Source organism: Streptomyces sp. NPDC087310, assembly GCF_044744405.1.
In the GTDB taxonomy this organism is placed as follows: Bacteria; Actinomycetota; Actinomycetes; order Streptomycetales; family Streptomycetaceae; genus Streptomyces.
Window position 1 is genome coordinate 338,883 of the sequence record NZ_JBIUYF010000006.1, and the last position, 115,343, is coordinate 454,225.

93 protein-coding genes and 4 pseudogenes (2 of these 97 cut by a window edge) are annotated in these 115,343 nt (G+C 71.8%); 42 read left to right on the top strand and 55 right to left on the bottom strand.

Annotation, left to right across the window (positions count from 1 at the left end; genetic code table 11):
• From ACIO3P_RS24340 to ACIO3P_RS24360, 5 genes are all read right to left on the bottom strand, one after another.
• Positions 1–307: the 5' portion of a class I SAM-dependent methyltransferase gene (locus tag ACIO3P_RS24340; protein WP_401852194.1), read on the bottom strand. 635 nt of this gene lie to the left of the window's left edge; the window shows 307 of its 942 coding nt (coding positions 1–307); it begins with the start codon at positions 305–307; its stop codon lies beyond the left edge, outside the window.
• 129 nt (positions 308–436) lie between these two features.
• Complete coding sequence (locus tag ACIO3P_RS24345) at positions 437–1,006, bottom strand: helix-turn-helix domain-containing protein (protein ID WP_401852195.1); 570 nt, start codon at positions 1,004–1,006, stop codon at positions 437–439.
• A 124-nt stretch (positions 1,007–1,130) separates the two neighbouring features.
• The gene (locus ACIO3P_RS24350; protein WP_401790107.1) at positions 1,131–2,912 is read right to left on the bottom strand and encodes an ABC transporter ATP-binding protein; all 1,782 of its coding nucleotides are present in this window, start codon (positions 2,910–2,912) and stop codon (positions 1,131–1,133) included.
• Positions 2,909–4,759, bottom strand: coding sequence for an ABC transporter ATP-binding protein (locus ACIO3P_RS24355; protein ID WP_329825513.1), 1,851 nt, complete (start codon positions 4,757–4,759; stop codon positions 2,909–2,911). Before ACIO3P_RS24355 ends, ACIO3P_RS24350 begins: the two co-directional genes overlap by 4 nt.
• Positions 4,760–4,869: 110 nt before the next feature.
• Positions 4,870–5,313, bottom strand: a complete 444-nt coding sequence (locus tag ACIO3P_RS24360) for a MarR family transcriptional regulator (RefSeq protein WP_329825514.1) — start codon at positions 5,311–5,313, stop codon at positions 4,870–4,872.
• 152 nt (positions 5,314–5,465) lie between these two features.
• On the opposite strand from ACIO3P_RS24360, the gene ACIO3P_RS24365 reads away from it, so the two are divergent.
• Positions 5,466–7,370 carry an ABC transporter ATP-binding protein gene (locus ACIO3P_RS24365; RefSeq protein WP_401852198.1) on the top strand — a complete coding sequence of 635 codons (1,905 nt, stop codon included), beginning with the start codon at positions 5,466–5,468 and terminating at the stop codon, positions 7,368–7,370.
• A 492-nt stretch (positions 7,371–7,862) separates the two neighbouring features.
• Positions 7,863–8,708: an endolytic transglycosylase MltG gene (gene mltG, locus ACIO3P_RS24370; RefSeq protein ID WP_329825516.1), complete on the top strand. Its 846-nt coding sequence runs from the start codon at positions 7,863–7,865 to the stop codon at positions 8,706–8,708.
• An 18-nt stretch (positions 8,709–8,726) separates the two neighbouring features.
• Here the strand turns inward: mltG and ACIO3P_RS24375 are convergent, their stop codons facing one another.
• The 6 genes from ACIO3P_RS24375 to ACIO3P_RS24400 all read right to left on the bottom strand — a co-directional run bounded on the left by ACIO3P_RS24375 (position 8,727) and on the right by ACIO3P_RS24400 (position 14,134).
• Positions 8,727–9,884 (bottom strand): NAD(P)-binding domain-containing protein, encoded by a 1,158-nt coding sequence (locus tag ACIO3P_RS24375; protein ID WP_401852201.1) that lies wholly within the window; start codon positions 9,882–9,884, stop codon positions 8,727–8,729.
• Positions 9,885–9,947: 63 nt separating this feature from the next.
• Complete coding sequence (locus ACIO3P_RS24380; protein ID WP_329825519.1) at positions 9,948–11,159, bottom strand: LLM class flavin-dependent oxidoreductase; 1,212 nt, start codon at positions 11,157–11,159, stop codon at positions 9,948–9,950.
• Positions 11,156–12,196 carry an ABC transporter substrate-binding protein gene (locus ACIO3P_RS24385; RefSeq protein WP_401852204.1) on the bottom strand — a complete coding sequence of 347 codons (1,041 nt, stop codon included), beginning with the start codon at positions 12,194–12,196 and terminating at the stop codon, positions 11,156–11,158. Before ACIO3P_RS24385 ends, ACIO3P_RS24380 begins: the two co-directional genes overlap by 4 nt.
• A 101-nt stretch (positions 12,197–12,297) precedes the next feature.
• On the bottom strand, positions 12,298–13,050 hold the full coding sequence (locus ACIO3P_RS24390) for an ABC transporter ATP-binding protein (protein WP_401852206.1): 753 nt from the start codon (positions 13,048–13,050) through the stop codon (positions 12,298–12,300).
• Positions 13,023–13,889 carry an ABC transporter permease gene (locus ACIO3P_RS24395; RefSeq protein ID WP_401852208.1) on the bottom strand — a complete coding sequence of 289 codons (867 nt, stop codon included), beginning with the start codon at positions 13,887–13,889 and terminating at the stop codon, positions 13,023–13,025. The genes ACIO3P_RS24390 and ACIO3P_RS24395 overlap by 28 nt, the downstream gene beginning before the upstream one ends.
• 161 nt (positions 13,890–14,050) lie before the next feature.
• The gene (locus tag ACIO3P_RS24400) at positions 14,051–14,134 is read right to left on the bottom strand and encodes a putative leader peptide (RefSeq protein ID WP_382893431.1); all 84 of its coding nucleotides are present in this window, start codon (positions 14,132–14,134) and stop codon (positions 14,051–14,053) included.
• A gap of 92 nt (positions 14,135–14,226) precedes the next feature.
• Between ACIO3P_RS24400 and ACIO3P_RS24405 the strand changes: the two genes are divergently transcribed.
• Positions 14,227–14,649, top strand: a complete 423-nt coding sequence (locus ACIO3P_RS24405) for a YjbQ family protein (RefSeq protein ID WP_401852211.1) — start codon at positions 14,227–14,229, stop codon at positions 14,647–14,649.
• A gap of 70 nt (positions 14,650–14,719) precedes the next feature.
• On the opposite strand, the gene ACIO3P_RS24410 is transcribed toward ACIO3P_RS24405, so the two are convergent.
• From ACIO3P_RS24410 to ACIO3P_RS24420, 3 genes are read right to left on the bottom strand one after another with little or no spacing between them, the layout of a single operon-like run.
• A complete protein-coding gene (locus tag ACIO3P_RS24410) occupies positions 14,720–15,133 on the bottom strand; it encodes an arsenate reductase ArsC (RefSeq protein WP_329825524.1) in 414 nt (137 codons plus the stop codon).
• The gene (gene arsB, locus ACIO3P_RS24415; protein WP_401852214.1) at positions 15,126–16,250 is read right to left on the bottom strand and encodes an ACR3 family arsenite efflux transporter; all 1,125 of its coding nucleotides are present in this window, start codon (positions 16,248–16,250) and stop codon (positions 15,126–15,128) included. The genes ACIO3P_RS24410 and arsB overlap by 8 nt, the downstream gene beginning before the upstream one ends.
• Entirely contained in the window at positions 16,247–16,648 is a 402-nt protein-coding gene (locus ACIO3P_RS24420) for a metalloregulator ArsR/SmtB family transcription factor (RefSeq protein WP_329825526.1), read from the bottom strand. Before ACIO3P_RS24420 ends, arsB begins: the two co-directional genes overlap by 4 nt.
• Before the next feature lie 81 nt (positions 16,649–16,729).
• On the opposite strand from ACIO3P_RS24420, the gene ACIO3P_RS24425 reads away from it, so the two are divergent.
• Entirely contained in the window at positions 16,730–17,209 is a 480-nt protein-coding gene (locus ACIO3P_RS24425; RefSeq protein ID WP_329825527.1) for an ArsI/CadI family heavy metal resistance metalloenzyme, read from the top strand.
• Between the two features lie 33 nt (positions 17,210–17,242).
• Here the strand turns inward: ACIO3P_RS24425 and ACIO3P_RS24430 are convergent, their stop codons facing one another.
• The 5 genes from ACIO3P_RS24430 to ACIO3P_RS24450 form a co-directional block, all read right to left on the bottom strand.
• Positions 17,243–17,815 carry a carbonic anhydrase gene (locus ACIO3P_RS24430; protein ID WP_329825528.1) on the bottom strand — a complete coding sequence of 191 codons (573 nt, stop codon included), beginning with the start codon at positions 17,813–17,815 and terminating at the stop codon, positions 17,243–17,245.
• A 50-nt stretch (positions 17,816–17,865) separates the two neighbouring features.
• On the bottom strand, positions 17,866–18,189 hold the full coding sequence (locus ACIO3P_RS24435) for a DsbA family protein (protein ID WP_401852217.1): 324 nt from the start codon (positions 18,187–18,189) through the stop codon (positions 17,866–17,868).
• Positions 18,186–20,288: a cytochrome c oxidase assembly protein gene (locus ACIO3P_RS24440; protein ID WP_401852220.1), complete on the bottom strand. Its 2,103-nt coding sequence runs from the start codon at positions 20,286–20,288 to the stop codon at positions 18,186–18,188. Before ACIO3P_RS24440 ends, ACIO3P_RS24435 begins: the two co-directional genes overlap by 4 nt.
• Positions 20,278–20,871: a copper resistance CopC family protein gene (locus ACIO3P_RS24445; protein WP_401852222.1), complete on the bottom strand. Its 594-nt coding sequence runs from the start codon at positions 20,869–20,871 to the stop codon at positions 20,278–20,280. The genes ACIO3P_RS24440 and ACIO3P_RS24445 overlap by 11 nt, the downstream gene beginning before the upstream one ends.
• Positions 20,872–20,954: 83 nt before the next feature.
• Positions 20,955–21,623, bottom strand: a complete 669-nt coding sequence (locus ACIO3P_RS24450) for a hypothetical protein (protein WP_329825533.1) — start codon at positions 21,621–21,623, stop codon at positions 20,955–20,957.
• 258 nt (positions 21,624–21,881) lie between these two features.
• Between ACIO3P_RS24450 and ACIO3P_RS24455 the strand changes: the two genes are divergently transcribed.
• From ACIO3P_RS24455 to ACIO3P_RS24500, 10 genes are all read left to right on the top strand, one after another.
• Complete coding sequence (locus ACIO3P_RS24455; RefSeq protein ID WP_329825535.1) at positions 21,882–22,217, top strand: metalloregulator ArsR/SmtB family transcription factor; 336 nt, start codon at positions 21,882–21,884, stop codon at positions 22,215–22,217.
• Entirely contained in the window at positions 22,217–22,945 is a 729-nt protein-coding gene (locus ACIO3P_RS24460) for a cation transporter (RefSeq protein WP_329825536.1), read from the top strand. The genes ACIO3P_RS24455 and ACIO3P_RS24460 overlap by 1 nt, the downstream gene beginning before the upstream one ends.
• A gap of 1,189 nt (positions 22,946–24,134) precedes the next feature.
• Positions 24,135–24,401: a hypothetical protein gene (locus tag ACIO3P_RS24465; protein WP_329825537.1), complete on the top strand. Its 267-nt coding sequence runs from the start codon at positions 24,135–24,137 to the stop codon at positions 24,399–24,401.
• Between the two features lie 118 nt (positions 24,402–24,519).
• Entirely contained in the window at positions 24,520–25,686 is a 1,167-nt protein-coding gene (locus ACIO3P_RS24470; protein ID WP_401852226.1) for a PLP-dependent cysteine synthase family protein, read from the top strand.
• The gene (locus ACIO3P_RS24475; RefSeq protein WP_329825541.1) at positions 25,683–26,981 is read left to right on the top strand and encodes an MFS transporter; all 1,299 of its coding nucleotides are present in this window, start codon (positions 25,683–25,685) and stop codon (positions 26,979–26,981) included. Before ACIO3P_RS24470 ends, ACIO3P_RS24475 begins: the two co-directional genes overlap by 4 nt.
• A 147-nt stretch (positions 26,982–27,128) precedes the next feature.
• The gene (locus tag ACIO3P_RS24480; RefSeq protein ID WP_401852228.1) at positions 27,129–27,503 is read left to right on the top strand and encodes an NADPH-dependent FMN reductase; all 375 of its coding nucleotides are present in this window, start codon (positions 27,129–27,131) and stop codon (positions 27,501–27,503) included.
• 113 nt (positions 27,504–27,616) lie between these two features.
• A complete protein-coding gene (locus tag ACIO3P_RS24485) occupies positions 27,617–27,916 on the top strand; it encodes an antibiotic biosynthesis monooxygenase family protein (protein ID WP_329825856.1) in 300 nt (99 codons plus the stop codon).
• A gap of 391 nt (positions 27,917–28,307) precedes the next feature.
• Positions 28,308–29,036 (top strand): DJ-1/PfpI family protein, encoded by a 729-nt coding sequence (locus ACIO3P_RS24490; RefSeq protein ID WP_329825543.1) that lies wholly within the window; start codon positions 28,308–28,310, stop codon positions 29,034–29,036.
• 201 nt (positions 29,037–29,237) lie between these two features.
• Positions 29,238–30,500, top strand: a complete 1,263-nt coding sequence (locus tag ACIO3P_RS24495) for an alpha/beta fold hydrolase (protein WP_401852231.1) — start codon at positions 29,238–29,240, stop codon at positions 30,498–30,500.
• 458 nt (positions 30,501–30,958) lie between these two features.
• Complete coding sequence (locus tag ACIO3P_RS24500) at positions 30,959–31,102, top strand: hypothetical protein (protein WP_401852234.1); 144 nt, start codon at positions 30,959–30,961, stop codon at positions 31,100–31,102.
• A 24-nt stretch (positions 31,103–31,126) separates the two neighbouring features.
• Here ACIO3P_RS24500 and ACIO3P_RS24505 read toward each other — a convergent pair.
• Positions 31,127–31,851, bottom strand: a pseudogene (locus tag ACIO3P_RS24505) (DMT family transporter).
• A gap of 54 nt (positions 31,852–31,905) precedes the next feature.
• On the opposite strand from ACIO3P_RS24505, the pseudogene ACIO3P_RS24510 reads away from it, so the two are divergent.
• The 3 genes and pseudogenes from ACIO3P_RS24510 to ACIO3P_RS24520 all read left to right on the top strand — a co-directional run.
• Positions 31,906–32,304: pseudogene (locus ACIO3P_RS24510) on the top strand (LysR substrate-binding domain-containing protein); the annotation flags it as partial.
• A gap of 86 nt (positions 32,305–32,390) precedes the next feature.
• Complete coding sequence (locus ACIO3P_RS24515; RefSeq protein WP_401852236.1) at positions 32,391–32,786, top strand: TetR family transcriptional regulator C-terminal domain-containing protein; 396 nt, start codon at positions 32,391–32,393, stop codon at positions 32,784–32,786.
• 154 nt (positions 32,787–32,940) lie between these two features.
• The gene (locus tag ACIO3P_RS24520) at positions 32,941–35,184 is read left to right on the top strand and encodes a PQQ-binding-like beta-propeller repeat protein (RefSeq protein ID WP_401852239.1); all 2,244 of its coding nucleotides are present in this window, start codon (positions 32,941–32,943) and stop codon (positions 35,182–35,184) included.
• Between the two features lie 80 nt (positions 35,185–35,264).
• Here ACIO3P_RS24520 and ACIO3P_RS24525 read toward each other — a convergent pair whose 3' ends face one another.
• The gene (locus ACIO3P_RS24525) at positions 35,265–36,290 is read right to left on the bottom strand and encodes a helix-turn-helix domain-containing protein (protein WP_329825550.1); all 1,026 of its coding nucleotides are present in this window, start codon (positions 36,288–36,290) and stop codon (positions 35,265–35,267) included.
• 54 nt (positions 36,291–36,344) lie between these two features.
• On the opposite strand from ACIO3P_RS24525, the gene ACIO3P_RS24530 reads away from it, so the two are divergent.
• Entirely contained in the window at positions 36,345–37,085 is a 741-nt protein-coding gene (locus ACIO3P_RS24530) for a GntR family transcriptional regulator (protein WP_329825551.1), read from the top strand.
• A gap of 105 nt (positions 37,086–37,190) precedes the next feature.
• Positions 37,191–38,822: an L-glutamate gamma-semialdehyde dehydrogenase gene (gene pruA / locus ACIO3P_RS24535; protein WP_329825552.1), complete on the top strand. Its 1,632-nt coding sequence runs from the start codon at positions 37,191–37,193 to the stop codon at positions 38,820–38,822.
• On the opposite strand, the gene ACIO3P_RS24540 is transcribed toward pruA, so the two are convergent.
• From ACIO3P_RS24540 to ACIO3P_RS24575, 8 genes are all read right to left on the bottom strand, one after another.
• Positions 38,801–39,874, bottom strand: coding sequence for an isocitrate/isopropylmalate family dehydrogenase (locus tag ACIO3P_RS24540; protein ID WP_329825553.1), 1,074 nt, complete (start codon positions 39,872–39,874; stop codon positions 38,801–38,803). The genes pruA and ACIO3P_RS24540 overlap by 22 nt on opposite strands.
• Positions 39,871–40,725, bottom strand: a complete 855-nt coding sequence (locus ACIO3P_RS24545) for a DUF6282 family protein (protein WP_329825554.1) — start codon at positions 40,723–40,725, stop codon at positions 39,871–39,873. Before ACIO3P_RS24545 ends, ACIO3P_RS24540 begins: the two co-directional genes overlap by 4 nt.
• Entirely contained in the window at positions 40,707–42,140 is a 1,434-nt protein-coding gene (locus ACIO3P_RS24550) for an AMP-binding protein (RefSeq protein ID WP_329825556.1), read from the bottom strand. The genes ACIO3P_RS24545 and ACIO3P_RS24550 overlap by 19 nt, the downstream gene beginning before the upstream one ends.
• Positions 42,137–43,285, bottom strand: a complete 1,149-nt coding sequence (locus ACIO3P_RS24555) for an acyl-CoA dehydrogenase family protein (RefSeq protein ID WP_401852243.1) — start codon at positions 43,283–43,285, stop codon at positions 42,137–42,139. The genes ACIO3P_RS24550 and ACIO3P_RS24555 overlap by 4 nt, the downstream gene beginning before the upstream one ends.
• A 9-nt stretch (positions 43,286–43,294) precedes the next feature.
• Positions 43,295–44,059: an enoyl-CoA hydratase-related protein gene (locus ACIO3P_RS24560; RefSeq protein WP_329825558.1), complete on the bottom strand. Its 765-nt coding sequence runs from the start codon at positions 44,057–44,059 to the stop codon at positions 43,295–43,297.
• On the bottom strand, positions 44,059–45,207 hold the full coding sequence (locus ACIO3P_RS24565) for an FAD-dependent oxidoreductase (protein ID WP_329825560.1): 1,149 nt from the start codon (positions 45,205–45,207) through the stop codon (positions 44,059–44,061). Before ACIO3P_RS24565 ends, ACIO3P_RS24560 begins: the two co-directional genes overlap by 1 nt.
• A gap of 158 nt (positions 45,208–45,365) precedes the next feature.
• A complete protein-coding gene (locus tag ACIO3P_RS24570; RefSeq protein ID WP_329825561.1) occupies positions 45,366–45,827 on the bottom strand; it encodes a VOC family protein in 462 nt (153 codons plus the stop codon).
• Positions 45,824–46,597, bottom strand: a complete 774-nt coding sequence (locus tag ACIO3P_RS24575; RefSeq protein WP_329825563.1) for an NAD(P)H-dependent oxidoreductase — start codon at positions 46,595–46,597, stop codon at positions 45,824–45,826. Before ACIO3P_RS24575 ends, ACIO3P_RS24570 begins: the two co-directional genes overlap by 4 nt.
• 603 nt (positions 46,598–47,200) lie before the next feature.
• Between ACIO3P_RS24575 and ACIO3P_RS24580 the strand changes: the two genes are divergently transcribed.
• On the top strand, positions 47,201–47,329 hold the full coding sequence (locus ACIO3P_RS24580; protein WP_329825564.1) for an LPFR motif small protein: 129 nt from the start codon (positions 47,201–47,203) through the stop codon (positions 47,327–47,329).
• Between the two features lie 96 nt (positions 47,330–47,425).
• Here the strand turns inward: ACIO3P_RS24580 and ACIO3P_RS24585 are convergent.
• Together ACIO3P_RS24585 and ACIO3P_RS24590 are read right to left on the bottom strand one after the other, a co-directional pair.
• Positions 47,426–47,521 (bottom strand): annotated as a pseudogene (locus tag ACIO3P_RS24585) (iron-containing redox enzyme family protein); the annotation flags it as partial.
• Positions 47,522–47,591: 70 nt separating this feature from the next.
• On the bottom strand, positions 47,592–48,050 hold the full coding sequence (locus tag ACIO3P_RS24590) for a MarR family transcriptional regulator (RefSeq protein WP_329825566.1): 459 nt from the start codon (positions 48,048–48,050) through the stop codon (positions 47,592–47,594).
• A 186-nt stretch (positions 48,051–48,236) separates the two neighbouring features.
• On the opposite strand from ACIO3P_RS24590, the gene ACIO3P_RS24595 reads away from it, so the two are divergent.
• Positions 48,237–49,460: a cytochrome P450 gene (locus ACIO3P_RS24595; RefSeq protein ID WP_329825567.1), complete on the top strand. Its 1,224-nt coding sequence runs from the start codon at positions 48,237–48,239 to the stop codon at positions 49,458–49,460.
• A 15-nt stretch (positions 49,461–49,475) separates the two neighbouring features.
• Here ACIO3P_RS24595 and ACIO3P_RS24600 read toward each other — a convergent pair whose 3' ends face one another.
• Both ACIO3P_RS24600 and ACIO3P_RS24605 read right to left on the bottom strand, forming a co-directional pair.
• Entirely contained in the window at positions 49,476–50,558 is a 1,083-nt protein-coding gene (locus ACIO3P_RS24600; RefSeq protein WP_401852249.1) for a Kelch repeat-containing protein, read from the bottom strand.
• A gap of 241 nt (positions 50,559–50,799) precedes the next feature.
• Entirely contained in the window at positions 50,800–51,492 is a 693-nt protein-coding gene (locus ACIO3P_RS24605) for a TetR/AcrR family transcriptional regulator (protein WP_329825570.1), read from the bottom strand.
• Between the two features lie 262 nt (positions 51,493–51,754).
• Here ACIO3P_RS24605 and ACIO3P_RS24610 point away from each other — a divergent pair, with 262 nt between their 5' ends.
• The 5 genes from ACIO3P_RS24610 to ACIO3P_RS24630 all read left to right on the top strand — a co-directional run bounded on the left by ACIO3P_RS24610 (position 51,755) and on the right by ACIO3P_RS24630 (position 57,854).
• The gene (locus tag ACIO3P_RS24610; RefSeq protein WP_401852250.1) at positions 51,755–53,068 is read left to right on the top strand and encodes a UDP-glucose dehydrogenase family protein; all 1,314 of its coding nucleotides are present in this window, start codon (positions 51,755–51,757) and stop codon (positions 53,066–53,068) included.
• A 52-nt stretch (positions 53,069–53,120) separates the two neighbouring features.
• The gene (locus tag ACIO3P_RS24615) at positions 53,121–54,329 is read left to right on the top strand and encodes a glycosyltransferase (RefSeq protein WP_401852252.1); all 1,209 of its coding nucleotides are present in this window, start codon (positions 53,121–53,123) and stop codon (positions 54,327–54,329) included.
• A 127-nt stretch (positions 54,330–54,456) separates the two neighbouring features.
• On the top strand, positions 54,457–55,419 hold the full coding sequence (locus ACIO3P_RS24620; protein ID WP_401852255.1) for a UTP--glucose-1-phosphate uridylyltransferase: 963 nt from the start codon (positions 54,457–54,459) through the stop codon (positions 55,417–55,419).
• A gap of 68 nt (positions 55,420–55,487) precedes the next feature.
• A complete protein-coding gene (locus ACIO3P_RS24625) occupies positions 55,488–57,110 on the top strand; it encodes an MDR family MFS transporter (protein WP_401852258.1) in 1,623 nt (540 codons plus the stop codon).
• Positions 57,111–57,176: 66 nt separating this feature from the next.
• On the top strand, positions 57,177–57,854 hold the full coding sequence (locus ACIO3P_RS24630; RefSeq protein WP_401852261.1) for a GPP34 family phosphoprotein: 678 nt from the start codon (positions 57,177–57,179) through the stop codon (positions 57,852–57,854).
• Positions 57,855–57,902: 48 nt separating this feature from the next.
• On the opposite strand, the gene ACIO3P_RS24635 is transcribed toward ACIO3P_RS24630, so the two are convergent.
• The 3 genes from ACIO3P_RS24635 to ACIO3P_RS24645 are packed head-to-tail and all read right to left on the bottom strand — an operon-like array spanning position 57,903 to position 60,469.
• A complete protein-coding gene (locus tag ACIO3P_RS24635) occupies positions 57,903–59,624 on the bottom strand; it encodes a DUF6297 family protein (protein ID WP_401852263.1) in 1,722 nt (573 codons plus the stop codon).
• Entirely contained in the window at positions 59,624–60,307 is a 684-nt protein-coding gene (locus tag ACIO3P_RS24640) for an ATP-binding cassette domain-containing protein (RefSeq protein WP_401852265.1), read from the bottom strand. Before ACIO3P_RS24640 ends, ACIO3P_RS24635 begins: the two co-directional genes overlap by 1 nt.
• Before the next feature lie 36 nt (positions 60,308–60,343).
• Complete coding sequence (locus ACIO3P_RS24645) at positions 60,344–60,469, bottom strand: hypothetical protein (RefSeq protein ID WP_401852267.1); 126 nt, start codon at positions 60,467–60,469, stop codon at positions 60,344–60,346.
• Positions 60,470–60,610: 141 nt separating this feature from the next.
• On the opposite strand from ACIO3P_RS24645, the gene ACIO3P_RS24650 reads away from it, so the two are divergent.
• On the top strand, positions 60,611–60,898 hold the full coding sequence (locus tag ACIO3P_RS24650; RefSeq protein WP_401852269.1) for a hypothetical protein: 288 nt from the start codon (positions 60,611–60,613) through the stop codon (positions 60,896–60,898).
• Between the two features lie 246 nt (positions 60,899–61,144).
• Here ACIO3P_RS24650 and alc read toward each other — a convergent pair.
• The 5 genes and pseudogenes from alc to ACIO3P_RS24675 form a co-directional block, all read right to left on the bottom strand.
• Positions 61,145–62,164 (bottom strand): annotated as a pseudogene (alc, locus tag ACIO3P_RS24655) (allantoicase); the annotation flags it as partial.
• Positions 62,165–62,222: 58 nt separating this feature from the next.
• Positions 62,223–64,001: a glyoxylate carboligase gene (gcl, locus tag ACIO3P_RS24660; protein WP_329825582.1), complete on the bottom strand. Its 1,779-nt coding sequence runs from the start codon at positions 63,999–64,001 to the stop codon at positions 62,223–62,225.
• A 33-nt stretch (positions 64,002–64,034) separates the two neighbouring features.
• Positions 64,035–64,931 (bottom strand): 2-hydroxy-3-oxopropionate reductase, encoded by an 897-nt coding sequence (locus ACIO3P_RS24665; RefSeq protein WP_329825583.1) that lies wholly within the window; start codon positions 64,929–64,931, stop codon positions 64,035–64,037.
• A 65-nt stretch (positions 64,932–64,996) separates the two neighbouring features.
• Positions 64,997–65,386 carry a gamma-glutamylcyclotransferase gene (locus ACIO3P_RS24670; protein WP_329825584.1) on the bottom strand — a complete coding sequence of 130 codons (390 nt, stop codon included), beginning with the start codon at positions 65,384–65,386 and terminating at the stop codon, positions 64,997–64,999.
• Positions 65,387–65,452: 66 nt separating this feature from the next.
• Complete coding sequence (locus ACIO3P_RS24675; RefSeq protein ID WP_401852273.1) at positions 65,453–66,841, bottom strand: NAD-dependent malic enzyme; 1,389 nt, start codon at positions 66,839–66,841, stop codon at positions 65,453–65,455.
• Positions 66,842–67,269: 428 nt separating this feature from the next.
• Here ACIO3P_RS24675 and ACIO3P_RS24680 point away from each other — a divergent pair, with 428 nt between their 5' ends.
• From ACIO3P_RS24680 to ACIO3P_RS24690, 3 genes are all read left to right on the top strand, one after another.
• Positions 67,270–67,470, top strand: a complete 201-nt coding sequence (locus ACIO3P_RS24680; protein ID WP_329825586.1) for a DUF3311 domain-containing protein — start codon at positions 67,270–67,272, stop codon at positions 67,468–67,470.
• Positions 67,467–68,957 (top strand): sodium:solute symporter, encoded by a 1,491-nt coding sequence (locus ACIO3P_RS24685; RefSeq protein ID WP_329825587.1) that lies wholly within the window; start codon positions 67,467–67,469, stop codon positions 68,955–68,957. The genes ACIO3P_RS24680 and ACIO3P_RS24685 overlap by 4 nt, the downstream gene beginning before the upstream one ends.
• 150 nt (positions 68,958–69,107) lie before the next feature.
• Positions 69,108–69,515, top strand: a complete 408-nt coding sequence (locus ACIO3P_RS24690; protein WP_401852275.1) for a hypothetical protein — start codon at positions 69,108–69,110, stop codon at positions 69,513–69,515.
• Positions 69,516–69,599: 84 nt separating this feature from the next.
• Here the strand turns inward: ACIO3P_RS24690 and ACIO3P_RS24695 are convergent, their stop codons facing one another.
• Entirely contained in the window at positions 69,600–70,346 is a 747-nt protein-coding gene (locus tag ACIO3P_RS24695; RefSeq protein ID WP_401852277.1) for a 1,4-alpha-glucan branching protein, read from the bottom strand.
• 376 nt (positions 70,347–70,722) lie between these two features.
• Between ACIO3P_RS24695 and ACIO3P_RS24700 the strand changes: the two genes are divergently transcribed.
• From ACIO3P_RS24700 to ACIO3P_RS24710, 3 genes are all read left to right on the top strand, one after another.
• Entirely contained in the window at positions 70,723–72,264 is a 1,542-nt protein-coding gene (locus ACIO3P_RS24700; RefSeq protein WP_329825591.1) for a DUF4331 family protein, read from the top strand.
• Between the two features lie 140 nt (positions 72,265–72,404).
• Positions 72,405–73,826: a tetratricopeptide repeat protein gene (locus tag ACIO3P_RS24705; RefSeq protein WP_401852279.1), complete on the top strand. Its 1,422-nt coding sequence runs from the start codon at positions 72,405–72,407 to the stop codon at positions 73,824–73,826.
• Entirely contained in the window at positions 73,823–75,610 is a 1,788-nt protein-coding gene (locus tag ACIO3P_RS24710; RefSeq protein ID WP_401852280.1) for a nickel transporter, read from the top strand. Before ACIO3P_RS24705 ends, ACIO3P_RS24710 begins: the two co-directional genes overlap by 4 nt.
• Positions 75,611–75,628: 18 nt before the next feature.
• Here ACIO3P_RS24710 and rbsD read toward each other — a convergent pair whose 3' ends face one another.
• From rbsD to ACIO3P_RS24740, 6 genes are all read right to left on the bottom strand, one after another.
• A complete protein-coding gene (gene rbsD, locus ACIO3P_RS24715; RefSeq protein ID WP_329825594.1) occupies positions 75,629–76,015 on the bottom strand; it encodes a D-ribose pyranase in 387 nt (128 codons plus the stop codon).
• A complete protein-coding gene (locus tag ACIO3P_RS24720) occupies positions 76,012–76,920 on the bottom strand; it encodes a ribokinase (RefSeq protein ID WP_401852282.1) in 909 nt (302 codons plus the stop codon). The genes rbsD and ACIO3P_RS24720 overlap by 4 nt, the downstream gene beginning before the upstream one ends.
• A gap of 98 nt (positions 76,921–77,018) precedes the next feature.
• Positions 77,019–78,992: a substrate-binding domain-containing protein gene (locus ACIO3P_RS24725; RefSeq protein WP_401790203.1), complete on the bottom strand. Its 1,974-nt coding sequence runs from the start codon at positions 78,990–78,992 to the stop codon at positions 77,019–77,021.
• Positions 78,982–80,622 (bottom strand): sugar ABC transporter ATP-binding protein, encoded by a 1,641-nt coding sequence (locus ACIO3P_RS24730; protein WP_401852285.1) that lies wholly within the window; start codon positions 80,620–80,622, stop codon positions 78,982–78,984. Before ACIO3P_RS24730 ends, ACIO3P_RS24725 begins: the two co-directional genes overlap by 11 nt.
• On the bottom strand, positions 80,619–81,722 hold the full coding sequence (locus ACIO3P_RS24735) for a LacI family DNA-binding transcriptional regulator (protein WP_401852287.1): 1,104 nt from the start codon (positions 81,720–81,722) through the stop codon (positions 80,619–80,621). The genes ACIO3P_RS24730 and ACIO3P_RS24735 overlap by 4 nt, the downstream gene beginning before the upstream one ends.
• A 185-nt stretch (positions 81,723–81,907) precedes the next feature.
• Positions 81,908–83,962, bottom strand: coding sequence for a beta-N-acetylglucosaminidase domain-containing protein (locus ACIO3P_RS24740; protein ID WP_401852289.1), 2,055 nt, complete (start codon positions 83,960–83,962; stop codon positions 81,908–81,910).
• 250 nt (positions 83,963–84,212) lie between these two features.
• Between ACIO3P_RS24740 and ACIO3P_RS24745 the strand changes: the two genes are divergently transcribed.
• A complete protein-coding gene (locus ACIO3P_RS24745) occupies positions 84,213–88,838 on the top strand; it encodes a HEAT repeat domain-containing protein (protein WP_401852292.1) in 4,626 nt (1,541 codons plus the stop codon).
• Positions 88,839–88,852: 14 nt separating this feature from the next.
• Here the strand turns inward: ACIO3P_RS24745 and ACIO3P_RS24750 are convergent, their stop codons facing one another.
• Positions 88,853–90,271, bottom strand: a complete 1,419-nt coding sequence (locus tag ACIO3P_RS24750; protein WP_401852295.1) for a CoA transferase — start codon at positions 90,269–90,271, stop codon at positions 88,853–88,855.
• A gap of 107 nt (positions 90,272–90,378) precedes the next feature.
• Here ACIO3P_RS24750 and ACIO3P_RS24755 point away from each other — a divergent pair, with 107 nt between their 5' ends.
• From ACIO3P_RS24755 to ACIO3P_RS24775, 5 genes are read left to right on the top strand one after another with little or no spacing between them, the layout of a single operon-like run.
• Positions 90,379–91,590 (top strand): FAD-dependent oxidoreductase, encoded by a 1,212-nt coding sequence (locus ACIO3P_RS24755; RefSeq protein ID WP_329825603.1) that lies wholly within the window; start codon positions 90,379–90,381, stop codon positions 91,588–91,590.
• Positions 91,587–91,874 (top strand): (2Fe-2S)-binding protein, encoded by a 288-nt coding sequence (locus tag ACIO3P_RS24760; RefSeq protein WP_329825604.1) that lies wholly within the window; start codon positions 91,587–91,589, stop codon positions 91,872–91,874. Before ACIO3P_RS24755 ends, ACIO3P_RS24760 begins: the two co-directional genes overlap by 4 nt.
• Positions 91,855–93,339 carry an FAD-dependent oxidoreductase gene (locus ACIO3P_RS24765; protein WP_401852297.1) on the top strand — a complete coding sequence of 495 codons (1,485 nt, stop codon included), beginning with the start codon at positions 91,855–91,857 and terminating at the stop codon, positions 93,337–93,339. Before ACIO3P_RS24760 ends, ACIO3P_RS24765 begins: the two co-directional genes overlap by 20 nt.
• A 24-nt stretch (positions 93,340–93,363) precedes the next feature.
• The gene (locus tag ACIO3P_RS24770; protein ID WP_401852300.1) at positions 93,364–94,362 is read left to right on the top strand and encodes a dihydrodipicolinate synthase family protein; all 999 of its coding nucleotides are present in this window, start codon (positions 93,364–93,366) and stop codon (positions 94,360–94,362) included.
• A gap of 5 nt (positions 94,363–94,367) precedes the next feature.
• On the top strand, positions 94,368–95,387 hold the full coding sequence (locus ACIO3P_RS24775) for a proline racemase family protein (RefSeq protein ID WP_401852303.1): 1,020 nt from the start codon (positions 94,368–94,370) through the stop codon (positions 95,385–95,387).
• A 100-nt stretch (positions 95,388–95,487) separates the two neighbouring features.
• Here ACIO3P_RS24775 and ACIO3P_RS24780 read toward each other — a convergent pair whose 3' ends face one another.
• The 6 genes from ACIO3P_RS24780 to ACIO3P_RS24805 form a co-directional block, all read right to left on the bottom strand.
• Positions 95,488–96,717, bottom strand: coding sequence for a cytochrome P450 (locus ACIO3P_RS24780; protein WP_329825610.1), 1,230 nt, complete (start codon positions 96,715–96,717; stop codon positions 95,488–95,490).
• A 52-nt stretch (positions 96,718–96,769) separates the two neighbouring features.
• Positions 96,770–98,407, bottom strand: a complete 1,638-nt coding sequence (locus tag ACIO3P_RS24785; RefSeq protein ID WP_401790966.1) for a phytoene desaturase family protein — start codon at positions 98,405–98,407, stop codon at positions 96,770–96,772.
• Between the two features lie 98 nt (positions 98,408–98,505).
• Complete coding sequence (locus tag ACIO3P_RS24790; RefSeq protein ID WP_401852306.1) at positions 98,506–100,173, bottom strand: phytoene desaturase family protein; 1,668 nt, start codon at positions 100,171–100,173, stop codon at positions 98,506–98,508.
• Positions 100,163–109,726 carry an amino acid adenylation domain-containing protein gene (locus ACIO3P_RS24795; protein WP_401852308.1) on the bottom strand — a complete coding sequence of 3,188 codons (9,564 nt, stop codon included), beginning with the start codon at positions 109,724–109,726 and terminating at the stop codon, positions 100,163–100,165. Before ACIO3P_RS24795 ends, ACIO3P_RS24790 begins: the two co-directional genes overlap by 11 nt.
• Before the next feature lie 237 nt (positions 109,727–109,963).
• Positions 109,964–110,884: a sterol desaturase family protein gene (locus ACIO3P_RS24800; RefSeq protein ID WP_329825616.1), complete on the bottom strand. Its 921-nt coding sequence runs from the start codon at positions 110,882–110,884 to the stop codon at positions 109,964–109,966.
• A 373-nt stretch (positions 110,885–111,257) separates the two neighbouring features.
• The gene (locus tag ACIO3P_RS24805) at positions 111,258–111,743 is read right to left on the bottom strand and encodes an Lrp/AsnC family transcriptional regulator (RefSeq protein WP_329825617.1); all 486 of its coding nucleotides are present in this window, start codon (positions 111,741–111,743) and stop codon (positions 111,258–111,260) included.
• Positions 111,744–111,961: 218 nt separating this feature from the next.
• Here ACIO3P_RS24805 and ACIO3P_RS24810 point away from each other — a divergent pair, with 218 nt between their 5' ends.
• The 3 genes from ACIO3P_RS24810 to ACIO3P_RS24820 all read left to right on the top strand — a co-directional run.
• A complete protein-coding gene (locus ACIO3P_RS24810) occupies positions 111,962–113,341 on the top strand; it encodes a ricin-type beta-trefoil lectin domain protein (RefSeq protein WP_329825618.1) in 1,380 nt (459 codons plus the stop codon).
• A 101-nt stretch (positions 113,342–113,442) separates the two neighbouring features.
• Positions 113,443–113,925 carry a hypothetical protein gene (locus ACIO3P_RS24815; RefSeq protein WP_401852311.1) on the top strand — a complete coding sequence of 161 codons (483 nt, stop codon included), beginning with the start codon at positions 113,443–113,445 and terminating at the stop codon, positions 113,923–113,925.
• Positions 113,926–114,089: 164 nt separating this feature from the next.
• On the top strand, positions 114,090–115,343 hold the 5' portion of the coding sequence (locus ACIO3P_RS24820; protein ID WP_401852312.1) for an FUSC family protein. The gene runs 255 nt beyond the window's last position; only the first 1,254 of its 1,509 coding nucleotides appear in the window; its start codon is at positions 114,090–114,092; its stop codon lies off the right edge, out of view.

Genomic DNA, 115,343 nt, shown 5'->3' on the forward strand with positions numbered 1-115,343 from the left:
CCGCCTCGGGGAAGCGCGCGAGCAGGGCGAAGGTGCCGGTCCCGGTCCCGCATCCCAGGTCCACGATGTGGCGCGGCCCCTTCTCGACGGGCAGCCACGCGGTGATGGACGCGATGTGCTCGGCGAGCACCTCCGCGTCCAGGTCGAGGATCTCCGCCTGGTCGGTCTCGGCCTGTTCGATCTCCGCCTGTTTGATCTTGGCCTGGTCGATCTCGGACTGTTCGGTCTCCGTCAGGTCGTCGGCGCCGGGGGTGTGCTGGGGGACGAGGTGCACGTCGTGTGCCGCGTGCGAGGAAGCGTGGGTCATGACAGTCACGCTAGGAGGACCATGCCCGCGGAGCACCATGGTTCCCGGGATGCGCAAGACGATGACCGGATGAACTGCCGAACGCGCAAGACGCCGCCTCCGCGGCGGGGGCGGCGCCCGACCGCCGGCTCAGATGCCGTCACCGCGCTGGTGGCCGCGGCGCGCGTCGCGGTCGAAGATGCCCAGGACCTCGCAGGGCCCGCCCTCGGCGCCGATGGCATGCGGCAGCATCGTGGGGAACTCCGCCGCCTGGTTCGTCTCCACACGGATACGCCGGTTGCCCAGCAGCAGAATCGCGGTGCCGGACAGGACGACGAGCCATTCGTGGCCCGGATGGGCGCGCATGCGCGTGGGGTTGTCGGGCGGCGGGTCCGTCATGCGCTGACGAATGACGGACACGCCGGGCTCCGCCTTCATGGGCCAGCGCATCTGCCCACGGGCCCCGTCGATCATCGGGCTGATGACGACGTCGTCGCCGGCCGTCTCCACGAGCTGGTCCAGCGAGGTGTCCAGAGCCCGGGCGAGTGTGACGAGCTGGTCCAGAGCCAGCCGGCGCCCGCCGTTCTCGATACGGCTGAGCGTGGACTGGCTGACCCGGGCGCGGGTCGCCAGCTCCTCCAGGGACCAGCCCTGCGCCAGACGCAGGGCCCGGATCCGCTTGCGTACCAGGCTGTCCAGCTCGTCATTGTCTTGCGTCATGGGCAACAGGGTATGCCTTTTAGGCAACGGCGAGGCGGCGCTCGGCGAGGCGGCACTCGAAGAGAGGCCGCCTCGCCCCGAGTGCCGCCCCAGGTACCGCCCCGGGACGGGCGGCGGTCAGCCGTCAGCCGTGCCAGGAGCGCCACAGCGCCGCGTACGCGCCGTCCGCCGTCACCAGTTCGTCATGGCTGCCCTGCTCACTGATCCGGCCCTCCTCCACCACCACGATCACATCCGCGTCGTGCGCGGTGTGCAGCCGGTGGGCGATCGCGATGACCGTACGGCCCTCCAGCACCCGGGCCAGCGAACGCTCCAGATGCCGGGCCGCCCGCGGATCGAGCAGCGAGGTCGCCTCGTCGAGCACCAGCGTGTGCGGATCCGCCAGCACCAGCCGGGCCAGCGCTATCTGCTGCGCCTGGGCAGGTGTCAGCGCCGTACCGCCGGAGCCGACCTCGGTGTCCAGCCCACCGTCCAGTGCCCGCGCCCAGCCGTCCGCGTCGACCGCCTCCAGCGCGGTCCACAGCTCCTCGTCCGCCGCGCCCGTGCGGGCCAGCAGCAGGTTGTCGCGCAGCGACCCCACGAAGACATGGTGCTCCTGGTTGACCAGGGCCACCTGCTCCCGGACCCGCTCCGCCGGCATCCGGGACAACTCCGCGCCGCCCAGCGCGACCCGGCCCTGCCGTGGCCCGTAGATGCCCGCGAGGAGCCGGCCCAGCGTCGACTTCCCGGCGCCCGAGGGGCCGACCAGCGCCAGCCGGGTGCCGGGGCTGACGTCCAGCGTCACCCGGTGCAGTACGTCGACCCCCTCGCGGTAGCCGAAGTGCACCCGGTCGGCGGTGACGTCGCGGCCCTCGGGCACGACCGAGGCATCACCGGCGGCGGGCTCGATGTCCCGTACGCCGACCAGCCGGGCGATCGACACCTGGGCCACCTGGAGCTCGTCGTACCAGCGCAGGATCAGCCCGACCGGGTCCACCAGCATCTGGGCGAAGAGCGCGCCGGTCGTGAGCTGCCCGACGGTGAGCCAGCCCTGGAGGACGAAGACCCCGCCCAGCACCAGCGAGGCCAGGAAGATCGTCACATGGGTGAGGTTGATGACCGGGAAGAGCACCGACCGCAGAGAGAGCGTGTACCTCTCCCACGCCGTCCACTCCCGGATCCGCTGCTCGGAGAGCGCCACACGGCGCCCGCCGAGACGGTGCGCCTCCACCGTCCGCCCCGCGTCGACGGTCTCGGCGAGCATCGCCGCGACGGCCGCGTATCCGGCGGCCTCCGAGCGGTACGCCGAGGGCGCCCGCCGGAAGTACCAGCGGCAGCCGACGATCAGCAGCGGCAGCGCCACCAGCACCGCGAGCGCCAGCGGGGGAGCCGTCACGGTCAGGGCGCCGAGCAGCAGGATCACCCACACGACACCGATCGCGAGCTGCGGCACCGCCTCACGCATCGCGTTCGCCAGCCGGTCGATGTCCGTGGTGATCCGGGAGAGCAGATCGCCGGTCCCGGCCCGCTCCAGCACGCCGGGCGGCAGCCCGACGGCCCGGACGAGGAAGTCCTCGCGCAGATCCGCGAGCATCTCCTCGCCGAGCATCGCCCCGCGCAGCCGCACCATCCGTACGAACACGGTCTGGACGACCAGCGCGACCACGAACACCGCGACGACGCGCTCCATACGGAGGTCGCGCACGCCGCTCGACAGGTCCTCGACGATGGTGCCGAGGAGGTACGGGCCCACCATCGAGGCGATCACCGAGACGGCGTTGACCGCGACGAGCACGACGAACGCCGTACGGTGGCGCCGCAGCAGCTCGCTCACATAGGTCCGTACGGTCGCCGGTGTCCCGACCGGCAGGGTGGTCGCCGACTCCGGGGCCGCCGGGTCGTACGCCGGGGGCGCCAAGCCGATCACGTTGATTCCTCCATGTCGCTCGTGGTCCCGGCCAGTCGCGCCGCGACGGGTGCCATGACGTGGGCGCTCTCCTGGTTCTCTTCGTTCTCTTCGCTCTCTTCGGCGTTCGTCTCGCGGGTGACGACCGCCCGGTAGCCGGAGTCGCCGCCCAGCAGTTCCCGGTGCGTCCCCACCGCCACGGCCTCGCCCTCGTGGACGAACACCACGCGGTCCGCGTGGTCCAGCAGCAGCGGCGAGGAGGCGAACACCACCGTCGTACGGCCGGCGCGCAACTCCTTCACCCCGCGCGCGATCCGCGCCTCCGTATGTGAGTCGACGGCGGACGTCGGCTCGTCGAGCACCAGCACCTCCGGGTCCGTGACCAGCGAACGGGCCAGTGCCAGCCGCTGCCGCTGCCCGCCGGAGAGCGAGCGCCCGCGCTCGGTGATCCGGGAGCGCATCGGGTCACCACTGCCGTCCACCGATGCCTGGACGAGCGCGTCCAGGACGTCCCCGCACTGGGCGGCGGTCAGCGCCGCCTCCGGGGCGACCCCACCGGAGGCCGGGATGTCCAGCAGCTCCGTCAGCGTCCCGGACAGCAGCACCGGATCCTTGTCCTGTACGAGGACGCTCGCCCGTGCCGAGTCCAGCGGGAGATCGTCCAGCGCCACCCCGCCGAGCAGCACGGAGGGGCTCTTCTCCTCCTCGGCCGCATGGCCGCCGAGCCGTTCGGCCAGCCGTCCCGCCGCGTCCGGGTCCCCGCACACCACGGCCGTGAGCAGCCCGGACGGGGCGAGCAGGCCGGTGGCGGGGTCGTACAGATCGCCCGTCGGCCGGGCGTCGTCGAGCCCGCCGCGCTCGTCCTCGTACGCGGTGCGCTCCAGGGACAGCACCCGGGCCGCGCGCTTCGCCGAGGGCCGGGAGAAGGAGTAGGCCATCGCGATCTCCTCGAAGTGCCTCAAGGGGAAGAGCATCAGCGTCACCGTGCTGTAGACGGTCACCAGCGCGCCGACCTCGATCTGCCCGTCCAGGGCGAGCCGCGCCCCGTACCAGACCACCGTGACCAGCAGGATCCCCGGCAGCAGGACCTGGATCGCCGAGATCAGCGCCCACATGCGGGCGCTGCGTACGGCGGCCTCGCGCACCTCCTGCGAGGCGGTGCGGTAGCGGCCGAGGAAGAGCTCCTCGCCGCCGATGCCGCGCAGCACCCGCAGCCCGGCGACGGTGTCGGACGCCAGCTCGGTGGCCTTCCCGGCCTTCTCCCGCTGGATGTCAGCGCGTTGGGTGGCACGGGGGAGCAGCGGCAGTACGGAGAGGGCGAGCACCGGCACGCCGACGGCGACGAGCAGGCCCAGCTCCGGCAGGTACAGGACCAGGCCGACGCAGATCAGGACGATGGCGATGACGGCGGCCAGGAAGCGCGAGAGCGCCTCCACGAACCATCCGATCTTCTCGACGTCACCGGTGGACACCGCGACGACCTCACCGGCGGCGACCCGCCGGGTCAGCGCGGACCCCAGCTCGGCCGTCTTGCGCGCCAGCAGTTGCTGGAGGCGGGCGGCGGCCGTGATCCAGTTGGTGATGGCGGTGCGGTGCAGCATGGTGTCGCCGACGGTGATGGCCAGGCCGAACAGCGCGATCAGGCCGCCGGCCAGCGCGAGCCGGCCCCCGGAGCGGTCGATGACGGCCTGGACGGCGACCCCGGCGCCCAGGGGCAGTCCGGCGATGCCCAGTTGGTGCAGCAGGCCCCAGGAGAGTGATCTGAGCTGTCCGCCCAACTGGTTGCGCCCGAGCCACAACAGGAACCGGGGGCCCGACCGGACATCGGGAATCCCCGGATCGGGATACGGAAGGTCGCGAATCTGCATGATGTCCCATGGCTCGTGGGTGGCCCAAACCGTGCAAGGTTCGCGGTTTTCGAGGGCCCGAGGCAATGGGTTTTCCGCGGGGGAGGCCGGTTCCGGCCGCGCGTCCGCGCTCAGCAGGGGCGCTCGGCGGCCCCGTCGACCAGTGTCGACAGCAGCCCGCCGAGCACCTCGCGCTGCTCGGCGGTCAGTGGCGCCAGTACGTCCTCGGCGGCGGACCGGCGCGCGCCGCGCAGCGCGCGCAGCGTCGCCCGGCCGGTGTCGGTCAGCTCGACGCGGATGACCCGGCGGTTGGTCGGATCGGGGGCGCGGCGCACCCAGCCGCTCGCCTCCAGGCTGTCGACCAGGGTGGTCACGGCACGGGGCACCACTTCGAGCCGGGTGGCCAGATCGGTCATCCGCGGGGGTGTGTCGTAGAGCGTGAGGGCGCGCAGCAGCCGTGCCTGGGCGGGGGTGATGCCGATCGGTTCGAGCTGCTGCTTCTGGATGCGGTGGAGCCGCCGGGTCAGCCGCAGGAGCTGCTCGGCCAGCATGCCGTCGACATCGGGGGTGCTCATGCCCGGAATAATATCAGGACCAAGGTGATTGTGAACATAGGTAACAGTGAGCTATGGTCGGTAAAGTTGACCGGTCCCGCCCCTCCGGAGCGGGACCGTCGGAGGGCGTCGAGCCCTCGCACCTCACCGGACATCTGCCATCGAAGGAGCCCATGAAACCCGAACCCTCCACCTGGACACCCTCGCCCCGCCCGGGTCCACCCGGTCTGTCGGGAGCGGAGCCGAAGTCGGAGCCGAAGTCGGAGTCGGATGAGCCCGAGCAGCCCGCCCAGCTTCGGCGGATCTTCGCCCTCTTCCGCCCCTACCGCGGCCGGCTCGCCCTCGTCGGCCTTCTCGTCGCGGCGTCCTCGCTGGTCACGGTCGCCTCGCCGTTCATGCTGCGCGAGATCCTCGACACGGCGATCCCGCAGGGCCGTACCGGCCTGCTGAGTCTGCTGGCCCTCGGCATGATCCTGACGGCGGTCGTCAACAGCATCTTCGGCGTCCTCCAGACGCTGATCTCCACGACCGTCGGCCAGCGGGTCATGCACGATCTGCGGACCGGCGTCTACAGCCGGCTCCAGAGCATGCCGCTCGCCTTCTTCACCAGAACCAGGACCGGTGAGGTCCAGTCGCGCATCGCCAACGACATCGGCGGCATGCAGGCGACGGTGACCTCCACCGCGACCTCGCTGGTCTCCAACCTCACGGCCGTGATCGCCTCGGTCGTCGCGATGCTCGCCCTGGACTGGCGGCTCACCGCCGTCTCGATGGTGCTGCTCCCCGTCTTCGTCTGGATCAGCCGCAAGGTCGGCCGCGAACGCAAGAAGATCACCACGGAGCGCCAGCGGCAGATGGCCACCATGGCCGCGACCGTCACCGAATCGCTCTCCGTGAGCGGCATACTCCTCGGCCGCACGATGGGCCGGGCCGACTCGCTCACGCGCTCCTTCGCCGACGAGTCCGAGCGCCTGGTCGATCTGGAGGTCCGCTCCAACATGGCGGGCCGCTGGCGGATGTCGACCATCGGTATCGTCATGGCGGCCATGCCCGCCGTCATCTACTGGGCCGCGGGCATCGCGCTCGGCGCGGGCGGCACCCCCGTCTCCATCGGGACGCTCGTCGCCTTCGTCTCGCTCCAGCAGGGGCTCTTCCGGCCCGCCGTGAGCCTGCTGTCCACCGGAGTGGACATGCAGACCTCCCTCGCGCTCTTCCAGCGCATCTTCGAGTACCTGGACCTCCCCGTCGACATCACCGAGCCCGAGCGGCCGGTCCGGCTGGAGCGGATCCGCGGCGAGGTCCGCTTCGACGGCGTCGACTTCAGCTACGACGACAAGGACCGCCAGACCCTCAGCGGGATCGACCTGACCGTCCCGTCCGGCGGCAGCCTCGCCGTCGTCGGCCCCACGGGCTCCGGCAAGTCGACCCTCAGCTACCTCGTGCCCCGGCTGTACGACGTGACGGGCGGCCGGGTCCTCCTCGACGGCGTGGACGTACGCGATCTGGACTTCGACACCCTCGCCCGGGCCGTCGGCGTCGTCTCCCAGGAGACCTACCTGTTCCACGCCTCGGTCGCCGACAACCTGCGCTTCGCCAAGCCGGATGCCACGGACGAGGAGATGCGCACCGCCGCGAAGGCCGCCCAGATCCACGACCACATCGCCTCGCTGCCCGACGGCTACGACACGCTGGTCGGTGAGCGCGGATACCGCTTCTCCGGCGGCGAGAAACAGCGCCTCGCGATCGCCCGCACCATCCTGCGCAACCCGCCCGTACTCATCCTGGACGAGGCGACCAGCGCACTGGACACCCGTACGGAACACGCGGTGCAGCAGGCCATCGACGCGCTCTCCGAAGGACGTACGACCATCACCATCGCGCACCGGCTCTCCACGGTCAGGGACGCGGACCAGATCGTCGTCCTCCACGCGGGCGCCGTCGTCGAGCGGGGTACGCACGAGGAGCTGCTCCGACGGGACGGCCGCTACGCCGCGCTCGTCCGCAGGGACGAGCGCCCGTCGCACGCGGACGGGCCCGGCGCCCACGGTCTCGCACCGGTGGCTCTCGAAGCCCGGTGAACACGGCAGTGCCGCCGCTCCCTGGGACGGGAAGCGACGGCACCGCGTTCGGTGAAGGTGTGTCAGACGCGCATGTGTCAGACGCGCATGTGTCAGACGAGCCAACCCACGAAGTGGACGATGCCGGCGAGCAGGTTGGTGATGACGTTCATCGAGGTGTTTCTCCTTGTACGTGATGCAACTGCGGGACAGCGCGCTTCACGGTCTGCAGCCCGCCGAACGCGCTCCGTAAGCATCACCCGTCACATCGGTGCGGAGCAATGGAATCCGATGCGATCACACGTTCTGACGAACAACCGATCCCGCGTTCGTGTGTTCCTCGATCGTTGTTCGTCCGCCGAGCATTCGTCCGAGCGTTCGTCCGAGCGGTCGTCCGGGGTCGTCCGAGCCTTCGTCCGGGTGGTCGTCCCGGTGTCCGTTCGAACGCGTGCCCTTCGTGTCGCCATGCCCGAGATGTCGGGTTCTGTGGTCACTCCGGGTTAGCGTGCCCATATGAAGAACGAGCCTCCGGTGGCACGACCCGGGCGCGGTACCCGGCTGACCCGCCGCGGCCGGCTGGTGCTGATCGTCGGCGCCGCCCTGGTGGCCACGGCCGCGGTGCTGGTGCCGGTGGCCCTGCTGACCGGCGGGGACGACAGCGCCCCGCGGGCGACGTCCCTGGTCGTTCCCGAGGGCCGGCGCGCGACCCAGGTCTACGCCTCGATCGACCGTGCGCTCGACGTGCCCGCGGGCACCACCCGAAAGGCGCTGGCGAGCGCCCGGCTCGAACTGCCCGAGGCGGCCCGGGCCAACCCGGAGGGCTATCTCTTCCCGGCGACGTACCCGATCGCCCCCTCGACCTCCCCGGCCGGACTGCTCGACTACATGGTCAGGACCGCGAACCAGCGGTTCGGGGGCGACCGGATCACCGCCGGCGCGCAGGCCCACGGGGTGACGGCCTATCAGAGGGTCACCATCGCCAGCATCGTCCAGGCGGAGGCCGCTACGACGGCGGACATGGCCAGGGTCGCCCGGGTCGTGCACAACCGGCTCGCCCTCGGTATGCCGCTCCAGATGGACTCGACGCTCAACTACGCGCTGAACCGTTCCACCCTGGACACCACCCACGAGGACACCAGGACGAAGAGCCCGTACAACACCTATGAACACAAGGGACTGCCGCCCACGCCGATCGGGAACCCGGGGGAGGCGGCGATGCGCGCGGCCGTCAGCCCCGCGCCCGGTGACTGGCTGTACTTCGTCACCGTGAAGCCCGGCGACACCCGCTTCACGAACCGGTACGCCGAACACCGCAAGAACGTCGAGGAGTTCAACAAGCACCGCGAGGGCGCCGCGTAGGAAGGGCGGTCAGCCCTCTCACGCACGCAGCACCGCCGCCTCCTCGCCCCCGCCCGCCGTCCCCTCGCCCGCTGTTCTCTCCCCGGGCGTTCCCTCCTTGGGCGTACGTTCCAGCAGCCGCCCGATCTCCCGTACGGCCGCACGTCCGGCGCGGTTGGCGCCGATCGTGGAGGCGGAGGGCCCGTACCCGACGAGGTGGACCCGCTCGTCCCGTACGGCGCGTGTCCCCTCGACCCGGACCCCGCCACCCCGCTCCCGCAGCCCCAGCGGCGCGAGATGGTCGATGGCGGGCCGGAACCCGGTCGCCCAGAGGAGCACATCGGCGTCCACCGTCCGGCCGTCGTCCCAGGCCACACCCTCCGCGGTGATCCGGTCGAACATCGGCAGCCGGTCGAGCACCCCTTCCGCGCGCGCCCGCGCGACGGCCTCGGTCACCGGCAGCCCGGTGACCGAGACCACGCTCTGCGGCGGCAGCCCCCGGCGCACCCGCTCGTCGACGAGCGCCACGGCCGCCCGGCCCCACTCCTCGGTGAACGGGCCCTCGCGGAAGACCGGCGGGCGGCGTGTCACCCAGGTCGTCCCCGCCGCCACCCGCGCGATCTCCATGAGGTGCTGGGTGCCGGAGGCCCCGCCGCCGACCACGATCACCCGCAGCCCCGCGAACTCCTCCGGCCCCGGATAGTTCGCCGTGTGCAACTGGCGCCCCCGGAAGGTCTCCTGGCCCCGGTAGCGCGGCCAGAACGGGCGGTCCCAGGTGCCGGTGGCGTTGATCAGTGCCCGGGCCGACCAGGTCCCCTCCGAGGTCTCCACCCGCAGCCGCCCGCCGGCGCCCTCCCGTACGGTACGGACATCGACCGGCCGGTGGACCCGCAGGCCGAAGCGGTGCTCGTACGCCGTGAAGTACGCGCCGATCACCTCGGACGACGGCCGGCCGTCGTCCTCCGGTCCTGTGACCAGCTCCATGCCGGGCAGTGCGTGCATGCCATGGACCCTGCCGTACGTCAGCGAGGGCCAGCGGAACTGCCAGGCGCCGCCCGGCCGCGGGGCATGGTCGAGGACGACGAAGTCACGGTCCGGCTCCAGCCCCGAGCGCCGCAGGTGGTGGGCGCCGGACAGGCCCGCCTGCCCGGCGCCGATGACCACCACGTCGATGTCGCGTACCCCAAAGTCGTTCACGGTTCTACCAACAGCTCGGGTGCCGGCAATCTTCCCGGCCCGGCGGCCCGGCGGTCCGGCGGCTCAGCGGCCCCCGGCCAGCAGCAGCGGCGCGCCGCCCCCGCCCCCGGGAGCCCGTGTGCCGCCCGCCCCCGGAACCCCGAGCAGCGGGGACGCCGGGACCTGCGCGAGCAGCCCGCGCTCCGCGAGCACCGGCGTCACCCCCTCCCCGAACCAGTACGCCTCCTCCAGGTGCGGGTACCCGGAGAGCACGAAGTGCTCGATGCCCAGCTCGTGGTACTCCTCGATCCGGTCCGCGACCTCGGCATGGCTGCCGACCAGCGCGGTGCCCGCCCCGCCCCGTACCAGACCGACCCCCGCCCACAGGTTGGGCGAGATCTCCAGCTCGTCGCGCGAGCCGCCGTGCAGGGCGAGCATCCGCTGCTGGCCCACCGACTCGCTCCGGCTCAGCGCGCGTTGGGCCGCAGCCACCGTCTCGGGGTCGAGATCGTCCAGCAGCCGGTCGGCCGTGGCCCAGGCGTCGCGCGCGGAGTCCCGCGAGATGGTGTGCATCCGGATGCCGAACCGGACCGTACGGCCGCGCTCCTCGGCGAGCGAGCGGATCCAGTCGATCTTCTCCTTCACCTGGGCCGGCGGCTCGCCCCAGGTCAGATAGACATCCGCGTGCTCCGCCGCGACCGGCCCGGCCGCCGCCGACGAGCCGCCGAAGAAGATGTCCGGCAGCGGGTCCGGCGGCAGGGCGGTCAGCCCGCCCTCCACCTGGAAGTGCTCCCCGTCGAAGTCGTACGGACGCCCCTCCCACGCACCCCGTACCACCGACAGGAACTCCGCCGTCCGGGCGTAGCGCCGGTCGTGGTCGAGATGGTCGCCGAAGCGCCGCTGTTCCGTGGCGTCGCCGCCGGTCACCACATTGAGCAGCAGCCTGCCCCGGGTGATGCGCTGGTACGTGGCCGCCATCTGCGCCGCCAGCACCGGCGAGATCAGCCCCGGCCGGAAGGCGACCAGGAACTTCAGCCGCTCGGTCTGCTGCGCGAGTGCCATCGTCGTCAGCCAGGCGTCCTCGCACCAGGTGCCGGTCGGCGTCAGCACCGCCTCGAAGCCGAGATGCTCGGCGGCCTTGGCGATCTGCGCCAGATACTCGATGTCGGGCGCCCTGACCCCGCTCACCGGGGTGATCTTCGATCGCTTGATGCCCCCGTCGGTGTACGCGTGACGGTCCACCAGGGTGCGCCCGTCGCCCCCGGTCGGCAGGAACCAGTGCAGATGAACGCTCATCGGGAAGAAGCCTTTCCGTAGCTGCGCGCGGGTGAGGTCGACGGGGGCAGATCCTTGTTGAAACGGCCGTCCACGTAGTCGGCGAAGTCGAAGCGGCGGGGGATGAGTCCCTGCTCGGCGAAGGTGTCGGCGATCTTCTGCTCGGAAGCCACCGCCGCGGCGTCCAGCGCCACCGGCACCCGTGTCCCCCAGGTCAGTTTCACCGCGTCCAGGGCCACGTCGTACGGCAGCCCGGTGTCCTTCGCCCAGACCTTCGCCCACGCCTCCGGATGCTTGTAGACCCAGTCCTGGGCCCGGCGCAGCCGGTCGATGAAGTCACCGAGCGCCGCCGTCTTCGCCTTGTCCTTGAGCGCGGCGTCCGCGGCGACCTGGAAGTTCAGCCCGTTGACGACTCCCTGACCATGCGTCAGAACTTTCCCCTGCCCGGCGTGGAGCACCTGTGACGTGTACGGGTCCCACACGGCCCAGGCGTCGACCTTGCCGCCGGCGAACGCGGCCAGCGCGTCGGCCGGCTGCAACAGGGTGACCTTGATGTCCTTGAGGGTGAGGCCGGCGCGCCGGAGCGAGGCGATCAACTGGTAGTGCGCCGAACTGCCCTGGGCGACCGCGACGGTCTTCCCCCGGAGATCGGCCGTCTTCCTCAGCTTCGAGTCCTTCGGTACGAGAACGGCCTCGCCCCGGGCGTCGCCGTGCGTGGCGCCCACGACCGTGATCTTCGACTTGGCCCCGGCGGCGAAGACCGGCGGGGTGTTGCCGACCGAACCGACGTCCACGGCACCGGCGTTGACCGCTTCGAGCATCGGAGGTCCGGAGGTGAACGTCGACCACTTCACCTTGTAGGGCAGATCGTCGAGTTCACCGGCGGCCCGCAGGACCGCCTCGGAACCGCCCTTCTGGTCACCGACGTCGAGGGTCACCGACCCCTTCCCGTCGGTGGAACCGCCGGCGCCTCCGGAGCCACCGGCGGACGAACTGCCGGAGCAGGCGGTGAGCAGCAGGGCGAGGGGCAACAGGACAGCGGACAGAGTGCGTTTCATGAGCGGTCTCTCAGGGGGTGGGGGAAGAGGAGGTACGGTTTTCCGGGAACGGCGGGGTCGTCGATGTCATCGATCCCCGACGACATCGCTCCCCGAGGTCATCAATCCCCGACGTCATCGACCCCCAACTCGGCGAGCAGCCGGGCGCGGAGAGCCGCGAAACCCGGATCGCCCACGGAACGCGGCCGGTCCAGCGCGACCGGAGTCTCGTACGCGATGACACCGTCCCGCATCACCAGCGCCCGGTCCGCGAGCAGCAGGGCCTCCTCCACGTCGTGGGTGACGAGCAGGACCGCGCAGCCGCGCCGCTGCCACAACTCGGCGACCAGCCGCTGCGCGGTGAGCCGGGTCAGCGCGTCCAGCGCCCCGAACGGCTCGTCGAGCAGCAGCAGATCCGGCTCCCGTACCAGCGCCCTGGCGAGCGAGGCGCGCTGGGCCTCGCCGCCCGAGAGCGTCCTGGGCCAGGCGCCCGACCGGTGGCCCAGGCCGACCTCCGCCAACGCACTCTCCGCCACGGCCCGTTCGGGCTTGCCGTCCAGTCCGAGCAGCACATTGCGCCAGACCCGCTTCCACGGCATCAACCGCGGAGCCTGGAACGCGACGGCACGCCGCTTCGGTACGAGTACGGTGCCCTCGATCTCCCGGTCGAGGCCCGCCAGGACCCGCAGCAGGGTCGACTTGCCGCAGCCGCTGCGGCCCAGCAGCGCGGTGAACTCCCCTGGCCGCAGGGTCAGATCGAGCTGGTCGATCACCGGCCGCCCGCCGAAGGACCGGGTCAGCCCCTCGACCCGTACGGCCGCCGCGCCGTCGAGATCCGGCGCGCTTTTCACTGGCCCTTGAAGGTCGGTCGCCATTGCAGCAGCAGCCTTTCGAGAGTACGGACGACGGCATCGGCGAGCAGGCCGAGCAGGGCGTAGACGACCAGGCAGACGACGATGATGTCGGTACGGAAGAAGTCCCTGGCCTGGTTCATCAGGAAGCCGATGCCGGCGTCCGCGTTGATCGACTCGCCGAAGACCAGCGCGAGCCAGGCGGTGGCGAGCGAGTACCGCAGACCGGTCATCGCGCCGGGCAGCGCGCCCGGCAGGACCACATGCCGGATCAGCCCCCAGCGGCCGAGCCCCAACGACTCGCCCGCCTCGACGAGTTGTTCGTCGACGCCGCGGATCCCCGCGTACACGTTGAGATAGAGATGAAAGGCGACCCCGAGCGCGATGAGCGCGACCTTGGGTGCCTCGCCGATGCCGAGCCAGATGATGAACAGCGGGATCAGACCGACCCAGGGAACGGTGCGCAGCATCTGCACCGTCGCGTCGACCAGATCCTCACCGAGCCGGGAGAGCCCTGACACCAGGGCGAGACAGATCCCGATCACCCCGCCGAGCAACAGCCCCGCGGCGACACGCTGGAGCGAGACCCCCATGGCGGCGGGCAGGGTTCCATCGGCGATCAGTTCGCCGGCGGCGCGGGCGATGGTGCCGGGCGAGGCGAGGATGTCACGGTGCAGCACCCCCGCCGCGCTGAGCACCTGCCAGCAGACCAGAAGCAGCAGCGGTCCGACCGTGCGGCGCAGCCACCGGGGGACGGTACGCAGCCGTGAACCGTGCGCGGAGACGGGGGTCACGGCCTCCAGAACGGGGGAGGGATAAGTCGATTCAGGGGATATGTCGGGTGGGGCATGATCGAGCGTCATGGGGGCTCCACGGGCAGCGACAGAGCGAGGGAGGGGGGATGGCGTCAGGACCCCGCCCCGGCGTCCGCGCACAGTGGTGCTACGGCACGGTCAGCCGGGTACGACGGGGTGGTGGGGAGACGCGGGGCTCGGGGAAGGAAGGCGCCGGAGCCGAAAAGAGGTCAGCGGCCGCGACAACAGGCGGCGGAGGCCACCCGCAGCAGGTCGATGTGACCGCGCGTGGTGAGCAGAGCTGATCGCGACATGTCGCCGAACGTAGCGAGATGTTCCGGACCCGGTCAATGCCGTCTCGCCACGCGGACGCGCGCTTCCGTCTGGCGGTCGGCAAGATGGACGTATGTCTCACGCGTTCACCACCAGAGTCCTGCGTCTCACCACCGGCACCGAGGAGACGGTGACCGATCTGACCCACGCCTGCGCGGAGTTCCTCCAGGAGACGGCGGCGGGCCGGGACGGCCTCCTGAACCTCTTCGTACCGCACGCCACCGCGGGGGTGGCGGTCATCGAGACGGGCGCGGGCAGCGACGACGACCTCCTCGCGGCCCTGCGCACCCTGCTCCCCGCCGACGACCGCTGGCACCACCGCCACGGCGCCCCGGGCCACGGCAGGGACCACGTCCTGCCCGCCCTCGTACCGCCCCACGCGACGCTGCCGGTGGTCGCGGGGCGACTGGAACTGGGGACCTGGCAGTCGGTCTGTCTGGTCGACACGAACAGGGACAACCCCGACCGTCAGGTACGTCTGAGCTTCCTCGGATAGGTCCGAGGAAGCCGCGACTGGTAGGGCTGATTTACGGCCGTACCAGGTGAGGAGGCTTACGGTGCGGCGGTCAGGCCCTGTCGATTCCGAGTTCGGCGAGCAGGCCGCGGACGCGCCGCTCGATCTCGTCCCGGATGGGCCGGACCGCTCCGACGCCCTGCCCGGCGGGGTCGTCGAGTGTCCAGTCGAGGTACCGCTTGCCGGGGAAGACGGGGCAGGTGTCGCCGCAGCCCATGGTGATCACGACGTCGGACGCCTGTACGGCTTCCACGGTCAGCACCTTCGGCGTCTCGGCGGACAGGTCGATACCGGCCTCCGCCATCGCCTGCACGGCGGCCGGGTTCACCGCGTCGGCCGGTGCGGACCCGGCGGAGCGGACCTCGACCCGGCCTTCGGAGAGGTGGGTGAGGAAGGCGGCGGCCATCTGCGAGCGGCCCGCGTTGTGGACGCACACGAACAGCACGGACGGCTTGGACTCAGGCACGGGCGGAGCCTTCCGGGGAGACGGCCGGTCCGGCCATGGGCGTGGGCTCGGGGAAGAAGCGGCGCGCGGCCAGGGCGACGTGGACCAGGCCGATCAGGACCGGCACCTCGATGAGCGGGCCGACGACTCCGGCGAGGGCCTGGCCGGAGGTGGCGCCGAAGGTGGCGATGGCGACCGCGATGGAGAGTTCGAAGTTGTTGCCCGCGGCGGTGAACGCCAGCGTGGTGGCCTTCGGGTGGTTCAGTCCGACCGCACGGCCGACGGCCATGGACCCGGCCCACATCAGCGCGAAGTACACCAGCAGCGGCAGCGCGATCCGTACGACGTCCACGGGCTTGGAGGTGATCGCGTCGCCCTGGAGGGCGAACAGCACCACGATCGTGAACAGCAGCCCGTACAGGGCGAACGGGCCGATGCGGGGGATCAGCTTCGTCTCGTACCAGGTGCGGCCCCTGGCCCTCTCGCCCAGGCGGCGGGTGAGGAACCCGGCGAGCAGTGGAATGCCGAGGAAGATCAGCACGCTGCGGGCGATCTCCCGGACGGACACGTCCAGCGCGGTCTGCTCCAGGCCGAGCCGGCCTGGCAGCACGGACAGGTAGAACCAGCCCAGCGCGGCGAACGCGATCACCTGGAACACGGAGTTCAACGCGACGAGGACGGCGGCGGCTTCGCGGTCGCCGCAGGCCAGGTCGTTCCAGATGACGACCATCGCGATGCAGCGGGCCAGGCCGACGATGATCAGGCCGGTGCGGTACTCGGGCAGATCCGGCAGGAAGAGCCAGGCGAGCGCGAACATCAGGGCCGGCCCGACGACCCAGTTCAGGACCAGGGAGGGGATGAGGAGGCGGCGATCGCGGGTGACGGTGTCCAGGCGGTCGTAGCGGACCTTGGCCAGGACCGGGTACATCATCACGAGCAGGCCGAGCGCGATCGGCAGCGAGACCCCGGTGACGGTGACCTTCGCGAGCGCGTCCCCGAGCCCCGGTACGAGGCGGCCCAGTCCGAGGCCGACGGCCATGGCGATCAGGATCCACACGGCGAGGAAGCGGTCCAGGGACGACAGCCGCCCGGCCACCGGCCCCGCGGGCGCCGCCGTGGGGGCGGGCTCGGCGCTCACAAGGCGGCCCCGGCGGGCGCGTTCTCGGCCGACGGCGGCCCGGCGGGGCGGGTGAGGATCGCGGCGAGGCGGTCGGTCATCTGCGGCAGCAGCCGGTAGTACACCCACGTTCCGCGCCGTTCGGAGTCGATGAGTCCGGCCTGCTTCAGCAGCTTGAGGTGGTGAGAGATGGTCGGCTGCGACAGGTCGAAGGCCGGGGTGAGGTCGCAGACGCAGACCTCCCCGCCGGCGCGGGACGCGATCATCGACAGCAGTCGCAGCCGCACCGGATCGCCCAGCGCCTTGAACACCTTCGCCAGATCGGTGGCCTGGTCCTCGTCCAGCGGCGCGGTCAGCAGGGCGGGGCAGCATTCTTCGACGCCGTCCCGGCCGAGCACCACAAGCTCTTGTTTCGACATCCTTCTATGTTGACGTCTGTCGATGCAGGACGCAAGCTTGTATCGACAGACGTCAATGCAACGTGTTCGGGGAGAACCTCCATGTCCCGTGTTCAGCTCGCACTCAATGTCGCCGACCTCGAAGCCTCGGTGGCCTTCTACTCCCGGCTGTTCGGCGTCGAGCCCGCCAAGCGCCGACCGGGCTACGCCAACTTCGCGATCGCCCGGCCGCCGCTCAAGCTCGTCCTCATCGAGGGCGAGCCCGGTCAGGAAACCCGCCTGGACCACCTCGGCGTCGAGGTCGACTCCACGGAGACGGTCACCGCCGCCACCGACCGCCTCAAGGCGGCAGGGCTCGCCACGTTCGAGGAGAACGACACCTCCTGCTGCTACGCCCTCCAGGACAAGGTCTGGGTCCACGGCCCCGGCCGCGAGCCCTGGGAGGTCTACGTCGTCAAGGCCGACGCCGACCGGATGGGCGAGAGCCCTGCTCCCGAAGGCGGCGATGCCTGCTGTACCAGCGCCCCCGGGGAGTCGGGTGAGCCCGCCCCGGCGGCAGCGGCCCGCGGCTGCGGAGGCTGACCTCTCGCGTTCCGCACGGTGGGTGGCTGCTGCTCATAGCGGGAGGAAGGCGTTGGCCCGCGGGCGGTGTTCGAGGGTGGCGCCGGAATCGATCTCGTAGAACCAGCCGTGCAGCCGCAGCGAGCGGTCGACCAGGCGGGGGGCGATCGACGGGTAGTCGCTGAGCACGTCCAACTGGGTCAGTACGTGGCAGTGGCCGGCGGCGGTGAGGTCACCGCTCATCGGGGCCGGCGAACCGCCGGAAGAGGGTGCGCCGTCCGCGTCTTCCGCGGTGCTGGTCCGTATGCCGGTTTCGACGAGGTCGCAGTGGGAGTGGCCGCACACGATGATGTCGGTCACCTTCAGTTCCTCCACGGCGTGGTCGATCGTCCGGGACTCTCCGGCCGGCGCGTGGGGAGTGAAGCGCGGGATGACGGCGCCGTAGGTGCGCAGTTCGAAGAGGTCTCCCGGCCGGGCACCGGTGATCAGCGCGGGGACGATCCGGGAGTCCGAGCAGGTGATGAACATCGCGCGGGGACTGTCGCCGTCCGCGAGGGGGCCGAGGTCCAGGCTGTGTGCCGCGGCGCGAGCGGGGAATACGCCGGCCTGGTCGATGAGGTACTGCATGGGGCGCGTTCTCCTTGGGATACGGGTGCGGCCACGGATCACGGTCACGGTCACGGTCGGGACAGCCGGTCCTTGATGAGCGCTTCGAACTCCTCCGTGGAAGCCGGGGCGACGCGTTCGCCGTCGAGGAAGAAGGCCGGTGTGCCCTGCACGCCCAGGCCCAGCCCGTCGCGCTGGTCCACCCGCACCCGTGCGGTCGTTGCCGGATCCTTCAGCGCCGCGTCGAACTTCCCCAGGTCCGGACCGAGTTGCTCGGCGTCCACGGAGCCGCGCGGCTCGTCGGGGGAGGACTCGGGGGAGGACAGCGGGAAGGAACCGAGGGCGGCGGCGAACGCGGCCACCATCACCACGGCGATGTGGAGGTGCTTCTTCATGATTTCCCGGTCTGTCGGGTGCGGACGGAGGTCGAGGCGGACGGGGGACCCGGCTCGTGGGCGGCGCTGTTCGCCCCGGGAGCCGGCGGTGCCGGTGGGCCCGGACGGCGGTCGCGGGCGTGCAGGCTCGCCAGATAGGCGTTGTAGGCCGCCAGCGGGTCGTTCCCGTCCCCACGGTCGATCCGACGGTCGACGCGGCGGGCCTCCCGTGCGTCCGAGCGGACCCATTGGACGGCCAGGATGAGGGTGGTGATCAGTACGGGTATGTCGCCGGTGGCCCAGGCGATGGCTCCGGCGTTGTACTGGTCGTCCAGTGGGAACTCGACCCAGGGGCGGCTCAGGGAGTTCCACCAGCCGGCGCCGATCAGGTCGGACGAGCTCATCAGGGAGATGCTGAACCAGGAGTGGAACGGCATCGTCAGGATGAGGACGAACAGCCTGCCCAGATGGGGCGGGCGGCGCGGACCCGGGTCGACGCCGATGATGACCCAGAAGAACAGCAGCCCCACGGCGAGGAAGTGCCCGAGCATCACCAGATGGCCGAGATGGCTGCTCATCAGGGTCTCGAAGAGGGACGAGTAGTAGACGGCGAAGGCGCTGCCGATGAACAGCGCACTCGCCACCACCGGATGCGAGACGACTTTCACGTAGCGGCTGTGCAGCAGCTTCAGCAACAGCTCCCTGGGCCCGGTCGGGCCGCCCTTGGGCGCTGACGGCAGTGCGCGCAGGGCGAGGGTGGCCGGGGCGCCGAGAACGAGCAGGATCGGCACCGTCATGGCGAGGATCATGTGCTGGCCCATGTGCACGCTGAACAGCACCTTGCCGTAGACGGCCAGCCCGCTCATGGTGGCCAGGACCGTGACCGCGAGCCCCAGCAGCCAGGAGACCGTCCGTCCGGCCGGCCAGGTGTCTCCCCTCCTGCGCAAGGTGCGTACCCCTGCCAGGTAGAGAAGCGCGGCAGCGGCCGTTCCGAAGGCGAAGAGCGGGTCGAAGCGCCACTGGGTGAACAGTGGCGTCCAGGGGAAGTCACCGAGAGGCGGCGGCATGGCGAAGCCGAGCATCTCCTCGGAGGGCGACAGCGCGGCCTCGCCCGTCCCGGGCGCGGGGGTACGGGACAGGCCGACCGCGAGCCCCATGGCCGCCGCCATGACCAGCAGTTCACCGGCCGCGAGTCTGACGAAGGCACTCCTCTCACCGGTCCACAGCCCCGGCATGGTGCGTCGCCGGTGCCAGTGGCCGATGCCCGCCAGCAGGGCGAGCGCCGCCGCCTTGGCGAGGACCAGCAGGCCGTACCGACTGGTGAACACCTCCGCCGGTGCGGGCAGCCGGACCGCCGCGTTGACGACCCCGCTCGCGCCGACCGCGAGCAGCGACCATCCGGCGAGCGGACTGAAACGCCGGACGGCCTCACCGGTGCCCTCTTCCCGGCGGGCGGCCACGACCAGGAGGAAGAGCAGCCCGCCCACCCAGACCGTCACGCCGACCAGGTGCAGGCAGAGGCTGACGACCGCGGAGTCGTGGTTCGCGGCGGCCGAGGAGTGACCGGTGAACGCGGGTGGCAGCACCCCCAGCAACGCCACCGCGAGCGCCCACCGGGCCCAGCGCGCGGTGCCGATTCCCAGGCAGCAGGTCCCGAGCAGGAGGCCGACGGCCACCGTGATGGCGTACGAGCGCCCCTGGGCGTCGTTGATGACGAAGTCCGCCACCACGGCGGGGGACATCATCTCGCCGACGGGCTGGGCGAACAGATCGGACAGGGTGAGAACCATGGTGGCGGCCGACGCCCCGGCCCATGCCAGGGAAGCGCACGCGGCCCACAGCAGATAGCGCAGTTGCGTCCCGCTCAGCCGCCGTTCGCCCGGCAGCAGCACCGCCACCAGCAGCAGGGCACCGACCGTCGCGACGGCCGCCGCGTCGGCGACCGTACGAGCCACGGGCAGGCCCCAGGCGGTCACCGGACCGGCGTCCGGGATCCCCGGAATCCGTACGGCCACCCCGCCACCGGCCAGGACGGTGACCAGGGTGGCGGCGACGGCCGTGCCCGCCGCGGCGGCGAGAAGAGGAGACAGACGTGTTGTGGACCTGTGGTCAGCCACCATGACCGGCCCGCTTCCGGTGGACGATGTACGCGCCGGCCCCGACCACGACCAGCGCCCCGACGCCGGCCGCCACAGGGGCGTTCGGACTGAAGTGTGTTCCGCCGGGACGGGAGGCGGCAGTTGCCGAGAGGGATGGAGCGACGGACGGTTCGGCGCCGGAGGCCGAGGCGCTGGGGGTGCCCGCGGCCTCGACGGTGAACGTGTACGAACCGGAGACGGGGTGCCCGTCGGCGGAGACGACACGGTAACCGACGGTGTAGCGCCCGCCCGGGGCGCCGGGCCTCAGCGCGAGCGAGACGACCCGCCCCGAGACCTGTGGTGTGCCGGACGCGCTGCCGTCCGACGTGGTGCCTGACGAGGTGACGGAGACCTTGGCGTACTTCCGTGTCATCTCGTCGCTGAAGGTCAGTGTGACGCGTTCGGGTGGCCGGCCGAGGGTGGCCGCACTGGCCGGACTGCTGGAGACCAGCTCGGTGTGGGCGGCTGCCCGCGGAGCGGCGACGGCGAGCACGCCTGCCGCGACCACGGGGATGCCGAGGGTGCGTACCGCCACGCGGGCGGCACGCCAATGGATGACGGGCATGTCATGGGCTCTCTGTGTCCCCGGCGGTCACGCCGCCGGGACGATAGGACCCGGCGAGCCGAGCGGGTCCACCGTCGTACCCGTCAGGGCAGGCAGGGACCGCCGATCGGCATCGGCCGGTGAAGGGCGAACGGAGCGAGCCCACGGGGCGGAGGAGCCCTGCCCGGGTTCAGCCGCGCCAGTACGGCCGACTTCAGAGGTGAGGTGCTCTCCCGGATTTCGGGTTCCGGGCCCTGCCGGTGGGTGGCGCCCAACGGCGGCCAGATGAACAGCAGCAGGTGTCCTACGGCCATCAGCAGCGGCCTGCTCTGCCACAGCAGCCGTTCTGTGACCCCCAGGAGCCGGGCACCGATGGCCAGCGTCACCAGATGTCCGGCCAGCAGCACACCGGCGGGTGGTCCGCCGACCGTGCCGTGCTCGACGGCAGCGGGCAGACCGCCCGGGAGCGGGGCTCCTCCCGCTACCGCTCGGCAGGCGCCCGGCAGTGAGTACGCGGCGTGATAGGCCACTTGGGTGGCCGCGAGGACGCCGAACACCTGCGCGTCGGTCAGCCGATGACGCGTCAGTGTCACCGCGCCGGGGATGGCCACGGCGGCGATCCCCGCCACGATGACCGCACGGGGCGCGTGCCCCTGCGACAGGGCGTGTCCGGCCAGCGGCAGCAGCACACACAGCACCGCGAGCACCGACGCACGCAGCCCGCGCAACACCCCGGTCGCCGGGGAGGCGGGTCGTACCGGACCGAGCTGCATGTGTCGCGAGCCTTTGGAGACGTACGTCCTCGGACGGACGGAACGGGCAATGCGGCGCGGAGTGCTTCCCCGCGCTCCCCGGAAGCGTATCCACCGACGCTCAAGCGGCTCAGCCACCCCACCGTCGCACGGGCACACGAGCCGTAAACCGGGATATATGACCTCGAAGCGGACCGAGTGCGGGCGCCGCGGACCGCGTCACGCCAAGCCCTATCGTTCAGGGTTTCCTGAATCCAAGATTTTATGTACTGTCGAGATATGCTGTCCGTCGCATCCGACATCGACGCGCTGGCCAGATTCGGCCGCGCGCTCGCCGACCCGATCCGTTGCCGGATCCTGCTCGCCCTCCGGGAGGCGCCGGCCCATCCGGCCGACCTGGCCGACGAGTTGGGAATCTCCCGTACGCGACTGTCCAACCACCTCGCCTGCCTGCGCGACTGCGGGCTCGTCGTCACCGTGCCCCAGGGACGCCGGGTGCGGTACGAACTGGCCGACGCCCGACTGGGCCATGCCCTGGACGACCTGCGCGGCGCCGTCCTCGCCGTGGAGGCCGACCGCACCTGCCCGGACGCGGACGACAAGGACTGCTGCTGATGACCGTGCCTCATTCCCCGTCCCCGGCGCCTGAGCGACGGGCCGCGCTGACCCGCCGCATACGTCTGCTGGTCGCCGCGACCATCACCTACAACGTGATCGAGGCGATCGTCGCGATCACCGCGGGGACCGCCGCCTCCTCCACCGCCCTGATCGGCTTCGGCCTGGACTCGGTGATCGAGGTCTCCTCCGCCGCCGCCGTCGCCTGGCAGTTCTCCGCCGCCGACCACGCCGTGCGGGAAGCCCGGGAGAAGACCGCGCTGCGCGTCATCGCCCTCTCCTTCTTCGCGCTCGCCGGGTACGTCGCCGTGGACTCCGTACGCGCGCTGACCGGCACGAGCGAGGCGGAGCACTCGACGACAGGCATCCTCCTGGCCGCTCTGTCTCTCGCGATCATGCCGTTCCTGTCGGCGGCCCAGCGCCGAGCGGGCCGCGAACTGGGCTCGGCCTCCGCTGTCGCGGACTCCAAGCAGACCCTGCTGTGCACGTACCTCTCGGCCGTACTGCTGGCCGGTCTGCTCGCCAACTCGCTGTTCGGCTGGTCCTGGGCCGACCCGATCGCCGCCCTGGTGATCGCCGCGGTCGCCGTCAAGGAGGGCCGGGAGGCATGGCGAGGCGACAACTGCTGCGCGGTGCCCGCCGTCGGCGTCACACGAGCGGGACAGGACGGGTGCGGGTGTGGCCCCGGCTGCGCCTGCTCCGGCCCGGCCGAGGAGGCGGCCCGGTGAGCGGCCGGACCTGGACCGCGCTTGCCGTGGACTGTCGGGCTGACGGGCTGTCGGGCTGACGGGCTGTCGGGCTGACGGGCTGACGGGCTGACGCAAGGATCCGGACAATGGTGCGGCCGGCGGAGCCGAGCATCCAGGCGGCCGTACCGACGCCGGAGGCGCTGCCTCAGGAGGCCGTTTGCGTTCTGTGAATGGCCCTGACCCCGGTCGGCGTGGAGCGCGTCCTCGACGGAGCATGATCCGCGAATGGCTTGTTCACGCAGTGTTCGCGGCGTTATCGGCAACGTGATGAGAGCCAGCGGCTAGGATCACGGCGTGATTACAGCCAGGTCGCCTTTCAGTACATGGCGGAGCCGCCGACCAGCGGCTCCGTTGCGTCTGCTGGGGCTGGCTCTGATCCTCTTCGGCGTGTTGTATACGCACGCGGCGAGCCCCGAAGGAACGCTGGGGCATCTCGCTTCGTCCGACGGCGTCTCGGCCTCGGCCGGCGGTTGGGCGGATTCCGCCGAGGTCCCACAGTTCGCGAGTGCTACGTGCCACCTCGGTGACACGGATCTGCCCGGTGGCCATCACGGTGACCATGGGCAGCACCACGCGCTCCAGGAGTGCGCACTCGGCCAGCCCCCGCAGGGGCCTTCGAAAGGTATGCCGGGTCCGTCGACGCTGAACTCGACGCCGGAAGACGCCGTGCCTCACGCCGGGCACGGACATGTCTCCGTGGTGTGCGGCTCGGTCCCCGCGCCACATGCGGCGGAGTCCTCCGTTCTGCGCATCTAGGGCCGGCTACCCCACCGGTCGATCTCCCGTCGGGACGTGACGGAGCGGCACGAAGCCGCACCCACGTATCTCACGATCGATCAGGGTCATGACGTCCGGCCTCCCCCGCGCCGTTCCGCGCACGGTGAGGGAAGCCCGACGGCTCGCCACGCCGCCCCTCATCCCTGCCCTGCCGTAGACGATCCGGCGCGGGCAGCCGCTGTGCGGAGGATCTGTGCCACCCTGCTCTGCCACCTCGCTCGACCGCTCACGGGCGATTCCGCCCTTACCGCATCGGCTTCTGCCACGGGTGCGAGCGCTCTGGACGCGACGACTCCTATGGACCGCCCTGAGTGCCCTGCTGCTGGCCACCGTGCAGTGCGCGGCCGACCTGTCCCATCGGGCGAACCTGTCCCCTCGGGGTGCGGACAGTGTGTCGCGTTCCCTCTCCACGCCCCAGGGGAACCCCGGCCGTTACGTCGTCGCCGGACCCCGGGCACCCGACGGCTGCTCCGTCTCCAGCGCGGGCCGCGCCGGGGTCAAGCCGCTGCCCTTCCGTGCCCTGCCCTGCGCGGCCACCGGCACCGCCCCCGGCCGCGCGGCCGGGCCGCCCACCGCTGAATGTCCCGGTGCTCTCCGGAGCTGGATACCGAACGGCGGCCGAACCGCACTGGCCGCCCTGTGCAGATGGCTGATCTAGGAGCGGCCGTCGCGGCCTCCGCAGCCGGCCCGCCGCGCCCGCGCGCTCCCCGAGCGCCGCGCATGGCGAGGTCCCCGCACCGCCCCGTACAGCTTCTACAGCGAATGAGAGCGAAGAGATGTACTCCCCGACTCACTCCCCGAGCCCTTCCTCGGTCCCCCCGCCGGTCACGAGCGACTTCGCGCCCGCGGGCGCGACCCTGCCGGGGCTCGTCGGCAACACGCCCCTCCTGCGGGTGTCCCAGCCGTTCGCCGCGCCGGGCCGCGGCTTCTGGGCGAAGCTCGAAGGCTTCAACCCCGGCGGCATCAAGGACCGCCCCGGACTCCACATGGTCGAACGGGCCCGGTCCCGCGGTGAACTGCTGCCCGGCCGCCCCATCATCGAGTCGACCAGCGGCACGCTCGGCCTGGGCCTCGCGCTGGCCGGAATGGTCTACGGCCACCCGGTCACACTCGTCACCGATCCGGGCCTCGAACCGTCCATGATCCGTCTCCTGGCCGCCTACGGCGCCACCGTGGACCTGGTGCCCCGCCCTCACCCCACCGGCGGCTGGCAGCAGGCCCGCCGCGACCGCGTCACCGAACTGCTCGCGGGGCACCCCAGCTCCTGGAGCCCCGATCAGTACAACAACCCGGACAACGTCGCCGCCTACACCCCGCTCGCTCTCGAACTCGCCTCCCAGGTGGGCCACATCGACGTCCTCGTGTGCAGTGTCGGCACGGGGGGACACTCGGCGGGCATCTCCCGCGTCCTTCGCCAGCTCTACCCCGCGATGTGCCTGGTGGGCGTGGACACCGTCGGCTCGACCATCTTCGGCCAGCCGGCCCGGTCCAGGCTGATGCGCGGGCTCGGATCGAGCATCCACCCGCGCAACGTCGCGTACGAGAACTTCAGCGAGGTGCACTGGGTGAACCCCGCCGAATCGGTCTGGGCCTGCCGGCAACTGGCCGCCTCGCACTACGCCACGGGCGGCTGGAGCGTCGGTGCCGTCGCACTGGTCGCCGGCTGGCTCGCCCGTACGCTCCCCGGGGACACCCGGATCGTCGCGGTCTTCCCCGACGGTCCCCAGCGGTATCTGGAGACGGTCTACGACGACGCGTACTGCGCCGAACACGGGCTGCTCGGCGTCTCCCCGGCTCCCGATCCCGAGGTGGTGGGACGGTCCGACGAGAAGGAGGTCACCCGCTGGACCCGCTGCACCACGGTGGTCGACCCGATCGCTCCGGCAGCGGCCCGGTCCGCCGGCGCCGAGGGCGCCTCCCGTACCGAAGGCGGTGTCCGGTGAAGGAAACCCTCGCACAGGTCCGGACCTACGACCGGAGCGTCCAACTGCTGATGGCGAACCAGTTCACCATCAACCTCGGCTTCTACATGCTGATGCCGTACCTGGCCCAGCACCTGTCCGGAACCCTCGGTCTGGCCGGCTGGCTGGTCGGATTCGTCCTGGGCGTACGCAACTTCAGCCAGCAGGGCATGTTCCTCATCGGCGGCACCCTCGCCGACCGGTTCGGCTACAAACCCCTGATCGTCGCCGGATGCGTGCTGCGCACCGTCGGCTTCGCCACACTCGGGCTGATCGACTCGCTACCGGCGCTGCTCGCCGCCTCGGCGGCCACCGGCTTCGCGGGAGCGTTGTTCAACCCGGCCGTACGGGCCTACCTCGCCGCCGACGCGGGCGAGCGCCGCGTCGAGGCATTCGCGCTGTTCAACGTCTTCTATCAGGCGGGGATCCTGCTCGGCCCGTTGGTGGGAATGCTGCTGACGGGCGTGGACTTCCGGATCACCTGCCTCGTCTCGGCGGCGATCTTCGGCCTGCTGAGCATCGTGCAGATCCGGGCGCTCCCCGCCCGCCGGGCCGACAAGGACGGGGACGCCGACGGGGGGAAGCGGGAAAGCGTGCTGTCCCAGTGGCGGAGCGTGGTGCGCAACCGGGCCTTCCTGCTCTTCTCCACGGCCATGATCGGCTCGTACGTCCTGTCGTTCCAGGTCTATCTGGCGCTGCCGCTGGAGGTACGCCGCCTGGGCGACGGGGGAGAGATCGAGACCGTGGCGGTGGCGCTGCTCTTCGCGGCGTCCGGACTGGCCACGATCTTCGGACAGACCAGGGTGACCGCCTGGTGCCGGCGGAACCTCGCGCCGGGACAGGCCCTGGCCTGGGGACTGTTGAGCATGGGGCTGGCCTTCGTGCCCCTGCTCGCGGCCACCGCCCTGCCGGTGCCCGGCGCAGGGGCCGGGCGGTGGCTGCTCGCCGCGGTGCCGCCGATACTGGCCGCCCTGCTGCTGGCGCTGGGCACGATGATCGCGTACCCCTTCGAGATGGACACCATTGTCCGGCTCTCGGGCAACCGGCTCGTCGCCACCCACTACGGCCTCTACAACACCATCTGCGGCATCGGAATCACGGTGGGCAACCTCCTCACCGGGGCATCCCTCGACGCAGCCCGCGAGGCCGGCGTATCCGCACTGCCCTGGCTGGTGCTCCTCGCCCTCGGCCTGGCCTGCTCCGGATCCCTCTACGCGCTCCACCGGACCGGCCGCCTGGCCCTCCCCTCGCCCGAAGCCCAGCCCGCCACGGCCTGAGCGAACCCGCGCTCGGGGCGGGCGGATGGTGTCCGGCCACCCGCTCCGCCCCGAGCCGGTGGCCGGATGCCTCCGGACGACGCACGACCAGGTGCTCTGCCGCCACCAACCACAACTGCCAAGCCCTACAAGGGAACTCAATTTCAGATGGCCAGTTGGGCAAGACGGCCGTCGGCCACTCGCGTGGCGGCCTACGTATTCGTGATGCCGGAATACAACCACAGCTACAACGCCGCCCTGAAGAACGCCCTGGACCACCTGTTCTGGGAATGGCGCGACAAGCCGGTGGTATTGGTCAGTTACGGTGGCGTGGCAGCCGGGGCCAGAGCCGCGACGGCACTTGAACCGGTGCTGGTCGCGCTCCAGATGCATGTAGTCGGCTTCGTCCCGATCCCGCTCGTCGACCAGCTTCTCCACCTCGACGGCGACAGGCGGGTGTTCCGTCCCACCGAACCGATCGAGCACAGCCTCACCAAGGCTCTGGACGCCCTGCACCGAACCGTGCAGCCGAGAACGGTCTGACCGGGCGCCGGACCGCCCGCCAGTCTCCGAAAGAGAATTCTCATGCCGAGATTCACCGAGCTGGATTCCCACGTCTCACTCACCGACCAGCTTGAAGAGGGGGCGGACCGGTCATCCTCGTCAATATCCTGAGCGTCGCCCCGGAAGACGTCGACCAACTGCTGCTGGCTTGGTCCACCGACGCGGCCGCGTTGAAGAGGAAACCGGGCTTCATCTCCACCCAGCTTTCCCGCGGTATCGCCGGCAGCGGCACGTTCCTCAACCACGCTGTCTGGGAGTCGACGGACCACTACCGTGCGGCCCGACTCGACGACAGCGCACGCGCGGCCGCTCGCGAGCTGTACCCGGCCGGCCTCGTCGCCACCCCACACCTGTTTCGAGCGCAGGCCGTGCCGGGGATCTGCGTCGCCTGACGAGCCGACACGTGGTGGCGGGGTAGTACACGCCCGGCCTGCCGGCCACCGCCACGTCATGTCGTTCCATGGCCCGGGGGCAGGCAGCCGACAGGACCAGCCGTCGCGCACCAAGAATGACTCCGCTGTGAACAGGCGCCCCCGCTGTCGGACGATCCGTCAACATGCTGTCGCGCAGGGTGTGTCCGCCGCTTCGGGGCGACGTCGCGGGAACTTGGTCGGCACGGGAACCGACTACTACTTCGCCAGCATGAGCCGAACACCCGCGGAACAGGAAGGCGCCCGCGGCGGCCGGTCGCCGTGAGCCTGGTCGGCTGCTCTCGTGCTGTTTCGAACGCATATGCCACGTCGCTGCCCGGTCGGACGCTCGACAGACACAGGAGACACAGTCATGGAACGCAGACATTTTCTTCACCGGACGACAGCGGCGGGCGCGGCGGTCATGGCCGGTGGCGCGATGACCGCCACAGCCGTCAGCAGCGGCCCGGCCACGGCGACACCACGGCGTACCGCGCCGCTGCGCGTCGACATCGTGATGTTCGACGGGGTCGAGGAGTTGGACTGCATCGCTCCGCACTCGGTCTTCTCGAACGGCCAGGGCAGGGCGGAGGTCCGCTACGTCACCACGGGACGCCCCGGACTGATCCGTTCCGCGCACGGCATCGGCTTCCAGGTCGAGCAAAGCTGGTCCCCGGAGAAGGCGGACGTGATCGTGGTGCCGGGAGGGGGGTACGTACGCCCGGAAGGGGCCGGCGTCTGGGCGGAGATCAAGCGCGGTGTCCTGCCGCGGGCGCTCGCCGCCGCGTCCCGGAAGGGGCTGACGATCAGCTCCGTCTGCACGGGGGCGATGCTGCTGTCCGCGGCGGGTCTGACCAAGGAACGCCCCTGCACCACCCACCATCTGGCCAAGGCGGAACTCGAAGCGCAGGGCGGCCTCGTCAAGAGTGCCCGCGTCGTCGACGACGGAGATCTCGTCACCGCCGGAGGTGTCTCCTCGGGGCTGGAGTTGGGTCTGTGGCTGTTCAAGCGCGAACTCGGCTCGGACGCCGTGCTGGAGGTGGAGAAGATTCTGGAGTACGAGCCGCGCGGGACCGTCTGGACAGCGCGTCCATCAACCTAGCGCCCCTCCCGGCAGGCTTTGCCGGTCACGCCCTGGGCCCCTTCCCGGACCGCTGACTTGGTGAGCGGTCCGGGGAGCTGCCCCCGCATCCGGACGGTCGGCTGAAAGCCCTCTGGGTGGCACCCATCGCCGTGCACACCACACCCGACCGACACACACGAAGACAGTGGAGAAATGCCAGCACACACGACAGGGCCCTGGATGAGGAAGAGCCACAGGACGGCAACCTCGATGCGGCGCGTCCTGGCACTTGTCGCCGCCGTGACGCTGTCAGGGACGTTGGCGGGTCCCGCCGCCGCGACGGCGGACGACTGCGACCGGCAGTGCATGATCGACCGCGCGCGGGCGGTGGAGCAGGCCAACGCGCTGCCCAGGACGTCCTTCTACGATGTGCCGCCCAACCTGCCTCCGGCACCGGCCGGGACCCTGGTCCGGGCCGAGGCGGCCCAGGGATACCAGCTCGATCCCGGCATACGCGCGACCCGCATCCTGTACCACTCACGGAGCTCGAAGGGCCGGGACGTCGCCGGCTCGGGTGTGGTCCTGACCCCTGCGGGCGATCCGCCGCCCGGCGGCTGGCGGGTGGTTGCCGACGCGCACGGCGGGAGCGGGGTCGGGCGAGGCTGCGCGCCGTCGCTGATGAAGGATCTCCAGTACGGGCCGCACTTGCAGTCCTTCGTCCGGGCCGGCTACGCCGTCGTCGCCATCGACTACGCGGGGCTCGGAACCGACGGCCGGCACGAGTTCCTCTCGAAGCGGGCCGCGGCCAACGACATCGTCAACTCGCTGCCCGCCGCTCGCACAGCCGTGCGCGGGCTCGGCGGCGAATGGGTCGCGCTGGGCCATTCGCAGGGCGGGCACGCGGCGTTGGCGGTCGGTGAGCTGATGACCGAACGCGAACGGCAGGGCAGGCCCGATCGCGGCTACCGGGGGCTCGCCGCCATAGCGCCGGCCTCCGACCTCACCAGCCTCTTCACCCGAACGGCACAGATGCCCGACATGGCGGGGGTCGTACCGATGATCGTCACCGGGGCGGCGGCGTCGGGTCTGCCGGGCTTCCGCCCGTCGCAGGTGCTGACCCCAGCGGCGGCGGCCCGTCTGGACACACTGAGAACCGACTGCATGAACGTGATCCAGGCGAGCTACAGCGACCTGACGGGCAACGCGCTCATCCGCCGTGGCGCCGAGCGCGCAATCGAGCCGTACCTGCGGCAGAACGGCTCGGGAACTCTCCCCATCTCCGGGCCGGTCCTCATTCAGCAAGGGACCGCTGACGTGCTCACCACAGCACCGGACACGGCGGGGCTCGTGGCCCGGCTCTGCCGCAAGGGCACGACCGTTGAGTACCGGACCTACCAGGGCCTCGATCACACCGGCGTGGTCCTGCCGTCGCAACCCGACACGATGTCGTGGATCGATGCCCGGTTCGCCGGGCACGCGGCCCCCAGTACGTGCGTGCGGTAGCCGCCTGGACGAGGACCCTCGGGCACCCTCCGCCGAAGCGGCGCGGGGCTGGAACGGAGCGTCAGCCACCGGGCCGGTCCACGGGCCGCGCCACATGATGCCCGGATCGAGGCGGCTCGCCGCGATCTCCCCGGCCGGCCAGGTCGGATCCGCGGAGAAGTCGGTGGTGGGATAGCCGAGGAGGTGGAACGTGCGGATCGCCCGGTCGTGCCGTCCTTCGCTGCCCAGCAGGGCGTCCGGTGACAGCACCACGTCGGCCCCGGAGGAGCGGCCCACGCTGAAGAGGGTGCCGCCGGGCCGACAGGGCGGCGAAGGCATCGAAGAGATACTGCCCGCCGACGTTGTCGAGAACGGCCGACACGGGTTGCCGCACGGCGGCCGGCTCGGGGTGGACGTGCGCGCCCGTGCGGGCGGCCAGTTGGACGGCGTAGCGGCCGACGCCGCCGTCACGCTCTTCGGTGAACGCGGATTCGACAACACTCCGCTGGACGCGCTGCTGGAGCCTGGACGAATGGCTGCCCGGAAGCACACCGGGCGAACTGCCCGCACTCCTGCGCCGGACCTGCTCGTCCATGAACTCCGCCCTCAGCCTGGAGGCGTGAGCCCGTTCGCTACGCGTGACGAGCTCATCGCGGTGTCGAGCAGGTTGAACAGACGCTGGTAGGTGTCGTCCGGCGTGGGGGTTCCTCTTCGATGGTGGTGCGTTCGGTGCGTTCGATGCTCTGTCCCCAGTACGTTCCGGTGACCATGAGCGCCGCCCCGAGGCCGGCGAGGACGGTGAACTTTTCGCCGCCGAGGCCGATGCCGACCGCGACGGCCCAGACCGGCTCGGTACCCAGGAGCAGACTGGCCCGGCTTGCGGAGCTGTTCTGTACCGTCCAGGTCTGGGCGAGGAAGGCGAACACGCTGCAGAACAGGGCGAGATGGAGGAGCTGGCCCCAGACCGCGGCATCGACCTGAGTCAGCCTCGGCAGGCCGCTTGAGGCCGGCACGGCGAACAGCACCGAGCCGACCGTCATCTGGACGGCCGTGAGCTGCAACGGCCGGACAACGTGGCGCTTCGTCAGTCGCCCCACGAGCGCGACATGCACTGCGCGTACCACCGCGGCGGCGAGCATCAGCAGGTCGCCGATCCGGGGAGTGTGGAAGCCACTGCCGGACATGAGCAGTGTGCGGCGACGAGGGCGAGGCAGGCGATCGCGGAGATCGCATACCGCGCGAACAGCACCATCAGGACGGGCAGGGCGTAGGTGAGCGTCTTCGCGGCCAGGTAGCTGGAGCCCCAGACGATGGCGACAAGGAGAAGCACTGCGTCAGTGCGGCGGGCGTGGAACACGCCCCTGCGCTGCATTGCTGCCACCCTGAAGCCAAGGGCGAGATTCTTCAACAATTGTGAAGCATCGCTACCCCGCGGGACGTCGCGGATCAACCCTGGATCACCGTTCACGACGGCTTTCCGCTGATGGCCACCATCGACGCCATCGCGACCGCCGCGAACCGCCGGCTCGACATCGTCCATCGCATCAACGAATTCGCGGTGGTCGCCGAAGCCGTGGCCGCCGGAGGCGGCCTGGCCCTGATGCCCCGCTGGACCGCACGTCCGCACCCCGCACTGGTCCTCAGACCGATCAGTGGCGTGCACACCTGACGCCATATCGATGTGCTCCACCGCCCTGCACGTGCCGCACGGCGAGCCGTACGGACGGTGCTCACTGAACTGCGCCGTGCAGCCGCGACGATCCGGAGCCGGGACGTCGGCGCGGGTTCCGGCACGCATGGGACCGGAACCCGAGATCGTCAGTGATCCTCCAGGCAGGATCAGGAGTCGAGGAGCTCGCGGTAGCGCCTGGCGTGCACGGCGAGGTTCTCGTCGGAGACGGTGCGGGCGCCGTGCAGGACCAGCGGCTCCGCGAGACGCATACCGGTCGGGTCGACGACCCGCGCGAGAAGCTCCTCGCGATCTTCACGGCCGTCATCGAGGAGACCGGACTGCCCACCTTCCGCGGCTGCCCCATGCTCAACACCCACACCGAGTTCCCGGACCCGCAGCATCCCGCGAACCGTGTGGCGGTCACCCATGAGCAGCGGGTCCGCCAGTGGATGCGTGACCTGGCGGCCGACGCCCGCGCTGCCGACCCCGAGCAGCTCGCCGACGATCTGGTCCTCGTCCTCAACGGCGTCTACGTCACCGCCACCGTCCTCGGCCCCCAGGGTCCCGCCCAACGCGCCGGTGAGCTCGCCCGTCGCCTCATCCGGGCTGCCTGCGACGAACCCGGCCGCCCCTGAGTCCGGCCGCCCCTGACTCCGGCACCATGCCTGACCGGCCCGCTTCTGCTCACCCTCTTTGCTCCGCCGTACCGCCTTGCGGCTAGTTTGGGTGCAGGACAGGTACGCAGGCCCGTGGTGACAGAGGTGCACGGGGGACGAGAGGTCGGGAAGAGTGTCGCTGCGCGGGGGTGATCCCACCGAGATCGGCGGTTATCCGCTTGAGGCGCGGCTCGGCTCGGGGGGCATGGGCACGGTCTTTCTGGGCCGTACGAGCTCGGGGCGACCTGTCGCGATCAAACTCATCCACCAGCAGTTCGCGGGGGACGACGAGTTCCGCATCCGCTTCCGGCAGGAGGTGGCGGCGGCGAGAAGGGTGAGCGGCGCGTTCACCGCCGCCGTGGTCGACGCCGCCCCCGAGGCCGAGCAGCCGTGGATGGCGACGACCTATATCGAGGGGCAGACGCTCGCCCAGCGCATCGCGGCGGAAGGTCCGCTCAACGGAGCGGAGCTGAAGGTGCTCGCCATCGGGCTGGCGGAGGCGCTGCGCGACATCCACCGGGTGGGGGTCGTCCACCGCGACCTGAAGCCGTCGAACGTCGTGCTCTCGCCCGAGGGCCCGCGCGTCATCGACTTCGGCATCTCGCGCGCCGCGGACCAGCAGACGCTGACGATGACAGGGCGGGTCATCGGTACGCCGCCCTTCATGTCACCGGAGCAGTTGCAGGCGCCGCGTGGTGTGGGGCCGCGGTCCGATGTCTTCTCGCTGGGGACGCTGCTGGTGTACGCGTCGACGGGCCACGGGCCCTTCGACGGGGACAGCCCCTACATCACGGCGTATCAGGTGGTGCACGAGGAGCCTTCGCTGGGCGCCGTGCCGGTGGCGTTGCGCGCGGTCGTCGAGTCGTGCCTGGCCAAGGAGCCAGAGGGGCGCCCCTCGACGGACGAACTCCTCGTACTGCTGCGGGACCTGCCGGCCGACCTCGGCGGGACCGACGCGACCGGGGACGGCGCGGGCCGTACCCGCGACATGGACACCCAGCATCACCTCGCGGCGCGGGCCACCCCGGCGCCGACGGGCCCGGTCACCGACTCGGCCGGCCCCGACACACGGAGTACCGGCGCTCCCGTCGGCCGCCGTCTGCGTCGCCGGTGGCGTCCCGTGCTCGCGACCGCGGTCGCGGTGGCCGCGATCGGCGGGGGAGCCGCCGCGCTGAAGACGGGCGGCTTCGGGGCGGACGGCGGCGGCCACCAGGACAACCGCGTCGCGGCGCCGGGTGCCGCACTTCCGGACGGCTTCCAGCCGTGGCACGACACCGTGCTGGGCGGTCGCGAGGACATCCCCGACGAGGTGCGTTGCGTCGCACACGGCGACGCGCTGTTCTGCGGGGGCGGCAGTGTGGTCGCGACCCGTATCAGGGTCTCGGACGGCTCGCAGGTGTGGACGGCGAAGAGTCCGGGCGTCCCCGTCCAGGGCATGCACCTGGTCGGGGCCACCGACGACACGGTGCTCGGTTACCGCTTCGCCGCCCAGGACGCCCCGCAGGACCCTCCCAGTGAGGTGGTGGCCATCGACGCGAACAGTGGCCGGGAGCTGTGGTCCGTGCCGTCCGGCGCCCAGTCGCAGGCGGTCGCGGGCCGGACCCAGGACGCCGTCGTGGTCGGCTCCGACGTGGTGACGGTCGACGCTTCCAACTCCCGCTTCGAGGCCCGGGACGCGCACAGCGGTACGGTCGCCTGGAAGACGCCGTTCCCCGCGGGCACCCAGTGCGCTCCCGTCCCGGTGGGCCGGCAGCTCCTCGCGATGTGCGCGACGGACACGGAGGTGGACGCCTTGGAGGTGCGCCACCCCACCCTGTACACGGTGGACCGCGCCTCGGGGAAGCTGGGCAGGCCCATCGCGGTCGACGGCCCCGCCGTGCCGATGGGCGTCGCCAACGGCAGTCTCGTACTCCTTCAGGTACGTATGGAGGGACCGGCGCCGGTCGGTTACGACGGGGTGGCGCGGGTCCACCCGGCCTCGCGGAAGGTCACGTACTCCCGGTTGGCCACGACCTACTCGGGGACGCCCGGCATGGCGGACGGCACCCTCTACGTGAGCAGGCAGACCGGTCTCGTCACGGCCGTCGACCCGGCGACGGGCCGGGCGAAGTGGTCCCGGCAGACGGGCGTGGAGGGCGCGTCGGGTCCCGTGGCCGGATCCGGCGCACTGTACTTCAGCTCGGCCACCGGCCGGGTGGTCGCGCTGTCGCCGTCCGACGGCAGGTTCCTGTGGACAACGGATCCGCAGGTCGACGGTTTGACGGGCGAGCAGGGCGCGAGCCCGCGCGTGACCGTCGCGGGGCGTGCGGTGATCGTGGCCGCGGACAAGAACACTCTCTTCGCCTTCGACGGACAGAAGCCGCCGAAGCCGGACTGACCCCGGCAGGACCGGCCGCCGGCCTCGGTTGTGACGTCCTTCTACGACGTCCTTCTACGACGTCCCTCTACGACGTCCTTCTACGGTCCGGCCGCCTCGCGGAACGCCGTGAGGCGCAGGGCGAGGTCGAGGTCGTGCCGGGCGGCGCCGGTGCGCAGATCGACGGAGGTCAGGGCCCTGATCCGGTCCAGGCGGTAGTAGAGCGTGGTGCGGTGCAGGTGGAGCGCGTGCGCCGTCGCCTGGACATCCCCGCCGAGGTCCAGGAAGGTCCGGGCGGTGATCAGCAGGTCGAGGGTCTTCTGCCGGCGCAGTGCGTCCACACCGGGGTGGATCTCCGCCGGGTCCAGTTCCGGCGGCGCCTCGGCGACCATCCGCCAGGCGTGCAGGCAGTCCCAGCTCGGCCGGGAGAGGAGGGCGCCCGCGCGCAGCGCCTGAAGGGTGAGCCGGGCACGTCTGACCGCCTCACGCAGTTCCACCAGCGGAAGGGGCGGTCCGCTCGTCGCCCCCGGATGTCCCGCACCGACCGGCAGCGCGGTGAGCCCTCCGGCCAGGGGCCAGCCGTCAGACCGGGGATGTTCGTCGACGACGATCAGGGCGCGGTCGGGCAGCCTGGCGAGGATGGTGAGCCGGCGTGCGGCTTCCTCGTCGGGGCCGCGTTCGAGGCGTCCGAGGAGATCGCGGAGTTGTCTGTCGTCGTCCTCGGGCGCCGCCTCCGAGGCGATCACGCCGATGGCGCGATCGGCCGCCGAGGCCAGGGCGGGCAGGGCGTCCGGTCCGGCGCGGTCCTGGGGATCGAGCACCCACAGGTAGCCCGCCAGGTGTTCGGCGACGCGCAGCGGAACGCACCAGCGCTGTTCCATGCCCGCCTCGGGGACGGCGGGCGTACGGACGGGAGTGGTGGCGCGGGCCAGTCCGAGGCGGTCGACCGCGTCGAGTGTCGCCGCGGTGACCCCGCGGCGCAGGATGCTGTGCAGGCGCACGTCGTCGACCTCGGTCTGCACGCTCCAGCTCAGTGCGTGGAAGCTCGCGTCCTCGATCAGCACGGAGAGACCGAGGCGCTCGGCCAACGAGTCCACCACTGCTTGCAGGCTGTCTCCCGATCCCACCCGGGAATGGTAAGGCCAATATTCAGCGGAAGGGAAGGGTGCTAGAAAGACGGTGTGACTACACCAAGGACGCCCGCCCGGGAACTGTTCAAGGAACTCGCCCGCACCCGCTCGGTGGACGACGTCGTGGCCCAGTTGCGGCACGCCGTGCTGAGCGGGCGCGTCCCGGACGGCGAGCGGCTGCCCAGCGAACGGGAGCTGGCCGAGGCGTTCGGCGTCAGCCGGGCGACGGTCCGGGAGGCGATCCGTGTCCTGGAGGCATCCGGCATCGTGCAGGTGCGGCTGGGGGCGCACGGCGGCGCCTTCGCCACGAAGCCGGGGCCCGGCGTGATGGGCCTCGCGCTCTCGTCGCTGCTGACCCTGCAGGCCACGACGGAGGCCGAACTCGCCGAGTTCCGGTTCGCCTTCGAGCAGGACAACGCGGAACTCGCGGCCCGGCGCATCACCGACGAGCAGCGCGGGACACTCGCCGAACTGCTGGCCGCCGCGCGCGCAGCGAAGCGCTGGAAGGAAACCGAGCAGGTCGACTTCGCCGTCCACGAACTGCTCGCCGTGGCGTCCGGCAACTCCGTCCGCGTCGCCATTTCCCAGGGGATCCACGACGCGGTCCTGCGGGTCTTCGAGCGCACCGAGCCGCAGCCGTCGTCCGTCCGGATCCTGCGCGACGACACGATCGCCGTCGCCTCCGCCGTCCTGGACGGCGACCCCGCCGCGGCGCGGCGGGCGATGCGGGAGCACATGAGCCGGTGGGTCGACGACCCGTCGGCGCAGCCGCGCCGCCCTTCCCAGCCGTAATGGCCTAGCCATTGACAGGCGGGGGATGCCGCTGCGATTCTCCGAGCGTCGGGGCATGTCCGCGAACAGGGGCGTGCCCGTATCCGGAACCGCTCGGAGGTAGTGATGACCGCGACACCGGCCGGCCGCACGGCCCTGTTTCCCATCGGCCCGACCGCCCCGCTGGCTTTCGGCCCCGGCTCGCCGGAGCGTGAACGCGTCACGGCCGCCCTGAAGGAGATCCGCTCCGCGGGCTTCGACATCGCGAACGTGATCGACGGCCGCGAGGTCCGCACCGGCCGGACGGCGCCGATCGTGACCCCGCACGAACACGCGTACTCCTTCGGCCAGGTGCACCACGCCGGCCCGGCGGAGACGGCGAGCGCGATCGAGGCGGCCACCCGTGCCTCGGCCTGGTGGGGGAGCCTGCCGTGGGAGGAGCGCGCAGCCCCGTTCCTGCGGGCCGCGGACATGCTCGAGTACGGCCCGTGGCGCGACCGGCTCAACGCCGCCACGATGCTGGAGCTGTCCAAGACGACGTACCAGGCCGACATCGACGCCGCCTGCGAGACGGTCGACTTCATCCGCGCCAACGTCAAGAACATGCTCGACATGTACGACGTGCAGCCCGGCTCCGACCCCGGTGCCTGGAACCGTGTCGAGTACCGGCCGCTCGAAGGCTTCGTGTTCGCGGTGACCCCCTTCAACTTCACCTGCATGAACAACCTGGCCTTCGGCCCGGCCCTGCTCGGCAACACGGTGGTGTGGAAGCCCGCCGAGAGCGCCTCCCTGGTCGCTCATCTCTCCCTGCGGCTGTTGCGTGAGGCGGGCCTGCCCGACGGTGTCGTCAACCTCGTGTACGGGACCGGCCCCGACGTCGGCCCGACCGTCCTGGCCCACCGCGATCTGGCCGCCGTCCACTTCACCGGCTCCACGACCACGTTCCGGCACATCTGGCGCACGGTCGGCGAGAATGTCGCCGGCTACCGCAACTACCCGCGTGTGGTGGGGGAGACCGGTGGCAAGGACTTCATCCTGGCCCACCCCAGCGCCGACGTGGAGGCCCTGGCCGTCGCGTGTGTGCGTGGCGCCTACGAGTTCCAGGGGCAGAAGTGCTCGGCCGCCTCCCGTCTGTACGTCCCGCGCAGCCTGTGGCCGGCACTGAAGGAGCGGCTCGTCGCGCTCACCGAATCGGTGAGGGTCGGCGACCCGACCCGGCCGGAGACATACGTCGGCGCCGTCATCAACGCCCGCCAGCACGCCCGGCACGCCGAGGCCCTGGCGCGGGCGCGCGCGGAGGGCCTGGTGGTCGTCGGCGGCAGGACGGACGACTCCGTCGGCTGGTTCGTCGACCCCACGATCCTCGAAGTCGACGACCCCCACTCGCCGTTCCTCACCCAGGAGCTCTTCGCCCCCGTCCTCACGGCGTTCGTGTACGACGACGCCGAGTGGGCCGAGACCCTGGAACTCGTCGACAGCTCCACCCCCTACGGCCTGACCGGGGCGGTGTTCGCCCAGGACCGGGCCGCCGTCGAACAGGCGGACGCGGCACTCCGCTACACGGCCGGAAACTTCTACGTCAACGACAAACCCACCGGCTCGGTCGTCGGCCGGCAGCCCTTCGGCGGCGCCCGCGCCTCCGGGACCAACGACAAGGCCGGAACCGTCTGGAACCTCATCCGCTTCGCCAGCCCCCGCACCACGAAGGAGAACCACCTCCCGGCCACCGACCACCGCTACCCGCACCTCGACGTCTGACAGGCGCTCTCCAGGTATCCCAGGACGCGCTGGTTGAACTGGTCCATGTCGGACAGGCCGGTGGCGCCGTCGGAGGCGAGGTCGTAGGTGGGCGGTCCGTCGGCGACCGTGGCCTCCAGGGCGGCCCGTACCGCGCGGGACAGGCCGAGCGGCTGGAGGTCGGGACACCAGTCGAGCAGGTCGGCCAGGGCCAGCCAGGCGCCGGTGGGGTTGGAGCGGCGGCCGCCGGTGCGGTGCGGTGCGGTGCCGTGGGCGGGCTCGAAGAGCGCTGTGACCCCGTTGCCGAAGGCGCGGTCCGGGTTGACGGTCGCCGAGCCGCACAGGGCGGGCGAGCCCGCGCGGGCGCACACGATGTCGGAGAGGATGTCGCCGAAGATGCCTTCGGTGACGATCACGCCCGGCAGCTCCGGGTACTTGACCAGCTCGTAAGCGGCGCGGTCGACGTTGGCGTCGTCGAAGGCCGTACCGCTCTCGTGGGCGATCCGGCGCCACAGCCTGGAGGTGGCGAAGACGCTCGCCTTGTCCACACTGATCGCGCGCCGGTCCGGCTGCCGCGCCGCGTAGCCGGCGGCGATGGCGAACACCTCGCGCACCCGGTCCGGTTCGAGGACGACCCTGTCCTCGGCCGCGCGGTCGCCGTCGGACTCCTGCCGGAGGTCAGGGCTCGCGTAGGCGCCGCCGGTGATGTTGCGGACGATCACCACGTCGCCGCTGCCGTCGCCGGGCACCCACACCGTACGGATGCTGACGCGCAGGTCGAAGATGTGCCGCAGCTCGATCAGCGCGGCCTCAGGGTTGGGGCACTGGGCGGAGGTGACGCCCGGATGGGCGCCGACGGCGCCGGAAAGCACCACATCGGCCGCGCGGCAGGCGTCGACGGTCTCCGGCGGGAGGATCGAGCCGGTCCGCAGCCAGCCGGTGGTGCCGTACGGGTGGGGGCCGGTCAGGGTGAGGGGCGCGCCGTCGGACCGGAGGCGGCGCAGGTAGGCGAGGGGCCCGTCGAGGATTTCCGAGCCGATTCCGTCTCCGGGGAGAAGAGCGATGGTGGTCATGGCAGCAGGAGGCTCCGCGTCGTGGTGGTCATGATGGCTGCGGCGTTGTGGGCGCCGACGCGCTGTTCGAGGTGGTGCAGCCAGGGGGCGACGGCGTCGGCGGGTGTGGCGTGGTGGGCGTGGCCGAGGTCCCCGCCGAACACCAGCAGGGAAGGGGGACAGCTTCCGGTCAGGGTGAGGCTGGAGTGCTCGGGCCTGCCCAACAGATCCGGCAGGATGCCGAGTTCGAGGTGGGCGTCCAGCCGCCGGAGTTCCGCGGCGGCGGCGTCGTTCCAGTGCAGGAACGCCATCTTGGGGTGGTTGACCAGCAGCCGTCGTACGCCCCGGCGGCGGGCCTCGGTGAACAGCACCACCGTCTCCTCGGCCGACAGGTGCCCGCTGGCCAGCAGCAGGTCGTGGGCGGCGACGGCGTCGAGGACGTCGTACCACTCCGGGCGCAGCCGGCCGTTCTCGACGACGTCGACCGGGCGGAGTTCGAAGCCCCGGTGCACGGACAGCTCGGGGGAGGCGGCGCCGGCCTTGTGCGTGCGCGAGGACACCGTAGGCATCCACACGACACGCCCGCCGAGTCGCGCCGCGACCTCCACGGCGTCCGGATTGGCCCCGCCGACCGGGCTGTTGAGGACGATGCCGCCGTGGACGTGCTCGCCCGCGATCGCGGCACGCTCGACGGTGCTGCCCTCGTGAGCCTTCAACACGACGGTACGGAAGCCCTGTCGGCGCTCGGCGGCGACGGTGGCCGCGTCGTCCCCGTGGCGGGGCAGCAGGCTGGGCGTGGCATGGACGTGGAGATCCGCCATGTCGACCGCCCAGTCGGGAAGGCGGGTACGCGTCACGTCAGTTCCACCCATCGGAGCACCTCCTGTTCGGCGAGCAGCCGGCGCTGTACCTTGCCCGCTGCCGCGTCGCGTGGAATCCGTGCGACGCGGGCGATAATCACGGGTCGCATGAAAAGCGGCAGTTGGGCGACGGCCTCGGCGATCTCCTGGTATGGCAACGGGTCGGCCGCCGCGTAGAGCACCACCTCGTCGTCGACCAACTCGCCGGGACGCTTCCCCAGGGCGAAGTCGGTCAGGCCCGGCACGCGCGCGAGATGGTTCTCGACGAACGGGACGGGTACGAACTCGCCCTTGACCCGGATCGATTCCGAGCCCCGCTCCACGAACACCAGGTCTCCGTCGGCGTCGAGGCGCCCGAAGTCGCCGGTGTCGAACCAGCCGTCGGCGTCCCGGCACGGGTCGACGCCGTCCTCGGTGAGGTAGCCGCCGAACAGGGTGCCGGGCTCCCGCTCGCGCACCTGGATCAACCCGGCTCCGTCCAGCCGCCATTCGATGTCCGCGCGGGCCGGGCCGCCGTGCCGGCCGGCGTCGGGCGGCAGGTGGCCCTCGGCGGTCCACCGCTTGAGGTGGGTGACCCCGGCCGCCTCGGTCGAGCCGTACCCGGACACGGCGGCCGGGACCGAGAACCGCTTCAGGAACTCACCGTCGGCGTAGAACATGGTGCGGACCCGGTGCCCGGCCGCGTCCTCGGCGGTGGTCGCCCTCTTGAGGATCTCCACCGGTGGGGCGTGCAGTACGAGTGCGGTGACCCGCTGCTCCACGACGTCCGGCCAGAAGCGGCGCGCGGAGAACCTCTCCACCGTGAGCGCGTCGGCCCCCGCGTGCAGGGCGCCGAGGATGCCGTAGCCCATCGGGTTGATGTGGAACAACGGCAGGGGCGCCAACACGCGTTCCGCAGGCTGGAGTTCGAGGGCGCCGCTGATCGCGCGGGCCAGGCGCAGGAAGTACGCGTTCGTCTGCACGCAGAACTTGGGCAGGCCCGTGGTGCCGGAGGTGTGCATGTACGACACGGTGTCCAGGGGGCCGGTGGCCGTCCCCGGCAGTCCGGCCGGGTCCGCGACGCCCGAGGTGCGGGCGTCCCCGAGCCCGTCGGCCCCGATCACCAGGGCGGGGTCGAGCCGGCGCAGCATCTGTTCCAGCAGACCGGCGGGGTAGGTCGGGTTGACCAGCGCGACCGGGGCGCCGGCGAGGACGCACGCCATCCAGGTCAGCAGATAGTCGGTGGAGGCCGGGGCGACGAGCGCGACCCGCTCGCCCGGGGCGATGCCCGAGCCGAGGAGACGCCTCGCCCGTCCGGCGGCGAGCGCGAGGGCCTCGTCGAGCCGGAGCTGGTCGTCCACCGTGCCCAGGCGCAGCCCGGGACGGCCCGCCGCCCGGTCGGTCAGCATGCCGGCGAGGGTGCTGGTCAGCGCGAAGGTGGTGGTCATCCGAGCCCCTCGTGGCCGGGGTCCTTCAGGACGCGGCGCGCGATGTGGTTGCGCAGGATCTCCGCCGAACCCCCGGCGACCTTCAGCACCTTGATGTCGTTGACGATGTCCGTGTACGGCTCGTCGAAGTAGAGGCCGTGCCCGCCCACCAGGCTGTAGGAGGCGTCGCCGGCCCGCTCGGCCGCGCGGATCGCGAGCCGTTTGGCGGTGGAGGTGTGCAGGGCGATGTCCTCGCCGCGCGCGTGGGCGAGCGCGGCGTCGTCCCGGGCCAGGGAGGCGGCCCGGAGGTCGCACCAGGCGTCGGCCACCAGCCACTGGATGCCCTGGAAGTCGGTGACCACGCTGTCCCCGACCTGGCGCCCGCCCGCGTACCGGAGCCCCAGTTCCAGGGCCCGCCGTCCGAGTCCGATCAGCTCCGACGCGTTGCCCAGCCGGCTGATGTTGAAGGTGGACAGGAAGGTCTTCAGCCCACCGCCCGCCGGACCCAGCAGCGCGCTGTCGGGGACGCGTACGCGGTCGAAGCACACATCGGCCGTACGGATCAGCCGCAGTCCGATCGGGTCGGTGACCTCGGTGCTGATGCCCGGCAGGGTCATGTCGACGAGGAAGCTGGTCAGGCCCTCGGGCGCCATCGCGTAGACGAGCGTGACATCGCAGTCGGCCCCCAGGTTCACATGGGTCTTGGCGCCGGTCAGGATCCAGTCCGAGCCGTCCCGTTCCGCCGTGGCCTTCATCGACTTGAACGAGGAACCGGCGTCCTTCTCGCTGATCGACTCGGAGAAGACGATCTCCCCGGTGGCGATGCCCCGCAGCCACCGCTCCTTCTGCTCCTCCGTGCCCCAGTCCAGCAGCCAGCGCTGTCCCTGGGCGGCGATCTGCCCCGACACCAGCCCGTGGCGGCCGACCTCCTCGCTGATCACCACGTACGCGGCCACACCGCCACCGATTCCCCCGTGTTCGGTGGGGACGAGCGGTCCGAGGAAGCCGAGCCTGCCGAACTCGGCGTACAGGTCGCGGGGGAACTCACCGGCGCGGTTGGCCGCGTCGAGGCGTACACGGTGCTCCTCGCCGAAGGCGGCGAGGGCGGCGACCGTGGTGTCGATCCAGGTCCTGGTGTGGGCGTCGGTACGCAACGTCGGGTACATCCGCTCTCCTCAACTCCGGTCGGTGCGGCGGGAACTGTCAGGGGTCCGGCGGGTCAGCGACCACATCTGGCGGGCCCGCTCGATCTCGACGGCCCGCTCCCAGGCGGTGCCGTCCAGCACGGTCAGCCGCAGGTCGGCCTTGAGAGCGCGGGCGAGTTCCGGGTCCGCGGCCAGGTGCGTGACCAGCTCGCGGGCGGTCGGGTGGAGGTCGTCGGCGGGTACGGCGGCCCAGGCCAGCCCGAGGCCGACCGCCTCGGAGCCCCGCACGCGCCGGGCGAACACACCCATCGCGGCGGCGGCCGTCGGACCGGCCGCGCGGCCGAGCAGGTGGAGGTGGCCACCGCCGGGGTGAAGGCCGACGGCGGCGAACCCGGAGACCAGCAGGGCGTCCTCCGCCACCACTCTCAGATCGGCGGCGAGCGCCAGATTCAGGCCCGCCCCGACGGCGGCGCCGTTGACCGCGGCGACGGACGGCACGCGCAGGCCCGCGAACCGCCGGAACCCCGCGTACAGCACGTCCAGACCCTCGTGGCCCTCGTCGGCGGGGGCGGAGCGCAGCGAGGTCAGCACGCCGGTGTCCGCGCCCGAGCAGAACGCCCGCCCGACGCCGGTGATCACCGCTGCCCCCACCTCGGGGTCGGCGTCGATCCGGTCGCAGGCGGCGATCAGATCCCGCGAGGCCCGTGCGTCGAGCGCGTTACGGGTCTCCGGTCCGTCCAGCGTGATCCAGGCGACGCCGTCCCCGGTCTCGACGCCGATCCGTGTGGCCCCCATCAGAACACCAGCCCGGCGGTGTCGACGTGCGCCTCGGCGAAACGCTCCAGGCGCAGCGCGCGGATGTCGACGCCGCGTACACCGCCGTCCACGATCTCCTCGGCCACCAACCGCCCCGCCACCGGGGCCTGGATGACGCCGTGCCCGGAGAACCCGCAGGCGTTGACCCAGCCCGGCGCGCCCGGGGCCTCGCCGAGCACGGGATGGTGGTCGGGGGTGTTCTCGTACGTGCCCGCCCAGCATCCGGCGCGGTCCAGCGGCAGTTCGGCCAGCCACGGGAAGCGGGCACTGCCCCGTTCCAGCACCTTCTCCCGCCACGGCCAGTCGACACGGACGTTGTGGCCGTCGACCTCGTCCGGCTTGGCGCCGGCGAACAGCAACCGGTCGCCCTCGCTGCGCAGGTAGACCCCGGAGCCCACGTCGATGGTCATGGGCAGCGGACCGGGCAGGGCGCCCGGCGCGGTGGCGTAGACATTGCGCCGCGAGTGCACCACCGGGACCTCCAGGCCCGCCAGCGCGGCGACCTCCCCGCCCCAGCCGCCGGCCGCGTTGACGACGTACCGGCAGTCGACGCTCTCGCCGCCGGCGGTGACCCGCCAGCCGTCGCCGGCCTGCCCGACCGCGGTGACGCGCCGGCGGAAGCGGACCCGGGCGCCCAGGGCGCGGGCCATCGTCAGCCAGGCCCCCGCGGCCAGGTGCGGGTCGACCACCCCGTCGGCCGGACCCCAGGTCGCCCCGGCGATGCCGTCGGCCGCGAACGGGGTGATGGCCCGGGCGGCGGCCACGTCGAGGACGTCGACGGGCACACCGTGCGCCCGCTGGAGTTCCACGGCCCGCAGATGGTCCGCCCAGGCGTGCTCGGGGACCAGCAGGAGGTAGCCGGACGCCCGGTAGCCGATGTCGAAGCCATGGGTCTGTTCGAAGTCGCGGTACGCCTGGATGCTCCGCCACGACAGCTCGATGTTGAGGGCGTCCGCCCACTGGGCGCGGACCGAGGCGAACGACCGGCCGCTGCTGCCCTCCGCAGGCCCGTCGAACACCTCCAGGACAGTGACGTCCAACCCCCTGCGGGCGAGTTGGAACGCGCAACTGGCGCCGATCACTCCGGCGCCCACGACAACGACGTCGGTACGGTCGCGTACGGTCATCGGACCTCCGTCCATCGGGATGCGAGGACGGTACGACCGGGCGCCACCGCGGCGCTTCGGCGCGGAGACGGGAATCCGGCGCCCGGATTCCTACAGATGTCGAAACGTCCCACCAGGTCCCTCGGCGCTCGGCCGGGTGCCGGTGGGCCGCGGGCGGGCTATCGGGACGGGCCGGTGGAGCGGATCTGCAGGACCACTCCCGCGCCGTCGCCCGCGGTGTCGAAGTAGGTGAACCCGCTGCCGTCCGGCCGTCGTCCGCGCAGCAGGACCTCCAGACCGAGATCCGTCGCCAGGTCCTCGGCGGCGTCGCACGCGGGCACGCCGAAGCCGAGGTGGAAGACCCCCTCGCCGTGCGTCTCCAGGAAGTCCCGCTGGGGACTCCGGCCCCTGCCCGGCCGGCAGAGCTGAAGCTGGACGTTGCCGAGGTCGGCGTACTTGTACGTGAGGTCCAGGAACGCGTCCCGGTCAGGCACTTGGAGGTCGCCCTCGAAGGCTGCCAGAGAGGGGAAGTCGTGCCACGGGCCCACGCCCTTCGACTCGTACGAGGCGACGGACCTCTCGATGTCGTGGACCACGATGCAGAGGTGGTGCAGCGTCCGGAACACCGGCGTGTCACTCATGAGACCGACTCCTTCCCGTCCGCAGGGCCCGCCGGGTTCCACTGGAAGCCGCTGCGCGCCACCACCCCGGGCCTGAGCCGTTCGTCGGGGCCGTAGTCCCCGGCGGGGTGGAAGAACAGGGGCTCGGTGTCCTCCAGGGCCAGCAGACGCCTGCCGTACTCCTCCAGGTACGCCTCCCGCTCATCGGGCGATACGCGGCCCGGCATCCAGGCGACGTACGGCGGCAGCACGTCGAAGCCGAGGTAGCGGAAGATCCCGTTGTGGACGGGCCAGAGGATGTGGTTGATGTCGCCGTCGATGCCGTCCGGCTCGTACAGGCTCGACGCCGTGCCGGTGGTCGCACTGACCATGGCCCGCCGGCCCTTGAGCGCGCCGGTGTCGTACTTCCGCCCGGCTCCGTAGGCGAACCCGCGGGCCATCGTGCGGTCGACCCACCCCTTGAGGATGGCGGGCATGCCGAACCACCACATCGGGAACTGGAAGATGATCAGGTCGCTCCGGATGACCTTCTCCTGCTCCGCCCGGACGTCGGCCGGGGTGAGCCCCGACGCCGACACACGCTCCTGCTCCTTGGCGACATCGAGGAAGCCGGGGTGGAGGCGTGTTCCCGGAAGGTCGTCGGCATCGAGCGCGGCCTTCCAGCCGAGCCGGTACAGATCACTGACCACCACCTCGTGCCCCGCCTGTTCAAGCACCTGCACGGCTCTGTCCTTCAGCGCGCCGTTGAACGAGTGGGGTTCCGGGTGGGCGAATACGATCAGCACGTTCACGAGGAGACTCTCCGTGGTTAGGCCATGGGCCGGCGCGGGACAGGGGCGGAAGGCCGGGCGACCTCCGGCCCGCTCTTCGCCTCAGCCGGCGCTCCCGACCTGCGAAGTGTGCCGTTCCGTACCTCTGATCGTCAATGGTCAGGCCATTACCTGCCGGTCTTCGCGGCGCGGCGCACTGCCGGTGCCGGTGCCGGTGCCGGGCCGGACCTGGTCCCGTCGCCCGACCGGTTCCTTACGGGAAGCGGACCTGGGCTGCGGCGAACAGAATTCGTCTGGTCGCACCCAGTGACAGTGGCAGTGGCAGTGATATGGCGGCGATATGTGATAACGCGCGCGGCGCCATTACCGGCCGACTGTCGGCGATACGCCGGTCCCGCTTTCCGCCGGCGCCGGCGGATCGAATTTTTAAGCCCCGGATTGCGTTTCGCTCGATTTCCCGTGTGGCGAGGCGGTGTTCGGTCCGATTCGATTCGACGCGCGAGCCTGATGAGTGATGGCGTGAGCGTCATATTGTTTCCGGGAGTGTTTCCGGGGCAGGGGAAGTGAACGGCCGCACAGCGGCACCTCGCCCGGCACGGCCGGGCACATGTACTGGAGGATCGCATGCTCAAGGCCATCGCAGACGTATTCCGCGCCATCGGCGGAGCCATCGCCACCGTCGTCACTCTTCCGTTCCGGGCCATTGCCCGCCTCTTCGGCGGAGTCTCCGACAGTGCGCACGGCCGCCACTGAGCGAGCAGGTGAACGGCTCAATCGCCGTTCGGGAAATTCCGGGGCCGCCGTCAAAAGTCGCAGTGGTGTGCGACGCGTCCATATGCGGGGTACCTGACCGGGATCCATCATCAGAGCGGCGAAGGGCCGGGCGTGGATGCGCTCGGCCCTTCCGGCACCGAATTCCTCGTATTCCATGGTCGCCATCGCGGCGTAATTCGGGCGACATCAGCCGCTGGCGTGGCCGGCGCTCCCCGGTCCGGCCGGATCCGGACGGCAGGGCCTAGCGGGGCCAGGCCCTGCCGGTGAGGCGTTCGATGTCCGTGTTGAACTGCTGGAGGTCGTCGAGGAAACGGCTGAGGCGTTCGGGGGACCAGTCCGCGACCACTTCGGTCAGTCCCGTGACGACCCTGTCCCGGTCCGCGGTGACGCGCTCCCTGCCCTTCCGCGTGATACGGAACTTGCGGGCCACGCCTCCGGCGGGGTCCAGCATGCGTTCGACGAGTCCGTCCTTGAGCAGGGCGGCGGTCTGCCGGGTGAAGGTGGAGGCGGCCAGGCCGAAGGCGTCGACGAAGTCGGCGACGGACATGGGGCCCTGTACTTCGAGCCGGTTGAGGAGCACGTACGCGCTGCGGTCGAGGGCGTCGCTGCCGTGCAGACGGCGGGGTGTCGTCATCTCGCGGTGCCGCGTGAGGATCAGCAGCTCCCGTTCGAGGCGCTCGCCGGCCTGTTCGGCATCCATGTCAACCGCCTTCGACTTTCGTAGGGACGCGTCCACAATACGCCACGAAGTGCACCATGCATTTCGCATGTCTGATGCACTCGTTGTGCATGATGCATTCGCTGTGTAGCGTGCATTTTCGTGAATGCTTCCGCACCGGCGCCGGTCGTCGGACGGGAACGCCACCGTTGACGAGGGAGATCCCCCATGAGCCAGAGCGAACAGACCGTGCGCTACCCCCTGCCCGTGGAGGGGCCACTGGAGGCGCCGGCCGCATGGGACCGCCTGCGCCGGCAATGCCCGGTCGCCGGCGTCGAGTTGCCCAGCGGCGACCACGCGACACTCCTCACCCGGCACGGGGACGTGAAGGCCCTGCTGTCCGACCCCCGCTTCGTCCGCCCCACCGCCGCCGACAACGCGGCCCGCCTCGCACCCGACGGAGCCGGTGGATCCGCAGTCACCAGCGACAACGCGCTCTCCCTGCCCACCAAGGGCGAACCGCACCAGCAGTGGCGGCGCCGGGTCAGCAAGTGGTTCACCGCCAAACGCATGGCAGCGCTGCGGCCCGGGATGACCGCCACGGCCGATCGGCTCATCGACGCCATGGTCGAGCGCGGCCACCCCGCCGACCTCAAGGCGAACGTGGGCTTCCTCCTGCCCGTGTACGTCATCTGCGACATGCTCGGAGTGCCCGCGACCGACCGCGACCGCTTCTCCCACTGGTCCGACGCGATGCTGAGTATCACCCGCTTCTCCAAGGAGGAGATCGAGACCGCGCAGACCGAGTTCATCCAGTACATGTCCGAGCACATCGCCGCCAAGCGGGAGAACCCGGCCGACGACCTGCTCAGCATGATGATCAAGGAGAGCGAGGGGGAGGGGGAGGGCCACGGGCTCTCCGACTCCGAACTCGTGGCCACCGGTATGGGCCTTCTGGTCGCCGGACACGAGACCACCGCCAACATGATCGGCAAAATGGTGGCCATGCTCCTGGCCGACCGAGGCCGCTGGGAACAACTCCTGGGCGACCCCGCACTCGTACGCACCGCCGTCGAGGAAGCGCTCCGCTTCGACACCAACCTCGGCTTCGGTCTCAGGCGCTACATCAGCGAGGACATCGAGATCGGCGACGAGACGGTCCCGCGCGGCACCACCGTGATCTGCAGCATGCCGGCGGCCAACCGTGACGCGGACGTCTTCGACGACGCCGAGGAGATGAACCTCGCCCGCACCCCCAACCCCCACCTGATCTTCGGCGCGGGCCCGCACTCCTGTCTCGGGCAGGCGCTGGCCCGTACCGAACTCCAAGTCGTCCTGGAAGCGCTGCTGCGCAAGCTGCCCACCCTCGAACTGGCCGTGCCCACCGAAGACCTGGAGCGGGTGGAGGGTCTTCTGGTGGGCGGCCTGCGCCAGGTGCCCGTCCGCTGGTGACCTCCAGGGGCGGTGTCACTCCGCCAGGGTCAGTTCCAGTGTGTCCGTACTCGCGCCGCCTCCGCAGGTGAGCGCTCCTCCGACGAAGTAGGCGCGGTCTCCGATCCGGGCGGCGCCGAACGCGTGCCGTCCCTGTGGCAGCGCGGGGAGAGTGGACCAGCGGTCCGTGCGCGGGCTGTAGGCCGTCACGTCGTCGTAGGTGCCGGTCGGGTCGGCGCCCCCGGCGGACTTGCACTCGCCGCCGGCGAAGACGATACGGCCGTCCACCACGGCGGCGGCGCCGGCGGAGCGGGGCGTGGGAAGGGGCGCCGCCGAGGTCCACCGACGGGTCAGCGTGTCGTAGACGTCGTGGCGTGCCAGGTTGTCCGCCACATCCGCCACCCGACCACCGAAGACATGGATGCTGTCGCCCAGAACGGCGATCCCCAGGTGATCGCGGGGTTCGACCGGCAGCGGCGGGGCCTGGGTCCAGCTCCGCCGCGCCGGATCGTAGACCAGATGGGTCCGGACCGTCCCGAACCCCTGCGAGATCGGTGGCTGCGTGCCCGGCACCGTCACGACGGTGCGTGAGTCCCGTCCGCCGATCAGATGCAGCTTCCCGCCCACCGCCGCGACCCCGACCGACCCCAGCTTCCGGGGCATGTCGGGCAGTCTCGTCCAGATGTCGTTCCGCGGGTCGTACACGAACGCCGCCTGTTGCGGGTCGAGGTGCACGATGTCGGTGAATCCGCCGAACGCGTACAACGTGCCGTCCAGCACCGCCACACCCACATGGGTGAGCGGCCGAGGCAGTGGAGCGTGCTGCGACCAGCGGTCGGCGCGTGGGTCGTAACTGGTCACCAGAGTGGTCGTGAACTCAGGTGCGTCGTCGCCGCTTTGTACGGTGCCACCGACGACGTACACCCTGCCGTCGAGTGCGGCGACCCCCATCTCGGCACGCCCTTCGGGCATCGGCGCTCCGGCGCGCCACTGTGCTGCACGGTCGCCGACGCGCTCCGCCGCCGACGCGCCCGCGGCCGGTGCCACCGGTCCGACACCGACGACCGAGAGGCTCCCCACCGCCACCGCGACCGCCGCTGCGCCGAGCACCTTTCTCACCACGGCTTTCCGTCGTCCGGCCCGTCCCTGACCCACCGTCGAAACCCGAACCACCATCATCGCCTCCGCATCTCGGTCACCGGGACGTGATCGCCGCGACGGGCACAAGCGGGAAGTGGAGTCGCGGATCACGTCTGCGTCCAAGCTCACGCGGTCCGGCTCGTCGGGTCCAATACCTCTTCCGAGCCGTCGATGCCCTCCCGCTATCGGCGCTGGTGGACGATGGCCGGTGGCGACGGGTTCAGCAGGAGCCGCCCGGGGCGGCCGGGGGCGGCCCGTCACTGCCCGGAACCCCGGGACAGCAGCCGTCACCCGCTCGCTTCTCCGTCCCGCCCGGCTTCAGCAGCGAGTCGACAGCCGCCGTGAGATAGGGCAGTACGGCGGTGTCCGGTGCGGAGCTGAGCGCGGGCGGCTGGACGGCCAGCCGCATCAGTGTCATGCCCAGCACCAGCGCCGCCAGCAGTTCGGCGCGGACCTCGGCGTCGGGGCCGTCCAGACGTCCGGCGAAGCTCTCCGAGAAGACCGCGGTCACATCGGCGCGCATGCGTCCGACGGCCTCCTCCCGGTTGGGCGAGCGGAGCATCGTCAGCACCGGATGCGGTATCTCGCCTTCTCCCGGGCCTTCGAAGGCGATTTGGTGAACCCATTCCGCCACCTCCTCCAACGGCAGGTGAAGCAGGGGTTCGAACACGGCGGTGCTCCTGGTCACGACCGCTGCGAAGAGCCGCTGTTTTGAGCCGAAGTACCGGTAGACGAGGGCGGCGTCGACATCGGCGACCCTGGCGATGTCGCGGATGCTGGTGCCGTCGTACCCACAGGTCCCGAAGCACCTGGCCGCGGCGCTCACGAGAGCCGCCTGGGTGCCCGCGGCATCGTATTTACGGGGCGCGGTGCGGCCGGAGCCGCCCCGTTTCGCCTCTTCGGGTCTGTCCATCTGGTTCTCCTCCGTCGGGCCGTTCCGTACATGCTCCCGGTGCCGGCCCGCGCTGTCCAAAAGCCGCCAACCAATGTCATCGATCGTTGACAAATGGTTAGGCGGGCGAAGTAGCTTGTCGATGCGGGCCGTTGATCTCCGACACCCGCCCTATGTGTTCAGGTCCGACGACGGCGTCGGACCTGTTCCCCTGCTGGTGATACGGCCGAGGCGCCGGCCCTCGGTGAGGCTGAAACTCGAACAAGCGGAATCGGTGATTCTCATGGGACTTCGACATATAACCGTCATTGGAACCGGCTATGTCGGTCTGACCACCGGCGCCTGTCTGGCCTCCCTCGGACACCGGGTGGTGTGCGCGGACGCCGACGAGGGCAAGGTCGAACGGCTCCGGCGGGCGGAGGTCGACATCCTCGAACCGGGCCTTACGGAAGTCGTCCGCGAGGGGCTGGAATCCGGCCGTCTCGAATTCGTGAGGGACACCCGGGCGGCCGTCGAGGAGGCCGAGGTCGTCTTCCTCTGCCTGCCCACCCCGATGGGCGTCGGAGGCGCCGCCGACCTGGCCGCCGTCGAGGCGGTCGCCGACGAGGTCCGCGACCGCCTGCCGCGTGGCTGCACGGTGGTCAACAAGTCCACCGTGCCGGTCGGCACCGCCGAGCGCGTCGCGGCCCTGCTCGGCCGCCCCGACGTGACCGTGGTGAGCAACCCGGAGTTCCTCCGCGAGGGACACGCGGTGGACGACTTCCTCCACCCCGACCGGATCGTGGTGGGCGCCGCCGACGCGGACGCGGCCCGGCTGGTGGCCGACCTGTACGTGGACATCGACGCACCGCGCGTGGTCACCGACACCGCCGGCGCCGAACTCGCCAAGTACGCCGCGAACTTCTTCCTCGCGATGAAGCTGTCGTTCGCGAACAACCTGGCCACGCTCTGCGAAAGTCTCGGCGCGAACATCGACGACGTGGTCGCCGGCATCGGCCACGACCCACGGATCGGCGGCGCCTTCCTCAAGCCCGGGCCCGGATGGGGCGGTTCCTGCCTGCCCAAGGACACGCACGCGCTGCTGCGCGTCTGCGAGGAGTCAGGCGTCGAGTTCCCGCTGCTCCGGGCCACCATCGAGACCAACGTCGAGCACCAGCGCCGGCTCGTCGAGCGGGTGACCGCCGGATGCGCGGGGGCGGACGGTTCACTGCGCGGCGTCCGGATCGGGCTGCTCGGTCTCACCTTCAAGGCCGGCACCTCCGACCTGCGCGACTCGCCCGCCCTCGCCATCGCCCGCCTGCTGCGGGAGCGGGGCGCCGAACTGCGCGCCTACGACCCGGCCCTCAGCGAGCTCCGCCCCGACCTCGGCGATCTGCTCACCATCACCGGTACCCCCCTCGAAGCGGTCGACGGGGCCCGCGCCTGCGTCGTACTCACCGAGTGGCCGCAATTCCGCGACCTGGACTGGGAGGCCGTCGCCGGGCGGCTCGCCGCGCCGCTCGTCTACGACTTCCGTAACATCCTCGATCCGGCACGGCTCGACAGGGCCGCGCTGACCTGGGAAGGCATCGGTCGTTCGCTGGCAATGGCCAGTTGACCGCGCGGCCTTCCCTTCCACCCCCCTCTCAAGCCCCGAAGAAAGGCTTGTCGTGCGAGTACTGTTCACCACGCTCGGTAGTCCCTCCCACGGTCGCGCACAGCTTCCGCTGGCCCGGGCGTTCGCCGCGGCCGGACACGACGTCCTCGTGGCCACCACCCCGACCCTCGCCTCCGTCTTCGAACAGGACGACGTCCGGGTGACCGTCTGCATGAGCGATTTCACGCCACAGTCCTTCATCACCCCCGAACTGCTTGAGGAGGCGATGCGGCCGGGCCAGGACGGTGAGCCGCAGGACGCCATGGCGCGCCTCATGCCCGAGATCACCTCCGGCCCGATGGCCAGGAAGCTGTGGGAAGAGATCCTTCCGGTGGCGCGGGAGTTCGCCCCCGACCTCATCCTGCGCGACGGCATGGACCTGAGCTCCTGCCTGATCGCGGAACACCTCGGCATCCCGCAACTGCCCACCCCTTCTGGCACGAACAACCTCATCGACCCCGCCATGGTGCTGCCCGGCCTGAACGTCCTGCGGAAGGAATTCGGGCTGTCCGCCCAGGAGGACCCGCTGTCGCTCGTCCCCCACGGGCGCGTCGACTACGTACCGGCGGCCTTCTCGTTCGCCCAGCACCTGCCCTCGTCGTGGTCCTACCGGCAGACCGTGACCGTGGACCGCAGCTCGGTCCTGCCGGAGTGGATCGCCCAACTGCCCACCGACCGCCCCCTGGTGTTCGCCGCGCTCGGCACCGCCCTTCCGATGATCAGGGAGATGGGGGCCGAGGCGACCGGGCCGTCGCTGTTCCCGATGCCGGACCCGGTGGACACGCTGCGGTTGATGATCGAGGCGGTGTCGCGGCTCGACGACTGCACCGTGGTCGTCGCCACCTCCGGCATCCCGGCGGACACCGAGGGCCTGCCGCCGCATGTGCACGTCACCGACCGGGTGCCGCAGCCCCTGCTGCTGGAGTCCGTCGACGCGTTCCTCACCCACGGCGGCTTCAACAGCATCCGGGAGGCGCTGCGCACGGCCACCCCGATGGCGGTGCTGCCCCAGTTCGGCGACCAGCCCGCCAACGCGCGCCGCGTCGAGGAACTCGGCCTCGGCCGGGAGATCACCGACATCACCGCGGACGGCATCACCAAGGCCGTACGCGAGGTACTGACCGACCCCGGCATCCGGGCCAGGACGCGCGAGGCCCGGCTTGCGATGCTGGCGCTGCCGGAGATCGACAGCGCCGTGGCCGACCTGCAGAAGATCGTCTGACACTCGCCGGACAGTCCCCCCCCGGCCGGGGCCGAGCCCCCTGGGCCCCGGCCGGGGGCTCGGCCCCCTTCTCATGCCCCGCCCCGCCTCCGTCCACCGTACGAACACGCAGCGAAAAAGGGTTCCCATGTCGCCTTCCCCGCCCCCTGCCACCACCGTCACCAAGGCCGTGATACCGGCCGCCGGCCTGGGCACCCGCTTCCTCCCGGCGACGAAGGCCATGCCCAAGGAGATGCTGCCCGTCGTCGACCGCCCGGCCATCCAGTACGTGGTGGAAGAGGCCGCCGGCGCCGGTCTCTCCGATCTGCTCGTGATCACCGGGCGGAACAAGCGCCCGCTGGAGGACCACTTCGACCACGCCTGGGAACTGGAGGAGGCCCTGACCCGCAAGGGCGACGAGGGCAGGCTGCGCAGTGTCCGGGAGTCCACCGCGCTCGCCGCGATCCACTACGTCCGGCAGGGCACCCCGGCGGGCCTCGGACACGCCGTGCTCTGCGCCCAACAGCACGTGGGGGACGAGCCGTTCGCCGTACTCCTGGGCGACGATCTCATCGACCCGCGCGATCCACTGCTCACCCGGATGATCGAGGTACGGGAACGGTTCGGCGGCAGCGTGGTCGCGCTGATGGAGACCGACCCCGCCTCGATCCACCTGTACGGCTGCGCGGCGGTCGAACCCACCGCACAGGACGACGTCGTACGCCTGACCGACCTGGTGGAGAAGCCCGCCCCGGGGCAAGCCCCCAGCGCGTACGCGGTCATCGGACGCTATCTGCTGGACCCGGCCGTGTTCGAGGTGCTGCGCCGCACCCCGCCCGGCCACGGCGGCGAGATCCAGCTCACCGACGCCCTGCGCGAACTGGCGCACGGCGGCGCCACCTCCCCGGGCGGCCCGGTCCACGGCGTGCTGTTCACCGGACGGCGCTACGACACCGGCGACCGCGCCGAGTACCTGCGCACCATCGTCCGACTGGCCTACGAACACGACGACCTCGGCCCCGGGTTCCGGGAGTGGCTGACCGCGTTCGTCGACGCCGAACGCGAGGCCCCCACCGCGGCGGCCGACGGCGGCCCGGGTGTCGCGGCATGAGCGGCGGGAGCGGAGGAAGCAGGGGGAGCGGTGGAAGTGGCGGGAGCGGAGGAAGCGGGGGGAGTGACATGACCACCTCCGACGCGGCCCGGCCCGGCGCCACGGGCGCCCCCGCCGGACCCGCGCGGCTGGAACACCGGCAGATCGTCACCGTGCTGTCCGGGCTCATGCTCGGCATGTTCCTCGCGGCGCTCGACCAGACCGTGGTCTCGTCCGCGCTGCGCACCATCGCCGACGATCTGCACGGGCTGACCGCGCAGGCGTGGGTGACGACCGCGTACCTCGTCACCGGCACCATCGTCACGCCGCTGTACGGAAAACTCTCCGACATCTACGGCCGCCGACCGGTGTACCTGTGCGCGATCGTGCTGTTCGCCGTGGGCTCGCTGCTGTGCGGCTTCGCCACGTCGATCTACGAACTGGCGGCCTTCCGCGCGGTGCAGGGTCTCGGCGGCGGCGGGCTGATGTCGCTCGCCATGACGATCATCGCCGACCTCACCTCGCCCCGGGAACGCGGCCGGTACCAGGGCTACATCACGGCGGTCTTCGCCGGTGCGAGCATCGCGGGACCGCTCGTCGGAGGGGTGTTCGCGGGGCAGGCCACCCTGCTCGGGCTCGACGGCTGGCGCTGGATCTTCCTGCTCAACGTGCCGCTGGCGGCGCTCGCCGTCGTGGTGATCCTGCGGGTGCTGCACGTCCCGCACCAGCCCGTACGCCACCGCCTGGACTACGGCGGGGCGCTGGCGCTGGCCGTCGGTATCGTCCCCCTGCTCATCGTCGCCGAGCAGGGCCGGGCCTGGGGCTGGCTCTCGGCCCCGGCGCTGGCCGCGTACGGGCTCGGACTGGCCGGTCTGCTCCTCTTCGTCCTGCTGGAGCGCCGGATGGGGGATGCGGCCCTACTGCCGCCACGGCTGTTCCGGATTCGGGCGTTCCGGATGGGAGCAGTCCTGCACTTCGTCGTCGGCATCGCCATGTTCGGCACCATGACGACGCTCCCGCTCTACCTCCAGCTCGCGAAGGGCATGAGCCCGGTGGAGGCGGGTCTGGCCACGCTGCCCACCGTGGTGGCGAACGTGTCGGTGACGCTGCTGGTCGGGCGGCTGATGTCCAGGACGGGGAAGTTCAAGGTCCATCTGGTCCTGGGCATCGCCTCGTTGACGCTCTCCCTGCTGGTGTTCGCGACGCTCCGCGCGGACAGCCCTCTGTGGTACGTCTCCATCGGCATGCTGCTCATGGGCGCCGGCCTCGGCGCCGCGATGCAGACCATCACCACGCTCGCCCAGTCGGAGGTGCCCCGCGGCGACATGGGGGCGGCGACCGCGGCGGTGAACTTCTTCCGGTCCAACGGCGGCACGGTGGGCGCCGCCGCCTTTCTCTCCATCCTCTTCTCCCTCGCGGGCACACGGATCACCGAACGCCTCACCGCGGCGTCGGCCGAACCGGCCTTCCGCCGGCTCACCGAGGAGCCGGACAACGCCCGCGCCCTGGACGGCGTACTCCGCGCCGACGGCAGTGTGAACCTGGAGGACTCGGCCTTCCTCCGCGCCCTCGACCCCCGCGCCGCCCAGCCCTTCCTGGAGGGCTATGTCAGCGCCATGCAGGCCGTCTTCCTCACCGGCGCCGTCGTCGGTCTCGTCGCCTTCGTGATCGCCGCCTGGCGGGTGCCCGACACCAAGCTGGCGGACGAGTGAGCCGTGTATGTCATTTAGTGGCATAGTGTCTCTTGAAGACACTGTGAGGGCAGGGAGGGCGAAGCGATGGGTCAGAGCCTGCCCCAGCGTCTCCATCTGCTCTGCTACTCCGTGGACCAAGGGAAGTTCGAGGCCGTCAATCTCCAGGGGCTCGGCCAGTTGCTGCGTGCCGGGGCGCTGGCCGAGCTGACCCTGGAGGGGCTGCTCACCGCCGACCGGGGCAGGGTCCTACGACACGCCGCCGAGCCGCCGGGCGATCACTTCCTCGCCGAGGTGTGGCGTGACGTACCCGAGGAGCCGACGCACTGGCTCCGGATCGTGCACCACAAGGCCGCCACGGCCGAGCAGCCCGTACGCGACCAACTCGCCGCCTCGGGAGCCGTCACGCTCCCGAGGCGGCGAGGTCCGTCGCCGCTCGCCTCGCACCACGTCACCGTGAACGACCCGCAACAGGTCCTCGCCCTGCGGGAGACGGTACGCGAGACGGTGGTGGCCGGTCTCGATCCCGCGGCCCTCCCGGCGGACGCGCTGGCCATGGCGGTGCTCCCCGTCGAATGCGAGAGGACCAGTGTGTTCACGAGAAGGGAACTGCGCGAACACAGGCTCACACTCAGGGCGTTCGCCGAACGCCTCGACGAACTCGTTCCCGGTCTGCGCAGGGCGTTGCGCGACTCGTTCCTGTTGAGCAGACACGCCGGGGGCGTCGGGGGCGCTGGGCACGCCGGGGGCGTCAGGGGCGCATGAGTGCAGCCCCGCTCCAACGAGGCTCTGCCGGGCGGCGGTTACCCGGCTTCACCGCCCGAGCCCCGTCATGAGGCGCGTTCGCAGCCAGGTGCGTACTGCCGTGAACAGCGGCTCTCGCGCATCGGAAGGCCGGAAGCCGTGAAGCCGGTGGGCCGTGCGCCGGGCCCACCACAGTCCGCATGCCCCCACGAGCAGCAGCCAGGCCAACTGCCCCGCGCCGACCTGGTCCTGGCGCGTCGCCGCGACCATCACCGGCGTGGTCAGGGCCAGCGCTCCCAACGGTCCGCGTCCGTACCAGACGGCCGTCTGGAGCGCGGCGGTGTTGCCCATCGGCGTCTCCCCGCCGATCAGTACCTGCGGCGGGACCGCACCACGGTACGCGCTCACCAGCGCCGCGCCCACGAGAGCCGGTACCGCCGCGAGGAGGACGAGGTGCCCCGGTGCCCACCATCCGGCCGCCCGTGACAGGACGAGGCTCACGCCCGTCCCCGCGATGAGCAGGGCGCCGGGCACGAGCGCGTGCCGCAGTGCGAGCGCCCTGAACGTGTAGGGAAGGCCCGAGGAGCGGCGGAAGTCGTCGCTCTCGACGCGAGCCGGCTCGGCCAACTGGGCCGCGGCCAGGTACCCGGCCACCAGGGGCAGGGCGCACAACACGATCTGCCCGCGCGGCTGCCCGGCGGAGGCGAACGCGCTCAGGGCCACGGCGGCGGCCGTCCACAGCGCTCCCCATATCAGCCGACCCGGCGCGCGCAACAACGCCGTCGCGTCCCGCCACGGCACGAGCAGCCACGGATGGCGCGGTACGGGCAGCCGCAGCGCGGGCCGGGACCCCCGCCGCCGCGGGTCGCGCACGGTGGAGCGGGCCTGCCGCAGGTCCAGGGCGAAGAGCGACGCGGTCAACTGCGAGGCCACGGTGGCCCGGGAACGCAAGGTCGCCTCCGGGATCCGCGGGGTCCCGCGCCATGCCAGGAGCAGCGCGGCGAGCACGCACACCGCGGAGAGGGCGGCCCCGGCGCCCCATCCCGGTGCGTCGTGCCCGGCGGCGGAGACCAGCGGCTGGGCCGCCCATCCCCAGGGGCCGGACCACAGCAGCACCGGGCCGGCCCACGAACTCCCGTCCCGGACAGCCGCGTCGACCGACAGCACCGACACGCCGGCCAGAAGGACCCAGGCGGCCCCGAAGACCCGGGCGCCGTAACGCCTGACCGTACGGTCGTGGCGCTCGACCAGCGCCCCGGTCGCGACGGCCGTGAGCGCCGTGGCCAGACCGGCCCACGCCCCCGCCGCCGTGAGCGGCGCCCATCCGCCGGCTCCGGCCACGTACAGCAGATATCCCAGCACACCGCCCGTGACCGGCCCGACGAACGCCGCCAAGGACACCGAAGCGAGCAGTCTCGGCAGCAGGAGCGGGCCGCGGAGGATCGGCGACGGCAGCAGCCAGGACACGGTGGGCAGATCCACCAGCACCGGGCCCCTCCACAGGGCGTTCCGCGCCACCAGCAGCAGCGCCAGCGCCGACAGGGCCGGCGCGGCCACCGGCAGACTCGCCTCCACCTGCCGCGCGGTCTCCCCGTGCCACGCGCCGCGCTCCCCGGCCCGGGCGGCGGCCGCCAGCAGCGGGGCGCCCCAGAACACCGTGAACAGCGCGACGACGTACCCGGCGAACGCGCTGTTCTTCCGCCTCTCCCGGCGGTACGAGGCGCGTGCCTCGCGAAGGAACTTCAGCGTCCGCTCCGTGCGACCGGCCGGTCCCTCCGCCGTACCGGACATCAGTGGGCCCCTCCGGCGAGCGGTCCGGGTTCCACGACGGCGGCTCCGTCCTCCAGCGTCACCACCCGGTCCGCCACCGCCCGCGCCAGCGCGTCGTGATGGGTGGCGATCAGGATCGCCACCCCGCCCTTCTTGTGCGCCGCGAGCCGCCGCGCCAGTTCCTCCCGGGCCCGTGCGTCCAGTCGCTGCTCGGGTTCGTCGAGGATCAGCAGGTCGTGCGGCCGTACGAAGGCCGAGGCCAGCGCCAGCGCCTGCGTCTGCCCCGACGACAGCGCCGACGGCAGGGTATGGGCATGATCGGTCAGGTGATGGTCCGCCACGACCTGGTCGACCGCGTCCCCGGCATCCGTGCCCAAGCCGTGCGCCAGTGCCACCAGCATCAGATGTTCCCGCACCGTCAGGTCCGGATAGTGTGTGCCCGCGTCCATCACCGTGGCGATACGGGCCCGGATCGTGGGAGTGTCCTCGTCGACCGGTCCGCCGTCGAAGACGACGCTTCCCGACGTCGGCCGTTCCCGGCCCGCCGCCAGCCGCAACAGCGTGGACTTCCCTGCCCCGTTGCCACCCACCAGGGCCACGCACTGCGCCGCGGCGAGGTCCAGGGTGACCGACCGCACCACCCACCGCTCTCCGTAACGGCGTCCGACGTCGGCCAGTTGGAGCAGTGGGGTGCCGCACGTCACGTTGATACACACCTTCGTCCGTTGGTACGGGCCAAGTTACCGTCCGTGCGCGTACGGGAACATCCCGGCGTCGGTGCCGAAGGCGATCCTCACGTCCGTACCGGCGGGGCGTCGCAGCCCTTCGCGCAGATCCCGCGCGTAACGGCGGTAGGCGTGGCGCATCTTGGGCGGCTGCTCCTCCTGGAGGCTCTCGTCGTCCAGCCTCGCCAGAAGTACGTCTGCACGTACTGGGTCGGTACGAGGAAGGTGCCGTACTCGGCCATGAGCGCGTAAGCCGACGGGTCGGCCAGACAGGCGTGCTCGATGGCGGTGCCGGGACAGCCCGTGCTCGATGTGGTGGAACCGGCCGCCCGGTGTCGGGGCCGTCCGGCGGTTCCCGTCACCCTCAACCAGGTGCTCCTGCACATCGGGGACGAGAGCCGCACGCGGCAGGTGGTGGACGCGCTCAACAGCGGCGGCTCGTGCTGGGTGACCTCCACGACGTGGAACGGCCGCTCCGCGGTCCGGATCTCCGTCTCCAACTGGCAGAGCGGTCAGGAGAGCGCCGAAGCCACCGCGGGCGCGTTCCTCCGGGCGTACCGCCCGTCCTGATCGCCGGGACGGCCGACGCCACCGAAGCGCCGGCCGTCCCGGGACGCGATCCCGTACGGGGTTCGGTCAGTGCCGTACCGCCAGCAGGTCCCGTACGCGGCCGGCGAGTTCGGGCGCGGCGCCCTCCAGCGCCTTCTCCAGCCCGGTCGGGTCGGTGAAGGGGCGCGCGAAGGCGAGGTCCCGCGCCCACTCCCGGTCGGCGCCGCACTCGGCGACGAGGGTGTCGACCGCCTGTGAGGTGGGGAGCAGATCGAACCAGCGCAGCCCCAGCGCCGCGAGCCCGTCCTGCGTGGGCTCGCCGATGAGCCGCAGGCGCGCCAGCCCGCCGTCCGGATAGACGTCCATCCGGACATGGGTCACGGGCCGGGCGGCGCGCAGCCGGAAGCGGTGCCGGGTGTCCCGCTGCAGCCGGGTCCGCGGCAGCAGGTCGGACCATGCCTCCGGATCGGTCAGGTCCCCGGTGGTGGCGTCGATGCCCTGGAGGCGGGCGGAGCCGGGTGCGTTGCCGATGAAGTACGAGGTGTCGACGGCCGCTTGGGTGATCCGGCCCCGCGTGGCGAGCTGGACCACCATCCAGTCGTTGCCCGCGCCGCGCCGCCGGCGCGTCTCCCAGCCGTCGCCCATCACCCGGGGCAGCCCGGGGGCCAGGACGTTGTTGGGCGGGGAGTAGAAGCGGTCGCTGGCGTCGGTGACGGCACCACCGTTCTCCGTCGCGGCGAGGTCCCAGGCGGTCCCGGTGAGGAAGCGCGGGTCCGGGATCACACTGCCGTGGACCCGCAGCCGGGCCACCCCGCCGTCGGGATGGATGTTCAGCCGTACATGGGTGAAGCGCTGCTCGGCATCGACGTCGAAACGGTGCTCGCTGTCACCGCGCAGGGCGCTCCTGGGGACGACGGGCACCCAGTCGGCGCCGCTGAGTTCGTCGGCGGTGGGGTAGCCCTCCATCGCGCAGGCGTCCACGGAGCAGTACTCGGGGTAGTTCCCCGTGAAGTGGGCCGTGTCCACGACGACGCCGCGGATCAGGCCGGGGGCGCCGAGGCGGACGACCGCCCAGTCGTGGTCGCCCTCCTCGAACTCCGGGCGGCGGCGCCTGGTCTCCCAGCCGTCCATGATCTGGCCCTTGTGACCGAAGGTGTGGGCCTGGAAGACCGGCGGCGCGGGGCGCAGCAGGTTCTCCTTCTCGGCGAAGAACTCGTCGTTGGCCGCCACGACGCCGGCGCCGAGTGAGCGGGCGGCGAGGTCGGGCAGCAGGGTGAAGTCGGTCATGCGTCTCCTCTGTTCTGTTCCGGGAGCGCTCTTCGGGCACCGGCCCGAAGAGCGCCGCTCAGCCGCGGGTGGCGAGGGTCGCGGTGGGCGCGTGCTCGGCGTCGGTGGCCAGTTCCTCGAACTCGGTGACGTTGTCGAGTTCGGTGCCCATGGCGACATTGGTGACGCGTTCGAGGATGATCTCCACGATCACCGGCACCCGGTGCTCGGCCATGAGCTTCTTGGCCTCCTCCAGCGCCGGCTGGATGCCGTCCGGTTCGAAGACACGGATGGCCTTGCAGCCCAGTCCTTCGGCGACCTTGACATGGTCGACCCCGTAACCGCCCACCTCGGGCGCGTTGATGTTGTCGAACGACAACTGGACGCAGAAGTCCATGTCGAATCCGCGCTGGGCCTGCCGGATCAGTCCGAGGTAGGCGTTGTTGACGACGACATGGAGGTACGGGATCTTGAACTGCGCGCCCACGGCGAGCTCTTCGACGAGGAACTGGAAGTCGTAGTCCCCGGAGAGCGCGACGACGGTGGCCTCCGGCTCGGCCGTCGCGACCCCCAGCGCCGCGGGGAGGGTCCAGCCCAGCGGGCCGGCCTGTCCGGCGTTGATCCAGTGCCGCGGCCGGTAGACGTGCAGCATCTGCGCCGCCTGGATCTGCGAGAGACCGATCGTGCTGACGTACCGCGTGTCGCGGCCGAACGCCTTGTTCATCTCCTCGTAGACCCGCTGCGGTTTGACCGGCACCTGGTCGAAGTGGGTCTTGCGCAGCATCGTCCGCTTGCGCTCCTGGCAACTGTCGGACCAGGCGGAGCGGTCCTTGAGCGCCCCGGCGTCCTTGAGTTCCCTCGCGGCCTGCACGAACAGTTCGAGGGCGGCCTTGGCGTCGGAGACGATACCGCGGTCCGGGGCGAACACCCGGCCGATCTGGGTGGGTTCGATGTCCACATGGACGAAGGTGCGTCCCCGGGTGTACGTGTCGAGGCCGCCGGTGTGCCGGTTGGCCCAGCGGTTGCCTATGCCGAGCACGAAGTCCGCAGCGAGCATGGTGGCGTTGCCGTACCGCTGGGACGTCTGCAGGCCGACCATGCCGGCCATGAGCGGATGGTCGTCGGGGATGGCGCCCCAGCCCATCAGGGTGGGCACGACCGGAACGCCGGTCAACTCGGCGAACTCCAGCAGCAGTTCGCTCGCATCGGCGTTGATGACACCGCCGCCGGCGACGAGCAGCGGCCGGTCGGCCGCCTGTAGCAGCTCGATCGCCTTGTCGATCTGCGCCCGTGTCGCGCTCGGCTTGTAGACCGGGAGCGGCTCGTAGGTGTCCGGGTCGAACTCGATCTCGGTCATCTGGACATCGATCGGCAGATCGATCAGCACCGGGCCGGGGCGCCCCGAACGCATCAGGTGGAACGCCTGCTGGAAGGCGCCGGGCACCTGCGCGGGTTCGAGGACGGTCATCGCCATCTTGGTGAGCGGCTTCGCGACCGAGGCGATGTCGACCGCCTGGAAGTCCTCCTTGTGCAGCTTGGCCACCGGCGCCTGGCCGGTGATGCACAGGATCGGGATCGAGTCGGCGATGGCCGAGTACAGACCGGTGATCATGTCGGTGCCCGCGGGGCCGCTGGTGCCCACGCAGACGCCGATGTTGCCCGGCCTGGCCCGGGTGTAGCCCTCGGCCATGTGCGAGGCGCCCTCGACGTGCCGGGCGAGGACGTGGGTCAGGCAGCCGTCGCCGCGCATCGCCGCGTAGAAGGGGTTGATCGCGGCGCCGGGCAGACCGAAGACGTGGGTGATGCCCTCACGCTTCAGGATCTCCACCGCGGCCTGGGCCGCCGTCATGCGAGCCATGAGGTTCTCCTATGGGTCGGGGGTCATCGGGGGTCAGTGGTGGGCGCGGCCGGCGAGGCGTTCGACGCCCCGCAGCAGCGCGGAGTGGTCGAGACCGCCGTCGCCGCAGGCGCGCGCGGAGGCGACGAACTGGGCGACGAGGGCGCCGACGGGCAGCGGGGCGCCCACGGCGCGGGCGGCGTCGGTGACGATGCCCATGTCCTTGTGGTGCAGGTCGATACGGAAGCCGGGCTTGAAGTCGCCGCTCACCATCGCCGCGCGCTTGCGGTCGAGGACGGTGGAGCCGGCCAGCCCGCCGCCCAGGACGTCGAGCGCCGCGGTGAGATCCACCCCGGCGTTCTGCAGGAAGACCACGGCCTCGGCCAGGGCCTGGAGATGGACGGCGACGATGAGCTGGTTGGCGGCCTTGACCGTCTGGCCGGCGCCGTGCGGGCCGACGTGCACGACGGTGGTGCCCAGCGCGTCGAACACCGGCCGGGCGTCGGCGAAGTCGTCGGCCTCGCCGCCCACCATGATGGACAGGACGGCCTCGATCGCGCCGGCCTCCCCGCCGGAGACCGGCGCGTCGAGCGTACGGACGCCCCGCTCGCGCGCGGCGGCGTCCACCTCCAGGGCGGTCCCCGGGGTGATGCTGCTCATGTCGATCAGCAGGGTGCCCGGCGCGGCGTGCCGCAGGACGCCGTCCTGGCCGAGGACGACCTCTTTGACCTGGGCGTCGGCCGGGACCATGGTGATCACGACCTCGGCGTCACGTACCGCCTCGGCGATGCTGCCGGCGCCCCGGCCACCGGCGGCGATCAGCCGGTCGACGGGGGAGCCGCTGCGGTTGTAACCGGTCACGGTGTGACCGGCCTTCACGAGGTTGGCGGCCATCGGGCCGCCCATGATGCCCAGTCCGATGAAAGCGATCTTCCGGGGGGTGGTGCTCATGGTGCGTCTTCCTTCCGTCGTCGTGTCGTGGTGCGGTGGGGCCCGCGCCACCGGGAGAAACCGGCTCAGGCGTCGCGGCCGAGTGTCCTCAGGTAGGCGCGCCAGCCACCGAACTCGGTGATCTCCGTGTGGATGCCCTTCTCCAGCTCCCCACGGCGCAGCACCATCGAGAAGCACGAGGAGCCGTCCTGGAGCTTGATGAGGCCGAACTCCAGCTCCGCCGGTTCGCTCGGCAGCAGTTCGTCGCGCAGCACCTCGTCGGGGACGTCGTACACCTCGCCCACCACGCTGGTGTGGACCCGGGGGTCGGGGAGCAGCCCGGGGCAGGTGTCACGGATCGAGAAGAAGCGGTGGCCGGGGGCGGTACGGGTCCTCGCCACCAGGGGTGCGCCGCCCAGGTGGTGGTGGAAGGGACCGCCCTCCATCGCCTGGCCGTTGAGGAACATGCGTGCCATGGGATCTCCTCCAGGGGAGTGTCAGCGGGTGGGGGACGTGGCCGGGTGGTGCGGGTGAGGGGGCCGTCAGGCGCCGGTGCCCGACCTGGCGCGTACGGCGTCGGCGACGGCGGGGGCGACCGTCGGGTCGAAGACGCTGGGGACGATGAAGCCGGCGCCGAGTTCCTCGGGCGCGACCCGGTCGGCGATCGCCCGGGCGGCCGCGATGAGCATGGCGTCGGTGATCTCGTGGGCGCCCGCGTCGAGCAGTCCGCGGAAGAAGCCGGGGAAGGCCAGGACGTTGTTGATCTGGTTGGGGAAGTCGCTGCGGCCGGTCGCGACGACGGCGGCGTGGCGCTGCGCCTCGACCGGGTCGATCTCCGGATCGGGGTTGGCGAGCGCGAAGACGATCGCGCCGTCCGCCATCGCCGCGACATCGGCGGCGGTGAGGACGTTCGGCCCGGACACACCGATGAACACGTCCGCGCCCCGTACGGCCTGCCCCAGGGTGCCGGACAGGTTCTCGGCGTTGGTGGTGTCCGCGATCCGCCGGCGCGCCTCGTCGAGGTCGGTGCGTCCGCGGTGGACGATGCCGGTGCGGTCGCAGGCCACGATGGAGCCCGCGCCCTCGGCGGCCAGCAGCCGGATGATGGCGGACCCCGCGGCGCCCACTCCGCAGACCACGATCCGTACGTCGGCGAGTTTCCTGCCGACGACGCGCAGGGCGTTGGCGAGCGCCGCGAGGACGACGATCGCGGTGCCGTGCTGGTCGTCGTGGAAGACCGGTATGTCGAGCTTCTCGCGCAGCCGCCGCTCGATCTCGAAGCAGCGCGGTGCCGAGATGTCCTCCAGGTTGACGCCTCCGTACATCGGCGCGAGGAGTTCGACGGTCCGGACGATCTCGTCGGTGTCCTGGGTGTCGAGGCACACCGGCCAGGCGTCCACCCCGGCGAAGCGCTTGAACAGGGCGGCCTTGCCCTCCATGACGGGCAGTGCGGCGGCGGCGCCGAGGTTGCCCAGGCCGAGCACGGCGGATCCGTCGGTCACCACCGCCACCGTGTTGCGTTTGACGGTCAGACGGCGCGCCTCGTCGGGGTCGTCGGCGATGGCCTGGCAGACCCGGGCCACCCCTGGTGTGTAGGCGCGGGACAGGTCGTCGCGGTCGCGCAGCTCGATCCGCGGGGTGATCTCGAGCTTGCCGCCCAGGTGCATGAGGAACGTACGGTCACCGGTCTCGTGGACGGTCACACCGTCCAGCGCCTCGACGGCGTCGCTGATGACCTCGGTGTGCTTCTCGTCCACGGCGTCGCAGGTGAGGTCCACCAGGATGCGGTCGGTACCTCTCTCGACGACGTCCAGGGCGGTCAGCGCGCCACCGGCGCCGCTCACCGCCGAGGTCAGCCGCGCGGTCGAGTCGGGCGCCGCGGGTGCCTCGGCGCGCAGCGTGATGGCGTATCCGGGACTTGGTGTGGACATGAGTGGACCTCGCACAGTCGGGGATCCGGCAGGATGCCGAACTAGTTCTGCGATGCGGATAGTATTTTCTGCATTGTGGAATAACAACCCCTCTCGCACCACGTGCTCGTCGGGCGGAGGTCACGGGCCCCCTGTGTGGGCGTTGTGTGTCGGGCCGCCCGTGGGTCTTCCTGTGGGGGTGACCGGATGTTCGGTGCATTTTCAACAAAAAGTTTGATTTATCCGTCTTGTGAAAACCGTTGACAAGGTCATCCGGCGGGCCTATACATCTCCCCAGTTGGAAACTTATTTCCGCACGGTGAAATCCAAAGAGACGCGGAGAGCCGCACCGCCCATTCCGCAACCGGCGGGCCGAGCCGCCAACGGCGACCGCCCCGGGATGTGTCGCTCCCCGGAGGAGTCCCCGCCCGCCCCAGGAGGTTCTTGACGTGAAACCCACCCATCTGCTTGGTGTGATCCCGTTCATCGGGATCCTCGGCGGGATCTTTTTCGCGAACCGGGTGACGCCCTATGTCCTCGGCATGCCGTTCATTCTTTTCTGGCTGGTCATGTGGGTCGTCCTGATCTCCGCGACCATGGCCGTCATCTACCGGCTGGACCCGGCCAACCGGAAGGACCACACGTCGTGACCGCCATCGCCGTCATCTTTGTCTTCCTCGTAGCAGCCCTGCTGCTAGGGCTGCGCGCCCGCCGCGGCAAGGACATGAACCTCGAAGAGTGGTCGGTAGGCGGCCGCGGCTTCGGAACGATGTTCGTCTTCCTGCTGCTGGCAGGCGAGATCTACACGACCTTCACCTTTCTGGGCGCCTCGGGCTGGGCGTACGGCAAGGGCGCTCCGGCCTACTACATCCTCTGTTACGCCTCGCTCGCCTACGTCCTGTCGTACTGGCTGCTGCCGGCGATCTGGCGTTACGCGAAAGAGCACCGGCTGATCTCGCAGTCCGACTTCTTCGTCGCCAAGTTCGAGAGCCCCCTGCTCGGCGCGCTGGTGGCCCTGGTCGGAGTCGTCGCGATGGTGCCGTACCTCGTCCTGCAGTTGAAGGGCATGGGGATCATCGTCTCCGTGGCCTCGTACGGGCACATCTCGTCGCACTGGGCCATCATCATCGGCACCGTCGCACTGACGGTCTACGTGACGATCTCCGGCATCCACGGCTCCGCCTGGACGGCCGTGTTCAAGGACGTCGCGATCCTGGCCGTCGTGCTGGTGCTCGGCATCTACCTCCCGGTGCACTACTTCGGCGGCATCGGGGACATGTTCCAGGCCGTCGACAAGGCCAAGCCGGACCTGCTCACCCTGCCCTCCAGCGGAATGAGCACCTCGTGGTTCGCCTCGACCGTGCTGCTCTCGGCGGTGGGCTTCTACATGTGGCCGCACACCTTCAGCGCCTCCTACACCGCCCAGAACGAGCGGGTCTTCCGGCGCAACGCGATCTTCATGCCGCTCTACCAGCTCATCCTGCTCTTCGTCTTCTTCGTCGGCTTCGCGGCGATCCTGGTGGTCCCCGGTCTCCAGGGCGCCGACGCGGACCTCGCCCTGCTGCGCATCACCACCGCCACCTTCCCGCCGTGGGTCGTCGGGATCGTCGGTGGGGCGGGGCTGCTCACCGCGCTGGTCCCCGGCTCCCTGCTGCTCATGACCTCCGCGACCTGCCTGGCCAAGAACGTCTACCGGCTCGCCCGCCCCGCCACCAGCGACGCCCATGTGGGCCGTCTCGCCCAGCTCCTGGTCCCCGCCCTCGCTCTGATCGCCCTGTACTTCACCTTCAACGGCGGCAGTTCCCTGGTCTCCCTGCTGCTCATGGGCTACGCCCTGGTGACCCAGCTCTTCCCCGCACTGCTGGCCAGCCTCGCCGGCCGGCGGATCGTCACCAAGCAGGGCGCCGCCGCCGGGATCGTGGTCGGTGTGGCCACGGTCGCCGTCGTCACACTCACCGGCGTCACCGTCGGCGACCTGCTGCCCGCGCTGCCGCAGGCGGTCAAGGACCTCAACGTCGGCATCGTGGCCCTGCTCCTCAACACCCTGGTGATGATGGGGGTTTCCGCCGCCACCCGCACACCGGACGAGGCCCCGGCCAAGGACGCCCCGCACGAGGCCGCCGCCGGAACCGGCTGACAGGACCCGCGCGCCACGGCCGGCACTCCACCATGGAGGGGCCGGCCGCGGCCGCGCCGGGGCCCGGTTCCACGGCCTCTGGAACACCCTTTCGAAGGGCGTCAGTTGGGAATTTCGGGGTTTACCGACGGTCGGCTTATGATCTTGGTCATGACTTCGCAGACCCCCGAGAAGAGCCCGTCCCGTAAGCAGAAGCTCCAGGAGAAGCAGCGCCGCCAGCTAGCGGTGGTCGACACCGTCGACAAGGCCGAGGCCAAACTGCGCAAGGCCGAGGCGGAGCTGGCCGAGGCCGTGGCGGAAGCGGTCGAGGTCTTCGGGAGCGAGCTGGGTGCCTCCGACGAACTCGAACTGTCGGTCGAGGCGATCCGCCACTTCCTGGACATCGCCGAGGGCGGCTCGGACGACGCGGAGGATTCCGAAGGCGCCGGGGCGACCGCGGAGAGCACCCCGGCCGGCAACGCGGCGAAGACCGGGGCGAAGACCAAGGCCGAGCAGAAGGCGGACGCCTCGGCCGCCGCTCCGGAGCAGGACCAGGAGCCGGAGCCCGCGATCGCCTAGGGCCGCGAGGAGTACGGGCCCACGAGCCGGCCGACCCACCCGTCGGCCGGCTCTTCCGCTTCCGGACCGGGTACGGCCCGGCGCCTACGCGGCCGCGGTACCGCTCACGACCACGTACCGGCCCCGCACCGTCGTCCCGTCCGGGAGATTCCACCCCGCGGTGACATGCCCGACGGGCTCGGCCGCGTCCGCGAGTGTGTCCTGGTCGGCCCGGAGGATCCGGTGGACGCGGAGGGTCAGCGGCCCGCCCCCCTCGCCCGGCCCGCCGGAGGCCGCGTCGGCCGTCGCCGTGGCCGTCGCCGCGCCCGACCCGCCCGCGGGGGCCGTCGTCCGGACGAGGAGATCGGTGCCGTCCGGCCCGTCGCTCGCGGTCAGGGACGCGAACACGCCCGTACGAACGGTCCCCGTGAAGCCGCTGACGACGGACGGATCGGGGGTGTCGCTGACACTCTGGGCCTGCGGCTCGGCGTCGCCGGCGATCAGGGCGAGCAGCCGCGCGACCACCACGGGGTCATGGGCCCCGTCGTAGATCCACCGCCGCCCCAACACCCCGTGTTCACTGGTCCCGACGAGCGCCTCGTCGGCTCCGTCGAGCGGCGCGCCCCGATAGCTGAGCGGCACGTGGTACGTGAGCGGCCGGTCGCCCGAAACGTCGGTGACCGCCATGAACTCGATCCCGACCTCCCCCCGCGGATCGTCGAGCCGGAACCCACCGGTCCGGCTCAGCTCCGGCGCGCTCTCCCCGCCGCGGTACCACGGCCGTGTGGGGAGCCAGGAGCCGAGCAGCTCCAGCTTGGTGGGGGTCATCGTGGTGCGGTGGATGACTGCCATGGGTCCGGACACCTTTCGCGAGTGCCACATGCCGTGCCGTGGTCACGTGGCTCGGTCGGTGCCCATCCTGTCACTTCCGCCGCCGCCCCCACCGCGAACAGATGAGTCAGTGTCACGTCGCGCACCGCTCTGACGTGCGGAAACACCCCCCGTCTTCTCATCTTCGTTGCACGGCCCCCGATGGATTGGTCCCGCCGAAATTTATTTTTTCGGGGGCCGATCCGGCTACGTCCCAGCCCTGCCAAGGGTTCTCGCTCCCACCGGGCCCCCGGCGCCCCGACTTGCCGTGAACGAGACCGAACAAGACCGGGATCGCGCACGTAATGCAGCTACAGCAAGCCGGAACGGCCCCGATGACGGATGAAGGACGGACCTGATGACCGCAATCACCAGAAGCGGGCGGACGTGGCGAGGACGCGGGAGCGTCGCGCTGCTCGCCTGTGGTGCGTTGGCCGCCGGCGGGGTCACCGCCACCGGCGTGGCCGCGCTGGTGCCACAGACCGCACACGCCTCCAGCCACCGCGAAGCCCCCCTGATCTCGGGGCAGCCCCAGTTCGACAACACGGACCTCTACGCGTTCGTCAGCCCGGACCACCCCGACACCACCACCATCGTCGCGAACGTACTTCCGTTCCAGGAGCCGGCGGGCGGACCGAACTTCTTCACCTTCGCCACCGACGCCCGCTACGAGATCCACATCGACAGCGACGGGGACGCCCAGGACGATCTCCTCTACCGGTTCACCTTCAAGGACCACCGCAAGAACGAGAACACCTTCCTCTACAACACCGGTGTCGTGGAGAGCCTGGACTCCCCGGAGCTCAACTTCACCCAGACCTACGACATCGAACTGCTGCGCCTGGAGCACAAGAAGGTCGTCTCGCACCACAAGGTCGCGGAGAACCTGCCGGTCGCCCCGTCGAACGTCGGCAAGGCGTCGATGCCCGACTACCAGAAGCTCCGCGACCAGGCGGTGACGAAGGTCGCCGGCGGGATCAAGGCGTTCGCCGGTCAGGCCGACGACCCGTTCTTCGCCGATCTGCGCGTCTTCGACCTGCTGTACGGCGGTGACCTCTCGGAGGTCGGCAACGACACCCTCAAGGGCTACAACGCCAACTCGATCGCCCTCCAGGTCCCGAACTCCTACCTCCGGGAGTCCGAGGAGCAGCCGATCGTCGGCATCTACTCGACCACCGAGCGCCAGAACGCCTCGGGCGAGTGGACCCGGGTGTCGCGGCTCGGCATGCCGCTGGTCAACGAGGTCGTCAACCCGGTCAAGGACAAGGACAAGTTCAACGCCTCCTCGCCCGAGGACGACGCCGACTTCCTGAAGAACGTCACGGAGCCGGAGCTGCCGAAGCTCATCGAGGCGATCTACGACATCAAGGCCCCGGCGGAGCCGCGCGACGACCTCGTCTCGGTCTTCCTGACCGGTGTGAAGGACCTCAACCAGCCGCCGAAGGTCACACCGTCGGAGATGCTGCGCCTCAACACCTCCATCAAGCCGGTCGAGAAGCCGAAGCGGCTGGGCGTGCTGGACGGTGACAACGCGGGCTTCCCGAACGGACGCCGGCTGACCGACGACGTGCTGGACATCGCGCTCCAGGTCGTCGAGGGAGAGCTCGTCGGATCGAAGAACGACCTGGGCGACGCGGTCGACGCCAACGACAAGGACTTCGCCAAGAGCTTCCCGTACGTGGGGCTGCCCAAGGCCGGTTCCGACGTCGACGCCTCCGACGTGGCGACCAAGGGCGCCGCGACCGGGCTGACGGGCGGCATGTCCTCGCTCACCGCGTCGTGGTCGAACACCACGCTGATGCTCGTCTCCGCCGGAGCGGGCGCCGTCGTCGCCCTGCTGATCGGCCTCGGCGCGACCTGGATACGCGCCCGCCGCTCGCGCCCCTCCTGGGTCGGCTGACGCCGACTCCGGTACGGGAAGCCGGACATGACCGGCACCCAGTGACCGGCCCGGCGGCGTCATCCGTCCCCCACGGGCGCCGCCGGGCCACCTCCATCGGCACGACACCTCCGCACACCACCCCGAGGAAGGCGAGAGCGATGCTCGTACGGAAGCCGCAGTTCACGCGAGGGCGTGAGCACGAGGGCGAGCGAGGGACCGCGGGTACGGGGCGACACCGTCGCGGCGTCCTCACGGTCCTGGCCGTCGCCCTGGTGCTCACCGCCACCTCGGTGGCGCTCGGCGCCGGCGGCGAAGAGGACCGGAACGTACGGGCCGCGCAGCCCCTCGCGGCGAGCGTCCCCGTCGAGCGGCTGGCCTCGGGGGACCTCGCACAGGGCATCGACTCGCTTCAGGAACACCTCAAGGCGCAGCCCAAGGACGCCACCGGCTGGGCGACCCTGGGCGCGGCCTACGTCGAGCAGGCCAGGACCAGCGGCGATCCGACGCGCTACCCGCAGGCGGAGAAGGCATTCGGGCGCTCGCTCGCGCTGCGCCCCGCCGACGAGAACGACGCGGCCCTCGCCGGACGTTCGGCGCTGGCCGCCGCGCGGCACGACTTCCCGGCGGCGCTGGGCCAGGCGGACCGGGCGCTGCGGGTCAACCCGTACAGCGAACGCGCGCTCTCCACCCGGGTCGACGCACTGGTCGAACTCGGCCGCTACGACGAGGCGTGGAAGGCCGTCGAACTCGCCGACCGGCGCCGCCCCGGCCTCCCCGTCTTCACCCGGTACGCGTACGTACGGGAGCTGCGCGGCGACGTCAAGGGCGCGCGCGAGGTGCTGCTGCGGGCCCGGAACTCCGCCTCCAGCGCCGCCGATACGGCGTACGTCGCGACCGCGCTCGGCCAACTCGCCTGGAGCCAGGGGCAGTACGCCGACGCGCTGGACCACTACGCGACCGCGCTGCGCGCCGACCCGCGGTACGTTCCCGCGCTGGAGGGGCGCGGACGCACCTACGCCGCGCAGGGCAGGACCGAGCAGGCGCTGACCGATCTCGAAGAGGTCGTACGCCGCTACCCCCTGCCGGGCCAGCTCGCCGCGCTCGGCGAGCTGTACGAGGTGGCCGGTCAGCGCGAGAAGGCCGGGGAACAGTACGAACTCATCGGTACCTGGACCCGGTTGGCCCGCGCCAACGGGGTCGCCACCGACCTGGAGTCCGCGCTCGTCGAGGCCGACCACGGCGACGCCGGGCAGGCGCTCGAAGCGGCGCGCGCCGAGTGGTCCCGCCGCGAGAGCGTCCACACCGCGGACGCGCTCGCCTGGGCGCTCCACGCGAACGGCAAGGACCGCGAGGCGCTGACGTACGCGAGGAAGGCGACCGCGGCGTCCCCCGGCTACCGCAACGCGTCGTTCCTCCACCACCGCGGCATGATCGAGCGGGCCCTCGGTGACGACAAGGCCGCGCGCCGCTCGCTGACCGCCGCGCTCGACCTGAACCGGGGCTTCTCGCCCACGGGCGCGCGCGAGGCCAGGTCCGCGCTGTCCGCGCTCACCGGATCCGGATCCCGGGAGGACTCATGACGGGACGACCCACGACGGGAGGGCTCACGACGGGACGACTCGCGGCCGGGAGGCTCGTACCGCGACGTACCGCCGCCACCGCGCTCGCCACCCTCGTGGCGGGGACGGCGCTCGCACTGCTGCCCGCCCAGGCCGCGCAGGCGCACCCGCTCGGGAACTTCACCGTCAGCCAGTACGACGGGCTGGTCGTCGCCCCGGACACCCTGCGCGTGGACCATGTGGAGGACCTGGCGGAGATCCCCGCCGCGCAGGAGCGCAACCGTATCGACACCGACGGGAACGAGGAGCTGGACGCCGCCGAACTCGCCGCGTGGGCCACGGCGCGGTGCGCCACCGCCGCCTCCGGCGCCCGGCTGACGGTGGGGGAGGGCGGCGGAGAGGCCGTCCCCGTCACGGCGGGCGGGGCGCAGGCGCGGGAGCGCCCGGGACAGGCCGGGCTGCGGACGCTGCGCGTGACCTGCGAGCTGACGGCGCCCCTGCCGGGCGACGGGCCGCAGCGGATCACGTACCACCCGGCGGGCGTCGCGACCGGCGCGGGCTGGCGGGAGATCACCGCGCGGGGCGACCGGATGACGCTCACGGAGGCGGGGGACCTGCCGCGCGACTCCCTCTCGCGGCGGCTGACCTCGTACCCCGGCGACCTGCTCTCCTCGCCGCCCGACCACCGGTCGGCCGCGTTCACGGTCCGGGCCGGCGGTCCCGCGCTGGCCGGGGGCGAGGACGAGAAGAGCGGTTCCCCGGTGGCCGGGGTGCTGCCGCGCGGCGCGGACCGCTGGGCGCAGGCGCTGACCGGTCTGGTGGCCCGGCACGAACTGACCGTCGGCTTCGCGGCGTTCGCGCTCGGTGTGTCCCTGCTGCTGGGCGCCATGCACGCACTGGCCCCGGGGCACGGCAAGACGATGATGGCCGCCGCGGCGACGGCGGGCGGGCGCAGCTCCCTGCGCGATGTGCTGGCCCTCGGGTTCTCGGTGACCATGACGCACACGCTGGGTGTCTTCGCGCTGGGCGCGCTGATCGTGGCGGGCTCGGCGGCGGCGCCCACGGTGGTGTTCTGGCTCTCCCTCGCGAGCGGTGCGCTGGTCGCGATCGCGGGCGCGCTGCTGCTGCGCAGGGCGTGGCGCCACCGGCGCCGCCCGCAGGGACACACGCACGGGCACACACACGGACCCACCCACGCGCATGAGCCGCACGAAGCGCCCGACGAGGCGCGGGTGCCGGTGCTCACGTCGGCACACCGGCACGAGCACGAACACGAACACGGGCACGAGGTGTCCCACGGCCCGGTGGCCACACTCACGGCGGAACGCGAGGACGACGGGCACACGCACCACCACGGCCACCATCACACTCACGACCACAGCCACGATCATGATCGCGCACACGCACACGCACACGCACACGCGGACGCGGACGCGCTCGCGCACGCCCGCAGCCACCTTCCGCCCGCCCCCGGACTCCGCGGGATCATCCTGCTCGGCTTCGCCGGCGGGCTGGTCCCGAGCCCGTCCGCCGTCGTCGTCCTGGTCGGCGCTGCGGCCCTCGGGCAGGCGTGGTTCGGCTTCCTGCTGGTGATCGCGTACGGGGCCGGGCTCGCCGTCACCCTCGCGGGGGCCGGGTTCGCGGTGGTACGGCTGCGGGAGACCACCACCCGCAGGCTGGCCGCCCGCCCCCGGGGCCGCTTCCTGGCGCTGGCCCACCGGACGGCCCCGTTCGCGTCGGCCGTGGTCGTGCTCGCCCTGGGCTGCGGGCTGATGCTCCGCGGGGTCGTGACCGGCCTGGGATGAGCCCCGGGGGGCCCGCGGTCAGAAGAAGACCCCGCAGCGCAGCAGCACATTCGCGTACGGCCGCGCCTCACCGGTGCGTACGATCAGCCGCGCGCCCGCCGACAGCCTCTTCAGCTCCTCGTGCGGGACGAAGCCGAGATCCGGGAGGCGACTCAGCAGCCGCGCCGCCTCCGGGTTCGCCTCCCGTACCTCGTGGGCGGCCGTCGCACCCTCCACGACCAGCTCCGCCAGCAGCCCCTCCAGCACCTGGGCGAAGGACGGCACCCCGGCCACGAAGGCCAGGTCCACCACACGGGGGCCGGCCGGGACGGGCATGCCCGCGTCGCAGACCAGCACCCCGTCCCCATGGCCCAACTCGGCCGTCGCGCCCGCGAGATGACGGTTCAGGATCCCTGACCTCTTCACAGCGACGCCACCTCCTCCGCCGTCGGGAACGACACCTGGGCGCCCGCCCGGGTGACCGCCACGGCGCCCACCCGCGCGGCGTACTCCGCCGCCGCCGTCAGCTCCTCGCCCGCGCCGAGCCGCCACGCCAGCGCCGCGGTGAACGCGTCACCGGCGCCCGTCGTGTCCACGGCCCGCACCCGTACGGACGGTACGAGCGCCGTCGTCCGCGCGTCCGCCACCAGCGCTCCGCGCTCGCCCAGCGTGATGACCACCGAGCGCGGTCCCAGCACCAGCAACGCCCGTGCCCAGTCGGCCGGTTCGTCGCCCACCGGGTCCGCCGTCGCGCCGAGCACGACCCGTGCCTCGTGCTCGTTGACGATCAGCGGATCGCACGCCGCGAGGATCTCGGCGGGCAGTTCCACCGGCGGCGAGGGGTTGAGGACGAAGCGAGTGCCGGGCACCAGCCTCCGTACCACCTCGGTGACCGTCTCCAACGGGATCTCCAACTGGGTGGAGACCACGCGCGACGCCCCCAGCAGCTCCGCCGCGTCCCGTACGTCCTCGGGGGAGAGCCGGGCGTTGGCGCCCGGGGACACCACGATGCTGTTGTCCCCGGACGGGTCGACGGTGATCAGCGCGACCCCGGTGGGCGCCCCGCCGGACCGTACCCCCGCCGTGTCGACACCGGCCGTGTGCTGCGAGTCGAGCAGCAGCCGGCCGTGCGCGTCGTCACCGACCCGCGCCAGCAGCGCCGTACGGGCCCCGAGGCGGGCGGCGGCGACCGCCTGGTTGGCGCCCTTGCCGCCCGGATGGACCGTCAGGTCCGAGCCGAGGACGGTCTCGCCGGGGCCCGGGCGCCGCTCGACGCCGATCACCAGGTCGGCGTTGGCCGACCCCACGACCAGCAGGTCGTAGTCGTACATCGCTGTCTCTCTCCGTTTCCTCAGGGGTACGGGTCCTTCAGGCACTACGGGTCCTTCAGGGGCTACGGGTCCCTCAGGGGTACGGGACCGCGCGGCCGTCAGGAGAAGTCGGCCACGTTCTTCGCCGTGACCACCTTCACCGGGACCTTCACCGTCGCGTCGATCTTCTTGCCCGCGGCGGCCTCGATCGCGTTGCGCACGGCCAGTCTGCCCAGCTCGGCGGGTTGCTGCGCCACCGACGCGTACAGGGTGCCCGCCTCGACCGCCTTCAGCCCGTCGGGCGTGCCGTCGAAGCCGACCACCGGGATCGACGTGCCCGCCCTGGACCCGAGCGCCTTGATCGCGCCGAGCGCCATCTCGTCGTTCTCGGCGAAGACACCGTTCACGTCACCGTGGGCCTGGAGCAGGTTCGTCATCACGTCGAGGCCCTTGGTGCGGTCGAAGTCCGCGGGCTGCTTCGCGACGACCTTGATACCCGGGTACGCCTTGATGCCCTGGGCGAAGCCGGCGCCGCGCTCCCGGCTCGCGGAGGTGCCGGCCGTACCCTGGAGGACCACGACGCGGCCCTTCCCGCCGAGTTTGTCGGCCAGCGCCCGCGCCGCCTGCTCGCCGCCCGCGACATTGTCGGAGGCGACGAGGGTCGCGACGTCCGCCTTGTTGACCCCGCGGTCGGCGGCGATCACCGGGATGTCCGCCTGGTTGGCGGCGCGCACCGAGGGGCCCGCCGCGTCCGAGTCGACCGGGTTGACGATCACCGAGGACATGCCCTCGCTGGTGAAGTTCTGTATCTGGTTGGCCTGTTGGGAGGCGTCGTTCTGCGCGTCGGTCACGGTCAGATCCACGCCCTTCGCCTTCGCCTCGGCCTGGGCGCCCGCCTTCAACTGCACGAAGAACGGGTTGTTGAGGGTGGAGACGGACATGCCCACCTTGGTCGCGCCGCCGGAGGAGCCGTTGTTCCAGAAGGAGACACCGCCGATGACGGCGGCCACCAGCACCGCGGCGACCGTGTACTTCACGGCCTGCGCCTTCTTGCCCCCGGGCCCGCCCGCACCGGCCGCGCCACCGGCGCCGCCCGTCACCGGGGTGGCTCCGGCGCGCCGGCGCACCGTGTCGAGCAGCACCGCGAGCGCGATGACGACACCGATGACGACCTGCTGCCAGAACGCCGACACCGACAGCAGGTTGAGGCCGTTGCGCAGCACCGCGAGGATCAGCGCGCCGATCAGGGTGCCGGACGCCTTGCCGACCCCGCCCGACAGGCTGGCGCCGCCGATGACGACCGCGGCGATCGCGTCGAGCTCGTACCCCTGCGCGGCCTGCGGCTGCGCCGAGGCGAGCCGGGAGGCGAGGACGACACCCGCGACGGCGGCGAACAGCCCGGACAGGGCGTAGACGGCGACCTTCTGGCGCTTGACGCGCAGCCCGGAGAGGCGCGCCGCCTCCTCGTTGCCGCCGATCGCGTACATCGAGCGGCCGAGGTAGGTGCGGCCCAGGATCACCGCGGTGATCAGCCCCATCACGATCATCACGAGGACGGGCACGGGCAGCCAGCCGCCGAGCGTGTCACCCAGCCTGGAGACCGAGGAGGGGAAGGCGATCGGGCTGCCCTGCGAGATCACCAGGGAGAGGCCGCGGCCCACCGAGAGCATCGCCAACGTGGCGATGAACGGCGGGAGTTTGCCGTACGAGACGAGCGCGCCGTTGACGAGGCCGCACGCGATGCCGGTGGCGACGGCGAGGATGACGGCCAGCCACACCGGCACCCCCTCGGACGTCGCCGACCAGGCCAGTACGGTCGCGGAGAGCGCAGCCACCGAGCCGACGGACAGGTCGATGCCCGCCGTGACGATGACGAAGGTGACACCGAACGCGAGGATCGCGGTCACGGCGGCCTGCACACCGACGTTCAGCAGGTTCTGCGTGGTGAGGAAGTCGCCCGACAGCAGCGACATCGCCACCACCAGGACGACCAGGGCGCTCAGGGCGCCGTTGTCGAGGAGGAGACGGCGGAGCCCCGGGGCGCCACCGCCGCCTGTTGTGCTCTTCTCGCTCTTGAGCGTGTCAGTGGCCACGGGAGCCCTCCACTCCTTCTTCGTCGACAGTCGTGCCGGTCGTGCCGGTCGTATCGGTTGCGTCAGTTGCGTCAGTTGCGTTGGTCGTGCTGGTCGGGTCGGTCGTGCCGGGTGTGTGCGTCGTGGCGCCGGCCGCGGGCGGTCCTGTGCTCACGGCGAGCGCCATCACCGCGTCCTGGGTGGCCTCGCCGGCGTCCAGCTCACCGGCGATCCGGCCCTGTGCCATCACCAGCACCCGGTCGCTCATGCCGAGCACCTCCGGCAGATCGCTGGAGATCATCAGCACGGCGTGGCCCGCGGCGGTGAGTTCGTTGATGAGCTGGTAGATCTCGACCTTCGCGCCGACGTCGATGCCGCGCGTCGGCTCGTCCAGGATCAGCACCCGGACATCGGCCAGCAGCCACTTGCCGATGACAACCTTCTGCTGGTTGCCGCCCGACAGGGTGCCCACACGCTGTTCAAGTCCCGCCATCCGCACGCCGAGTTGTCCGGCCATCCGGGCGGCGGCGGTGTGCTGGGCCTTGCGGTCCACCAGCCCGCCACGGGTCGCGGAACGCAGGGTGACCAGGCCGAGGTTCTCCGCCACGGAGGCGTCGAGCAGCAGGCCCTGGCCCTTGCGGTCCTCGGGTACGAGGCCGATCCCGGCGGCCATCGCCGCGCCGACGTCGTACCGGGGCAGGGGAGTTCCCCCGACCCGTACGGTGCCGCTGTCGTAGTGGTCGGCGCCGAAGACCGCCCGTACCACCTCGGTGCGGCCCGCGCCCACCAGTCCCGCGATACCGACGACCTCGCCGGCCCGTACCTCGAACCCCACGTCGTGGAAGACGCCCTGCCGGGTCAGCCCGCTCACACTGAGCAGGGCGGTGCCGGTCTCCGCGCGGCGGCGCGGGTACTGCTGCTCGATGCTGCGGCCGACCATGAGGCGTACGAGTTCGTCCTCCGGGGTCGACGCGGGCACCTGGCCGACGCTGCGGCCGTCGCGCAGCACGGTGACCCGGTCGCCGAGCGCCGCGATCTCCTCCAGATGGTGGGTGATGAAGACGATGCCCACCCCCTCCTCGCGCAGGGTGCGTACGATCCGGAAGAGCTTCTCCACCTCCTCGGAGGTCAGTACGGCGGTCGGCTCGTCCATCACCAGCACACGCGCGTCCAGGCTGAGCGCCTTGGCGATCTCGACCATCTGGAGCCGGGCGATGCCCAGTTCACGCACCTTGGTGTGGGGCGGCGTGGTGACGCCGACGCGCTCCAGCAGGGTGGCGGCGTCGGCCTCCATCTTCTTGCGGTCGATGAGGCCGAAGCGGCGCGGCTGGCGCCCCAGGAAGATGTTCTCGGCCACCGTCAGATCGGGGACGAGGTTGAACTCCTGGTAGATGGTGGCGATGCCGAGCCGTTCCGCGTCCTGCGCGCCGTGGATACGTACCTCCTCCCCGTCGACGAGCACACGTCCGGTGTCGGGCCGGTACGCGCCGGAGAGCATCTTGATCAGTGTGCTCTTGCCGGCGCCGTTCTCACCGAGGAGGACGTGCACCTCGCCGCGGCGCAGGTCGAAGTCGACGCTGTCCAGCGCCACCACGCCGGGGAAGGTCTTGCGTATCCCTTCGACACGCAGCAACTCGTCCGGGTGACTCACGGGTCGCTCCTTTGCGATCGTGCTGATGGGTTCCGTTCCGAAGGGACGGGGTCCGGTGGCCCCGGTGGGGCGTCCGGACCGCGGTCCGGGGGCGCGCCGTTCGGCGGCAGGTCCGCACCGCACGAGCGGCGTACGACCAGCCGGGCGGGCAGGGTCACGGACGGCGGTTCGCGGCCGGCGATGCGTTCGGCCAGGGCCCGCACCGCCGCCCGCCCCAACTCGTCCGTGGGCTGCGCGATGGCGGTGATCGGCGGGTCCGTGTGCACGAACCAGGGGATGTCGTCGAAGGCGGCGAGCGCGATGTCCTCGGGGACCCGCAGCCCACGGGCGCGGAACGCGTCGAGCGCGCCGAGCGCCATCAGGTTGTCCGCGGCGAACACCGCGTCGGGCGGCTCCGGCAGATCGAGGAAGCGCTCGGCGGCCCGGCGTCCGCTCTCGGCCTGGAAGTCGCCCTGGCCGATGTACGCGTCCGGCAGCGCCACCCCGTGCTCACCGAGTGCCGCGCGGAACGCGTCGACGCGCTCGCTGCCGGTGGTGGTGGCCGCGGGGCCCGCGATGATCGCCGGCCTGCGGTGGCCGAGCGCCAGCAGATGGCCGACCAGGTCCCGTACGGCGGCGCGCCCGTCCGCCCGGACGACCGGCACGTCCACGCCGGGGATCCACCGGTCCACGAAGACGACCGGTGTGTCGGCGCGCACCGCGTCGAGTATCAGCTTCGCCCCGCGGTCGGTGGGGGACAGGAGCAGTCCGTCGATCCGGCGGTCCAGCAGCGTACGGATGTGGTGGTCCTGCAACTCGGGCCGCTCGTCGGCGTTCCCGATGATCACGCTGTAGCCGAGGGCCCGCGCCTCCTCCTCGACGGCCCGCGCCAGGGAGGTGAAGTACGGGTTGAGCACATCGCTGATGACCAGGCCGAGGGTGCGGGTCTCGTCGGTGCGCAGGGAGCGGGCCACCGCGTTGGGCCGGTACCCCAGCGCGGCGACGGCGGCGAGCACCCGGGCGCGGGACTCCGGGCTGACCGACGGATGGTCGTTGAGTACGCGGGACACCGTGGCGGCGGAGACACCCGCTCGGGCCGCGACGTCCTTGATGGCCGCCATCGTCGGTCCACCTCCTTGTGGAATCGATTACACGGAGGATTGGAATCGATTCCACAGGGAGAAAGCAAGGGTCTGGGGGTATCCCGAGACCCGATCGTGATGAAAGCCGGGCCCGCAGGCCCGGGCTCCTTCGCCCGGGCCGCCCGCACCGGGGCCCGCCCGCCTCCGCCGCTGATCCGCCCCGCTCAGTCCCGCAGCGTCGGCGCCTCCCCGATGAAGGTGTCCAGGACCCCGTCCGCCACCTTGATCGTGCCCTGCGGCCGGGTCGTCCCCGGGATCGTCCTGACCTCGGCGGCCCGGCGGGCCAGTCCGGCCGCCTCGGCGAAGGCCCCCGCGCCGCTGCCGCCGTGGAGCTGTGCCCGCAGCCCGTCCAGCGTGGCGTCGAGCGCGTCACCCCACAGGTCGAGCGCGGTCAGCCACGGCGCCGTCTCCCTGAGGAAGCCCTGGTCCGCCACTCCGCCCCGTATCCGCTCCGGCGCGTCGGCGAGCAGGGCGGCGTGGGCGGACAGCTCGCGCAGCGCGGACCGCCGCTCCTGGAACGAGCCGATGGACCATACGGTGCGGAAGTCGTCCAGCGCCGCGCGCAGCACGGGTGCCTGCGGCTGCCAGTTCTCCGGGCCGAACGTCGGCGCGAGATGCTGGGTGTCGAAGAAGGCCAGCAGCGCCCGTGTGACCGTACGATCGCCGCCCGACAGATGGTCGGCCGCCGCGCGCCAGGTGCGCCCGGCGTCGTAACCCCGGTCGTTCCACGCGAAGGACGCCCCGCCGAAGAGTGCGACCTTGCTCGCGGCGGCCTGGTTCATGGGGTTGAGGACGATGCCGCTCAACTCCTCGTGCAGCCCGGCCTCGCGCCGGTCGTACGGGGCCATCAGCAGCCGGCCCGTGGTCTGCCCGTAGTCGTTGACCGGATAGTTGTCCCAGAGGAACACCTTGCGTCCCCAGACCGCAGAGGCGGCGCGGGCGTCGGCCACACTGATCGACGGCGGGACGACGTCGTTGCCCGTCCACTGCACGACCACCTGGGGGTCGAGCTGCTCGCGCAGGACCTTCTTGTAGGGGGAGTCGGCCATGTCGGAGTACTCGGTGGGCACCATCTGGAGAGGACGGGCGCCGGTGTGCGTGCCGATGAAGTCGCGCTGCACCGCGTTGAGCAGATCGGCCTGCGCCCGCCCGGCGGCGGCCCGGCCCGGAGCGCCGTACTTCGCCTGGTCCGAGGGGCAGTTCCAGCTCGTGTAGCTGATGTCGTCCAGCGCCACGTAGAAGCTGCGCGCCCCCTGTGCGTAGAGGCTTTCGAGCTTGTTCTCCAGGGCGCTCACGTCGTTCGGGTCGCTGTAACAGACCGACAGGCCGGGGGAGATGGCGTAGGTGAAGTCGACGTGGTGGGCGGTGGCGCGGTCGATCAGCTCGCGCAGATCGGCGAGCCGTTCCGCGGGGTAGGTGTCGCGCCAGCTCTCCCGCAGGTACACGTCGTCCTTGGGGGCGTAGATGTACGTGTTGGCCTTGACAGCGCCGTAGAAGGCGAGTTGGTCGAGCCGGTCGGCGTGCGACCAGGGCGCGCCGTAGAAGCCCTCGATGCTTCCGCGCAGGGACATCAGGGGGTGGTCGGTGACCGAAACGGCCGCGATGCTCCTGCTCGCGGGGGCCGCCAACTGCCGGAAGGTCTGCGCCGCGTAGTAGATACCGTCCGCGTCGTTGCCCGCGAGGACGGCCGTGGCGCCGGTACGGCCTTCGCCCGCCGTGGTGGCGAGCGAGTACCCCTCCGCGGCGAGCGTGCCGGGGACGCTTCCGCCCGCCGCGCGCAGGGCGCGGGCCACCGCCCGGTCCGTGATCGACCCGACCACGACGGTGAGGCGGGGGTCGCGCGCACCGTCAGCCGGGGTGGCCCCGGCGCCGCCGATCGGGACCTGGTCGATCCGGCGCGCTCCGGCGGAGGTCAGCGCCTCTCTGATCACATCGAGACCGGCGGTGTCGGCGCCCTCACCGACGGCCAGCCGCACCCGGTCCGGTACGCGCAGCGCGCGCCCGGCGGCCGTCATCCGCTGTGGTGTGGGGGTGACGACCGGGAGGTGGTCCGAGGGGGCGGACGCGCCGGCGGTCGAGGAGGTGGACGCGCCGACGGGTGCGGCGGTCACGGGGGCGGGCAGGGCGAGTGGGGTGAGGGTGGCGAGTGCCAGGGCGCCGAGCAGGGGGAGGCCGAGAAGAGACTGTCCGGGGTGGTGCCTTCGGGACCGACGGAGCACGGCAACTCCAAGGAGAGCGGGACCCGGTCACCGGCCGGTGACCGATTGGTCTAAACCATCATCGAGGCGAGTACATGTCAAGATGGCGTGGTGGGGTGAATTCCCCTGGTCGGGACGTGAATATCCCACTTAGGATCCGAACGTGAAGACGCCGACGGACACACCGTTCCACGCAACCCCTGCCCGCCCGTCGGCCGACATCGGGCGACTTGTCCGTGACGGAGATCCTCGTGCGCGGTATCGCGGACTCGTGCTCCTCGCCGAACGGCTGGCCCCGGACGGTGCCCCCGGGGACCGGGCCGCCGACGCATCCGAGAGGGCCCAACTCGCCGCGCTGCTGCCCCTGTCGGTGACAGGGCCTGCGGAGTCCGCCCTCGTCCTCGCGGAGTTGTACGAGCGCCTGGGGCCGTACATTCCGGAGCGGCGCCGCCCCTCGTGGCGGACGGCCGACCTGCCGGAGCGCGTACGGATCGCCTGGCTCCGCGCCGAGCTGCACAACGAGCCGGGGGTGCTCCGCACCGAACCCCCGAGTGAGCTGCTGTACCAGGCTGTTCGGGATCTCGACGTCACGCGCGCCCACCGGCCCCAGCGCCTGCTGGCGGAGCTGGTGGAGTGCGGCGACCCCGTGGTGCGGGCCGAGGCGGTGCGGTTCGCCCGGCAGGGGCTGCACGCCGGACTTCTCGCGCCCGCGCTCGTCCGCACCCACCTGATCGGCCTGGCGCGATCCGGCGCCCCCGGGACCGCGACCGCCGCGCTCACCGAACTCGCCGAACCCTGGGCGGCGTTGGAGCCGCTGCCGCCGGGGGAGCTGTCCGGATTCCTCGACCCGGGCACGGGCGACGACCCCGCCGGCGCCGGAGCCGCTACCGACTCCGGCGCCGGTGGCGTCGCCGACCTCGGTACCGCCGAAGCCGCGCTCCTGGTCTCCGCCCGCCACGGGCACGGCGATCTGCTGTGGCGGGTCGTCGCGGAACCGGACCGCCCACCGGGCCAGCGCCGGCGCGCCATGGAACTCCTCGGCGCGCTCGCGGAACGCGGGGACATCGACGCCCTGACCGCCCTCGCCACCCGCGATCCCCTGCTGCTCGGCAGCGCGGCGATGCGCTGTCTGCGCGGGCTCCACCGACGTGGACACTTCCCGGCGCGCCCGGCCGTACCGGCGCTCGTCGGACTGGCCCTCGCGGACCACACGATCCCGCCCCGCGCGTTCGCGACGGTCCTCTTCACCTGCCGACGGGAGGTGTGCGACGCGCTCACCGACGCGCCCGCGGACGACCCCAGTTGGCCGCGCCGGCTCGCCCTGCTCGTCGAACTGGCCCGGCAGGGGGCCGGGGAGCCGCCGATCGGCGACGCCCTCACCCGCGTCCTCCCGTCGGCCGCCGCGCCCGAGCCGTTTCTCGACGCGCTCCGCGAACTGCGCCACACGGATGCCGAAGAGGCCGTCATCGCCTGCCTGCCGTCCGCGCCCGAAGCGGCCCTGGACGCGCTGGAAGCACTCGGCGGAGAGCGCACCGTACGGATGCTGGCCGACGGGCTCGGCGTGGGTATGGACGCGGACGAGGGGGAGGACGCGGGCGACAGGGAAGAGGGCGCGGAGACCGTCGCCCCCGCGCTGCGGGCCGTGCGCCACCGGGCCCTGGAACTGCTCTGGTCCCTCAACACCGATCCGGAACTGCGCCGCCGTCTCCTCGTACGCCTCGATCCCACTGCTCTCCCCCCACGGATCGCGGCCGGCCTCGGCGGCCCCGACGAGCGGGAACTCGCCCTGCTGCGCTCCCATCTCGATCCGGCCGACCCGGTCGCCGCGCTGCTCAGGCTGGCCGCGCACGGCGACTCCGGTACGGTGCCGGTCCTCGCCGATCTGCTGCTGCGCGTCGTGGCCGACCTCGCGGCGTCAGGGGAGCCCGACACCCGTCAACCCGCCCCGGCCGCCCCGGAGAACGGCCGGTTCACCGAAGGGCGAGCCGCCGAACCCGCCGTGCCCCAGGACGTCGTGGACGCCCTGTGCGCGCTGGGCGGGCGGCTCCACGCGCGGCGCGGGATCCGGCCGGTCTGTCTGCTCGACGCGGCCGACGCCCGGGAAGCCGGTCACGCACTCGTCGCGACCCTGGCGCTGGACCTGCTGGACCGGCCCGGGGTGACCGACGGCGAACGTACGATCCTGCTCAAGCTGCTCCTCGCCGTCCCCTGCGCGCACGCCCGCCCCCGGGTGCACCGCCTGCTCCGCGCCCGCGACCGGCACGTACGCAAACATGTGATCGCCCTGCTCGCCAGGGACGACACGGGGGAGGACGCCCGGGCGCTCTCGGCGACCCTGATCACCCTGACCGCCGCCCAGGACATCCAGACCGTACGCCAGGCACTGCTCGCCCTCGGCCACGCGCGGGCCCGCTGGGCCGCGCCCGCGATCGCCGCGTGTCTCGACCATCCGAACATGAACATCAAGAAGACCGCCGCCGAGGTGCTGGCCAGCGCGGGCGCCCCGGCGGCGGTCCCCGGGCTCCTCCGCCGGCTCGGCCGGGGGACCAACCCGGGGCTGCGTGCCGCGCTCGTCGCCGCGCTGCGCGCCGTCCTCGGCGACGCGTACCTGGCGACCCTCCTCGCGGCGGCGGAGCGCGACCCCGAAGGCGACGACCAGGTACGGCTGTTGGCGGCGGGGCTCGACGGGGTGCTGACCGCGCCCACCGTCCTCGCCCTGGCCGACCAGGCGTCACCGGTGGTACCGGCGCTGCTCGCCCTGGTGGCCGACGGCCGGATCCGCCTCGCCTCCGGGACGCCCGCCGACCTCGCGGCGCCGCTGGCCGCCCACGGCCTCGGCCTCCCCACCGGGCGGCCCCACCGCACGGGCGGTGCGCCGCAGGTGGCGAGCACGGACAGAGCCGCGGACTCCGACGCCAGGTCGCTGGTGACCCGGGGCTGGCACGCGCCGGTCGCCCTCCGGATCGCCGCACGGCCCGAGCTGTCGGAGGACCTGGCACGGAGCCTCAGGCCGATGCTGGCGGACTGGCTCCGCCTGGCCGGAGCGGAGCCCGGTGCCCGGGAACGCGTCGTACGGCTCACGCTACGGATCTGTCCCGCACCCTGGACGGACCGCGAACGGCACACCTTCGCCCGCTCCGTCGAGACCCTGCTCGCCGAACTGGCCACCGCGCGAAGCGACATGGACGGCCCGGACGGCGTGGACAGCTACGGGCGCGCTCTCGCCGCCGTACTAGAAGCAGCCGTACCGACGCTGCCCGCCGTGGAGCGTTCGGCCGTCGCCGACGCGGTACGGGCGCTGCCCCCGGCGCACCCCGGAACGCGCTCCGCGCTCTCCCTGCTGCGCGCCTGTGACGCCGTCCTGGTCCGCGCCGATCTCGACCGGGCACTCGCCGCCGCCCGTCTCACCGCCGACCCCCGGGACGCCCAACAGGCCGTACTCCACGAGGCGTTCCACGCACCGCCGTCCGGAGCGGAAGGCGCGTGGGGCACCGCGCTGGACGCCGCGGTACGTACCCCCGCCGCCCTGGAGCTGTTCCGCCACCACACCGACGGCGAGCCAGGCTCCCGGGCCCGGCTCGCGGCGCTGGCCGACGCCTACCCGGACGCCGGGGCCGAGGTCCGTACCGCCCTTCTCGACTGGATGACCGAACTCCAGCCCCTCGGCACCCCGCCCTGGACCCTCACCGAGGACGCCGCCGCACCGCCGCCCGCACCGCGGACCGTGCGCGGCGCCGACCTCGACCAGCCACGCTCCGCCGCCCTGCGCACCCGCCTGCTGGGCCTGCTGGAGAACGGCACCGAGGACCGCGCGAACGCCGCCGCCCGGACGCTGCTGACCTGGCCCGAGCCGGAGACCGCGCGGACCGTGCTCCGCGGCTGCCTTCAGGGGCGCGTCACCGTGGCCGTCGGCCCGCCGCTCGCCCACGCGTTGACGGCGCTCGCCCGAACCGACGCCGGGAGAGCCGAGTTGGCCGGGGACGGCGTACGGGCCGACCGGCTGCTGCTCGTCGCCGGCGCCGTCGCCCACCGGGACCTGGAGCCGCTGCTCCCCGCGCTGCTCGCCCGCTGGGAACACGGACCGCCCGAGGTGCGCCGTACCGCCGCGCATCTGCTGCACCGGGTCGGCGCCGATGTCCTGGCGGCCCACCTGGAGGACCGGCTCGACGCGGGCGCCTGGGGGTTCGTGGACCTCCTCGTCGGCCGTACGCTGCTCCGCACCCCCGCGCTGACCCGTATCCGACGCCGGTTGCGGGCCGAAGGACGCGACGATCTGGCCGACGGACTCACGCTGGTCGACGGTCCGCTACGGGACCCCGACTCCGTACGGCAGGACGCCGCCGCCCTCGCCGCGCTCCGGGAGCGCCCCGCGGCCGGGTGGGCGGGGCCCGTATCCCGGCCGTCCCGGCGGGAGTTGCTGGACCTGGCCCGTACGGGCACCCCCGAGCGGATCCGCCGTGCGCTCACCCGGCTGGCCGAGGAGCACAGCGGACCCGAACCGGACCAGGACCCCGAACTGCACGCGGTGATAGCCGGGTTGCTGACGCACCCTCGGGCCGGGATCCGGCTGCGCGCCCACCGGATCTCCCGGGCGATGCTGGACCGTACGGCCCATCTGCGCCACACCGCCGTCCTGTTGGACGATCCTCAGCCCGACATCCAGCGCATGGCGATCAGAACCCTGTGCCGTGCCCCGTGGGAACCCGCGATCCCCGCCGTGGTCGAACGGCTCACCCACCCCCACCCCGTCGTACGGGCGGCGGCGACCGAGGGCCTCGTCACTCTCGGCGCCCGCGCCGTCCCGGCCCTGCGGCACGCCGCAGGCCACGCCCGCCCCGACAAACGCTCCCTCTACACGGACGTCCTCGACCGGATCACCGCCACCGGGCCGGCATAGGACCTCCGTGGAGGTCAGTTCCAGCGCGGCAGGTCCGTGCCCCAGCGGGTCGGCGGGTGCGACCAGGTGACGGGCGCGCCCGCGTAGTGCACCGGCGTGAGCGCGTGGTGCAGCGGTCCGTAGGCCGAGGGGGTCTCGGTGAGCCAGGGCGCCGGATCGTACGGGCCGCCCTCCACCGGCGTGTGCCGGACACCGTGCAGCAGCCAGGACGCGGTGCCCGCGAGCGAGAACCGCAGATGCCTTCCCTCACCCGTGGTCTGACGTTCCGTCAGGGCGCGCAGGACCCCGGCCGCGATGAGATACCCCGTACCGTGGTCGAGCGCCTGGGCCGGCAGGGCGCCCGGGTGGCCGTCGGGATCGGCCTCGCGCGCGGCGATACCGCTGGCCGCCTGGACGAGGCTGTCGAAGCCGCGCCGCGCGGCCCACGGACCGGACCAGCCCCAGGCACAGAGCTGCGCGACGATCAGACCGGGGCGCCGGGCCCGCAGCGCGTCGGGCGCCAGCCCGTGCCGGTCGAGCGCGCCCGGCCGGTAGCCGGTCACCACGACATCGGCCGTGTCCAGCAGCTCCTCGAAGACCTGCCGGTCGGGGGCGGCGGAGAGGTCCAGCAGGGTCGAGCGCTTGCCCGGGCCCGTGTCGGCGTGGGCGTCCGGCCGTTCCGGCAGAAGGGGCGAGTCCACCCGCAGGACATCGGCGCCCAGCAGCGCCAGGGTGCGGGTGGCGACGGGACCCGAGATGACCCGGGTCAGGTCCAGCACCCGTACGCCCTCGGCCGGGAGCGCGGCCGACGGCAGCGCCCACGGCGGTCCCTCCCCGGCCTGCCCGGACCTGGCCTGCCCGGTCCCGGTCGTCCTGATCTCGGCGAGCGGTGGCGCGCCGCCGTCGGAGGAGAGCGGAACGGTGGGTTCCGCCGGTGTGGACGCCACGGCCACGGCGAGGCCGCCCGCCGCGTAAACGGTCTCCTGGATCTCCCGGGCCGGGCGTGTCGCCAGCTCGTCCGCGAGCCGCCGAGTGGTCGCCGGACCGTCGCCCGCGTCGCGGATGTCGAGGGCGCCCAGCAACCGGGCGCGGTGGTGCGGGTAGTTGGCGTGCGTACGGACCCAGCCGTCGGCCGCGCGCCAGAACCCGGACAGCGGCGCGAACCCCGTGGGGGCCCGCCCGTCGATCCGCAGATACCGCTCGCTGACGAACGCCGTGGCGACCGCCCCCTCCCGTACCCGTACCGCCGGTACGGGTACGCCGCGGCGGAGCGCGAGCAGTTCCGCGGCGGCCAGCGAGCACACGCCCACGGTCGCCCGCGCCAGTTCCCGCACCGGTAGCCGGGCCGCCAGCACCTCGCCCGCGCCCTCGTACGTCACCGATTCCGCGAGTCCGTCCCGGCCGCCGAGCGCCGCCCACGCGTGAGCGGTCGCCGCGTCGTTTCCTTGCGTCATGGGGCCATTGTCCCGCGCCGGCGTCGCCGTTCCCGTACCCCGGTCCGAGGCCGCGCCTCCGGTTCGGGACCGTGACGTGCGAGAGTGCGATATGACATGCTCATGAGATGAGCCGCTTCCGTGGGTCGCCCGATGTCGTCGTGATCGGAGCGGGCCTGGTGGGCGCCGCCTGTGCCTACCACTGCTCACTGGCCGGGCTGCGCGTCACCGTCGTCGAGCGGGGAGCGATCGGCGCGGGGACCACCGCAGCGTGCGAGGGCAACATCCTCCTCTCCGACAAGGAACCGGGGCCGGAACTCGATCTGGCGCTGCTCTCCGCCCGGCTCTGGGGCGAGCTGGCGGCGGAGATCGGCGCCGAGCGGCTGGAGTACCAGACCAAGGGCGGCCTCGTCGTGGCGACCTCGGCCACGACAGCAGCGGGACTGCGCACGCTCACCGCCGCACAGCGCGGAGCCGGTGTCGACGCGGTCGACATCGGCGCCGACGAGGTCGCCGCGCTGGAGCCGAACGTCACCCGGGAGACGGCCGGCGGCGCGTACTACCCGCAGGACAGCCAGGTCCAGCCGATGCTGGCCACCGCGCGGATCTTCCAGCACCTGCGCGCCCGGGGCGTGACCGTCCTGCCGGGCACGGAGGTCACCGGTTTCCTCCGCGACGCCGGGGACGCCGGGGACGCCGGGGGCACCGGGGACGCAGGAGGCGTCGTCCGCGGCGTCCGTACGACCGCGCCGGACGCTCCCGTGATCCACGCCCGCCATGTCGTCAACGCCGCGGGAACCTGGAGCGGCCGGCTCGGCGCACTGGCGGGCGCGCCGATCCCCGTCCTGCCCCGCCGAGGGTTCGTCCTGGTCACCGAACCGCTGCCCCGGGTGGTCCGGCACAAGGTGTACACCGCCGAGTACGTCGCCAACGTGGCCAGCGGCGACGCGGGCCTGGAGACCTCGGTGGTGGTCGAGGGCACGCGGGCCGGAACGGTCCTGATCGGCGCCAGCCGGGAACGGGTCGGCTTCGACCGTACGATGTCCCTGCCCGTGCTGCGCAAGCTCGCCGCACAGGCCCTCACCGTCTTTCCGTTCCTCGCCGAAGTCCGGCTGCTCCGCGCCTACGTGGGGTTCCGCCCCTACTGCCCCGACCATCTCCCGGTCATCGGCGCCGACCCACGCGCCCCCGGGCTCCTGCACGCGAGCGGACACGAGGGCGCGGGGATCGGACTCTCCCTCGCTACGGGGCGGCTGATCGCCCGGACCATCACCGGCGCCCAACCGGACCTGGATCTCACGCCGTTCCGCCCGGACCGATTCGAGGAGGCCACCGCATGAGCGACCAGCGGGCCGTCGTCCGCTTCACCTTCGACGGCGGACCGGTCGACGCCGAACCAGGACAGAGCGTCGGCGCCGCGCTCATCGCCGCCGGACACCGCTCCTGGCGCCGCACCCGGAACACGGGCGCCCCACGCGGTGTGTTCTGCGGCATCGGCGTCTGCTTCGACTGCCTGGTCACCGTCAACGGCCGGCCGGGCCTGCGCGCCTGCCTGGTCGAGGCCGCGCCCGGCGACCGGGTCACCACCCAGGAGGGGGCGGGCCATGACGACCTCGCCTGCTGACACCCCCGGCCACCAGGTTCGTTACGACCTCGCGGTCCTGGGGGCCGGTCCCGCCGGACTCGCCGCGGCCGTCGCCGCCGCTGCCGCCGGTGCCCGGGTCGCGCTCGTGGACGAGGGCGCCCGCACCGGCGGCCAGTACTGGCGCCACCGACCGGGCGACAACGGGGCCCGGCACCCCGGCCGGCCCGTCCTCCAGCGGCTGAGGGACGGACTGGCCGCCCACGCCGACCGGATCGACCACCTCGCCGGACACACCGTCTGGCACGTGGAACGGAGCGGCTCCGACGCACAAACCCCCGACAGGCGCGGCGACTTCACCACATACACCGTGTCCGGCGGCGCCGGGTGCGACGGCGCCGAGCGGACCGTCGTCAGCCGGGCGGTCGTCGTGGCCACCGGCGCTTACGACCGCCAACTTCCCTTCCCCGGCTGGACCGTGCCCGGTGTCCTCACCGCGGGCGCCGCCCAGGCCCTGCTGAAGGGCCACGGTGTACTCGCCGGGCGGCGGATCGTCGTCGCGGGCACCGGCCCCTTCCTCCTCGCCGTCGCCGCCGGGCTCGCCGAGGCGGGCGCGCGGGTGGCCGGGGTGTACGAGGCGGGGCTGCCCGCCGCGTTCGCCCGCCACCCCCTCGCCCTGGCCGGCAACCCCGCCAAACTCGCCGAGGGCGCCGGGTTCCTGCGCACCCTGGCACGCCACCGGGTGCCCTACCGCACCCGTACCGCCGTGATCGCCGCGCACGGCACCGACGAGGTCACCGGCGTCACCCTGGCGAGGCTCGACGCGCGCTGGCGGACCGTACCGGGCAGCGAACGCCGCCTGGAGTGCGACACACTCGCCGTCGGCCACGGCTTCACGCCCCAGATCGAGATTCCCCTCCAACTCGGCTGCGCCACACGCCGCGACGCCGACGGCAGCCTGGTCGCCGTCGCCGACACCCGTCAGCTCAGCACCGTTCCCGGCGTCTACCTCGCGGGGGAGGTATGCGGCGTCGGCGGCGCCGCCCAGTCCGTCGTCGAAGGCGAACTCGCCGGTCTGCACGCCGCGTTCACCACCGTCGGGACGCGTCCCGGTGCGGCGGCCGTCCGGCGGCTGCTGCGCCGCCGCGCGGCCGGGCGGCGGTTCGCGACCGCCCTGCACGCCGCGTACCCCGTACGGCCCGGCTGGCTGGAGTGGCTGCGGCCCGACACCGTGGTCTGCCGCTGCGAGGAGGTCACGGTCGAGGCGGTCGAAGCGGCCGTCACCGACCTGGGCGCGACCAGCGCCCGCGCCGTCAAGCTGTACGCCCGCCCCGGCATGGGGCTCTGCCAGGGCCGGGTCTGCGGTTACGCCACCACCTGCCTGGTCGCCGACCGCACCGGACGCGAGCCCACCGAGGAGGACCTGCGCTCCCTGTCTGGCCGGCCCATCGCCCAGCCGCTGTCCCTCGGCACCCTGGCGGCGGGCCATCACCCCACCCCACCCTGATCCGCGGAGAACCCAGGAGGCCCCATGAACGAGCCGATTGAGCGGAACGAGTCGAACGAGTCGAACGAGCCGAACGAGCAGGTACGGGCCCAGCCGTGGCACGGCGTGCTGGTGGCGACCGCCCTGCCCCTGCGCTCGAACGGCGAGAACGGCGAGAACGGCGGGAACGGCGAGGACAACGGCGGCGGCGCGCTGCGCGTGGACTTCGACGCCTACGCCGCCCATGTGGCCTGGCTCGCCGCCAACGGCTGCGACGGCGTCACCCCCAACGGCTCGCTCGGCGAGTACCAGACCCTCACGCCGCAGGAGCGCTCCCGCGTCGTGACCACCGCCGTCGAAGCCGCCCCGGAAGGGTTCACCGTCATGCCGGGCGTCGCCGCGTACGGCGCCGACGAGTCGCTGCGCTGGGCCGAACAGGCCGGTGAGGCAGGGGCCCGGGCCGTGATGCTGCTGCCGCCCAACTCCTACCGCGCCGACCGGCGCGCGGTGGTCGCGCACTACCGCACGGTCGCCCGGGCGGGCCTGCCGGTCGTCGCGTACAACAACCCCTTCGACACCAAGGTCGACCTGGAGCCGGACCTGCTCGCCGAGTTGTACGGCGAAGGGCTGATCGTCGCGGTGAAGGAGTTCTCCGGCGATGTGCGGCGCGGCTACCGGATCGCCGAACTGGCCCCCGGACTCGATGTGTTGTGCGGCGCCGACGATGTGTCGCTGGAACTGGCCGTGGCGGGCTCGCCCGGCTGGGTCTCCGGCTACCCCAACGCGTTCCCGCGCGCCTGCGTCACCCTGTGGAAGGCCGCTTCGTCCGGTGACCTGGAGACCGCGCTGCCTCTCTACCGTACGCTGCACCCACTGCTGCGCTGGGACTCCCGTACCGAGTTCGTGCAGGCCATCAAGGCCAGCATGGACCTCGCCGGCCGCTACGGAGGGCCCTGCCGCCACCCCCGCGTACCCCTGACCCCGGAGCAGGAACTGGCCGTACGCCGGGCCACGGAGAAGGCGCTCGCGGAAGGGCTCGGGTAGCCCCCGTGCGCAGCAGCCGGGTCTTCCACGCCGTCGACTCCCACACCGAGGGCATGCCCACCCGTGTCATCACCGGCGGTGTCGGTGTGATTCCCGGCGCCACCATGTTCGACCGGCGCCGCCACTTCATCGACCACCTCGACCACATCCGCGGATTCCTGATGAACGAGCCGCGCGGACACGCCGCGATGAGCGGCGCCATCCTGCAACCGCCGACCCGCCCCGACGCCGACTTCGGGATCCTGTTCATCGAGACCTCGGGGTGTCTGCCGATGTGCGGACACGGCACCATCGGCGTCGCCACCGTCCTCGTCGAGACCGGCATGGTCGAGGTCACCGAACCCGTCACCACCCTCCGGCTCGACACCCCCGCCGGACTCGTCGTCGCCCAGGTACGGGTCACGGACGGCGCCGCCACCTCCGTCACCCTCCGCAACGTGCCGTCCTTCGCACTGGGCCTGGACCGTACGGTACGGGTCTCCCCGTGGGGCGACATCCCGTACGACATGGCCTTCGGCGGCAACTTCTACGCGATCGTCCCCCTCGACCGGCTCGGCATCCCCTTCGAACGGGCCGCGAAACAGTGGATCATGGACGCGGGCCTGGCCGTCATGGCCGCCGTCAACGCACAGGACCGGCCCGTCCACCCCGCCAACCCCGAGATCAACGGCTGCCACCACGTCTATCTCGCCGCCCCCGGATCCGACGCCCGGCACTCCCGGCACGCGATGGTCATCCACCCCGGCATGTTCGACCGCTCGCCCTGCGGTACGGGGACCAGCGCCCGGATGGCACAGCTCCACGCACGCGGCGAACTCGCTCTGCACACCGACTTCGACAACGAGTCCTTCATCGGCACACACTTCACCGGCCGGCTGGTCGAGCAGGACACACTCGCCGTACCGGGCACACCTGGCGGCCTCACCACCGTCACCCCCACCATCGAGGGCCGCGCCTGGATCACCGGTACCGCGCAGTACCACTACGATCCCGACGACCCCTTCCCCGAAGGCTTCGCACTCTGACCGCCCCCGGGGACCGGCCGGGGGCCCGCGTCACCGTCGCGGGCGCCCCGGGCCGGTCGATCAGCTCAGCCCAGCTCAGCTCAGCTCAGGTCCGGTTCGGTCACCAGGCGATGGGCAGCTCGTACAGACCGCTGAAGAACTCCTTCGACCGCCAGCGCAGTTCGTCCACCCCGACGGCGAGCCGCAGCTCCGGCCAGCGGGTGACCACCTGCTCCAGGGTCACCTGGAGCTCCAGCCGGGCGAGGTGCGCGCCCAGGCAGTAGTGGGCCCCGTGCCCGAAGCTGACATGAGGGTTGCCCGGCCGGTCGAGGTCGACCTCGTCCGGCTCGGGGAAGACCTCCGGGTCCCGGTTGGCGGCGGTCGGGGAGACGATGACGGGCTCTCCCGCGCGGATCAGCACACCGCCCAGCTCGATGTCCTCCATGGCGTAGCGGGGCAGGACCACCCCGTTGAGCAGCGGGACGAAGCGCAGCAGCTCCTCGACGGCCTTCGGGACGAGACCGAGGTCGGCGCGGAGCCGGGCCATCATGTCGTCGCCGCTCTCCTGGTGGAGCAGCATGAGCGAGAAGAAGTTGCCGATCTGGTTGGTGGTGGTGACGAACCCGCCGATGAGGAGTTCGCCGAGGATGTCGATCAGTTCGCCCTCGGTGATGATCCCCTCCTCGTCGTGGCCCCGGACCAGAATGGTGAGCAGATCGTCGGCCGGCTCCTGGCGGTGCGCCTCCACCCAGCGGCTCATATGGGCGTTGAAGATGCCGGCTTCCTCAAGGATCGTCTCGGGCGGGGTGCTGCCCGAGCACACGACGTCCGCCCAGTGCCGTACATGCACATGGTCGGCGTAGGGGATGCCCACCAGTTCGCAGATGATCGTCATGGGGAGCGGGAAGGCGTAGTCCTCGATCATGTCCGCGGGCGGGCCGATCTCCTCCATACGGTCGAGCAGCCCGTCGGCGGTCCGCCTGATCCGGTCCCGCAGGCGCTCGATCCGGCGCGCGGTGAACTCCTTGCTCAGCAGGGAGCGCATCCGGGAGTGGTCCTGGTCCGCGCTGGTGAGGAGACCGCCGCTGATCCGGGGCATCCGTTCGATGCGGGGATGGTCGCGGTGGACGGCCTCACCGATGCTGAAGCGGGGGTCGGAGAGGACGGCGCGGACATCCTCGTGGCGGGTGGCCAGCCAGGAGTCCTCCCCGTAGGCCAGACGCACCCGGGCCAGGGGCTGGTCCCACAACCGCTGGTACCCGGGGTGCGGATCCAGACCGCCGAGGTTCCAGAAGGGGTAGGAGAGCGGTTCGGGGCGCTGCGTGGATTGCTGTTGCTGCTGGGGAGACATGGGGGTGTCAGCCTTTCCTGGCGCGGTCCAAAATGTTGACGGATTTACGGGCCTACGGGCCTACGGGCACGACGACATGGGTGGGCGGTGGCGCGGTGTCGTCGATGGAGGCGGTGAAGTCGACGCCGTCGTCCCGGCAGATGAACTGCAGGACCTGCCGTCCGGCGGCGGCGGCCCTGATCAGACCGCCCGTGGTGGCCCAGACGCCGGAGAGATAGAAGTTCTCCAGCCCTGGCAGGGCGGGGCCGTGCTTCTTGACGAGTTCCTCCATGGTCTCGCCGCTCTCGACGAAGGGCTGCCAGCCGAGGACGGTCCCGTTGTAACTGCCCGTGTACCGGATCTGGGTGAGCGGGGTGGAGGTGTCCCGTACCGCGATCGAGTCCCGCAGCCCCGGATGGCGCTCCTCCAGGAAGTCGACGATCGTGTCCCGCACCCGGCGTTTCGCGGCCGAGTAGGGGCGGCCCCGCCGCACCGGCAGGGTGTGCAGCTCGCCGCCCCGGCGGGGCCTGCTGAACTGCTCGGGCCCCTCGCTCAGTTCACGCCAGGGCTCGACGTCGGAGAAGTACGTGGCGTAGATGACGGTCGTGTTGTCCGGTGACAGCTCGGGATAGAACCGGCTGCGGAACTGGACGTTGATGCTCGGATGGCGGATCCCGATCAGCTTGGAGGCCATCGTCTCGTCCAGGAGATGGGTCGTGGTGGGTTCCCCCTCGGGGAAGCCCGCCCGCAGCCCCAGGAACACACTGACATAGCCGGGGAAGACCATGCCCGGCTCCTCGATGGTCTTGGTGAACAGCCGCCGGTAGTCGTCGTCGAGGTAGCGGCCTTCGAGGAGTTTCAGCAGGGTGGTGGGGCCGTCGCAGGCCGAGACGACGATGTCCGCGCGGTACTCCCGCCCGTCCACCATCCGTACGCCCACCGCGCGGTCGTTCTCGACGAGGATCCGCTCGACCTTCGCGTTGTACGTGATCTCGCCGCCCAGCCGCTCGTACCGGTCCGCGATGGAGCGGGCGAGCCCGAGCGAGCCGCCTTCCGGCACCCCGGCCGACTGGTTGGCCTGCGACGCCATCTGGAAGTAGAAGGGCAGCACGGGGAACCCGGGATGCTTCTCCAGCAGGATGTAGTTGAACGCCTCGCGCAGCAGGGGGTCCTGGAACCGGGCCGAGTACTCCGTCATCAGGACGGACATCGACGTACGGAAGAGATTGAGGTACGGGACGAAGCCGGCCAGCATCCGCCACCGCTCCCACCGGCCCATCAGCCCGACGGGCTTGAGGAACGGGTAGGAGGACAGGGCGGTACGGAACTTGCGCAGCCCGGCGCAGAACGACCGGATGTGGCGGGCGTCGGCCGGGGAGAGGGAGAGGAGATGGGCTTCGAGCCGGTCCGGGTCGGAGTAGAAGTACACCGCCCGGCCGTCCTGGCCGCGCACGATGTTGAACACGTCGAAGTGGCGCATCTCCTTGCCCTGGAGGGCGCCCAGTTCGAGCCAGATCTGATGCATCTCGTTGCCGGGACCGTTGCCCAGCAGCCAACTGATGCAGCAGTCGAAGGTGAAGTCGCCGCGGCCCCAGCCGGTGCAGCAGCCGCCCGGGATCTCGTGCATCTCGAAGACCTGGCTGCTGTAGCCGTTCATCTGCGCGTAGCAGCCGGTGGACAGGCCACCGAGCCCCCCACCGATGACGATCATGGATTTTCTGCGGGGTCGGGCAGGCGGCATGCCGTGCGCTCCTCGGTGTCCTCGTCGGCTTTCGTGTGCGGGGTCCCGCCGGTGGGATGCGGTGGCGCTCACCGCACCCCCCGCTGTTCGAGCTGCGGCAGCTTGCCCAACTTCCCCGGATGCCAGGGCTCCGTTCCGCCGCTCTCCCAGGCCCGGAACTCCAGGCCCAGTTCCTCGCAGATGTACTGCGTGACGAAGCGTCCGCTCGACGCGGCCTTGATCAGGCTCCCGCCGCTGAACCACTGCCCGGCCAGCGAGAGACCGCGCAGCCCCGGCAGCCGCATCCGGTCCTTGTTGATCAGTGCCGTGATCACGTCGTCGGCGTCGGTGAACGACTTCCAGGCGAGGATGGAGCCGCCCTGCACACCGGTGTACCGCTCGGTGGTCACGGGTGACGCCACATCGATGACCTCGATGGCCGGCCCGATGCCCGGGTGGTGCCGCTCCAGGAAGACGCGGACGAAGTCGGCCACCTCCTGCTTGCGCGCCCAGTACCCCTTGCGGTCCGTGCGCCGTAGCTGCTTCCAGTAGGCGTAGTCGCTGAAGTACGTGCAGTGGACGACCGACTTGCCGGGCGGTGCGAAACCGTCCGAGTACCGCGACCGGAGCTGGACGACCAGGCTCTTCTGGCTCACGCTCGGCAGGGCCGCACAGTCCTCCTCGGACAGCAGATAGGTGGTGCTGTGCCGATCCCGGTCGTCGAACTCGCCCTTGACACCGACGAAGGCGGAGACGACCCCCGGGTAGAGCATCTCCGGGCGGTCCATCATCTCCCCGAAGAGGGTGTCGATCTTCGGGCTGGAGTACGCGCCGCCCAGCAGCTTGTTGATCGTGGTGTAGCCGTCGCAGGCGGCGACCACATGGTCGGCGTAGTGCCGCTCCCCACCGCGCAGCTCCACCCCGATCGCCCGGTCGTTCTCGATCAGGATGCGCTCCACCCGCGTCCGGTAGTCGACCCGCCCGCCCAGCGAGGTGTACCGCTCCTCGACCGAGCGAGCCAGCCCCAGCGAGCCGCCCTGCGGGAAGCCGGCGTTGCTGTGGTGGGCGCTGGCCATGTTGAACAGATAGGGCAGGAGCGGGAAGACCTCGTGGTCCTGGAAGAAGATGAACGGGAACGCCCGGCGCAGCAGCGGATCCTGGAACCGCTCCGTGAACCGCTCCATCCGGGTCGCCGCCGTACGCCAGAACAGCAGGAAGTCCGGCAGGACGATCCGCAGGGTGGCGAGCTTCTCGCGGACCGACTGGAGCGGCGGCGGGGTGAGGAACGGATAGTGGTTGATGGCGATGAAGCGCCGCAGGTCGCGGCAGAAGGCGCGGATGGGCCGGGCGTCGGCCGGTGAGATCTCCAGGAGATGCGCCTCCAGCCGGTCGGGGTCGTTGTAGAACGTCACCGCCCGCCCGAGCTCGTCGACGACGGTGTTGAACACCTCGAAGTTCGCGATGGTCTTGCCGTCGAGGGCGCCCAGCTCCCGCCACACCCGGTTGGCGTCGTTGTTCGGGCCGGTGCCGGTGAGCCACTCGATGCAGTAGTCGAAGACGTACCCCTGCCGGGACCATGCCGTGCAGCACCCGCCCGGCAGGACGTGCCGCTCGAAGATCCGGGTCTCGGCGCCGCTCATCTCGGCGTAGCAGCCGGTGGACAGGCCGCCGATGCCGGCGCCGATGACGATGACGCGGGGGCGGTCGCCCGGGGCCCGCTCACGCGGTTGCCAGACGGGGCGGTTCTCACGCGACATGGGACTCATCTCCAGCGAGGTCGGTGACTCCGGTCATGACGGCGAGGGTGAGTTCGGCGTTCCGCGCCAGGTACTTCTCGTCGAGCATCTCGGCGTGGGTGCCGTGCCCGCGCAGCAGCTCCGTACGGCTGGTCGAGCTGCCGTGCCAGGTGCCGCGCTGCCCCGCCGCGTAGAACGCCGCCTTCCGTTCGTCGGAGATCACACTGACGGTCCCGGAGACCGTGCCGGTGTTGGGGGTACGGCCGCAGAAGTCCAGGTACTCCCTGGCCTGGGCGAGGGTCGCGTCGGCGACGCTCGTGGAGCCGGTGTGGCGGTGGAGATGGCCGCGCAGCTCGTTCTCGAACGCCTCGATGTGCTCGTCGGCGAGCGCGTGGGCCTCCAGGATGCGGTACGAGTCCATGATCACCACATGGGGGACCGCGCGCCCGCGCCCTTCGAGCTCCTTGGCGACCTCGAAGGCGAGATTGCCGCCGAGGGAGTACCCGAAGACCGGGCAGGGCCCGTCGGGACGGAGCGACTCGATGAGGTCCGCGTACCGGATCACCTTGTCGTCGCCGTCGACATGGTTGAACGCGACGAGCTCATGTTGGGGCAGGTGCTCGGCGAACTTCCGGTAGACCAGTCCGTGCCCGCCCGCCGGCGGGAAGCAGAACAGGGTCGGTCCCCGGCCGGTGTTGAAGGTCAGATACGGGCTTCCGCCGGAGATCTCGCCGGTGATGATGGACTCCACCGTCCGCGCCATCCCGTGCAGCGTCGTGACCTTGAAGAGCAGACTGACCGGGACGGTGATGTTGAACTCCGCCTGGAGCCGGTGGATCAGCTCGATCAGCTTGATGGAGCTGCCGCCCGAAGCGAAGAAGTCGCTGCGCAGTCCGGCCTGTTCCAGGGAGAGCAGGGACTGCCAGTGGGCCGCCATCCGCTGCTCGTAGAGCGTGACCGGCGGCTCGTGGCTCTCCTCGTCGGACTCGGCCGGCGGCTCGGGCAGAGCGGCCACGTCGACCTTGCCGTTCGCGGTGAGCGGCAGCGCGTCCAGCGCGGTGAAGTGGGCCGGGATCAGATAGGTGGGCAGCCGTGTGGCGAGATGGCGGCGCAGCTCGCCCGCACCCGGATCGGCCCCGGCCTCCGGGACGTAGTACGCGCACAGCACGGACTCGCCGCGGGCGTCGGCGCGGACCGTGACGACCGCCTGGCTCAGGGCCGGCAGCGACACCAGCAGGGATTCGATCTCGCCCGGTTCGATGCGGTGGCCCCGCACCTTGAGCTGGGCGTCGGCGCGGCCGAGGAGATGGATCAGGCCCCTGGCGTCCCGCCGGGCGAGGTCGCCCGTGCGGTAGAGCCGCTCGGGGGCCGCCCCCGGGCCGCGGCCCAGCGTCAGCTCCACGAAGCGCTCCGCGGTCTGCCCGGGGTCGCCCGCGTAGTCGAGGGCGAGCCCCGCGCCGCCGACCCAGAGTTCACCGGTGACACCGGGCGGCACGAGATCGCGGTTCTCGTCGAGGATGTGCAGGGAGCAGTTCGGCAGGGGCCTGCCGATCGGGACGAGCTGGTTGGGGGCGAGCCCGTCCGTGGGACCCTCGAAGTACGCGCTGTCGACGGCCGCCTCCGTCAGGCCGTACGAGTTGATGACCCGGGTCCCCGGGCCGCACAGGGCGCGCAGCCGCTCGTACTCCTCGACCTTCCAGGCGTCGGAGCCGACGATCATCAGCCGCATGAAGTCGAGCCGGTGGTCCCCGTGGGCGCAGTGATCCATGAGGGCACGGGCCACCGCCGGCACGAACTCAGCGCAGTCGACGCCCTCGTCGGTCATCGTCCCGTACAGCCGGGCGGTGTTGAGCAGCAGATCACGGCCGATCAGCACCAGTCGGCCGCCCGAGCACAGGGCGCGGACGAGATCCCCGGTGAACACGTCGAACGACACGCCCGCCATCTGGAGATGGACCCCGGGCGCCGCGTCGAGACCGTACTCCTCGTACCAGGCGGCGCGGACGGCCGCGAGGGCCCGGTGGCTGACGCGTACGGCCTTGGGGCGGCCCGTCGACCCCGAGGTGTGGATGACGTAGGCGGGCGCGTCCAGGTCGACGGGCGCCTCGTTCGTCTCCGGCACCGCGGCGTCGGAGAGCCCGCCGGAGCCGCCCGCCGCTCGGGGCACATCGGTGAGCAGTGGGACACCCAGCGCCGCGAACCGCTCCCGCTCCCCGGCGCCGGTGACGAAGAGCGCCGCCCCCGCGTTCCGCGTCATGAGGGCGAGCCGGTCGGTGGGATGGCCGGGGTCGAGCGGCAGATAGGCGGCGCCCGACTTGAGGACGGCGAGCAGGGCGACGATCAGCTCGGGCGACTTGTCGAGGCAGACGGCGACGACGTCCCCGCGCCCGATGCCCCGCGCCCGCAGCGTGCCGGCCAGCAGCCCCGCCCCGTGCTCCAGCGCACCGTAGGTGAGATGCCGGGTCCCACCCGACTCGGACGGTACGGTGACCGCCACGGCCTCCGGCGTACGGGCCGCCGCCTCGGCGATCAGCCGGTGCACGGGCAGATCGTGCGGCAGCGCCCGGCCCCGCGCGGCCGGCGCGCCCAGGATGCGGGACCGCTCCCGGGTGCCGAGCAGATCGAGACGGGCCACCGGCTCCTCGGCGGGAACGCTGGTGAGGGCGTCCAGGACATGGACGTAGTGGGCGGCCATCCGCTCCACGGTCTCGGCCAGGAAGATGTCGGTGTTGTACTTCAGGACGCAGTGGAAGCGCTGCTCCGCCTCGTCCTCGTACGCCGACAGCGTCAGGTCGAACTGACCCTCCTCCTCGGGCAGTTCGATGTATTCGAGACGGTAGCCGTACTGCTCGGCGGCCACCTTGTGGGCCAGCAGGATGAACATCGCCTGGAAGACCGCCGACCGGCTCGGGTCGTGCTGGAGGCCCAGCTCGTCGACGAGCAGCACGAACGGGTACTCCTGGTTGTCGAGCCCGCCGAGAACGACCTGACGGACCTGCGCGAGGAGCGCCGCGACGGACGGGCCGCCCGACAGATCCGCGTACAGCGGCAGCGGGTTGACGAAGTAGCCGTAGACGGAGCCGAACTCCTCCTCCGTACGGCCGGTCACCGGCGAACCCACGATGATGTGGTCCTGGCCCGAGTAGCGGTGCAGCAGGACGTAGTAGGCGCTCAGCAGCACCATGTACACCGTGACGTCGTGCTCGCGCGCCAGGGCGTGCACGCGGGCGCTGAGATCGGTGTCGAGGACGAAGAACTCGGACGCGCCGTTGTGCGTCTGCACGGCGGGCCGCGGCCGGTCCGTGGGCAGGTCGAGGGCGGGCACCTCGGCGGGCAGACTGGCCCGCCAGTGGTCCAGCATGCGCCGCGCGTCGGGGGAGGCCAGGAAGCGGTTCTGCCAGTTCAGGAAGTCGAGGTAGCGGGCCCGTACGGGCGGCAGCTCGACGGCGCCGCCCCGGCCGCCCAGCCCCTCGTACAGGGCGAGCAACTCCTCGATGAAGGTGAACGTGGAGATCGCGTCGGAGATGATGTGATGGACGGCCTTCATCACGACCCAGCGCTCCGGACCGCGCTTGAACAGCCGGAACCGGACCAGCGGGTCGCACTCCAGGTCGTACGGACGGCGGTACTCGCGGACGATCATGTCGTGGATGTCGTCCCAGGCACGGCCCTGGACGTCGAAGAGGGCCACATCAGGGTCGTTCGCCGTCGAGATGCGCTGGACGGGCTGCCCGTCCTCCATGGTGAAGTTGGCCCGCAGCATCGGATGCCGCTCCACCAGGGTGCGGAACGCGGTGAACATCCGCTCCGGCTCGATCCTGGTCCTGATCTCGACGGCCCCGCCGATGTTGTACGCGAAGCCCTCGGGGTTGAGTTGTTTGAGGAACCACAGGGCCTTCTGGTTCTGCGTCAGCGGGTGGCGGGACTCGTCCTCGTGGATCTCCACCTCCGCCGCAGCGGCCGCCCCGTCCGCCGCCTCCGCGACCAGGACGGCAGCCGCCTGGTGCAACTGCTCGCTCAGTTCGCCGGCGGGAGCGCCGCTGAGCAGCGCCACCAGGGGCAGGGCCACCCCGGTCTCGGCGTGCACCCGGGCACGCAGCTCCATCGCCAGGAGGGAGTCGAGACCGAGGGCGGCGAGGCTGCTCGTCCCGTCGATCCGGTCGGTGGGCACCCGCAGCACCGTCGAGGCCACCGCGGAGAAGCGCTCGGCGACGAGTTCGGCGCGGCGCTCCTCGTCCGCCGTACGGAACAGGTCGAGGAAGCTGCTGTGTTCGCCGTCGTCCGCGCCGCTCGCGGCGTCCGCGGCGAGTTCCGCGACGAGCGGCGGCGGCGACGCGTACCAGGCGAGGAAGACCTTCCAGTCGACCACTGTCGCCACCAGCAACTGGGCGCGGTCCTGGCCGAGTACCCGCTCCAGAACGGCCATGCCCGCGTCGGGGGAGAGCGAACTCATGCCCCGGCTGGTGCGGTAGTGCCGGACGAGCCCCAGCTCCTCGATCATCCCGGTCGCCCACGGGCCCCAGTCGACGGAGAGCGCGGGCAGCCCGCGGGAGCGGCGGTGGTGGGCCAGCGCGTCCAGGAAGGCGTTGCCCGCCGCGTAGTTGGCCTGGCCCGCCGTGGTGAGCAGCGAGGCGATGGACGCGAAGAGGACGAAGTGGTCCAGCGGCTCGTCCCGCAGATGGCGGTGGAGCAGCCACGCACCGGCGGCCTTCGGAGCGAGGACGGAGTCGAAGGCGGTCCTGTCCATGGCGGGGACCAGGGTGTCCTTGACATGGCCGGCGAGATGGAACACACCGCGTACGGGCGGGGCGTCCTGGCCGCGGTAGGCGGTCAGCCACGCGGTCAGCGCCCGCTCGTCGGTGGTGTCCAGGCAGGCGTGGACCGGGTGGGCGCCCAGCGCCTCCAGCTCCTTCACGAAACGCGCGCCCCGGCCCGCCGCCGAGGCGGGGTCGAGCCCGCGCCAGGTGGCGCGGTCGGGCAGCGGCGTGCGGCCGACCAGGATGAGATGGCGGGCACCGCGCCGGACGAGATAACGGCACAGGAGCTGTCCCAGCGCGCCGAACGCGCCGGTGACGAGATAGGCGCCGTCCGGGCGCAGCCGTGGCGCGAGGGGCCGGTTCAGGTCCTGGGGACGGGTGAGCCGGCAGGTCAGGCGGCGCTCGCCGCGCAGGGCGATCTCGTCGTCGTACGGGCCCTGCCGCGCGGCGGCGTGCAGCACCTCGTCCAGCACGGCCCGCGCCTCCCGCGCCCGGCTCCCGGCGGCGGCCGCCCGGCCGTCCGCGTCGGCACCGTCCGCGTCGGCACCGTCCGCGTCCGTGTCGCCCGTGGCGCCCGGGGCCAGGTCGATCAGGGTGCCCCGGTGCGCGGTCAGCTCCTGATGACGCAGCACCCGGCCGATGCCCCAGGCGGGCGCGCCCAGCGGCTCCACGGGATCGCCGGGCTCGACGGGCTGCGTACCGCGCGTGACGATGTGCAGGGCGGCGGGGGAGGCGAGTTGGCCCCCGTCCTCCTGGAGCGCCTGGGCGAGAGCGACCAGCGAGTACGCCCCGAGGGTGCTGTGCTCCTCCAGACGGGCGCGCTCGCTGTCGTCCAGGGCCGGCAGGTCGAGATTCCATAAGTGGACGATCGTGTCGAGACCCGGGGCGTGCGGCGCACCGTCGGCCCGCCGCTGCGCCGCGTCCTCGGCCAGCTCGGCGAGAAGCCGACGCAGATCGTCGGCGCGGCCGGGCACCACCGTCGAGGTGCCCGTGTCGAGCCGGGTGGCGTACGCCTCGCCCGGGCGTACGAGATGGCAGTGGCCACCGCGCGCGGTGACGAGCTCCGCCAGCGCGTCCGCGACCCCGCCGGGGGCGTCCGCGAAGAGCAGCCAGCGGCCCGGGGCCGTGGAGTCGAGCGGCCCGGTGTCGACGGGGCTCTCGGCCCAGGTGGGTTCCGCGAGCCAGTTGTCGATCGTGGTGAGCGCGACGCTGGTCGACGCCTGCTCGACATCGGCGGCCCGGAACCCGCCGATGTGCCCGAGCGGCAGACCGTCGTCCCCGTGGAGCGTGATGTCACCGACGAGTTCGCCGGCCGGCCGCCGCGTGACGGTGGCGTGCACCCACAGCGGCCGGTCGCCGACCGGGCCGGTACGCACCTCGTCGATGGAGAGCGGCAGCAGGATGCCCGTGGACCCGTCGGCCGCTCCGTCGCCGTCGCCGGTCGGACCGCCGTCCCCGAGCCCCGCGGTCAGCAGCGCCTGGAAGCAGGAGTCCAGCAGCACGGGGTGGAGGTGGTGGCCCGCCGCGTCGTCACCGATCACCTCGGGCGGGCGGATCCGCGCCAGCGCCTCGCCGGGGCCGGTCCACACCTCCTCGATGCCCTGGAACGCGGGCCCGTAGTGGTAGCCGAGTTCGCTCAGCGCGGTGTAGCAGGCCGGGCCGTCGAGGCGGCGCTCACCGCGCGCCCTGATCCCGTCGAGGTCCAGCGGTGCCGGGGGCGCGGCGCGGTGACCGGAGCGGACCACGCCGCTCGCGTGGACGGCCCGCTCCTCGCCGGGGCCCGAACCCGTCGCGACGGTGAAGGCGGCGCTCTCCGGCGAGAACGCGAGCTGTACGGTGCGCGACGCGTCGTCCGGGAGGAAGAGGGCCTTGCGGAACTCGACGGAGCCGAACGCGGCCTCCGTACCGCCCGTCAGCGCCCGTACCGCCTGGGCGGCCATTTCGATGTAGCCGGCGGCCGGGAACAGGGCCCGGCCCTGGATCCGGTGGTCGGCGAGGTAGGGGGCGCGCTCCACATCGAGCTCCACCTCCCACACCGGCTCCGTGGTGGCCAGCCGGCGGCCCAGCAGCGGATGGTCCAGCCGCCCGAGCCTGACCTGCGCCACGGGGTGCGGCTCGGTCCAGTACCGGTCGCGCTTCCACGGGTAGCGCGGCAGCGGTACGGTCCTGCCCCCGGGCTGGAGCAGGTCCCAGGCGATCTCGGTGCCCAGGTTGTGCAGCGCGGCGAGCGAGGTGGCGAACCGGGCCGGTTCGTCCTCCTCGCGGCGGATCGACGGCAGCGTCACCACCTCCGCGCCGGGCTCGGCCGGCCTGCCCTCCAGGCACTCCTTGATCGAGTGGGAGAGCACGGGATGCGGGCCGATCTCCAGGAAGACACGGTGTCCTTCGTCGGCCAGGCGCTCGATCGCGGGCCGGAAGCGGACCCGGTCGCGGACGTTGCTCCACCAGTAGTCCGCGTCGAGTTCCGTGCCGTGCGCCCGGCCCTCCCGCCCCGTCAGATGGAGCGGGACCTGGGCGGGGCGCGGCTCGATCCCGGCGAGGCAGTCGAGCAGTTCGTCCTTGATCTGCTCCATGAGGGCGCTGTGGTACGGCACCCGGACGGAGAGGAGGCGGGCGAAGACCTGCTCCGCGCGCAGCTCCTCGGCGAGCGCGGTCAGGGCCGTCCCGTCCCCGGCCAGGGTGATGGAGGTGGGGCTGTTGACGGCGCCGATGGACACCAGGTCCCCGTACGGCAGGATCCGCCGCTCCGCCTCCTCCTCGGCGAGCCCCACGGCGAGCATCGTCCCCGTCCCCACCAGCCGCTGCTGGAGGCGGCTGCGGTGCACGATGATCCGCACCGCGTCGCGCAGGCTGTAGACCCCGGCCTCGTAGAACGCGGCGGCCTCGCCCGTGCTGTGGCCGACGATGGCGTCGGGGCGCACCCCGTGGGCGCGCCACAGGGCGGCGAGGCCGATCTGTACGGCGAAGTTGGCGGGCTGGGCGAGCCAGGTCTCGGCCATCCGGGAGCCGGCCTCGTCCGCGTTCATCTCCTCGACGAGGGACCAGCCGGTGAGCGCCGCGATCTCGCGGTCGCAGCGCTCGACGGCCTCACGGTAGACGGGCTGGGTGGCGAACAGCTCGCGGCCCATGCCCCACCACTGGGGTCCCATACCGGTGAACACCCAGGCCAGCCGCCGCTGCTGGGGATCGCGCCGGTGGCCGGTGACCACCCGGGGGTGGGCCTCGCCCCGCATCTGCGCGGAGAGCGCCTCGGCCAGGTCCTCGCGTGAGGTGTAGACGACGGAGAGCCGGGCGTCGTGGTGCTGGCGGCGGTGCGTGAGGGTGTGCCCGAGGTCGTCGAGGGAGACGGTGGGCCCGCCGCCCGGGGCGGCGGTGGCCGTCAGCTCCCGGTGGATCTCCTCGGCCAGGACGGGCAGCGCGGAGGCGTCACGCGCGGTCAGCGGGAGGATGGTGCAGCGGGGGCGGTCCGCGGGGGGCGGCTCGGCCGCGGGGGCGGCGGGCGGCGCCTCCTCCAGCAGGACATGCGCGTTCGTGCCGCCGAAGCCGAACGAGTTGACGCCGGCGCGCGCCGGGCCCTCGTGCGCGGGCCACCGGGTGACCTGCGTCGGAATGGTGAACGGGGCGGCGGCGAGGTCGATCCCGGGGTTGATCCGCTCCAGGTTGATGTGCGGTGCGATCGTACGGTGCTTGATGCTGAGGGCGGTCTTGATGAGCCCGGCGATTCCGGCGGCCGACTCCGAGTGCCCGATGTTGGTCTTGACCGAACCGACGTAGCAGGCGGCGCCGGGCTCCCGGCCGACGGCCAGCGCCCGGGAGAGCGCGGCGGCCTCGATGGGGTCGCCGACCGGCGTGGAGGTGCCGTGGGCCTCCACGTACTGGAGGCTGCCCGGCGCGACCTGGGCCTCGGCGCAGACCCGCTCGATCAGGGTGACCTGGGCGTCGGCGCTGGGCACGGTGATGCCGTTGGTGCGGCCGTCCTGGTTGACGCCGCTGGCGGTGACCACGGCGTGGACGGGGTCGCCGTCGCGTACCGCGTCCGTGAGGCGCTTGAGCGCGATGACACCGACGCCCTCGGCGCGTACGTAGCCGTCGGCGCCGGCGTCGAACGTACGGGAGCGTCCCTCGGGGGATAGGAAGCCGCCCTTGGTCTCGGCGATGGTGTACTGCGGCGTGAGATGCAGCAGCGTGCCGCCCGCCAGCGCGAGGGTGGACTCGCCGCGGCGCAGGCTCTCGCAGGCGAGGTGCACGGCGACCAGGGACGAACTGCACGCGGTGTCGATCGAGAGACTGGGGCCGCGGAAGTCGAAGCAGTGCGAGATCCGGTTCGACACCATCGTCATCATCGTGCCGGTCGCCGTGTGCGCGGCCAGGGTGTCGAACCGGAGGTCGGCGAACTGGAGGATCTTGTAGTCCAGTGTGAACGCGCCGATGAACACACCGACATCGCTCCCCGCCAGCTCGGCCGGCTTCTGGCCGCCGTCCTCCAGCGCCTCCCAGGACACCTCCAGCAGCTTCCGCTGCTGCGGGTCCATGTGTTCCGCCTCGCGGGGGCTGATGCCGAAGAAGGCGGGGTCGAACTCGTCGAAGCCGTCGATGTAACCGCCCCTGCCGCCCACCAGACGGCCCGGCTTGGCCTTGTCCCGGCTGCCGAGCGTCGTCACGTCGTACCGGTCGCGCGGCGTCGGTCTGATGCAGTCCTTCCCGTCGAGAAGGTTCTGCCAGAAGGTGCGGTGGTCACTGGCGCCGCCGGGGAAGCGGCAGCCGATGCCGATGATCGCGATCTTCTCAGGAGGCGTGGTGCGGAGCGATTCAGCCATGTCGGCTCCTTGGGTCGTCAACACGCAACGTGCGCGAAGGGCAGGCGCGGGCTTCCGTGCCTCCGTCGGCGGGCCGGCGGGGACCGGATGCGGTGCGCGTGAACGCGAAAGCGGATTGCGGGTGGTCTGGGGAGGGAGTGGTGCGGGAGAGGTCGGAACGTGCGGGGAGAAGGGGAGAGGACGGCGTGAGGTGGGAGATGGCGCGAGGTGGGACGGGACGGTGCGGTGCGGGGAGGATCAGTCGGCGCTGTGGCCGGCCTTCGCCGACCGGCGCACCGGGTGCACCAGGGTGGCGACGATCGCACCGGTCCCGGGGAAGGAGCGCGGATCCACCAGACCGACGGCGGCCGGCTCGCGCCCCGGCCGCCAGGTGAAACTTCCGAACGCCCGGTCCCAGATGGACAGGTCGGAGCCGTAGTGCCCGGCCTCGGCCAGATCCGTGCTGTGGTGCAGCCGGTGCTGCTCGGGCCCCACGAACACATGGTTGAGCCGGCCGAGACCGACGGCGATGTTGGCGTGCACGAAGTACCCCTGCGCGATGACGAACAGGCCCGCGCCGAAGACGGCCGTCTCAGAGAACCCGACGATCGCCAGGGCCACTTGGACGAACGCCTGGGAGATGAAGACGTCGGCGATGTGGTTGACGCCGTTGTTGGCGACATTCACCTTGTCGGGGACGTGGTGGACGCCGTGCAGCCGCCACAGCCACCGGTTGGTGTGCCCGAGCCGGTGCACGGTGTAGCCGGCCAGTGAGCCGAGCAGCAGGGCGAGGGGTATCTCGGCCCCGAGCGGCAGGAGGGGGTCCGTCGTCGCGAGGGCGCCCGCGGCGACCACCACCATCGACTGGGCCAGGGTGCCGCCCACCGTCGTGAGGACGAAGTACACGCCGTACCAGCGCCATTCGCGGCGGCTGGGGTGCCAGGCCCGCTCGTACGGGATCACCCGCTCCAGCGCCGCGAGGTAGCAGAGCAGGGACAGTTGGAAGGCGAACGTCGCCAGGCCGGTGTCCCAGCCGTACCGCGTGGTCACGGCGAAGACCGCCCCGACCGAGAGCAGCAGAAGGGGGTGGCAGGTACGGGAGAGCAGCGCTTTGACCGTGGTGGGCGAAGCGGCCCTGAACTCGGGCCGGCCCGCGCCGCTCACCGTGGAACCAGACATGTCGCACCCTTCGCTCATGGGGACGTGGGCAAGGAGCAGGCAGCACTTTCCCCTGGCATCTCACCGACCAGGGGCCACGTAACAGCATGCGGTGGATCAACTACGGGCAGCAATATCGTCTGACCGGCGCGCGGGGGCTCGCGAGCCCAGTACGCCCTTGGCGCGCGCCCCCGGCGCAACCCCGGAGAAGGCGCCTTCCCGGCATGAACGTGTTCGTGGCGGGCCAAGTGGCTGGTCCGGGCGTCTCTGCCGAGGGACGGCCTTCACTCGAAAGAGCAGCCGCTCGGGCGTTACCTGCCCGGCGCGCCGGGCAAGGGGCGGCGTCAACGCCCGGCGTCAACACCCCGCGTGGTCCGTCCCGGTGCTGTGCGCCTCAGCGCGGCGCGTCGGACGCGGCGCGGCCCACCGACTCGACCAGGGGCAGCAACCGGTGCGGCACCCGTTCGCGCAACGCCATCTCCGTACGCGTACGGACCACCCCCGGCAACTGGATCAGCCGCTGGACCACGTCCTCCAGATGACCGTTGTCCCGCGCCACCACCCGAGTGAGCAGATCGCCCGCGCCCGTGATCGAGAACGCCTCGATGATCTCCGGGACCTCGGCGAGCGCGTCGCCGACCTCGTCCAGATGCCCCTGCGTGACCTCGATATGGACGAAGGCGAGCACCGGATGGCCGAGGGCGGCGGGAGAGAGCTGGGGACCGGTGCCCATGATCACACCGTCGCGCTCCAGCTTGTCCAGCCGGGCCTGCACGGTGCCTCGCGCGACCCCGAGGATCCGCGCGTACTCCCGCACGCTGGTGCGCGGCCGCTCGATGAGGAGCCGCAGAATACGGGTGTCGAGGGTGTCCACCGACATGATCCTCCGGCCTCCCGCTGTGCTGTACGCCGCCCCGCTCCGGTGACGACTGTACCGACGACCGGGCCCGACCCCGTATCGCCGGCCCGTCGCAACGGCGAGGAACCGAAAGGGAGCGCGCCCCGCGCGTCGCGCCCGGCCGCCGGATCCCGCGTGATGAAAAATCTCGCCGGGGAGAGGCGGAGGAGCGTGTGAGGAACGGCGTGAGGAAATCCGGTGTGCGGGGGAATCCGCGGCGCCCGCTGTGGGCCCTGTCCCTCCTCTCCCTCTGCGCGGCCCTCGGAACGCTGGCCGCGCCGCCCCGGGCCCACGACGCGGCGCCTTGCGAGAGCGTCCTGGTGGGTGTCGCCCATCAGGACGACGACCTCCTCTTCGTCAATCCGGACATTCAGCGGACCCTTCACGCGGGATGCTCCGTCAGTACGGTCTATCTGACCGCCGGGGACGCCGGTCACCCCTTCAGGACGAGTTACTACGTCAGGAGCCGGGAGGACGGCGTGCGCGCGGCGTACGCCAAGATGGCGGGCACCGCGGACCGTTGGACGAGGGACGATGTCGTCGTGCGCGACCGCAGACTCCTGTCGTACACCCTGGCCGACGGGGCGGACGTCCGGCTCACCTTCCTCCGGCTGCCCGACGGGCTGCCCCGGGGCAGCGGCACCACCACCAACCATCACCAGAGCCTGCTCAGGCTCTTCCGCGGGGAGATCAGGACGATCAGGCCCGTGGACGCGGAACGCGCCTACACCGAGGGCGAACTCGTGAGCACCCTGACGGGGCTGGCCGACCGGGAGAAGGTGCGGCGCGTCCGCACACTGGACTACGACAACAACTCCTTCGGGCACCAGGGCACGCGAACCGTCGATCACAGCGACCACAGTGACCACGCGGTGGCCGGAAGGTACTTCAGAAGGGCCGCGTTCGACGCGGCGGACCGGCCCGCCGTGACGCCCTACCTCGGGTACAGCATGTCCCTCCTGCCGGCCAATCTGAGCCCGGCTCAGAAGAAGCTGAAAGAAGCGGTGTTCGAGACCTACTACCGGCACCACGGGTGCCTGCCGAAGGAATGCCCCGCGTTTCTTCCGTACGGTCCCGGCTACCGGAACTGGGTGGGCAAGGAACACCGGAGAACGCACCGGGCGGCCCGCCCCGGCGAGATCATGTCGGCGATCGCCACGACGAGTTCCGCCCGTACGGTGCAGCTCTGCCTCGCGGCGGGAGGCGGCGAGGAGGGGGCCGAGGGGGCCGAGCGGGCCGAGGAAGACGATGGGGTCGAGGGGGCCGGGGAAGCAGAGGGGGCCGCCGAGGTCGCGACGCGCGCCTGCGACGGCGCACGGGTCCAGTCGTGGACGTTCGACGACGGCGCGGTCCGGTCCGCCGTGGGCGGGCGCTGCCTCACCGTGCCGTACGGGAACTCCTCGGCCCCTTCCCTGTCCCCGTGCGACGGGTCGCCGGGCCAGCGGTGGTGGCGCGACGCCGGGGGACGGATCGGCTCCCGGAAGGGCTGTCTGTCCCAGGACGACATGGTGAACCTGCGCCCCCGGCTGCGCCTGGCACGGTGTGCTCCGTACCGCCCGGAGGTGCGCTGGTACGGGTGAGTCCGTACGGGTGTTCCCATTTTTTCGATGGAAATCGCGTGGAAGCCTCTCTTCCGCCGAAAACCGTCGCTAGTGTCCAGCGCATGACAGATTTAGGGCAGATGCGCACACGAAGAATGCTGATCACGGTCGTGGGGGCCGGCGCGGCCGTGATTCTCGGAGTCGGTGGAGCGATCGCGGCGGGGTCGGGGGAGGAGCGCGCCGCGAACGTCGGTACGACGGTGGAGCCGGTGGCCGACGAGACGGTCAGCCCCGAATCGGACGGCAGCACCTCCGACGGCAGCACCTCGGACGGGAACACCTCGGACGGCGGCAGCGTGAGCGGCTCCGGAGGCGCCGATCCCAGCCCGGAGGAGTCGGGCGGCTTCCCCTCGCCCGACCCCACGAGCGGCCCCGGCGGCGACCCCACGGACGGTCCCGGCGAGCCCACGAGCGGCCCCGGTTCTCCCAGCGCCCCGGCGGACCTCGAAGACCTCTCCAGGCGCATCGACGAACTCGACGAGAAGGTCGACCGGCTGCCCACGAAGAAGGAACTGGCCGACGCGCTCCGCGCCTTCGCCGACCAACTGGACACCCAGGGCTGACGGTCCGCCCTCGCCCTCTTCCCCGTCCCCTTCGTTCGTCACCCTGGTCCGTTGGCTCCGGCCGGCCGACAGAAAGGTATTTCGACTGGACCAATGGCACAGTGATCTAGGCATGTGTTGAGCCAGTGCTCCACCAGATGCTTATCTGTGTCCCTGTGAAAAGCATGTTCGTGGCCCCGGACCCGGGGCGTCTCCGGCTCAGGAACGCGCTGCGCGCCGTCCTCGGCATCGCCCTCGCCGTCGCGGTGTCCGAGGCGGCCGGGCTCCCGCTGACCGCGTCGATCTTCGGCGGCCTGGCGGCGCTGCTCGCGCTCTTCACCGTCCTCGACCCGACCGTCCGCGCCCAGCGCGTGACGACCGCGCTGCTGCCCGTCGCCGGCCTCCCGGTCCTCGCCCTGGCCACGGTCCTGAACGGGGCGCCCCTCGCCCGCGACGTGGCCTTTCTCGCCGTCGTCCTCGCCGGGGTCTACGCCCGGCGCTGGGGCCCGCGCGGCCACGCGCTCGGCATCTTCGCCTTCATGAACTTCTTCGGCACCCAGTTCCTGCACGCCGTCCCCGGCCAACTGCCCGAACTGGCCGCCGCCACCGCGCTGGCCCTGCTCATGGCGGGCGCGGTCCGCTTCGTCCTGTGGCCCATCGAGCGGCGCACCCCGCCCTCCGCCGTCCCGCCGGCGCCCGCCGGTACGGGGCTCGCGCGGCCCACCACCCGGCAGGCGCTCCAGTCCACCGCCGCCTGCGCGTTCGCCCTCGTCATCGGCCAGGCGCTCTCCGACGACCGCTGGTACTGGGCCGTGGGCACCGTCTGGTGGATCTTCGTCAACACCGCCTCGCGCGGCGAGACCCTGGTCCGCGGCTTCCGGCGGGTCCTCGGCACGGTGATCGGCCTCGTCGTCGGCCTGCTGGTCGCCGTCCCGCTGCACGGCGCCCCCGTACCCACGGCCGCGCTCGTCGCGGTCTGCGTCTTCGGCATCTTCTACACGGCCCAGGTCTCCTACAGTTGGATGGTCCTGGCCGTGACCGTGATGGCCGGGCTGCTGTACGGGCTGCTCGGCGTCCTCGACCCCGGTCTGCTCGCCCTGCGCCTCGCGGAGACCGGCGCGGGAGCCCTCGGCGCGGCGCTCGCCGTCGTCCTCGTACTGCCCGTCACCGTCCACGCCACCACCGACGCCTGGATCCGGCGCGCCCTGCACAGCGTCCACGCCTGTACGGCCGAGGCCGCCCGCCGGCTCGCCGGGGACGCGGCGGCCGACCCGGCGCCGTACGCCGCCGAACTGGAACTGCTGCTCGGCCGCGTACGGATGTCCCTCGCCCCGCTCGTCCATCCGCTCAGCCCGCTGCGGGCACGCAAGGCCCGCGCCCGGCAGGTGCTCGGCCTGCTCGACGACTGCGCGCGCGAGGTACGGGGGTTCGCCGCCGTG

Coding starts and splice junctions, on each gene's coding strand:
- ACIO3P_RS24385 (WP_401852204.1), bottom strand. CDS start 12,196: ATGAAACGCACTCTGTCCGCTGTCCTGTTGCCCCTCGCCCTGCTGCTC.
- ACIO3P_RS24635 (WP_401852263.1), bottom strand. CDS start 59,624: ATGTCCGGTACGGCGGAGGGACCGGCCGGTCGCACGGAGCGGACGCTG.
- ACIO3P_RS24705 (WP_401852279.1), top strand. CDS start 72,405: ATGCTCGTACGGAAGCCGCAGTTCACGCGAGGGCGTGAGCACGAGGGC.
- ACIO3P_RS24675 (WP_401852273.1), bottom strand. CDS start 66,841: ATGTCCACACCAAGTCCCGGATACGCCATCACGCTGCGCGCCGAGGCA.
- ACIO3P_RS24645 (WP_401852267.1), bottom strand. CDS start 60,469: ATGCGCCACGCCTACCGCCGTTACGCGCGGGATCTGCGCGAAGGGCTG.
- ACIO3P_RS24560 (WP_329825558.1), bottom strand. CDS start 44,059: ATGGGGGCCACACGGATCGGCGTCGAGACCGGGGACGGCGTCGCCTGG.
- ACIO3P_RS24690 (WP_401852275.1), top strand. CDS start 69,108: ATGACTTCGCAGACCCCCGAGAAGAGCCCGTCCCGTAAGCAGAAGCTC.
- ACIO3P_RS24790 (WP_401852306.1), bottom strand. CDS start 100,173: ATGTCGCGTGAGAACCGCCCCGTCTGGCAACCGCGTGAGCGGGCCCCG.
- ACIO3P_RS24395 (WP_401852208.1), bottom strand. CDS start 13,889: ATGACGCTCGATCATGCCCCACCCGACATATCCCCTGAATCGACTTAT.
- ACIO3P_RS24550 (WP_329825556.1), bottom strand. CDS start 42,140: ATGACCACCACCTTCGCGCTGACCAGCACCCTCGCCGGCATGCTGACC.
- ACIO3P_RS24440 (WP_401852220.1), bottom strand. CDS start 20,288: ATGGTGGCTGACCACAGGTCCACAACACGTCTGTCTCCTCTTCTCGCC.
- ACIO3P_RS24710 (WP_401852280.1), top strand. CDS start 73,823: ATGACGGGACGACCCACGACGGGAGGGCTCACGACGGGACGACTCGCG.
- ACIO3P_RS24695 (WP_401852277.1), bottom strand. CDS start 70,346: ATGGCAGTCATCCACCGCACCACGATGACCCCCACCAAGCTGGAGCTG.
- ACIO3P_RS24445 (WP_401852222.1), bottom strand. CDS start 20,871: ATGCCCGTCATCCATTGGCGTGCCGCCCGCGTGGCGGTACGCACCCTC.
- ACIO3P_RS24570 (WP_329825561.1), bottom strand. CDS start 45,827: ATGAGTGACACGCCGGTGTTCCGGACGCTGCACCACCTCTGCATCGTG.
- ACIO3P_RS24480 (WP_401852228.1), top strand. CDS start 27,129: ATGGCCAGTTGGGCAAGACGGCCGTCGGCCACTCGCGTGGCGGCCTAC.
- ACIO3P_RS24805 (WP_329825617.1), bottom strand. CDS start 111,743: ATGTCGGTGGACACCCTCGACACCCGTATTCTGCGGCTCCTCATCGAG.
- ACIO3P_RS24390 (WP_401852206.1), bottom strand. CDS start 13,050: ATGGCGACCGACCTTCAAGGGCCAGTGAAAAGCGCGCCGGATCTCGAC.
- ACIO3P_RS24700 (WP_329825591.1), top strand. CDS start 70,723: ATGACCGCAATCACCAGAAGCGGGCGGACGTGGCGAGGACGCGGGAGC.
- ACIO3P_RS24755 (WP_329825603.1), top strand. CDS start 90,379: ATGAGCCGCTTCCGTGGGTCGCCCGATGTCGTCGTGATCGGAGCGGGC.
- ACIO3P_RS24580 (WP_329825564.1), top strand. CDS start 47,201: ATGCTCAAGGCCATCGCAGACGTATTCCGCGCCATCGGCGGAGCCATC.
- ACIO3P_RS24400 (WP_382893431.1), bottom strand. CDS start 14,134: ATGTCGCGATCAGCTCTGCTCACCACGCGCGGTCACATCGACCTGCTG.
- ACIO3P_RS24630 (WP_401852261.1), top strand. CDS start 57,177: ATGGGTCAGAGCCTGCCCCAGCGTCTCCATCTGCTCTGCTACTCCGTG.
- pruA (WP_329825552.1), top strand. CDS start 37,191: ATGACCGCGACACCGGCCGGCCGCACGGCCCTGTTTCCCATCGGCCCG.
- ACIO3P_RS24450 (WP_329825533.1), bottom strand. CDS start 21,623: ATGCAGCTCGGTCCGGTACGACCCGCCTCCCCGGCGACCGGGGTGTTG.
- ACIO3P_RS24365 (WP_401852198.1), top strand. CDS start 5,466: ATGAAACCCGAACCCTCCACCTGGACACCCTCGCCCCGCCCGGGTCCA.
- ACIO3P_RS24420 (WP_329825526.1), bottom strand. CDS start 16,648: ATGTCGAAACAAGAGCTTGTGGTGCTCGGCCGGGACGGCGTCGAAGAA.
- ACIO3P_RS24540 (WP_329825553.1), bottom strand. CDS start 39,874: ATGACCACCATCGCTCTTCTCCCCGGAGACGGAATCGGCTCGGAAATC.
- ACIO3P_RS24795 (WP_401852308.1), bottom strand. CDS start 109,726: ATGGCTGAATCGCTCCGCACCACGCCTCCTGAGAAGATCGCGATCATC.
- ACIO3P_RS24460 (WP_329825536.1), top strand. CDS start 22,217: ATGACCGTGCCTCATTCCCCGTCCCCGGCGCCTGAGCGACGGGCCGCG.
- ACIO3P_RS24750 (WP_401852295.1), bottom strand. CDS start 90,271: ATGACGCAAGGAAACGACGCGGCGACCGCTCACGCGTGGGCGGCGCTC.
- mltG (WP_329825516.1), top strand. CDS start 7,863: ATGAAGAACGAGCCTCCGGTGGCACGACCCGGGCGCGGTACCCGGCTG.
- ACIO3P_RS24760 (WP_329825604.1), top strand. CDS start 91,587: ATGAGCGACCAGCGGGCCGTCGTCCGCTTCACCTTCGACGGCGGACCG.
- ACIO3P_RS24495 (WP_401852231.1), top strand. CDS start 29,238: ATGAGGAAGAGCCACAGGACGGCAACCTCGATGCGGCGCGTCCTGGCA.
- ACIO3P_RS24590 (WP_329825566.1), bottom strand. CDS start 48,050: ATGGATGCCGAACAGGCCGGCGAGCGCCTCGAACGGGAGCTGCTGATC.
- ACIO3P_RS24735 (WP_401852287.1), bottom strand. CDS start 81,722: ATGGCGGCCATCAAGGACGTCGCGGCCCGAGCGGGTGTCTCCGCCGCC.
- ACIO3P_RS24405 (WP_401852211.1), top strand. CDS start 14,227: ATGTCTCACGCGTTCACCACCAGAGTCCTGCGTCTCACCACCGGCACC.
- ACIO3P_RS24620 (WP_401852255.1), top strand. CDS start 54,457: ATGTCGCCTTCCCCGCCCCCTGCCACCACCGTCACCAAGGCCGTGATA.
- ACIO3P_RS24665 (WP_329825583.1), bottom strand. CDS start 64,931: ATGAGCACCACCCCCCGGAAGATCGCTTTCATCGGACTGGGCATCATG.
- ACIO3P_RS24625 (WP_401852258.1), top strand. CDS start 55,488: ATGACCACCTCCGACGCGGCCCGGCCCGGCGCCACGGGCGCCCCCGCC.
- ACIO3P_RS24425 (WP_329825527.1), top strand. CDS start 16,730: ATGTCCCGTGTTCAGCTCGCACTCAATGTCGCCGACCTCGAAGCCTCG.
- ACIO3P_RS24430 (WP_329825528.1), bottom strand. CDS start 17,815: ATGCAGTACCTCATCGACCAGGCCGGCGTATTCCCCGCTCGCGCCGCG.
- ACIO3P_RS24800 (WP_329825616.1), bottom strand. CDS start 110,884: ATGTCTGGTTCCACGGTGAGCGGCGCGGGCCGGCCCGAGTTCAGGGCC.
- ACIO3P_RS24555 (WP_401852243.1), bottom strand. CDS start 43,285: ATGTACCCGACGTTGCGTACCGACGCCCACACCAGGACCTGGATCGAC.
- ACIO3P_RS24470 (WP_401852226.1), top strand. CDS start 24,520: ATGTACTCCCCGACTCACTCCCCGAGCCCTTCCTCGGTCCCCCCGCCG.
- ACIO3P_RS24780 (WP_329825610.1), bottom strand. CDS start 96,717: ATGTCTCCCCAGCAGCAACAGCAATCCACGCAGCGCCCCGAACCGCTC.
- ACIO3P_RS24720 (WP_401852282.1), bottom strand. CDS start 76,920: ATGTACGACTACGACCTGCTGGTCGTGGGGTCGGCCAACGCCGACCTG.
- ACIO3P_RS24815 (WP_401852311.1), top strand. CDS start 113,443: ATGCGCACACGAAGAATGCTGATCACGGTCGTGGGGGCCGGCGCGGCC.
- ACIO3P_RS24670 (WP_329825584.1), bottom strand. CDS start 65,386: ATGGCACGCATGTTCCTCAACGGCCAGGCGATGGAGGGCGGTCCCTTC.
- ACIO3P_RS24355 (WP_329825513.1), bottom strand. CDS start 4,759: ATGCAGATTCGCGACCTTCCGTATCCCGATCCGGGGATTCCCGATGTC.
- ACIO3P_RS24360 (WP_329825514.1), bottom strand. CDS start 5,313: ATGAGCACCCCCGATGTCGACGGCATGCTGGCCGAGCAGCTCCTGCGG.
- gcl (WP_329825582.1), bottom strand. CDS start 64,001: ATGGCTCGCATGACGGCGGCCCAGGCCGCGGTGGAGATCCTGAAGCGT.
- ACIO3P_RS24565 (WP_329825560.1), bottom strand. CDS start 45,207: ATGACCGTACGCGACCGTACCGACGTCGTTGTCGTGGGCGCCGGAGTG.
- ACIO3P_RS24610 (WP_401852250.1), top strand. CDS start 51,755: ATGGGACTTCGACATATAACCGTCATTGGAACCGGCTATGTCGGTCTG.
- ACIO3P_RS24345 (WP_401852195.1), bottom strand. CDS start 1,006: ATGACGCAAGACAATGACGAGCTGGACAGCCTGGTACGCAAGCGGATC.
- ACIO3P_RS24490 (WP_329825543.1), top strand. CDS start 28,308: ATGGAACGCAGACATTTTCTTCACCGGACGACAGCGGCGGGCGCGGCG.
- ACIO3P_RS24545 (WP_329825554.1), bottom strand. CDS start 40,725: ATGGGTGGAACTGACGTGACGCGTACCCGCCTTCCCGACTGGGCGGTC.
- ACIO3P_RS24435 (WP_401852217.1), bottom strand. CDS start 18,189: ATGAAGAAGCACCTCCACATCGCCGTGGTGATGGTGGCCGCGTTCGCC.
- ACIO3P_RS24380 (WP_329825519.1), bottom strand. CDS start 11,159: ATGAGCGTTCATCTGCACTGGTTCCTGCCGACCGGGGGCGACGGGCGC.
- ACIO3P_RS24605 (WP_329825570.1), bottom strand. CDS start 51,492: ATGGACAGACCCGAAGAGGCGAAACGGGGCGGCTCCGGCCGCACCGCG.
- ACIO3P_RS24455 (WP_329825535.1), top strand. CDS start 21,882: ATGCTGTCCGTCGCATCCGACATCGACGCGCTGGCCAGATTCGGCCGC.
- ACIO3P_RS24770 (WP_401852300.1), top strand. CDS start 93,364: ATGAACGAGCCGATTGAGCGGAACGAGTCGAACGAGTCGAACGAGCCG.
- ACIO3P_RS24765 (WP_401852297.1), top strand. CDS start 91,855: ATGACGACCTCGCCTGCTGACACCCCCGGCCACCAGGTTCGTTACGAC.
- ACIO3P_RS24785 (WP_401790966.1), bottom strand. CDS start 98,407: ATGATCGTCATCGGTGGGGGGCTCGGTGGCCTGTCCACCGGCTGCTAC.
- ACIO3P_RS24650 (WP_401852269.1), top strand. CDS start 60,611: ATGGCGGTGCCGGGACAGCCCGTGCTCGATGTGGTGGAACCGGCCGCC.
- ACIO3P_RS24595 (WP_329825567.1), top strand. CDS start 48,237: ATGAGCCAGAGCGAACAGACCGTGCGCTACCCCCTGCCCGTGGAGGGG.